The sequence below is a fragment of the Luteimonas sp. TWI596 genome, assembly GCF_039674105.1.
Lineage (GTDB): Bacteria > Pseudomonadota > Gammaproteobacteria > Xanthomonadales > Xanthomonadaceae > Luteimonas.
The window spans coordinates 1-84,682 of record NZ_JBDJMU010000018.1 but is presented as its reverse complement, the minus strand read 5'-3'; the positions used below and the strand labels follow the sequence as shown (position 1 = coordinate 84,682).

71 protein-coding genes are annotated in these 84,682 nt (G+C 70.9%); 27 read left to right on the top strand and 44 right to left on the bottom strand.

What is annotated here, in order from left to right:
* Positions 1–641 precede the first annotated feature (641 nt).
* From ABE487_RS13885 to ABE487_RS13855, 7 genes are all read right to left on the bottom strand, one after another.
* Positions 642–2,252: a phosphoethanolamine--lipid A transferase gene (locus ABE487_RS13885; protein ID WP_346452154.1), complete on the bottom strand. Its 1,611-nt coding sequence runs from the start codon at positions 2,250–2,252 to the stop codon at positions 642–644.
* A gap of 53 nt (positions 2,253–2,305) precedes the next feature.
* On the bottom strand, positions 2,306–3,061 hold the full coding sequence (locus ABE487_RS13880) for a phosphatase PAP2 family protein (RefSeq protein ID WP_346452153.1): 756 nt from the start codon (positions 3,059–3,061) through the stop codon (positions 2,306–2,308).
* Entirely contained in the window at positions 3,058–3,414 is a 357-nt protein-coding gene (locus tag ABE487_RS13875) for a diacylglycerol kinase (RefSeq protein ID WP_346448766.1), read from the bottom strand. Before ABE487_RS13875 ends, ABE487_RS13880 begins: the two co-directional genes overlap by 4 nt.
* Positions 3,415–4,298: 884 nt before the next feature.
* Positions 4,299–6,584: an NADP-dependent malic enzyme gene (locus tag ABE487_RS13870; RefSeq protein ID WP_346445482.1), complete on the bottom strand. Its 2,286-nt coding sequence runs from the start codon at positions 6,582–6,584 to the stop codon at positions 4,299–4,301.
* Positions 6,585–6,685: 101 nt separating this feature from the next.
* Complete coding sequence (locus ABE487_RS13865) at positions 6,686–8,164, bottom strand: porin (protein WP_346445481.1); 1,479 nt, start codon at positions 8,162–8,164, stop codon at positions 6,686–6,688.
* Between the two features lie 38 nt (positions 8,165–8,202).
* The gene (locus ABE487_RS13860; protein ID WP_346452152.1) at positions 8,203–9,219 is read right to left on the bottom strand and encodes an alpha/beta hydrolase; all 1,017 of its coding nucleotides are present in this window, start codon (positions 9,217–9,219) and stop codon (positions 8,203–8,205) included.
* Positions 9,220–9,266: 47 nt separating this feature from the next.
* A complete protein-coding gene (locus tag ABE487_RS13855) occupies positions 9,267–10,622 on the bottom strand; it encodes a dicarboxylate/amino acid:cation symporter (protein WP_346445479.1) in 1,356 nt (451 codons plus the stop codon).
* 174 nt (positions 10,623–10,796) lie between these two features.
* Here ABE487_RS13855 and ABE487_RS13850 point away from each other — a divergent pair, with 174 nt between their 5' ends.
* Positions 10,797–11,963: a porin gene (locus ABE487_RS13850; RefSeq protein ID WP_346445478.1), complete on the top strand. Its 1,167-nt coding sequence runs from the start codon at positions 10,797–10,799 to the stop codon at positions 11,961–11,963.
* 50 nt (positions 11,964–12,013) lie between these two features.
* Positions 12,014–14,632: a PAS-domain containing protein gene (locus tag ABE487_RS13845; protein ID WP_346445477.1), complete on the top strand. Its 2,619-nt coding sequence runs from the start codon at positions 12,014–12,016 to the stop codon at positions 14,630–14,632.
* 121 nt (positions 14,633–14,753) lie between these two features.
* Here ABE487_RS13845 and ABE487_RS13840 read toward each other — a convergent pair whose 3' ends face one another.
* Positions 14,754–15,392, bottom strand: coding sequence for a response regulator transcription factor (locus tag ABE487_RS13840; protein ID WP_346445476.1), 639 nt, complete (start codon positions 15,390–15,392; stop codon positions 14,754–14,756).
* Positions 15,393–15,478: 86 nt separating this feature from the next.
* Here ABE487_RS13840 and ABE487_RS13835 point away from each other — a divergent pair, with 86 nt between their 5' ends.
* On the top strand, positions 15,479–18,607 hold the full coding sequence (locus ABE487_RS13835) for a diguanylate cyclase (protein ID WP_346452151.1): 3,129 nt from the start codon (positions 15,479–15,481) through the stop codon (positions 18,605–18,607).
* Between the two features lie 4 nt (positions 18,608–18,611).
* Here ABE487_RS13835 and ABE487_RS13830 read toward each other — a convergent pair whose 3' ends face one another.
* Both ABE487_RS13830 and rsgA read right to left on the bottom strand, forming a co-directional pair.
* Positions 18,612–19,838: a flavohemoglobin expression-modulating QEGLA motif protein gene (locus ABE487_RS13830; protein ID WP_346452150.1), complete on the bottom strand. Its 1,227-nt coding sequence runs from the start codon at positions 19,836–19,838 to the stop codon at positions 18,612–18,614.
* A 529-nt stretch (positions 19,839–20,367) separates the two neighbouring features.
* Positions 20,368–21,453: a ribosome small subunit-dependent GTPase A gene (gene rsgA / locus ABE487_RS13825; RefSeq protein WP_346452149.1), complete on the bottom strand. Its 1,086-nt coding sequence runs from the start codon at positions 21,451–21,453 to the stop codon at positions 20,368–20,370.
* 152 nt (positions 21,454–21,605) lie between these two features.
* Between rsgA and ABE487_RS13820 the strand changes: the two genes are divergently transcribed.
* The 7 genes from ABE487_RS13820 to ABE487_RS13790 all read left to right on the top strand — a co-directional run bounded on the left by ABE487_RS13820 (position 21,606) and on the right by ABE487_RS13790 (position 28,354).
* Positions 21,606–22,868: an aminotransferase class I/II-fold pyridoxal phosphate-dependent enzyme gene (locus tag ABE487_RS13820; protein ID WP_346445448.1), complete on the top strand. Its 1,263-nt coding sequence runs from the start codon at positions 21,606–21,608 to the stop codon at positions 22,866–22,868.
* Positions 22,861–23,490, top strand: a complete 630-nt coding sequence (locus tag ABE487_RS13815; protein ID WP_346452148.1) for a GDSL-type esterase/lipase family protein — start codon at positions 22,861–22,863, stop codon at positions 23,488–23,490. Before ABE487_RS13820 ends, ABE487_RS13815 begins: the two co-directional genes overlap by 8 nt.
* Positions 23,487–24,203, top strand: a complete 717-nt coding sequence (locus tag ABE487_RS13810) for a class I SAM-dependent methyltransferase (protein WP_346449674.1) — start codon at positions 23,487–23,489, stop codon at positions 24,201–24,203. Before ABE487_RS13815 ends, ABE487_RS13810 begins: the two co-directional genes overlap by 4 nt.
* Positions 24,200–24,736 (top strand): hypothetical protein, encoded by a 537-nt coding sequence (locus ABE487_RS13805; RefSeq protein WP_346445445.1) that lies wholly within the window; start codon positions 24,200–24,202, stop codon positions 24,734–24,736. The genes ABE487_RS13810 and ABE487_RS13805 overlap by 4 nt, the downstream gene beginning before the upstream one ends.
* Before the next feature lie 90 nt (positions 24,737–24,826).
* The gene (locus ABE487_RS13800; RefSeq protein WP_346452147.1) at positions 24,827–26,785 is read left to right on the top strand and encodes a transglycosylase SLT domain-containing protein; all 1,959 of its coding nucleotides are present in this window, start codon (positions 24,827–24,829) and stop codon (positions 26,783–26,785) included.
* 5 nt (positions 26,786–26,790) lie between these two features.
* Positions 26,791–28,032, top strand: a complete 1,242-nt coding sequence (locus tag ABE487_RS13795; RefSeq protein WP_346452157.1) for a multifunctional CCA addition/repair protein — start codon at positions 26,791–26,793, stop codon at positions 28,030–28,032.
* A 40-nt stretch (positions 28,033–28,072) separates the two neighbouring features.
* Positions 28,073–28,354 (top strand): hypothetical protein, encoded by a 282-nt coding sequence (locus tag ABE487_RS13790; protein WP_346452146.1) that lies wholly within the window; start codon positions 28,073–28,075, stop codon positions 28,352–28,354.
* Positions 28,355–28,624: 270 nt separating this feature from the next.
* Here ABE487_RS13790 and ABE487_RS13785 read toward each other — a convergent pair whose 3' ends face one another.
* A complete protein-coding gene (locus ABE487_RS13785) occupies positions 28,625–29,158 on the bottom strand; it encodes a dihydrofolate reductase family protein (protein ID WP_346445441.1) in 534 nt (177 codons plus the stop codon).
* 44 nt (positions 29,159–29,202) lie between these two features.
* Between ABE487_RS13785 and ABE487_RS13780 the strand changes: the two genes are divergently transcribed.
* Positions 29,203–29,763, top strand: coding sequence for a hypothetical protein (locus tag ABE487_RS13780; protein WP_346452145.1), 561 nt, complete (start codon positions 29,203–29,205; stop codon positions 29,761–29,763).
* Positions 29,764–30,039: 276 nt separating this feature from the next.
* A complete protein-coding gene (gene bla / locus ABE487_RS13775) occupies positions 30,040–30,903 on the top strand; it encodes a subclass B3 metallo-beta-lactamase (RefSeq protein WP_346452156.1) in 864 nt (287 codons plus the stop codon).
* Positions 30,904–31,227: 324 nt separating this feature from the next.
* On the opposite strand, the gene ABE487_RS13770 is transcribed toward bla, so the two are convergent.
* From ABE487_RS13770 to ABE487_RS13735, 8 genes are all read right to left on the bottom strand, one after another.
* Positions 31,228–32,064, bottom strand: coding sequence for a DUF72 domain-containing protein (locus ABE487_RS13770; protein ID WP_346452144.1), 837 nt, complete (start codon positions 32,062–32,064; stop codon positions 31,228–31,230).
* 7 nt (positions 32,065–32,071) lie between these two features.
* Positions 32,072–32,428: a VOC family protein gene (locus ABE487_RS13765; RefSeq protein WP_346452143.1), complete on the bottom strand. Its 357-nt coding sequence runs from the start codon at positions 32,426–32,428 to the stop codon at positions 32,072–32,074.
* Positions 32,428–33,462: a phosphotransferase gene (locus ABE487_RS13760; protein WP_346448696.1), complete on the bottom strand. Its 1,035-nt coding sequence runs from the start codon at positions 33,460–33,462 to the stop codon at positions 32,428–32,430. Before ABE487_RS13760 ends, ABE487_RS13765 begins: the two co-directional genes overlap by 1 nt.
* Before the next feature lie 62 nt (positions 33,463–33,524).
* Positions 33,525–34,610: a heparan-alpha-glucosaminide N-acetyltransferase domain-containing protein gene (locus ABE487_RS13755; RefSeq protein ID WP_346452142.1), complete on the bottom strand. Its 1,086-nt coding sequence runs from the start codon at positions 34,608–34,610 to the stop codon at positions 33,525–33,527.
* Positions 34,597–35,736, bottom strand: a complete 1,140-nt coding sequence (gene nagA, locus ABE487_RS13750) for an N-acetylglucosamine-6-phosphate deacetylase (RefSeq protein WP_346452141.1) — start codon at positions 35,734–35,736, stop codon at positions 34,597–34,599. The genes ABE487_RS13755 and nagA overlap by 14 nt, the downstream gene beginning before the upstream one ends.
* Positions 35,736–36,791, bottom strand: coding sequence for an SIS domain-containing protein (locus ABE487_RS13745; RefSeq protein ID WP_346452140.1), 1,056 nt, complete (start codon positions 36,789–36,791; stop codon positions 35,736–35,738). Before ABE487_RS13745 ends, nagA begins: the two co-directional genes overlap by 1 nt.
* Positions 36,775–37,854, bottom strand: a complete 1,080-nt coding sequence (locus ABE487_RS13740) for a LacI family DNA-binding transcriptional regulator (RefSeq protein ID WP_346445433.1) — start codon at positions 37,852–37,854, stop codon at positions 36,775–36,777. The genes ABE487_RS13745 and ABE487_RS13740 overlap by 17 nt, the downstream gene beginning before the upstream one ends.
* 30 nt (positions 37,855–37,884) lie before the next feature.
* Positions 37,885–39,180: a sugar MFS transporter gene (locus ABE487_RS13735; RefSeq protein WP_346445432.1), complete on the bottom strand. Its 1,296-nt coding sequence runs from the start codon at positions 39,178–39,180 to the stop codon at positions 37,885–37,887.
* Positions 39,181–39,562: 382 nt separating this feature from the next.
* Here ABE487_RS13735 and ABE487_RS13730 point away from each other — a divergent pair, with 382 nt between their 5' ends.
* The 3 genes from ABE487_RS13730 to ABE487_RS13720 all read left to right on the top strand — a co-directional run bounded on the left by ABE487_RS13730 (position 39,563) and on the right by ABE487_RS13720 (position 45,923).
* Entirely contained in the window at positions 39,563–40,585 is a 1,023-nt protein-coding gene (locus ABE487_RS13730) for a glucokinase family protein (RefSeq protein ID WP_346452139.1), read from the top strand.
* 159 nt (positions 40,586–40,744) lie between these two features.
* A complete protein-coding gene (locus ABE487_RS13725) occupies positions 40,745–43,453 on the top strand; it encodes a TonB-dependent receptor (RefSeq protein WP_346445430.1) in 2,709 nt (902 codons plus the stop codon).
* Positions 43,454–43,577: 124 nt separating this feature from the next.
* On the top strand, positions 43,578–45,923 hold the full coding sequence (locus ABE487_RS13720; protein WP_346452138.1) for a family 20 glycosylhydrolase: 2,346 nt from the start codon (positions 43,578–43,580) through the stop codon (positions 45,921–45,923).
* A gap of 22 nt (positions 45,924–45,945) precedes the next feature.
* Here the strand turns inward: ABE487_RS13720 and ABE487_RS13715 are convergent, their stop codons facing one another.
* Positions 45,946–46,365 carry a VanZ family protein gene (locus tag ABE487_RS13715; RefSeq protein WP_346448684.1) on the bottom strand — a complete coding sequence of 140 codons (420 nt, stop codon included), beginning with the start codon at positions 46,363–46,365 and terminating at the stop codon, positions 45,946–45,948.
* Positions 46,362–47,543, bottom strand: coding sequence for an SAM-dependent methyltransferase (locus tag ABE487_RS13710; RefSeq protein WP_346452137.1), 1,182 nt, complete (start codon positions 47,541–47,543; stop codon positions 46,362–46,364). Before ABE487_RS13710 ends, ABE487_RS13715 begins: the two co-directional genes overlap by 4 nt.
* A 68-nt stretch (positions 47,544–47,611) precedes the next feature.
* Between ABE487_RS13710 and ABE487_RS13705 the strand changes: the two genes are divergently transcribed.
* Both ABE487_RS13705 and ABE487_RS13700 read left to right on the top strand, forming a co-directional pair.
* Complete coding sequence (locus ABE487_RS13705; protein WP_346452136.1) at positions 47,612–48,346, top strand: pteridine reductase; 735 nt, start codon at positions 47,612–47,614, stop codon at positions 48,344–48,346.
* Positions 48,343–49,974 carry a diguanylate cyclase gene (locus tag ABE487_RS13700; protein ID WP_346452135.1) on the top strand — a complete coding sequence of 544 codons (1,632 nt, stop codon included), beginning with the start codon at positions 48,343–48,345 and terminating at the stop codon, positions 49,972–49,974. The genes ABE487_RS13705 and ABE487_RS13700 overlap by 4 nt, the downstream gene beginning before the upstream one ends.
* 15 nt (positions 49,975–49,989) lie before the next feature.
* Here the strand turns inward: ABE487_RS13700 and ABE487_RS13695 are convergent, their stop codons facing one another.
* The 10 genes from ABE487_RS13695 to tsaD all read right to left on the bottom strand — a co-directional run bounded on the left by ABE487_RS13695 (position 49,990) and on the right by tsaD (position 59,231).
* On the bottom strand, positions 49,990–51,252 hold the full coding sequence (locus ABE487_RS13695; RefSeq protein ID WP_346452134.1) for a glycosyltransferase: 1,263 nt from the start codon (positions 51,250–51,252) through the stop codon (positions 49,990–49,992).
* The gene (locus ABE487_RS13690) at positions 51,237–51,821 is read right to left on the bottom strand and encodes a hypothetical protein (RefSeq protein WP_346452133.1); all 585 of its coding nucleotides are present in this window, start codon (positions 51,819–51,821) and stop codon (positions 51,237–51,239) included. Before ABE487_RS13690 ends, ABE487_RS13695 begins: the two co-directional genes overlap by 16 nt.
* Positions 51,811–52,965: a glycosyltransferase gene (locus tag ABE487_RS13685; protein WP_346452132.1), complete on the bottom strand. Its 1,155-nt coding sequence runs from the start codon at positions 52,963–52,965 to the stop codon at positions 51,811–51,813. The genes ABE487_RS13690 and ABE487_RS13685 overlap by 11 nt, the downstream gene beginning before the upstream one ends.
* Positions 52,962–53,918, bottom strand: a complete 957-nt coding sequence (locus ABE487_RS13680) for an NAD(P)-dependent oxidoreductase (protein WP_346452131.1) — start codon at positions 53,916–53,918, stop codon at positions 52,962–52,964. The genes ABE487_RS13685 and ABE487_RS13680 overlap by 4 nt, the downstream gene beginning before the upstream one ends.
* Positions 53,903–54,781: an MBL fold metallo-hydrolase gene (locus ABE487_RS13675; RefSeq protein ID WP_346452130.1), complete on the bottom strand. Its 879-nt coding sequence runs from the start codon at positions 54,779–54,781 to the stop codon at positions 53,903–53,905. The genes ABE487_RS13680 and ABE487_RS13675 overlap by 16 nt, the downstream gene beginning before the upstream one ends.
* 1 nt (position 54,782) lies before the next feature.
* On the bottom strand, positions 54,783–55,796 hold the full coding sequence (locus ABE487_RS13670; protein ID WP_346452155.1) for a 3-oxoacyl-[acyl-carrier-protein] synthase III C-terminal domain-containing protein: 1,014 nt from the start codon (positions 55,794–55,796) through the stop codon (positions 54,783–54,785).
* The gene (gene folK, locus ABE487_RS13665; RefSeq protein WP_346445418.1) at positions 55,796–56,296 is read right to left on the bottom strand and encodes a 2-amino-4-hydroxy-6-hydroxymethyldihydropteridine diphosphokinase; all 501 of its coding nucleotides are present in this window, start codon (positions 56,294–56,296) and stop codon (positions 55,796–55,798) included. Before folK ends, ABE487_RS13670 begins: the two co-directional genes overlap by 1 nt.
* 49 nt (positions 56,297–56,345) lie before the next feature.
* The gene (locus ABE487_RS13660) at positions 56,346–57,650 is read right to left on the bottom strand and encodes a mechanosensitive ion channel family protein (RefSeq protein ID WP_346445417.1); all 1,305 of its coding nucleotides are present in this window, start codon (positions 57,648–57,650) and stop codon (positions 56,346–56,348) included.
* A 56-nt stretch (positions 57,651–57,706) separates the two neighbouring features.
* A complete protein-coding gene (gene folB, locus ABE487_RS13655; RefSeq protein WP_346445416.1) occupies positions 57,707–58,063 on the bottom strand; it encodes a dihydroneopterin aldolase in 357 nt (118 codons plus the stop codon).
* 133 nt (positions 58,064–58,196) lie between these two features.
* Complete coding sequence (gene tsaD, locus ABE487_RS13650) at positions 58,197–59,231, bottom strand: tRNA (adenosine(37)-N6)-threonylcarbamoyltransferase complex transferase subunit TsaD (RefSeq protein WP_346445415.1); 1,035 nt, start codon at positions 59,229–59,231, stop codon at positions 58,197–58,199.
* Between the two features lie 189 nt (positions 59,232–59,420).
* Between tsaD and rpsU the strand changes: the two genes are divergently transcribed.
* The gene (rpsU, locus tag ABE487_RS13645; RefSeq protein WP_047138278.1) at positions 59,421–59,636 is read left to right on the top strand and encodes a 30S ribosomal protein S21; all 216 of its coding nucleotides are present in this window, start codon (positions 59,421–59,423) and stop codon (positions 59,634–59,636) included.
* A gap of 166 nt (positions 59,637–59,802) precedes the next feature.
* Positions 59,803–60,246 carry a GatB/YqeY domain-containing protein gene (locus ABE487_RS13640; RefSeq protein ID WP_346445414.1) on the top strand — a complete coding sequence of 148 codons (444 nt, stop codon included), beginning with the start codon at positions 59,803–59,805 and terminating at the stop codon, positions 60,244–60,246.
* A 766-nt stretch (positions 60,247–61,012) separates the two neighbouring features.
* Here ABE487_RS13640 and ABE487_RS13635 read toward each other — a convergent pair.
* The gene (locus ABE487_RS13635) at positions 61,013–62,278 is read right to left on the bottom strand and encodes a peptidoglycan DD-metalloendopeptidase family protein (RefSeq protein ID WP_346452129.1); all 1,266 of its coding nucleotides are present in this window, start codon (positions 62,276–62,278) and stop codon (positions 61,013–61,015) included.
* Positions 62,279–62,280: 2 nt separating this feature from the next.
* Positions 62,281–63,831, bottom strand: coding sequence for a 2,3-bisphosphoglycerate-independent phosphoglycerate mutase (gene gpmI / locus ABE487_RS13630; RefSeq protein WP_346445651.1), 1,551 nt, complete (start codon positions 63,829–63,831; stop codon positions 62,281–62,283).
* Between the two features lie 105 nt (positions 63,832–63,936).
* Here gpmI and ABE487_RS13625 point away from each other — a divergent pair, with 105 nt between their 5' ends.
* The 4 genes from ABE487_RS13625 to ABE487_RS13610 all read left to right on the top strand — a co-directional run bounded on the left by ABE487_RS13625 (position 63,937) and on the right by ABE487_RS13610 (position 67,547).
* On the top strand, positions 63,937–64,677 hold the full coding sequence (locus ABE487_RS13625) for a hypothetical protein (RefSeq protein ID WP_346448668.1): 741 nt from the start codon (positions 63,937–63,939) through the stop codon (positions 64,675–64,677).
* Between the two features lie 70 nt (positions 64,678–64,747).
* The gene (locus ABE487_RS13620; RefSeq protein WP_346452128.1) at positions 64,748–66,445 is read left to right on the top strand and encodes a M28 family metallopeptidase; all 1,698 of its coding nucleotides are present in this window, start codon (positions 64,748–64,750) and stop codon (positions 66,443–66,445) included.
* An 89-nt stretch (positions 66,446–66,534) separates the two neighbouring features.
* The gene (locus tag ABE487_RS13615) at positions 66,535–67,224 is read left to right on the top strand and encodes an HAD-IB family hydrolase (RefSeq protein WP_346452127.1); all 690 of its coding nucleotides are present in this window, start codon (positions 66,535–66,537) and stop codon (positions 67,222–67,224) included.
* Positions 67,221–67,547, top strand: coding sequence for a DUF4326 domain-containing protein (locus tag ABE487_RS13610; protein WP_346452126.1), 327 nt, complete (start codon positions 67,221–67,223; stop codon positions 67,545–67,547). Before ABE487_RS13615 ends, ABE487_RS13610 begins: the two co-directional genes overlap by 4 nt.
* Positions 67,548–67,567: 20 nt before the next feature.
* Here the strand turns inward: ABE487_RS13610 and tyrS are convergent, their stop codons facing one another.
* Entirely contained in the window at positions 67,568–68,773 is a 1,206-nt protein-coding gene (gene tyrS / locus ABE487_RS13605) for a tyrosine--tRNA ligase (protein ID WP_346452125.1), read from the bottom strand.
* 186 nt (positions 68,774–68,959) lie between these two features.
* Here tyrS and ABE487_RS13600 point away from each other — a divergent pair, with 186 nt between their 5' ends.
* Together ABE487_RS13600 and ABE487_RS13595 are read left to right on the top strand one after the other, a co-directional pair.
* The gene (locus tag ABE487_RS13600; RefSeq protein WP_346452124.1) at positions 68,960–70,435 is read left to right on the top strand and encodes a peptidoglycan DD-metalloendopeptidase family protein; all 1,476 of its coding nucleotides are present in this window, start codon (positions 68,960–68,962) and stop codon (positions 70,433–70,435) included.
* 55 nt (positions 70,436–70,490) lie between these two features.
* Positions 70,491–71,621, top strand: a complete 1,131-nt coding sequence (locus ABE487_RS13595) for an anhydro-N-acetylmuramic acid kinase (RefSeq protein WP_346452123.1) — start codon at positions 70,491–70,493, stop codon at positions 71,619–71,621.
* Between the two features lie 17 nt (positions 71,622–71,638).
* Here ABE487_RS13595 and ABE487_RS13590 read toward each other — a convergent pair whose 3' ends face one another.
* The 5 genes from ABE487_RS13590 to ABE487_RS13570 all read right to left on the bottom strand — a co-directional run bounded on the left by ABE487_RS13590 (position 71,639) and on the right by ABE487_RS13570 (position 76,091).
* Positions 71,639–72,457, bottom strand: coding sequence for a hypothetical protein (locus ABE487_RS13590; RefSeq protein WP_346445637.1), 819 nt, complete (start codon positions 72,455–72,457; stop codon positions 71,639–71,641).
* Between the two features lie 176 nt (positions 72,458–72,633).
* Positions 72,634–73,572, bottom strand: a complete 939-nt coding sequence (locus tag ABE487_RS13585) for a heme o synthase (RefSeq protein WP_346445636.1) — start codon at positions 73,570–73,572, stop codon at positions 72,634–72,636.
* Between the two features lies 1 nt (position 73,573).
* A complete protein-coding gene (locus ABE487_RS13580; RefSeq protein ID WP_346445634.1) occupies positions 73,574–74,773 on the bottom strand; it encodes a COX15/CtaA family protein in 1,200 nt (399 codons plus the stop codon).
* Positions 74,773–75,357, bottom strand: a complete 585-nt coding sequence (locus tag ABE487_RS13575) for a hypothetical protein (RefSeq protein ID WP_346448652.1) — start codon at positions 75,355–75,357, stop codon at positions 74,773–74,775. Before ABE487_RS13575 ends, ABE487_RS13580 begins: the two co-directional genes overlap by 1 nt.
* Entirely contained in the window at positions 75,354–76,091 is a 738-nt protein-coding gene (locus ABE487_RS13570; protein ID WP_346452122.1) for an SURF1 family protein, read from the bottom strand. Before ABE487_RS13570 ends, ABE487_RS13575 begins: the two co-directional genes overlap by 4 nt.
* 65 nt (positions 76,092–76,156) lie before the next feature.
* On the opposite strand from ABE487_RS13570, the gene ABE487_RS13565 reads away from it, so the two are divergent.
* Positions 76,157–76,375: a twin transmembrane helix small protein gene (locus ABE487_RS13565; RefSeq protein ID WP_183427272.1), complete on the top strand. Its 219-nt coding sequence runs from the start codon at positions 76,157–76,159 to the stop codon at positions 76,373–76,375.
* A gap of 101 nt (positions 76,376–76,476) precedes the next feature.
* On the opposite strand, the gene ABE487_RS13560 is transcribed toward ABE487_RS13565, so the two are convergent.
* Genes ABE487_RS13560 through coxB form a run of 5 tightly spaced genes read right to left on the bottom strand, consistent with a single transcriptional unit; the run spans position 76,477 to position 80,670 of the window.
* Positions 76,477–77,361, bottom strand: coding sequence for a cytochrome c oxidase subunit 3 (locus ABE487_RS13560; RefSeq protein WP_346445629.1), 885 nt, complete (start codon positions 77,359–77,361; stop codon positions 76,477–76,479).
* Between the two features lie 47 nt (positions 77,362–77,408).
* The gene (locus ABE487_RS13555; protein WP_346445628.1) at positions 77,409–77,993 is read right to left on the bottom strand and encodes a cytochrome c oxidase assembly protein; all 585 of its coding nucleotides are present in this window, start codon (positions 77,991–77,993) and stop codon (positions 77,409–77,411) included.
* Entirely contained in the window at positions 77,990–78,139 is a 150-nt protein-coding gene (locus ABE487_RS13550; RefSeq protein ID WP_183427366.1) for a hypothetical protein, read from the bottom strand. Before ABE487_RS13550 ends, ABE487_RS13555 begins: the two co-directional genes overlap by 4 nt.
* Before the next feature lie 4 nt (positions 78,140–78,143).
* The gene (ctaD, locus tag ABE487_RS13545; RefSeq protein WP_346445626.1) at positions 78,144–79,766 is read right to left on the bottom strand and encodes a cytochrome c oxidase subunit I; all 1,623 of its coding nucleotides are present in this window, start codon (positions 79,764–79,766) and stop codon (positions 78,144–78,146) included.
* 19 nt (positions 79,767–79,785) lie between these two features.
* On the bottom strand, positions 79,786–80,670 hold the full coding sequence (gene coxB / locus ABE487_RS13540) for a cytochrome c oxidase subunit II (protein WP_346452908.1): 885 nt from the start codon (positions 80,668–80,670) through the stop codon (positions 79,786–79,788).
* 484 nt (positions 80,671–81,154) lie between these two features.
* On the opposite strand from coxB, the gene putA reads away from it, so the two are divergent.
* Entirely contained in the window at positions 81,155–84,349 is a 3,195-nt protein-coding gene (gene putA / locus ABE487_RS13535; protein WP_346452121.1) for a bifunctional proline dehydrogenase/L-glutamate gamma-semialdehyde dehydrogenase PutA, read from the top strand.
* Positions 84,350–84,682 lie beyond the last annotated feature (333 nt).

The following is an 84,682-nucleotide window of genomic DNA, read 5'->3' as shown; positions in this document are numbered from 1 at the left end:
GCCTGCATGCGCAAGCTGCTGACCATCCTCAACGCCATGCTTCGAGACAACGCCAGATTCCGACTCGAAACGCCTGTTGCGGCTTGACCTCCAACACCGTTGCTCCCCCGCGATGCGGGGGAGGTAACTGATCGCGCGACGCACTTGGCGCCTTCCCCCGCGATGTGGGAGAGGTGCCTGATCGCGCGACGCGGTTAGCTCCTTCCCCCGCCTGCGGGGGAAGGCTGGGATGGGGGCGCTTTCTGCGCGGCGCTGGTCAAGCAGCATTCCGCTGAAGCCCCCGGCCCCCACCCGGCACGCGGCGCGTGCCGGCCTCCCCCGCTATGCGGGGGAGGCAACTGATCGCACGACGCACTTGGCGCCTTCTCCCGCGATGCGGGGGAGGTAACTGATCGCGCGACGCCTTTTGGCTCCTTCCCCCGCCTGCGGGGGAAGGCTGGGATGGGGGCGCTTTCTGCGCTGACGCTGGCCAAGCAGCATTCCGCTGAAGCCCCCGCCCCACCCGGCACGCGGCGCGTGCCGGCCTCCCCCGCGATGCGGGGGAGGCAACTGATCGCACGACGCACTTGGCGCCTTCCCCCGCGATGCGGGGGAGGTGACTGATCGCGATACCGCGGGCGGGCGCAGTGCCTTTGGGTAAGTCATGTCACCGGATGCGTGCCGTGACGGCAGGGCGCGAACAGATCAAGATCGGCCGCATAGGCCTTTGTACGTACATCGAAGGCGCCGAGCACCGAATGGAACAGCGCGTCGTGGCTTGTGGGCTGCGTGGCGTGCGCGCGTAGGCACTGCAGGTCCAGGCCCAGGTCACCGGCAAGGCCCGAGGAGACCCAGGCCACCATCGGCACGCGCAACTGCTGCGCCGGCGCGATCGGGTACGGCGCGCCGTGCAGGTACAGGCCGTACTCGCCAAGCGACTCGCCGTGGTCGGAGACGTACAGCAGCGCCGCATCGTGGCTGTCCTGCTGCTGCACGATGTCGAGCGCGCGCCCCAGGAACGCGTCCGTGTAGCGAATCGCATTGTCGTAGGCGTTAGCGATCTGCTCGGGTGTGCAGCGGCTCAGTTCGGCGGTGTGGCATGCCGGCTTGAAGACATCATGGGCAGGCGGATAGCGCTCGAAGTAGTTCGGGCCGTGGTTGCCCAGCTGATGCAGGACCACCACAAGATCCCCGGGCACGGCATCAATGCGCGCGCGCAGGCCTGACAGCAGGATGTCGTCCAGGCACCGGTCGCCGTTGCACAGCGTCGGGGCATCGGTGGGCTGCATGCGTTCGATGCCGGTGCCGTCGCACACGCCTTTGCAGCCCGACTGGTTGTCGCGCCAGCGCACTTGCACACCCGCGCGCGCGAGGACGTCGAGCAGCGACTCGTGGGCGCGAATGGCGGCCTTGTCGTAATGCCGTCGGCCGTAGGGCGAGAACATGCAGGGCAACGACACCTCGGTGCTGGTGCCGCAGGCTTCGACGTTGCTGAAGTTCACCACCTCGCGCCGTGCGAGTTCCGGTGTCGTCTGCCGCCTGTATCCGTTGAGGCCCCAGTTCTGCGCGCGCACGGTCTCGCCGATCACAAGCACCAGCAGACGCGGTTTCTCGCCGGGTGCGCGCATCGCGCGCGCGGCATCGGCCGCAACGGTCAGACGCTGGCCGGCAGGAGGATCGGGCGCCTGGGTCAGTGCGCGTACGGTGGAGACGACCAGATTGCCGGGCGTGATGCGATACCGCAGTGCGTGGTCGCTGCGCATCAGCGCGAAGATGCCCTGCGAAGACAGCAACACAGCCAGCGTTGCCAGCAGCGCCATCGCGCCCAGGAACAAGGCGCGTGCCGCGCATGCCTGCCGCCATGGACGCGACGCAATCCGCACCCAGCCCAGCACCAGCAGTGGCGGACCGGCCTGCAACAGCACGTGCAAAACCAGCCATGGCGACAACATCTCGCGGCTCTCGGCTGGATCGGTGTGCAGCACGTTGAGCATCATCTCCACGTCGAACAACACCGCGTAGTGGCGCATGTAGAAGGTGCCCACGGCGGTGGCGACGACCAGCACAGCGAGCAGCGGGCGCAACATGGGCCCGATCGCGAACACACCCAGCAGCAGCGCATGCAACGCGAACACCGCGACTGCCAGCGACGCGAGCAGCCCCGGTGAGGCGCCGTCGTGGACGGCCGACTGCCAGAAGGCGGCGTTGCAGATCGCGACGAAGTACAGGCAGGTGCCGGCGAGCAGGGTTTCCGGCGCGACCTGCGGTCGCATCCACCATCCGCTGCGCTGCGTCAGTGCGGCCGGTGCACGGCAAGGGCGCGCGCTCACCCGTGGGCCTTGCGCACAGCGCGCGACGGACCCGGTGCAGGCGAACCGCTGTCGGTCTCGCCGAGCTGGGCATGCAGACACAGCCGCGCCAGCGCGGCCGCGACCAGCCAGCACAGCGTCAGCGACCACAGATCGTGCGAAAGGAAATGCGCGCCGCGCATCTGTTGCACGCCACCGAAGCTCAGGCCGAGCACCAGGCCGACAGCCAGCGCCAGGTGTCGCCAGCGTCGCAGCGCAGGGCCCGCGGCACTGCACGCGAAGTAGGCGGCCACCCATGCATAGCCAGCAGACGCGTGCGCGGCCGGGAAGCATGCGGCCTTCCCCATCGACGCAGGACGGGGCGCAAACGCCGGCAACCACGGACGCGTCCCGCCGTAACGCTGCAGGTCCCAAGGGCAATCGATGCCGGTGTGCGCCTTGAGCCAGGCCACCAGCAGACAGGCCAGCGGGACCGCGGCCAGCAGGTATCCCAGTGGCGCGCGCCACCGGTGCGGCAACACGCCGGACCAACTCAGCCCCCACGCGGCGGCGACCAACAGCCAGCATCCGATGCTCAAGTGGCGCCCGCCCGTGTGCATCAACCCTTCGCTCCACCACGCGTCACGGGCGGCCCATACCCCGCCCTGCCAGGCATACAGCCGGTCTGCCCACCACGCGTCGACGTCGAGCACGGCCATCGCGGCGGTGAGCACACACGCGACGACGACCACGCCCAGCAGCGCCGGCGCGCGTGTCCACTGCGCGGCACTCACAGCACGCAGATCCAGACCGCGGCGTGCAGCAACAGGCTCAGTGTGACCGCGGCCGAACCGGCGTCCTTGGCCTTGCCGCTGAGCGCATGCCAGTCACTGCCCACACGATCGACGACCGCCTCGATCGCTGTGTTGAGCAGTTCGACGACCCATATCAGTCCCAGGGTGACCACAAGCAGTGCGCGCGCCACCGACGACAGGTCGAGCGCGGCGATGAGCACCAGCAACGGCACCGACAGCAGCAGCTCCTGGCGGAAGGCCGCCTCGGTCCGCCACGTCGCGACGAGACCTCGCCAGGAATGTCCGGCTGCCCGCAGGAGGCGGGTCGCACCGGTGAAAGGAACAGAAGACATCGGCCAATTCCGCCGGGGAGCCGCCCCGGCTTGCGCGGCGCAGCATCGGCGGCGCCACGTCGGAACGCGGTCGGAGAGAAGTTACTCGCGGATTAAGGCATCGACGCAGGCGCCGGCCGAGTGCACGCGGTTCAGGGTTTGGCGACGCGCGGCGGGCCGCACGACGCAGCGGCGTGTGCGATGAGGAGGTGCTTGATTGTGCGATGTGCTTGGCTCCTTCCCCCGTTTGCGGGGGAAGGCTGGGATGGGGGCGCTTTCTGCGCTGTCACTCGCGAAGCTTCACTCCGCTGAAAGCCTATGCCTCCACCCGGCACGCGACGCGTGCCAACCTCCCTCGCGGGGCGGGGGGGTGCTTGATTGCGCGATGTGCGTGACGACTTTCCCCGCAATACGGGGGAGGTGACTGATCGCGCGGTGCATTTGGCTCCTTCCCCCGCTCGCGGGGGGAAGGCTGGGATGGGGGCGCTTACTGCGCTGATACTCGCGAAGCTTCACTCCGCTGAAAGCCCATGCCCCCACCCGGCACGCGACGCGTGCCGACCTCCCCGCGGTGCGGGGGAGGTGACTGATTGTGCGATCTGCGTGCCGACCTCCCTCGCGGGGCGGGGGGGGGCTTGATTGCGCGATGTGCGTGACGACTTTCCCCGCAATACGGGGGAGGTGACTGATCGCGCGGTGCATTTGGCGCCTTCCCCCGCTCGCGGGGGAAGGCTGGGATGGGGGCGCTTTCTGCGCTGTTACTCGCGAAGCTTCACTCCGCTGAAAGCCTATGCCCCCACCCGGCACGCGACACGTGCCGACCTCCCCCGCGGTGCGGGGGAGGTGACTGATTGTGCGATGTGCGTGTCGACCTCCTCCGCAATGCGGGGGAGGTGAACTGCCGGTCAGGCGCCCTGTTGCTGGGCCTTGCGGATCTGGGCGTCGACGGCGGCGATGGCGGTCATGTTGACCACGCGGCGCGGGGTCGCCGAGGGCGTGAGGATATGGGCGGGCTTGTTGACGCCCATCAGGATCGGGCCCAAGGCCACGCCGCCGGTCATCACGCGGATCATGTTGTAGGTGATGTTGGCCGCGTCGATGTTCGGGAACACGAACAGGTTGGCGCGGCCGCTGAGCGTGGTGTCGGGCAGCATGCGGCGACGCAGGGATTCGTCCCAGGCGGTGTCGCCCATCATTTCGCCGTCGCACTCGAGCCGCGGGGCGCGGCGCGCGAGGATCTCGCGCACTTCGCGCATCTTGCGGGCGCTGGGGTCGTCGTGACTGCCGAAGTTGGAGTGCGAGAGCAGCGCGATCTTCGGCTCGATGCCGAACAGCTTCAGGCGGTAGGCAGCCTGGATGGTGCTCTCGGCGATCTGCTCGGCGGTCGGGTCGGGCTGGACGTGGGTGTCGACGAAGAACCACAGGCCCTGGTCGTTGACCACGCCGGTCATCGCCGAGGTGCTCTGCAGGCCCGGGTCGAGCGACAGCACGCTGCGCACGTAGCCGAGCTTCTTGTGGAAGCGGCCGACGATGCCGGTGATCATTGCGTCGGCCTCCCCGCGCTCGACCATGATCGCGGCGATCAGCGTCGGGCGCGAGCGCAGCAGGTTCTTGGCCGAGTCGGGGGTGACGCCGCGGCGCGAGGTCATGGCGTGGTAGTGCTGCCAGTACTCGTTGAAGCGCGGGTCGTCGTTGATGTTGGTCAGTTCGAAGTCGCGGCCGGCGACCAGGCGCAGGCCCAGGCGCTTGATGCGCATGTCGATGACATCGGGACGGCCGATCAGGATCGGGGTCGCCAGGCCTTCGTCGACGACGGTCTGCACCGCGCGCAGCACGATTTCTTCCTCACCCTCGGCGTAGACCACGCGCTGGCGGTCACCGCGGGCGCGATCGTAGACCGGCTTCATGACCAGGCCGGTGCGGTGAATGAACTGGCCGAGCTTTTCGCGGTAGGCGTCCATGTCCTCGATCGGGCGCAGCGCCACGCCCGACGCCATCGCGGCCTGGGCGACGGCCGGGGCGACGATGGTCAGCAGCCGCGGGTCGAACGGGCGCGGGATGATGTATTCGGCGCCGAAGCTGGGGATTTCCTCGCCGTACGCGGTGCCCAGGTCGCTGGCCTCTTCCTTGGCGAGCTGTGCGATGGCGTACACGCAGGCGAGCTTCATCGCCTCGTTGATGCCGGTGGCGCCCACGTCCAGGGCGCCGCGGAAGATGTAGGGGAAGCAGACCGCGTTGTTGACCTGGTTGGGGTAGTCCGAGCGGCCGGTGGCGATGATCGCGTCCGGACGCACGCGCTTGGCGTCCTCGGGCATGATCTCGGGGTACGGGTTGGCCAGCGCCAGAATCACCGGGTTGGGCGCCATCGTGGCGACCATCTCGGGCTTGAGGATGCCGCCGGCCGACAGGCCGAGGAACACGTCGGCGCCGGCGACGATCTCGGCCAGCGAGCGCGCAGGCGTGTCGCGCGCGTAGCGCGCCTTGGCAGGGTCGAGGTCGGTACGGCCGGTGTGGATCACGCCGTCGCGGTCGAAGGCGAGGATGTTCTCGGGCTTCAGGCCCAGCGCGACGAGCATGTCCAGGCAGGCGATGCCGGCCGCGCCGGCACCGGTGGTCGCCAGCTTGACGTCCTCGATGCGCTTGCCGGCCACTTCCAGCGCGTTGACGATGGCCGCGCCGACGATGATCGCGGTGCCGTGCTGGTCGTCGTGGAACACCGGGATCTTCAGCCGCTCGCGCAGCTTGCGCTCGACGATGAAGCACTCCGGCGCCTTGATGTCCTCAAGGTTGATGCCGCCGAAGGTCGGCTCGAGGCTGGCGATGATCTCCACCAGCTTGTCGGGGTCGCGCTCGTCGACCTCGATGTCGAACACGTCGACGCCGGCGAACTTCTTGAACAGCACGCCCTTGCCTTCCATGACCGGCTTGCCGGCCAGCGCGCCGATGTCGCCCAGGCCCAGCACCGCGGTGCCGTTGCTGATGACCGCGACCAGGTTGCCGCGCGCGGTCAGCTCGCTGGCGGCGTTGGGGTCCTTGACGATCTCCTCGCAGGCGTAGGCCACCCCGGGCGAGTAGGCCAGGGCGAGATCGCGCTGGGTCAGCATCGGCTTGGTCGCGCTGACGGTGATCTTGCCGGGCGGCGACAGGCGGTGATAGTCGAGGGCGGCCTGGCGGAAATCGTCGTTGGACATCAGATTGGTCTTGGCTGTTAAGGAAGCGGGGGCAGGCCCGTGATTCTACCCCCCGCGACCGCGTCGGACCCGACGCGGGCGGATGGTGCGCATCGCGCAGGTCAGAACACGACCTGGGCGCGGACGTTGACGGTGTTGCCCGAGTCCGGACCGCGATAGCTGCCGACCTGGTTGTCGGTGGTCCAGTGCACATAGTTGAGCATCAGCCGCGACCAGTTGTTGAGGTACCAGTTCACGCCCAGGGTCCAGGCGTCGCCCTCGCCGCCGCGACGGGCGTCGGTGAAGTCGAAGCGGTCGAAGCGCGCGGCCAGTTCCCAGGCGCCGATGCCGCCGTCGGTGACCGGTCGTGCGACGCGAGTGGTGCCCCAGACGCCGGAGCGGGCGCTGAAGCCGGGCTTTTCGCCGGTGAGCAGCCAGCCGGCGTAGACCGAGGTCGCCTTCTGGGTGAAGTCGTCGGCGGTGCGCGAGGCGATGGTGCGCTCGGCGTATTCGGCGAACGCCCAGCCGCTGCGCCAGGTGCCGCCGAGCTCGGCGCCCCAGATGGTCTCGTGGCTGACACCGGCGATCGAGCTGGCGGACACGCGCACGTTGTCGTTGAAGCTCGAGGCGATGCGCGGGACCTTGTTGATGCTGGTCACGTCGCTGCCGAAGTCCTCGTACACGGCCCAGCCGCCCAGGTGCAAGAAGCCCTGCGCGCGCTTGATCGGGTTCCAGTGCACGCGCGTGGTGACGGTCTGCGAGTCGCTCTGCGCGCCGGCGTTGCCGATGTCGTCGCCGGTGAAGCCCAGGCTGTAGTGCCAGTTCTGGCCGATGAGCTTCATCTGCGCGCCCAGGCCGAAGTAGCCGCTGTTGGGCGCGCCGATCGAGGCGACCGCATTGCGCTCCATGAAGGGCGTGCGGGTGAGCGTGGTGCTCGAATCGATCGCGCGGTCCTTGAGCTTGTTGCCGATGTAGAACTCGGCCGGCAGGTTGCCCAGGCGCGTGTCCCACGACAGATAGGCGTCCTTGATGCTGACGTCGTTATCGGCGAAGTCGGCGTCGATCTTGTAGCCGAGCGCACCGATGGTGCCTTCGGCGCCCAGGCGCACCTGGCGCATCTCGGTGCCGCCGATGTTGCGATCGGCGAACTTTGATCCGTTGGTCGACGACCAATCCATCATCACCCGGCCGCGCGGGTGGAAGGTGAAGCTGCGGTCGCCGTTGCGGAACTCCGGCCCGCCGCGGCGCCAGCTGGTGTTGCCGCCGCCGGTGCCGCCGCTGGCGGCCAGCTGTGCGACCTGCGCCTGCAGGATCGCCAGGTCGTCCTGGCGGGTGTCGGCGACGGCCGCGGCGACTTGCGCGTCGGTCGTGGACGCAGCCGCGGGCGCCGTGGCCACGGCGGTCGTCGGCCGATCGGCCTCGAGCGCGGCCAGGCGCGCGTTGAGCTGTTCGAGCTGGGCGGCCTGGGCCTGCAGCATCTGGGCCTGCTGCTCGACGAGCGTCCGCAGCGCGGCCTCGTCCTGGGCGGTGGCGTCGAAGGCGGCCGTGCCGAGGGCAAGGCCGATGGCGGCAGCGAGTGCCGCAAAGCGCAATGAATGCATGTGTGTCCCTCCCCGGGATGGTGGCGTGGGCGCGGCGGTCAGTCGCCGTCCGCGTCGTCGATGTCCTCGTCCGGCACTTCGGCGGCCGGGACAGGTGCGGTATTGCCGAGCAACGGCTGCAACGACACTGGCGCGCCCTGCATGAAGCCGTGGCTGCGCGCCCAGGTGGCGAACAGACGCGGCCACTGCGCGACCAGCGCGCCCGGCCGGCCCAGGCCCCAGCTGTGGCCGCCGCGCTCGAAGATATGCATCTCGGCCGGCACGCCCTTGGCGCGGGTGGCGTTGAACATCGTCAGGCTGTGGCCGACATCGGCGATCGGGTCGTCGGCGGCATGCACCAGGAACACCGGCGGCATGTCGGCGCGCACGTGCGATTCGACCGAGTAGGCAGCGACCGCGTCGGACTGCGTGCCCAGCTCGCGGCGCGAGCGGGTGGTGTCGAGCGGCGCCTGCAGCGACACCACCGGATAAAGCATCGCCAGGAAGTCCGGCCGTGACGAGACGCGGTCGGTGGCGTCGAGTGCGGGATAGAAATCGTGGTCGAACCGCGTGGCGAGGATGCCGCCCAGGTTGGCGCCGGCCGACGAGCCCATGACGCCGATCTTCTCGGGGTCGATGCCCAGCGCCCCGGCCTGGCTGCGCAGCACGCGCAGCGCGCGCTGGCCGTCCTGGAACGGCGCGACCGCCGGCCAGCCGTCGCCGGGCAGCCGGTAGTACAGCACCGCGGCGGTGGTGCCGATCGAGGCCAGCCACTGCGCCATCGGCGTGGCGGCCGTGCCGACCTGGATGCGGAAATAGCCGCCGCCGCCCAGGATCAGCACCGCCGTGCCGTTGGGCTGCGCCGGCCGGTAGATCTCCATACGCGGCTCGGCGATGCGGGTCACCGCGCCCAGCGCGCTGCCCTCGTTGCCGACCTGCTCGGGGCCGGTGACGCTGGTCGGCAGGTGGCCGGCCGGCCACAGCGGCACGGTCTGCGGGCCGGTCTGCGCCTGGGCGATGCCGGTGCAGGCGAACAACAGGCCGGCGATGGTGCCGGCCCAGCGGTGTGTGGTCATGGATCCCCTCCCGTGGTGGTGCATGTGGATGGTGCGACGTGCGGCGGTCAGTCGAGCGCCAGGACCTCGCGGTCGCCGGGGCCGGCCGCCGGATCGGGCGCGGCCATCACCGGCGCCGGTGTGCCGTCGAGCGCGGCGTTGAGGGCGTCGCGGTCGAGCGCATTCTCCCAGCGCGCGATAACGACCGTCGCGACCGCGTTGCCGATGAAGTTGGTCAGCGAGCGGCATTCGCTCATGAAGCGGTCGATGCCCAGGATCAACGCCATGCCGGCCACCGGCACCGTGGGCACCACCGACAGCGTGGCCGCCAGGGTGATGAAGCCGGCGCCGGTCACGCCGGCCGCGCCCTTGGAACTGAGCATCGCCACCAGCAGCAGCGTGACCTGCTGCCACAGCGTGAGTTCGGTGTTGGTGGCCTGGGCGATGAACAGCGCGGCCAGGGTCATGTACAGGTTGGTGCCGTCGAGATTGAACGAGTAGCCGGTCGGCACGACCAGGCCGACGACCGATTTCTTGCAGCCGGCCTTCTCCATCTTCTCCATCAGCGAGGGCAGCGCCGATTCCGAGGACGAGGTGCCCAGCACCAGCAGCAGTTCGGCCTTCAGATAGCGGATCAGCTTGAGCACCGAGAAGCCGCAGCCGCGCGCCACCGCGCCCAGGATCACCAGCACGAACAGCAGCGAGCTGACATAGAACGTGCCCACCAGCCAGGCCAGGTTGACCAGCGAGGCCAGGCCGTACTTGCCGATGGTGAAGGCGATCGCGCCGAAGGCACCGATCGGCGCGGCCTTCATCAGGATGTGCACCAGCTTGAACACCGGCGTGGTCAGCGCTTCGAGGAACGTCAGCACCGGGCGGCCCTTCTCGCCGGTGAGCGCCAGTGCGATGCCGAACAGCACCGCGATGAACAGCACCTGCAGGATGTTGCCGTCGACGAACGCGCTGACCAGCGTGCCGGGAATGATGTCGAGCAGGAAGCCGGTCAGGGTCAGCTCGTGGGATTTCTGCACGTAGCCCTGGACGGCGGCGGTGTCGAGCGTGGCCGGGTCGATGTCCATGCCCGCCCCGGGCTGCACGACGTGCGCGACGACCATGCCGACCACCAGCGCCAGCGTCGAGAAGCACAGGAAGTAGGCCATCGACTTGGCGAACACCCGCCCGACGGTGCGCAGCTGGGTCATGCCGGCGATGCCGGTGACGATGGTCAGGAAGATCACCGGCGCGATGATCATCTTGACCAGCTTGATGAATGCGTCCCCCAGCGGCTTGAGCTGCTCGGCGAAGGCCGGCGAATAGTGGCCGAGCAGCGCGCCCAGCGCGATCGCGACCAGCACCTGGACGTACAACTGGCGATACCACGGCAACCGCGGAGCGGCCGGCGTGGCGGCGGGAATGGCGTGCATGCGGAGGATCCGGTTGGCGCGTCCGTCGACATGCGGGCGCTCGGCGAGGCTGTGTTGTACGCCCGCACGCCGGATCCGCCGATAGCGCATTGGTGTTATGCGGCGCGTGCATCCGCCCGGCGCACTGCCTAGACTGCCCGGCCCACCCGCGCCCTGTGCCCACGAGGTTCCCCCATGCGCCTCACCCTCCCGCTGCTGCTGGCGCTCGCCGCCGGCACGTCCCCCGCGTTCGCCCGCGCGTTCGACGACTGGCCGACCGGCTACACCTTCGGCGACGGCACCCACGTCGCGGCCACTGCGAACTTCGCCTGGGACACGGTGGATTTCAGCGGCGACCCGCACCTGGTCGACGATGACGGACTGCGCCGCCGCGAGTTCGGCGCGACGGCCAAGAAGGCCGGCGTCTGGGATGCGATGGTCTATTTCGACTTCGAATCCAGGACCTGGCTGGACGTGTTCGTGCGTGTGGAGAGCCAGGCATTCCTGGGCCGCGACCTGGGCACGCTGCGCGTGGGCTACATGAAGGTGCCAGTAGGGCTGGAGGGCGTGACCGCCTCGCGCGCCGGCACGTTCATGGAACTGGCTGCGCCGATCCAGGCGATCTACCAGGGCCGGCGGACCGGTGTGGAGTGGACCTACGAGCAGCCGGCCGCGCTGTTCCAGGTCGGCGGCTACGCCGGCCAGGACCTGCACGGCGACAATCACGGCCAGACTGTGGCCGCGCGTGCGGTGTGGACGCCGCGCAAGGCCGACGGCGACGTGCTGCACCTGGGGCTGGCGGCCTCGCGCGAGAACCCGGAGGCCTGGACCGACGGGCGCGGCGATCGCTTCGCCCCCACCGCGCGCCTGCGCGCGCGGCCCGGCGCGGGGCTGACGCCGGTGCGCCTGGTCGACTCGGGCGAGCTGACACCGGTCGATCACATCCGCCGCACTGGCCTTGAAGGCATCTGGATCCGCGGGCCGGTCTCGCTGCAGGGCGAACTGCTGCGCGCCGACATCGCCCGCGACGGCGGCCTGCCCGACTATCGCGCCCAAGGCGGCTACCTGGCCGGCAGCTGGCTGATCACCGGCGAGCACCGGCCGTACTCGGCCGGCAACGTCGCCAACCCCAAGCCGGCGCACGGCTACGGCGCAGTGGAGCTGGCGGCGCGCTACAGCACGCTCGATCTCGACGACGGCCCGATCGCCGGCGGCCGCCAGCACGACTGGACGTTCGGCGCCAACTGGTACCTGACCTCGCATTTCAAGCTGCAGGCCAACTACGTGCGCGCCCATGCGACCCGCGGCGGCCGCTCGACCTCGCCCGATGCGGTGGAGTTCCGCGCGCAGGTGCAGTTCTGAGCGAGCGACGCGTCGCGAACTCGCGACACGTCGGCCGTTAACCTCGCCCCATGCGATCCCCGCCCCGTGCCCGCCGCCTGCTCTGGACCGCGATCGCGATCGGCGGGCTGGTGGCGACGACCGTACTGGGCCATCGGCTCGGCGGCCACAATGCGCTGCGCCAGCAGACCGCGCTGGCGCAGCAGCAATTGCAGTTGCAGGCACAGGCGCTGGACCAGCGCATCGAGCGCTACCGCGCACTGCCGCAGTTGCTGGCGCTCGATCCCGACCTGCGCGCCGCCGTCGCAGCGTCCGTGGACGCGCCCACACGCGAGCGGCTGAACCGACGGCTGGAGGAAGCCAACCGCACCGCGCAGGCCTCCACGCTGACCCTGATCGGCGCCGACGGCACCGCGATCGCGGCCAGTAACTGGCGCACGCTGGGCAGCAATGTCGGCGAACGTTACGCCTTCCGCCCGTATGTCCAGCAGGCACTGCGCGAGGGCAGCGGGCGCTTCTACGGCATCGGCGTGACCACCGGCGTGCCGGGCTATTTCCTGTCGGAGGCGCTGCGCGACGCGGACGGCCGCGCGGTCGGCGTGATCGTCATCAAGCTCGAGCTGACCCAGTACGAAGAGCGCTGGCCGCACGCCGGTAGCGTGGTACTGGCCAGCGATCGGCATGGCGTGGTGTTTCTCGCCAGCCGGCCCGAATGGCGCTACCGGCTGCTCGCCCCGCTCACGGGCAGCGCGCGCGCCGAACTCGAGGCCACGCGGCAGTACGGCAGTCAGCCGCTGCGTCCGTTCGTCGGCACGATCGGCGACGATGCGCTGGCGCGCATCGACAACCCGGCGATGCCCGGGCGCTGGGTGTGGCAGCGCACGCCGCTGGCCGACACCGACTGGACCCTGCACCTGCTGCAGGACGCAACGCCGGTCGCGGTCGCGGCCTGGCAGTGGGCCGGCATCGCCGGTGTGTCGTGGATCGCACTGGTGTTCGTGGTGCTGTTCGCGCAGCAGCGGCTGCGCCTGGGGGCGCTGCGCCGGCGCAGCCGCGAGGAGCTCGAGACCCTGGTGCGCCAGCACGCCGAGGAACTGCGCACCGCCAAGGACGGGTTGGTCGCCGCCGCGCAGGAGGCCGATACCGGGCTGAGCCGCCGGCTGGCGCACCTGCCGCAGGGCGTGGTCATCATCGACGCGCGGCTGCGCATCGTGGCCTGGAACGCGCGCTACATCGAACTGTTCCGCTTCCCGGCCGATCTGGTGCGCGTGGGCACGCCGATCGAGGACGTGTTCCGCTACAACGCGCGGCGCGGCCTGCTCGGTCCGGGGCCGGTCGAAGAAGCGATCGAGCGTCGGCTCGACCACCTGCGCAGCGGCAAGCCGCATGCGCGCGAAAGCGAGAAGAGCGACGGCACGGTGCTGGAGATCCGGGGCAATCCGCTGCCCGATGGCGGCTTCGTCACCAGCTACGCCGACATCACCGCCTACAAGACCACCGCGCGCGAGTTGCGCACGCTGGCCGACGCGCTGGAACAGCGCATCGCCGAGCGCACCGCGGACCTGGAGCAGGCGCGCCGCGAGGCCGAGGCCGCCAACCGCCAGAAGGGCCGGTTCGCCGCGGCCGCGGTGCACGACCTGCTGCAGCCGCTCAACGCCGCGCGCATGTTCGTCTCGGCGCTGCGTGCCCGGTTGCCGAGCGCGGAGGCACGCACGATCGTCGACAGCATCGAGAGCGCACTGTCGGCGCAGGACGGCATCCTGACCAGCCTGCTCGATGTCTCGCGGCTGGAATCGGGCACGTTGCAGGCCAACGTGCACGACGTGCCGCTGGGGCCGGTGCTCGAGGCGCTGGCGCGCGAGGCCGGCGTGCTGGCGCAGGCTCGCGGCCTGCAGCTCGACGCGGTGCCCACGCACGCCTGGGTGCGCAGTGACCCGGTGCTGCTGCGCCGCCTGGTGCAGAACTTCCTGTCCAACGCGGTGCGCTACACCGCGCACGGCCGCATCCTGCTCGGCTGCCGGCGCGTCGGTACGTCGCTGCGCATCGAGGTGCACGACACCGGCCCGGGCATTGCGCCCAACCGCCAGCGCGAGATTTTCGAGGAGTTCCGCCGGCTCGACGACGGCGGTGGCGACGACCGCGGGGTCGGCCTGGGACTGTCGATCGTCGAGCGCATCGCGCGGTTGCTGGGCCATCGCATCGACCTGCGCTCGCAACCGGGTGTGGGCAGCGTGTTCTCGGTCACGGTGCCGCGAGTCGCGCCCGGCGACGCCGCGCCGGTGCCCGTGCCGGAGGCCGACGACGACGACGCGCCCTTGCGGGGCTGCCGCGTGTGGGTGGTCGACGACGCGCCGCAGGTCTGCGCCGCGACGCGCCTGCTGCTCGAGCGCTGGGAGTGTGATGTGCTGCTGGCCGACGGCCCGCACGCCGCACTCGCCGCCGCGATGCACGGCCAGGCGCCCGACATCGTGCTGCTCGACGTGCGCATGGGCGAACATCACGGCCCGACGCTGTTGGACACGCTGTGCGAGCGCTGGGGTGCGGTGCCGCTGGTGATCGTGATCACCGGCGAGACCGATCCGGCGCTGCGCGCGCAGGCGCGCGAGGCCGGCCATGGCTTCCTTTCCAAGCCGGTGCGGCCTCCGGCGCTACGTGCGCTGATGATGCAGATGCGTTTGCGGGGGCATTGAGCGCGGTGGCCCCCACCCAACCCTCCCCCGCATGCGGGGGAGGGCTTGTAACGCCATGGCCACGCGCGCCACGTATGCGGGGGAGGGCTTGTAACGCCTTGGCCACGCGGGCCGCGCCGATCTAAGCCTCGTCGTCGCGCTCGAGCGCCTTGACCAGCACCGCGGCCTGGGTGCGGCTGTGGCATTCGAGCTTGCGCAGGATCGCGGTCACATGGACCTTGACGGTGTTCTCGGCCAACCCGAGCTGGTGGGCGATCTGCTTGTTGAGCAGGCCGTCGGCCAGGCACAGCAACACCCGCACCTGCTGCGGCGTGAGCTGGGCCAGGCGGCTGGCCAGTTGGGCATCGGCTTCCGAGCGCTCGGCGGTCAGCGGCGGGAACCAGCTGCCGCCATCGAGCACGGCCGCGACCGCCTGGGCGATCGATTCGGCCGGCGCCGACTTGGAAATGAAGCCGGCGGCGCCGAACTGCTGCACCCGGCGCACGGTGCGCGGGTGGTCGTTGGACGAGATCACCAGCACCGGCAGTTCGGGCCGCTCGCCGCGGAGCCAGACCAGCGTCGACAGGCCGCGGGCGCCGGGCATCGCCAGGTCGAGCAGCACCAGTTCGATGTCCGGATGGGCCGGCAGCGCGGCCTCGACGGCCGAGGCGCTGGCGGCTTCGACCACGCGGATCTCGCCCAGGCCATCGCGCAGTGCGTGCAGGACCGCGGCGCGCAGCAGCGGGTGGTCGTCGGCGACCAGAATCGTCGGAGTCTCCATCGCTACAGTCTGGCATGTCCGTCGGGCGGTGCTTTCGAGGGCACAATGGACGATCGGGACGATCGGGAGCCGGAGTCGCCATCAAGGTGCATACCGTCGCGCACATCCTCCGCACGCGCGCGGGCCGCCGCTGGCGTGGCGCGCTCGCCACGCTGCTCGCCGCGCTGGTGCCTGCCGGCGTCTGCGCGCAGGCGCCCGAGCACACTCCCTCGCTGAGCCTGGAGGTCTACGGCCTCGAAGAGGGGCTGTCGCAGCTGACAGTCTCGTCGATGAGCGGCGACGATCAGGGCTTTCTGTGGGTCGCCACCCAGGACGGGCTCAACCGGTTCGACGGCCACCGCTTCCGCACCTACCGCACCGACGACACGCCCGGCGAGGCGGGCCTGGCGAGCAGCGGGATCGACAGCCTGGCGTTCGAGGCGTCCACCACGCGGATGTGGCTGGGCACCGACGACGCCGGCCTGGAGGTGGTGCACCTGCCGACCTGGACGCGGCGGCGGGTGGATGTCGATGCGGGGCTGTCGCACACGCGCGTCACCGAGATCCTGCTCGATCCCGACGGCGGCGCGTGGGTGGGCACCGAGGCGGGGATCGACCACGTCGATGCGGCGGTCGCCACGGTCCGGCCGCTGGGTGCGACCGGCGAGATCGTCGGCCTGATCAAGGCGCTGGGGCGTCCGCAGCCGGTCGGCCTGGATGCCGACTGCGGGCTGTGGACGGTGGACGCCGACGGGCTGCACGCGCTGCCCGCGTTGTCGGACGCACGCCGCTGCGTGGCGCTGCAGGCCGGTCCCGAGGGGCTGTGGGTCGCCTCCGATGCCGGCCTGCACCGGCTCGATCTGAGCGGCGCAGTCCTGCGCCACTGGCCGATGACCGCGCTGGGCGCCAGTACCGCACGGCCGACAGCGATGATCCGGCTCGACGATGGCCGGCTGCTGATCGGCTTCGCCCATGGCGGCGTGGTGCAGCTCGCCCCCGGCAGCGACCGCCCGCAGCAGTTGCGCTTCGACCAGCCGCCGCGCAGTGCGATCACCCGCTTCCATCAGGGGCATTCGGGCGCGTGGTGGATCGGGACCTACACCTCGGGCCTGTACCGGGCGCGTCCGCTGTCGTCGGTGATCCGCCACGACGGCGCGGGCCTGGGCGAGATGCACGACTGGCCGAGCCCGAGCATCCGCGCGGTCGCGCGCGACGGCGCGCGGATGCTGGTCGGCACCGATGCCGGGTTGCACCTGCGCGATGGTGCGGGGCCATGGCGCGCAGTGACCACGCTGGCGACCCATTCGGTGCGCGCGCTCGCAGCCGATGGTGCCGGCGGTTGGTGGGTCGGGACGCTGTCGGGGTTGTACCGGCTGCACCACGACGACCGCATCGTGCAGGTCACCGGCCTGCGCGATCCGCGCATCGATGCGCTGTTGCGCCAGGGCGACACGCTGTGGGTCGGCACCCGCGGCGGGCTGCAGCGGTTCGAACGCGGCCATGCGGTGGCCGACCCGCGTGTGGCCGCGCTGGACGGCAGCGTGGTCACCCGGCTGTATCCCGACATCGATGGCAGCCTGCTGGTGGGGACCAGCACACGCGGATTGTGGCGGCTGCGCGGCGATACGTTCGCGCGCCTGCAGCCCACCGGCGCGGGTCTGCACCGCGCGGTGTGGGCCATCCATGCCGATGACCGCGCGATCTGGGCCGGCACCTTCGGCGGCGGCCTGTACCGCATCGACCGCGCCACCGGCGCCTCGACCGCGCTCACCGATCGCGACGGGCTGACCAACAACGTCGTCTACCGGATCCTGCCCGATCCGGGCGGACGGCTGTGGGTGAGCACGAACCTGGGCCTGAGCGTGGTCGACCACGACAACGGCATCGTGCAGAACCTCGGCCGGCGCGACGGCCTGCGCAACCAGGAGTACAACAGCGGCTCGGCGTTCCAGGACGAGGACGGCCTGCTGTACTTCGGCGGCACGCTGGGGCTGGACGTGATCGCGCCGATGCAGCTGCCACGGCGCAGCGCGCCGGCGCGGCCCGTGCTCACCGGCCTGCAGTTGCTGAGCCGGCGCAGCGATCCGGAGGCGCGCCGCGCCAGTGAGACGGACATCGTCTATGCGACGAAGATCGCGCTCGACGACGAGGACGACGTGTTCACGATCGGCATGACCGCGATCGACTTCCTCGCCCCCGGCGCGGCGCAACTGCGCTACCGGGTCGAGGGCCTGCATGTCGGCTGGCTGTACCCGCACCAGGCGCGCACCGAGGTCTCGCTCAACCACCTGCCCGCCGGCCGCTATCGGCTGGAGGTCCAGGCCGCCGGCCGCGACGGCACCTTCGGCCCGTCGCGGGTGCTGGAGATGACCATGCCGCCACCGCCTTGGCGCCATCCGCTGGCGTACGCGGCCTACGCGCTGCTCGCGGCCTGCGCACTGGCGCTGTTCGTGTGGCGGGCACGGCGCGCGGTGCATCGCGAGCGCGAGCGCGCCGAACTGCTCGACCGCACCATCGCCGAACGCACCGCCCAGCTCGAGCAGGCCAACCGGCAACTGCAGTTGAGCAATGCGCAACTCGATGCGGCGACCCGGCTCGATCCGCTGACCCGCCTGGCCAACCGGCGCGAGTTGCAGGACTGGCTCGCACGCGCGGCGCAACACGTGAGCGTCCCGGCCGCCGCCGGCACGCCGCACGATGCGCTGTACTTCTTCATGCTCGACATCGACGCGTTCAAGCGCATCAACGACACCCGCGGCCACCAGGCCGGCGATGCGGTGCTGGTGCAGTTCGCGCAGAGACTGCGCGGGCTGTGCCGGGCCGACGACCTGCTGGTGCGCTGGGGCGGCGAAGAGTTCCTGCTGGCCGCGCGCCTGGACCGGCCGGAGGCCGCGGCGCGCCTGGCCGAACGGATCCGCGACGTGGTGTCGGCCGAGCCGGTGACGCTGGCCCACGGTGCGCCGCTGCCGCTGACCTGCTCGATCGGCTTCGCGCCCTGGCCGTTCTCGTCCGCGTGGCCGTCGCTCGGCGACTGGCAGCAGACGTGCGCACTGGCCGATCGCTGCCTGTACGCGGCCAAGGCCGCCGGGCGCGATGCCTGGGTGGGCCTGGCGCCGACCGCCACGCCCCGCCGGCACCAACTGCATGCCTTGTTCGCAGGCGCCGACCCGGCCGATCTGAGCGAGAGCGTGCGCTGCCTGCATTCGACCGCCGCGCTGCCGACGTTCGGGCTTTGAGCGTCTACAGCTGATCGAGCCGGATGCGGTTGGCGAACAGCGAGAACGCGAGCATCCCCGCCAGCCCGCCGGCGCGCGCCAGCCACGGCGGCAACCAGCGCGGCGGCTGCAGCACGCCGGCCTCGAACAGCGGCGCGAACCGGTGCACGTCGTCCAGGGTCATCTTGCCTGCGAACAGTTGCCGGCACAGCGGCAGCCGGCGCTGCGCCAGCGCCTGGCGGAAGAAGGTGTGCACGTCGATCAGCCCGCGCAGGTACACCGTGTCCTTGGTGAAGGCATGGCCGCCGCTCAATGGCACGCCGCGGAACACCCGCTGCGCCGACGCGAAACTCTCGGCCGGGGCTTGTCCGGCGGCGTGGAAATAGTCGAACACCTGCAGGAAATCGGCCCCATCGAGCGCCCGCGCGATCGCCTCGGTGCGCAGGCTGACCCGCTTCATGCGGGCGATGTCGAGGCTGCCGGTGATCTGCTCGGCGAACACCGCCAGCCCTTCCTGGGTCGCGGTGGTCCGCGGTGCGGCCATCGCCAGGCTCGGCAACACCGGTTGCGCGCGGCCGTTGAGGGCGGTCAACGAATGCACGAAGGCCTCGTGCTGCAGCAGTTGGGCACGGTCGTGCGGCGAGTAGCGCGCATCGGCGCGCAGCCGCAGCCGATAGGCGCCGGCGGCGGCCTTGGCGATCAGCCCGGCATCGCGCTCGACCTCGACCACGCGCGCGCCGAAGTACGCATCCAGATCCCCCTGGAGCTGCACCTGCAGCGTGGCCGCATCGACCGTCGGGTCATCGGCCTCGCCCAGCAGGGCCGGATCGTAGGCATCGGCGATCCGAAGGAAATGCCGCGCCGCATCGCAGGTCGTCAGCGCCCCGCCCGGCAACGACGCGTCGGGGCGCCCGTACAGCGCGACCGCATGTGCGGTGACCGCCCCGGTGCCCAGCGCCTCGAGCAAGCGTGCGGCGACGTCCCAGGCCTGCGCCGATTCGACCAGATACGCGCCCAGCGGATGCTCGGCATCGGCCGCCGCCGCGACTGCGTCCAGCTCGCGCCGCGCCTGCGCGAAGTCGAGCGAGGGGTAGACGACCTTCGGCATCTCACGGCGCCCGGCCGCGAACGCAGCGAGAAACCGCTGCTGGGTGTCCGGTGCCCAGCTCGCCAATCCCAGCAGCCGGATCCCGCGCGCGGCGGCGACCATGCGCGCATCGAGCGCAGCGTGATGGGCGATCGCATCGGGCATCGGCAGCTCCTGGTCGCAGCGCGGCCACTGTAGCAATGCAGCGCGGTCGGTTCGGGGCGTCCGCATTCCCACCTCCCCGCACGCCGGGGGAGGGCGCACGGCGCTGCAATGCCGAAGATCGCGACACCATCCCGGCGTGCGGGAGAGAGCACCGCGCCGCAATGCCGAAGATCGCGGCACCTCCCCCGCTTACGGGGTGAGGTCGCCGCGCGTCGCGCGGCGGGTGGGGGCCGGGGCGTTCCCGACATCCAAACGACGCGCCCTCGTGGCCGTTAGCCCCCACCCCAGCCCTCCCCCGCACGCGGGGGAGGGAGCACAGCGCTGCAATGCCAAAGATGGCGACACCGTCCCGCACGCGGGGAGGGAGCACGGCGCTGCTGTGCCGAAGATCGCGACACCGTCCCGGCGGGTGGGAGAGAGCACGGCGCTGCAATGCCGAAGATCGCGACACCTCCCCCGCTTGCGGGGTGAGGTCGACGCGCGTCGCGCCGCGGGAGGGGGGGCGACGCGCAGCGCGCGTGACCGGGCCTCAGCGTCGGCCGGGGCGTCGGCCGGTCGGGCGGGCGTCGTCCTGGCGGGCGGCCAGGCGGTCGGCGCGGCGGGCGGTGGCGGCGTCGCGTTCATCGCGCAGCTTGAGGTAGTTCGCCAGCCGCTGCGCGGTCAGGGTGCCGGCCTCGACTGCGGCGCGCACGGCGCAGCCGGGTTCGCGTTCGTGCCGGCAGTCGCGGAAGCGACAGTCGGCGGCCAGGGCTTCGATGTCGGCAAAACCGCCCTCGGCGAGATCTTCTTCGCCGGTCGGCTTGAGCTCGCGCATGCCCGGGGTGTCGATCAGGCAGGCACCCGCCGGCAGCGGAATCAGTGCGCGATGGGTGGTCGTGTGCCGGCCACGGTCGTCGCTGTCGCGTACCGCGCCGGTGCGCATGTGTTCTCGGCCGAGCAGGGTATTGGTCAGCGTCGATTTGCCGGCCCCCGAGCTGCCGACCAGCACCGCGGTGGTGCCCGGGCCGAGCCAGGGATGCAGCCCGGCGACGCTGTCGGGGTCGCGGGCGTTGACCGCCAGCACCGCGACGCCCAGCGCGGCGATCTCGGCCAGCGCGGCGCGCGCGGCCTCCGGGTCGGCGCTGTCGCGGTCGGCCTTGGTCAGCACGACGACCGGTGTGCCGCCGCCCTGCACCAGCAGCAGATAGCGCTCGATGCGGCGCGGGTTGAAGTCGGCATCCAGGCCGCAGACCACGAGCACGGTGTCGATGTTGGCGGCGATCAACTGCTGGCGGTAATGCTCGCCGGCCGCCGCGCGCTTGATCGCGCTGCGACGGGGCAGCATCGCGACGATGCGGCGCTCGTCCTCGACCAGCACCCAGTCGCCGACCGCGGCGCGGTCCTCGGGCGCCATCGTGCCCTTGCGGTAGCCGCTGCGGCGCAGCCAGTCGGGCAGCGACTCGACCGCCAGCGCCTGGCCAGGGGCGCCGGCGACCAGGTAGCCGGAGCGGTGTTGCTCGACCACACGCCTGGGGCGCGCCTGCGGGTGGGCGGCCATCGCCTCGGCCCAGGGGCCGGACGGGGGGCCGTCGAATGGCCAGCCGATCGCGCGCAGCGCAGGGTCGGGGGCGGTCAAGCGATCGGCGGGGCAGTCGGCATGCGGCGGATTCTACGGGGACAGCGCCAGGGCGCGCACGACAGCCGGGGGCGCCCGTTCGTCGGCGTGGCCGCATTCATGCGGCTTTTGGGCTAGCATCGGGTCATCCTCCCCGCGCAGAGCGCCGCCCGATGTCCGCCCCCCTCAAAACCCGCGAACGCCTGTCCGAAGTGCGCTACGAAATCCGCGGCGAGTTGGCCCGGCGAGCGCGCGAGCTGGAGGCCCAGGGGCGCACGCTGATCAAGCTCAACATCGGCAATCCCGGCGCGTTCGGTTTCCGCGCGCCCGAGCACCTGCAGCGCGCGATCGCCGGTCGCATCCACGACACCGATCCCTACACCCACCAGCAGGGCCTGCCGATCGCCCGCGAGGCGATCGCCGCCCACCATGCCGCGCGCGGCGCGCACGCGGTCTCGCCCGAGCGCGTGTTCGTGGGCAACGGCGTCAGCGAGCTGATCGACATCGCGCTGCGCGCGCTGCTCAATCCCGGCGACGAGGTGCTGGTGCCCTCGCCCGACTATCCGCTGTGGTCGGCGGCGACGATCCTCAACGACGGGCGGCCGGTGTTCTACCAGTGCAAGGCCGAGCACGGCTTCCTGCCCGACCCCGACGCGCTCGAGGCGCTGGTATCGCCGCGTACGCGCGCGATCGTGCTGATCAATCCCAACAACCCGACCGGTGCGGTCTACCCGCGCGCGCTGCTCGAGCGCATCGTCGCCGTCGCCGAGCGTCATGGCCTGCTGTTGCTGTGCGACGAGATCTACGACGCCATCACCTACGACGGCGCGGTGTTCGAGCCGCTCGCGCCGATCGCAGGCGACGTGCCCTGCGTGTCGTTCGGCGGGCTGTCGAAGGTCCACCGCGCCTGCGGCTGGCGTGTGGGCTGGGCGGTGCTGTCGGGCAGTGAGGCGCGCAGCCGCGAGTTCCGCAACGCGATGGACCTGCTCGGCGCCCTGCGCCTGTGCGCGAACGTGCCCGGCCAGTTCGCGATCGAAGCCGCGCTGACCGGCATCGACACGATCGGGGCGCTGTGCGCGCCCGGCGGCCGGCTGTACGAAGCGCGCCGGGCGGTGGTCGACGCCTGCGCGGCAAGCCGCTATCTGCAACTGGTCGAGCCGGCCGGCGCGTTGTACGCCTTCCCCGGCATCGCGCCGGAGTTCGCGCAGGGGTTCGACGACCACGCGTTCGCGCTGGACCTGATGGACGCCGAGGGCGTGCTGGTGGTGCCGGGCAACAGCTTCAACGTGCCCTATCGCAACCATTTCCGCGTGACGCTGCTGCCCGAGCCGGCGCAGCTGCGCGAGGTGTTCTCGCGCATCGAGCGGGTGCTCGATCGCCAGATCACCGACGCGCGCAAGGTCGTGCCGCTGGTGCCGCGCGCGGTCAATGGCTGAGCACGCGCGGCCGCTCCGCTACCTGGCGCTCGGCGACAGCTACACGATCGGCGAAGGCATCGCGCCGGAGGCGCGCTGGCCGGTGGTGCTGGCCGATGCGCTGCGCGCGGCCGGCACCGCGATCGACGCGCCGCAGATCGTCGCCACCACCGGCTGGACCACCGACGAGCTCGATGCCGGCATCCACGCCGCCGCGCCCGAAGGGCCGTTCGACCTGGTCAGCCTGCTGATCGGCGTCAACGACCAGTACCGCGGCCGCGCGCTCGACGACTACCTGCCGCGCTTCGAAGCACTGCTCGCGCGGGCGATCGGCTTCGCCGGCGACCGCGCCCAGCGCGTGTTCGTGCTCGCGATCCCGGACTGGGGCGTCACGCCGTTCGGTGCGCATTCCGGGCGCGACGTCGGCGAGATCGCGCGTACGCTCGATGCCTACAACGCCGCAGCGGCGGCGCTCTGTGCGCGGCAGGGCGTGGCGTTCGTCGACATCGCACCGATCAGCCGCGCCCGCGGCGGCGAGCCGGCAATGCTGGCCGACGACGGCCTGCATCCATCGGCCGCGCTGCACGCGGACTGGGCGCGACTGGCGCTGCCGGTCGCACGCGGCTTATTGTCGCGGGCATGACCGCGACCACCTCCGACCCCACCCCGCTCTCCACCGCCCCGTATCCGCGCGACGCCGCGCGTGGCATCGCCCGCGCCTTCCTGCCGCGTCATCCGCTGGGCAACCGCTACGACTACTACTACACGCTGACCAAGCTGCGCACCGACCCGCTGTACCCGGGCGTGCTGCAGGCGCTGCGGCCGACGACCGCGCCGGTGCTCGACCTGGGCTGTGGCCTGGGGCTGCTGGCGCATGCGCTGCGTGCCGATGGCCAGACATTGCCTTACGCCGGCGTCGACATCGACGCGGCCAAGATCCGCCGCGGCCGCGAGGTCGCCGCACGCGCCGGGTTGGCCGAGGTGCGGCTGGACGTGCTCGACCTCGCCGCCGGCCTGCCGGCGCACCAGGGCAGTGTCGCGATCCTGGACGTGCTGCAGTACCTGTCGCACGAGCGCCAGCGCGCGCTGCTCGACGAGGTGATCGCGATGCTGGCGCCGGGCGCACTGCTGGTGATCCGCAGCGGACTGGCCGACGGCTCGACCCGCAGCCGGACGTCGCGCATCACCGACCGGCTGGCCAATTTCGCCGGCTGGATGCAGGAACGCGCACGCTGCTATCCGACCGCCGATGGCCTGCGCACGCAGCTCGAAGGCGCGGGTCTGACGACCACGCTGCGGCCGCTGTACGGCGACACGCCGTTCAACAACTGGCTGATCGTGGGCCGCCGCGCATGAGTCCGCGCGACGGGCTGGCCGATGCGCCGATGCTGGCGCTCGACGATCCGGCGTGGGCGCGCCTGAGTTGCGCGCAGGGCATCGCCCTTGGGGTACCTGCGTTGCTGGCGCAGCTCGACGGCGCGACCGAGGACAGTTGGCAGAGCCCGCCGTGGCAGGCGCTGTGGGCGGCGCTGTGCGACGAGGGCCGCGTACACCCGGCCTCGTTCGCGGCCGTGCCGCACATCGTCGCCGCGCTGGCCGAGGCCCCCGAACGCGCCTGCCCGAGTCACTTCGTGTTGCCCGCGAGCATCGAGTTGGCGCGCGCCGCCAGCGATGCGGTGATTCCCGACAGCCTAATCGACGGTTACGTCGCCGCGCTCGCCCGGCTGCCGCTGCTCGCCGGCCTGGTCGCCGCGCCGGACTGGGACGAAACGCTATGCGCATCGGCGCTGGCCGCCACCGCCGCGGCGACCGGCCAGCACGCGCTGGCCGAGCTGCTGCTCGAGGCCGACGACGTCGACGCGGTGCTCGCCTGGCTGCGCGCGGACTAAGAAAGGCGCCGCAGGGGCAGCGTCGCTCCCACATCGGCTTCAGCGACGCTTGGCTATAGTCGTCGGCCCTTCGCCGCCGCCCGTCCGCCGATGCCGTCCAGCGCCCCTCGCACCGCCCGCCCGCTGCCGCGCACCCTGCGCGGCGCCCTGCTGTCCCTGCTCGCGCTCGCCGCCGGTGCGCAGGCGCAAGCACCGGGCGACGACGGGTTCCTCGCGGCGATGCAGGCTGCCGAGCGCGGCCAGCCGGTGCCGCCGGCGATGACCGGCCATCCGGCCGCCGCCTGGCTGGAGCTGGCTGCGCTGCGGCGCAATCTCGACACGCTGCCGTTGGCCCAGGGCCAGGACTTCCTGACCCGGCATGCCGGCGAGCCGGTGGCCGAGGTCTTCCGCGAGAGCTGGTTGCGCGCCCTGGCCAAGCGTCAGGACTGGGCCGGCGTGCGTGCGGCCTGGTCGCCGTCGATTTCGAACGTCGCGCTGCGCTGCATCGAACTCGACGCGCGCGCCCGCACCGGCGCCACCGATGCGCAGTGGACGCGCGACGTGCAGGCGATCTGGCGCAGCAGCGGCGCCTCGCTGCCCGACACCTGCGATGCCCCCTTGCAGACCCTGGCCGCGCGCGGCGGCCTCGACGACGCCCTGCGCTGGGAACGCTTCGACCTGGCGGTTGCCGCGCAGGACGTGGCGATGGCGCGCGGAATCGCGCGCGGGCTCTCCGCCGCCGAGCAGCCGCTGGCGACCGACTACGCGGCCTATCTGCAGGCGCCGCACGCGCGTGCCACCGGCTGGCCGAAAACCGCGCGCAGCCGACTGGTCGCCTCGCACGGACTGGCGCGCCTGGCCAAGGACGACCCACTGGCGGCCGAGGCGCAGTTGCCGGCGGTCGCGAGCGCGCTGGGCTTCACCGAGGAAGACAACGGTCGCGTGCTCTACCAGGCCGCGCTGTGGACCGTGGCGTCCTACCTGCCGGACTCGGCGCGGCTGCTGGCACGGGTGCCGGCCTCGGCCTACGACGAGCGTCTGCACGAATGGCGCGCGCGCGAGGCGATGGCGCGCAGCGACTGGCCGGCAGCGCTGTCGGCGATCCGCGCAATGGGCGCAGCGCAGCGCGCGCAATCGCGCTGGACCTATTTCGAGGCGCGGCTGGCGGCACTGACCGGCGATGCGGCGACCGCCGAGCGGCTGTACCGAGACGCGGCGACGAAATCCGACTTCCACGGCTTCCTCGCCGCCGACCGCCTTGGCCAGTCCTACGCACTGTGCCCCTGGGACTTCGCACCATCGAACGAGGCCAAGACGCGCGTGGCGACCGACCCGGGCATCGTGCGGGCGATGGCGCTGTACCGCATCGAGCGGCCGATCTGGGCGACGCGCGAATGGAGCGCCGCGCTCGAGCGCTTCGACGACGACCAGCGGCGCATCGCGGTGCTGGTGGCCCAGGAGAACGGCTGGTACGACCGCGCGGTGTTCGGACTCGGTCGCCAGCCCGACGAAACCCGGCTCTACGCACTGCGCTTTCCGCTGACCCAGCAGGCGCTGATCGAGCGCGAGGCCAAGCGCCACGGCCTGGACCCGGCCTGGGTCGCAGCCGAGATCCGCGCCGAGAGCACGTTCAACCCGCGTGCGCGCTCGCCGGCCGATGCCCGCGGGCTGATGCAGATGCTGCCCGCGACCGGCGCTGCGGTCGCGCGCCGGCTCGGCCGCAGCTGGGGCGGCGCCGAGAGCCTGTACGATCCGGAGACCAACGTCGCGCTGGGCACCGCCTACCTGCGCGAGAAGAAGGATATGTACGACAAGCCCTACGTCGCGATCGCCGCCTACAACGCCGGGCCGACGCCGACCTCGCGCTGGCTGTCGCAGCGCCCGGACATGGACCCCGACTTCTGGATCGAGACGATCAGCTACCGCGAAACGCGCGAGTACGTCGCCCGCGTGCTGGCCTTCAGCGTGCTCTACGACTGGCGCATGTACGGGCGCGCGGCCAAGCTCGACGAACGCCTGCGCGGTGGCAGCGATGCCCGGCGCACGTCGTTCGCCTGCCCCACGCCGTGAGTGCGATGCAGACCTATCTGGTCGGTGGCGCGGTGCGCGATGCGCTGCTCGGCCAGACGCCGGGCGACCGCGATTTCGTCGTCGTCGGCCAGACCCAGGCGGCGATGGAGGCCGCGGGCTTCCGCGCGATCGGGCGCGATTTCCCGGTGTTCCTGCATCCGCGCACCGGCGAGGAGTACGCGTTGGCGCGTACCGAGCGCAAGGCCGGGCGCGGCCATCGCGGCTTCGTCGTCGATGCCGACCCCTCGGTGACGCTGGAACAGGATCTCGAGCGCCGCGACTTCACGATCAACGCGATCGCCCAGGCCCCCGACGGCACATTGATCGATCCTTACGGCGGCGCGCGGGACCTCGATGCACGGCTGCTGCGCCACGTCGGCCCGGCATTTGCCGAGGACCCGTTGCGGGTGCTGCGCGCCGCACGCTTCATGGCCCGCTTTGCGCCGCTTGGTTTTACGGTCGCCGACGAGACGATGGCGCTGATGCGCGCGATGGTCGACGCCGGCGAACTGGCCACGCTGACGCCCGAACGCGTGTGGCAGGAGCTGCGTCGCGCCCTGGGCTCGGCGCGGCCGTCGGCGTTCGTGCGCACCTTGCACGACTGCGGCGCGCTCGCGGTCGTACTGCCCGAGGTCGATGCACTGTACGGCGTGCCGCAGCGCGCCGAATATCACCCCGAGGTCGACACCGGCACGCATATCGAACTGGTCGTCGACATGGCCGCGCGGCTGGCGCCGGGCGACGATGCGATCGGCTTCGCCGCCCTCACCCACGACCTCGGCAAGGCATTGACCCCCGCGCACCAGCTGCCGCGCCACGTCGGCCACGAGCATGCGGGCGTGCGTCCGCTCGAGGCGCTGTGCGCACGGCTCAAGGTGCCGTCCGCGCATCGCGAGCTGGCGATCGTCGCCTGCCGCGAACACCTCAACGTGCACCGCATCGCCGAACTGCGCGATACCACGCTCTACGAACTCATCGCACGCTGCGATGGCTTCCGCCGGCCTGAACGCATCGACCAGCTCGCGCTGGTCTGCGAAGCGGACAAGCGCGGCCGCCTGGGCAGCACCGACAGCGACTATCCGCAGGGCGCGCAACTACGCCGCGCCCACGCCGCCGCCTGCGCGGTCAACGCCCGCGACCTCGCGGCCGAAGGACGCGCAGGCCCCGCGATCGGCGAAGCGCTGCGGCGCGCACGGATCGCGGCAATCGCGGCAGCACGCGGTGGCGACGACACACCGGCCACGTAGCCGTCGGCATTCTCGAGCCGTTCCAGTACGGGAGCTTCCAATGCGTCAGTTCATGATCCTGCCCTTGGGCCTGTTGCTGGCGGCTTGCAGCCCGCCGCAGGCACCCGCCCCTGCCGCGCCCGCTCCGAGTGCCGCACCGGCCGTGGTCGGCGGCGACCGTGACGCCCACGGCTGCATCGGCTCGGCCGGCTACGCTTGGTGCCCGCGCAGCGCGACCTGCGAACGGCCGTGGGAACTGGCCGAACGCGAAGGCATCGAGAACACTGCACCCGCTGTCGAGGCCTGGTGCGCGGCGCCGGCCGACGCAGATGATCCACGATGAGATGCGCGCGGACGCGGCCGACACCAGCATGCGGCGCGCTGCACGATGGCCATCAACCCATCTCGTGATCGACGGGACGCGAGCTACGACCGCGCCGCACTCTGACCGTGCAGGCGTTCGGGGTCCTCTCGCCGTTGTCCTTGCCCTCTTGGCGAGAGGGTCGCGTGCGCGTCCAACGAGGCGTCGATATGGCCTGCATGCGCCTTCGATTGCAGCTCGATCTCCCACTCGCGTCGGCTCGGAGCGGTTTACGCCCCCGTTCCCCACGGTTCATTCGCTACGAAGCGCGTAGTGCAGGCGGACACAGCCCCGGTCCAGCGTCTTCGCGCTGATCAGCGTCGGACTCAGACGAACTCCTGCGGCGGGAAACAGCGGGCTGCCGCCGCCCAGCAGCTCCGGCATGACGTAGATCTCGATCTCATCGAGCGCCCCACGCTCGATGAGCGCCATCTGTAGCTTGCCCCCTCCCAGCATCCAGACGTCTCCGTCATCAAGCGCTCTGAGTTCGGCGATCAACGCGTCGACATCGTGGCGAATTTCGAGCGTCCCTCGGGGCGCGTCGATGACGCCAGAGGTGACGACAATCACTCTGTGGTGTGGATACGGCCAAGGAGCGGGGTCGCGAGCGAGAAAGTCATACGTGCCGCGTCCCATGACGACCGTTCTGACCCGCCGGAGGAAGACGTTGTAATCGTGCTCCCCGAGCGCCATGCCCTCATAACGCTGCAGCCAATCGAGTCTGTCCCCAGGTGACGCGATGAAGCCGTCAAGGCTGGTCGCGATGTAGCCAAGAATGCGTGCCATGGCGCGCCCTTTTTTATAAGCGAACGTTCGTTTATATTACACCAATGGGCAGATCGAAGAAAGTCTCGGACGAAGAACTGATGGATCGACTCCTCGTCCTCATCGCCAGGGACGGGCCAGGCCTGTCGTTCGCACACGCCGCGCAATGGGTCGATCTCGCGCCTGCCACACTTGTGCAGCGCTTTGGAACGCGAGAGGGCATGGTCGAGTCGACCCTGTCGCATGCCTGGACGCGGTTGGAGCAAGCCACTCACGCCGCCGATGCCCAGGCGTCGGCGGATCCTGCGGGCGCGGTGGACCTGCTCCTGCGCCTGACAGCAAGGGGGGCTGGAGACGTGGACTTCTCGGATGGACTGTTACTGCTTCGAGAGGATTTCCGTCACCCTGCGCTTCGCGCTCGAGGCGCGCAGTGGACCAAGCAGTTGACCACTGCATTGGGACAACGCCTTTCCCGGGATCCGGTGCTTGCCGATGTGCTGGGTCAGCAGTTGGCCAGCGTCTGGCAGGGCGCCATCATCTGGTGGGGCTTCACTCAAAAAGGCACGCTTGAAGACAATGTCAAGGCCGTATTGGACGACTGGTGTCGCATCGCTCTTCGCGCCTGAACGCGGTGTCCCAACGCGTGCCAGCGCACAGCAATCACTGCGGCGCTCCCCCGGATTGAAAGAAACCCTTCTCGATTCTCGACCGCCGATGCCATCGACCGATGCATCGGCCGGCTCGCGCGCTAGTGCAGGCGAGGCCTGCGCGATCGCGGCACTTGCCATCGAATCCGCTCATGGCTGCGATGAGATCGTCGCGCTTGTGACGTCCGCGAGAGCCTGTCGACAATCACCGCACGACCAAGACCGGAGTGAACGATGCGAAGCGCGATCGGTTGGATGCTGTGGACGACGGCGGTGCTCGGCGGCCTCGGCGCGCTGCAAGCGATGGCGGCCGAGCCGCTGCCGCAGTTGCGCGCCTACGAGGTGCCCGCCCCCTGGCGGCAGCCGGTCGCGCCATTGCGCATCGCCGCCGGCACCTGGCAGATCGGCACCGCGCAGTTGAGCGCGCTGCTGCTCCGAGGCGATGCCGGTGCCATCCTGATCGACGGTGGCATGCCGCAGACCGCCGAGCACCTGCTCGCGAACATGGCCGCACTCGGCGTGGCCCCGTCCGACCTGAAGTTCATCGTGCTCAGCCACGCCCATGCCGACCATGCCGGCCCACTGGCGGCCCTGCGTCGGGCCACCGGTGCCCGGGTCGTGGCCAATGCCGAATCGGCGCAGTTGCTCGCACGCGGCGGCAGCGACGACCTCCACTACGGCGATGCCTTTCTCTACCCGCCGGTCGTCACCGATCGTCTGCTGCAGGACGGCGAAACGCTGGCGTTGGGCGACCTGCGCCTGCAAGTGCATTTCACCCCCGGGCACACGCCAGGCGGCATGAGCTGGACCTGGACCGACCGGGCCGACGATGGCACGCCCGTGCGGATCGCGTACGTCGATAGCCTCAGCGCGCCCGATTACCGCCTGCTCGGCACCCCCCGCTATCCGCATATCGTCGACGCCTACCGCGCGAGCTTCGCGCGCGTGCGCAGCCTGCCCTGCGACCTGCTGCTGACCCCGCATCCGGACTTCAGCGGACTGCGCTACGGCGCCACGCTCGAGCGCGCGCACCCAGCCACCTGCGCAAGCTATGCCGATGCCGCCGAGGCCGCATTCGAGGCGCAGCTCAAGGCGGAACGAGAGGGCGCGGCAGACTGAGGGCTGCGTCGGTCGGAGTGGCCGAAGAACGCGCGTACTGCCCTGCCCCCACCCGGTGCGCTGCGCGCACCGACCTCCCCCGCGATGCGGAGGAGGTGACAGCAGAAGCACTCCCCGCGATGCGGGAAAGTGAGGGCAAAAGCCCTCCCCCGCGTGCGAGGCATTGCGCCCTTCACGGGTGGAGGGTTGGGTGGGGGTTACAGGTCGAGGCGATGTCCTCTACTTCTCCCACAAGCAGGGAGATGATCTCCCGCCCCCACCCGGCGCGCTGCGCGCACCGACAGCAGAAGCGCTTCTCCGCGATGCGGAGAGGCGATCACGGCGCTATGTGGTCGCTTCGAGCCGCTGTTGCAATGCCATCGCGGCGGCGGGGTTGCGGGCCTTGGCGGCGGAGATGAAGAACACGAAGGTGTCGCGCGGCACGACCGGGGCGGCGTCGCGCTCGCCGGCGTAGGGCAGGTCGGGCGGGGCGCCGCCCTTCGCCCACTGGCGCGCGCGCTGTGCCCAGGCGTCGAGTTGCAGGCCGGGGTAGCCCTGCGGGTGCTCCTCGCGGCTGGACATCAGCCGGGCGTAGACGAAGTCGCCGGTCAGGTCGGCGAACGAGGGGTAATCGGCCGAGTCGGTGAACACCGTGGCGACGTCGTGCGCACGCGCCAGCGCCAGCCAGGCCGCGCTCTGGAACGAGGGGTGGCGGACCTCGACGGCATGGCGCAGCGGCAGGCCGTCGACCTCGCGCGGCAGCAGCGCGAGGAAGGCTTCGACGTCGTCGGCGTCGAAGCGGCGGTTCGGTGCGAACTGCCACAGCAACGGGCCGAGTCGGTCGCCGAGTTCGGCGATGCCGCCACCGACGAAGGCCTCGATGCGCGGGCCGGTGTCGGCCAGGGCGCGCGCGCCGACGATGTGGCGCGGCGCCTTGAGCGAGAACATGAAGCCCTCCGGTGTCTCCGCGCGCCAGGCGGCGTAGGTCGCCGGCTTCTGCGCGCCGTAGAACGTGCCGTTGATCTCGATCGCGGTCAGCTTCCGGCTCGCGTACTCGAGCTCGCGCTTCTGCACCAGGCCCTTGGGGTAGAAGTTGTCGCGCCACGGCGCGAAGGTCCAGCCGCCGATGCCGGTGCGGATGCCGTCCACCGGCTGCGGCGGGGCGTCGAACAGGTCGATCATGAGCACCTCAGTCGGGATGCTGCGCAAAGCGCAGCCGGTTGTGGTCGGGGTCGACGAGCAGCATCTCGCGCGTGCCCCAGTCGGTGTCGTGCGGCGGTTGCAGGATCGCAACGCCTGCGGCTGCGAATGCGTGCGCGCAGGCATCGACATCGGGCACCTTGAAGTAGACCGCGCCGCCGACCGTGCCATCGCCGGCGTGCCCGCTCAGGAACAGCGTCTGACCGTCGCGGGTGAGCTGCGCGAACAGCGGCAACCCGGGTTCGAAGCGATGCACCCAGTCGACCCGGAAGCCGAGCGCGGCGTAGAACGCGAGGCTGCGCGCGGCATCGGTCATGCGCAGCTGCGGGATGACGGTCTGGCGCATCACACCGCAGCCGGTGCCATGGCAGCCAGCCGCGGCCGCACATGGCGGTCGAGGATCGCGGCCAGCGGTGCGAGCGTCGGTTCGTGCGCGAGCACCTGGTCGAGATACGCGACGAAACGCGGCGCATCGGCCAGATACCGCGGCTTGCCGTCGCGGTAGTGCAGCCGCGCGAACAGGCCGAGGATCTTGAGGTGACGCTGCATGCCGGCCAGGTCGGCATGGCGCGCGAACACGGCGGGATCGGGATCGAGCGGCACCCCGGCAGCGCGCGCGCGGGCGTGGTAGCGCGCGAGCCAGGCATCGACGCGCGCCGGCGGCCAACTGCGGAAGGCATCGCGGAACAGGCTGATCGGGTCGTAGGCCAGGGGTCCACGCACCGCGCCCTGGAAATCGATCACCGCCACGCCCGCGCCGTCGGGCATCAGGTTGCGCGGCATGTAGTCGCGGTGCACGAAGCCCTGCGGCTGCGCCAGCACCACCTCGATCAGCGTCCGCTGCACGGCCTGCAAGCCGGCGCGCGCCTCGGCGTCGAGCGTCACGCCGAGGTGGCGCCCGAGGAACCAGTCTTCGAACAGGTCGAGCTCGCGCTGCAGCATCGGCGCGTCGTAGGCCGGCAGGTCCGCGGGGCACACGATCGCCTGCAGGCGCAGCAATTGCTCGAACGCGGCATCGACCATCGCATCGGCGCCGGCGTCGTCGACGACATCCAGGCAGGTGCGCGGGCCCAGGTCCTCCAGCAGCAGGAATCCGGCGCCGGTGTCCTCAGCCAGCACCGCGGGCACGCGCACGCCGGCCTCGCGCAGCAGCGTGCGGATGCGCAGCCACGGCCGCACATCCTCGAGTTCGGGCGGCGAATCCATGACGATGCGCGCCGGCCCTGCGCCCTGCGTGCGCCAGTAACTGCGGAAGCCGGCGTCGGTCGACGCGCGGACGAGCGTCAGCGTTGCATCGTCGGCCGCATCGCGCGCCCAGGCCAGGCGGGCGGCGCTGCGGTCGGGATCGGCGTCCGGGGAGACGGGAAACGTCGCGGTCATCGGGCGGATGTGTGGGGCGGGATGCGCAGGGTACAAGCTCGGCACGGCCGCGGCATCGCGGCTCAGACCTTCAGGTACCACCGACGCCGGTCCATCCAGGCGGCGACCGCCCACCACAGCGCGACGAACGCCAGTGCGAATGCCAGCGACGCGCCCTGCTCGCCGAGCAGCGGGGCCAGCGGCGCGGCGAACAGCACGCGATAAAGCGGTGCCCACAGGCCGGCGCCGATGGCGAGCAGCACCATTGCGCTCGAACCGGCATAGACCGCGATCGCGTTGACCCCGAACCGGCGGCCCCAGGCCGGCCAGCCGCGCCGGTCGATCAGCAGATGCAGGCCGACGAGCGCGAGCGCGGCCAGCCCACCGGTCCACAGCACGTAGGACCCGCTCCACAGCGGCTTGTTGAGCGGCAGGACCAGCGACCATGCCGCACCCAGCGCGCACGCGACCACGCCCAGCGCCCCCAGCGCACGGACCCGCCCCAAGCGCAGCCAGTCGCCAGCGCGCACACCCAGCAACGTCGTCGCCAGCGCACCCGCCGAGCTCGCCAGGCCCTCGGGATCGTGGCCGAGGCCGGTGACCGGGTCGTAGCGATACAGCCAGGGTGCGAACAGCGCGGTGTCGAGTCGGTCGAACAGATTGCTCCCCGGCGCGGTGCCGCCCAGGCCCAGAGCCACCGCACCGGCCACAAGCAGCGCGGCCAGCAGCGTCCATTGCGCACGCGGCGACAGCGACAGCGCGGCGAGCCCGGCCAGCGCGAAGCACAGGCCGATGCGCTGCAGCACACCCCACGGGCGAACATGCGCCAGGTCGAGCACCCACCAGGCCAGCAGATGCAGCGCCAAGCCGATCAGCACCAACCGCGCCGCGCGCACGAGCACGCTGCGACGCAGCCGGGCAAGGTCGGCGCCGGCCGCCCGCCGCGGCGACAACGCCAGTGCGATCGACACGCCGACCACGAACAGGAACGTCGGAAACACCAGGTCGGCCAGCGTGCAGCCGTGCCAGGCCGCGTGCCGCAGCGGGGCGTAGACGTGGTCCCAGTCGCCCGGCGTGTTGACCAGCAGCATCGCCGCGACCGCGATGCCGCGCAGCGCATCGACGCTGGCCAGCCGCGCCGACGGCGCGGCCCTGTCAGCCGGCCGCACCACCAATCCAGGTGCCACGCAGCGACAGCGTGTCGTCGACCAACGCGAAATCCGCGCGCAGGCCGGGCGCGATGCGACCCAGCCGATCGTCCACGCCGAGGAACTGTGCCGGGTAGGTCGCCGCCATCCGCGCCGCTTCCTCCAGCGGCACGTCGAGCGTGCGCACGGTGTTGCGCACCGCCGCCATCATGTCGAGCGCCGAGCCGGCGAGCGCGCCGGCGGCGTTGCGCACGACGCCATCGACGGCGGTGATCGTCTCGCCGTAGAGCACGTAGTCGGGGCGGTCGGCACCGACCGGGGGCATCGCATCGGTCACCAGAAACACCTTGCCGCGCGGCTTGGCGGCCAGCGCGACGCGCAGGCTGGCCGGATGCACGTGCGCGCCGTCGACGATGATCCCGCACCACGCGTCGCGGTCCTCGAGCGCGGCGCCGACCGCGCCCGGCTCGCGGCCCTGCAGCGGCGACATCGCGTTGTAGAGATGGGTGAAGCCGCGGATGCCCGCCGCCAGGCCGGCGCGCGCCTGCGCCCAGGTGGCGGCGGTGTGGCCGGCGGCGACGATCGCGCCGGCACTCACCAGCGCGCGCACGGTGTCGGCGGGCACGCGCTCGGGCGCCAGCGTCACCAGAGTGACGCCGCCGCGCAGCGAGGTCGCCAGCGCGATCTCCTCGGCATCGGGCACGCGGAACTTGCCCGCATCGTGGGTGCCGCGGCGCTCGGGCGCGATGTAGGGGCCTTCGAGGTGGATGCCGATCACGCCGGGCACGCCGGCGGCGATCGCCGCGTCCACCGCCGCGATCGCGTCGCGCATCACCGCGACCTCGTCGCTGATCAGCGTCGGCAGCAGCGCGGTCGTGCCGAAGCGCCGATGCGCGGCGGCGATCAAAGCGATCGCCTCGACGGTCGGTGCGTTGTTGAACAACACACCGCCGCCGCCGTTGACCTGCGCATCGACGAAGCCCGGCAACAGGTGCAGGCCGTCGAGGTCGTGGCGCTCGACCTCGCGCAGGCGCGGATCGTCATGTGCGAGCAGCGCGGCGATGCGCGCGCCCTCGACCAGCACCGCGAGGTCGTCGCGGAAGCCCGCATCGGTCAGCACGCGGCCATTGACCAGGGCGAAGGTCATCAGACGGTCTCCGTGACCTTGTTGAGGTGCGGCGGCACATCGGGATCGAAGCCGCGCCGCAGCGACAGCGCGTTGGCCGCGCGATAGAAACTCTGCACCGCGAGCAACGGCGCGCACGCGGGCTCGGGCGCGGCGACGACCGGCAGCTCGCCACCGGGCGCGGCCAGCCACACGTCCGCGCCCCGGCCGCGGAACTCGTCGGCGACCGCGCGCGTGCCGGCGTCGGTGCCGTCGGGCTGGGCCAGCAGCAGCACCGGAAACCGGGGGCCGACCAGCGCCATCGGCCCGTGACGCACCTCGGCGGCGCTGTAGGCCTCGGCGTGCAGGCCGCAGGTCTCCTTGAACTTCAGCGCCGCCTCCTGCGCTGCGGCGAGGCCCGTGCCGCGGCCGAGCACGAACAGATTGCGCGCCTCCGCCAGGCCGTCGACCAGCGGCGACCAGTCGCAGGCCCAGGCCGCGCGCATCGCCTCGGGCAGCGCCGGCAGCGCCGCGGCCAGCGCGGTGTCGCCGGTGACGGCCCGCTGCCAGTGCGCGGTCAACTGCAACAGTGCCGACAGCGAGGCCAGATAGCTCTTGGTCGCCGCCACGCTGCGCTCGGGGCCGGCATGCAGCGGCAGCACCGTATCAGCGAGCTGCGCCAGCGGCGCGTCCTCGACATTGACCAGCGCGAGCACATGCGCGCCGGCCGCGCGCGCAGCCTCGGCGTTGCGCAGCAGATCGGGGCTGCGGCCCGATTGCGAGATCGCGATGAACAGCGCGCCGTGCATGCGTTGCGGCGCGGCGTATACCGAGCCGACCGACGGCGAGGCCGATGCGGTGACGATCCCTAAGCGCGTCTCGAACAGGTACTTGGCGTAGGTCGCGGCGTGATCGGAGCTGCCGCGCGCGCAGGTCATCACGAACGGCGGCGGCCGGGCGACGAGGGTGGCGACCAGCGCGTCGATCGCGCCGGCGTTGCGCGCGAACTGCGCGGCGACGACGTCCGGCGCCTGCGCGGCTTCGCGGAACATCCAGGTGCTGGCCGCGTCGCGCGGCGCCTCAATCGCGTGGGGCATCCTCGGGTCCCGGTGACGGCGTCGGACGCGGACGCATCGGCGCGGTCGATCCGCGCACGACCAGCTGCGGCACGAAGCCTTGGTTGTGGGTGGCCTGCGCGGCGACGGCATCGGCGTCCTCGCGCAGGCTGGCGATCAGCATCCGCGCGGCCTGCCGCGCGATGTCCTCGGTGGCCTGCTTGGCCGTGGTCAGCGGCGGCCACGACTGGCGCGAGAACGGACTGTCCTCGAAGCCGGCGATCGACAGATCGAAGGGCACGTGCATACCGGCCGACTTGGCTGCGGCCAGCACGCCGGCGGCGATCTCGTCGTTGGAGCCGAAGATCGCGGTCGGCGGATCGCGCAGCGCCAGCAGCCGACGCGCGCCGCGGAACCCGTCGTCGAAGGTGTAGTCGCCGGGAACCACCAGGTGCTTGTCGTGCGGAATCCCATAGTCCTTGAGCGCGGCCTCGTAGCCGGCGTGGCGTTCGCCGCTGGAATGGTGCTGCGGCCCGCCCCACAGAAAGCCGATGCGCTGGTGGCCGAGCTGGATCAGGTGTTCGGTGATCTCGTAGGCGGCGTCGCGGTCGTCGACGAACACGCAGGGATGGCCATCGCGCGGGTCCTCGGTGGCCGCGATGATGCGCACCAGGCGGATGCCGCGCGCACTGAGCGCGTCGATCAGCTCGCGGCGCTCGGACATCGGCGCGGTCAGCACCAGGCCGGCCAGCCGCGAGCGCCGTACGAACTCCACCAGTTCTTCCACCAGCAGCGGCGAGCTCGCGTCACAGGGATGGATCTGCAGCCCGAAGCCGGTTTCCCGGCACGCGGCGAGCACGCCGTTCTGCACGCCGATGATGTGGTACGGATTGGGGTTGTCGTAGATCAGCCCGATCACGAACGAGGTCGCGCTGCGCAGGTTGCGCGCCGACGGGTCGGGCTCGTAGTCGAGTTCGGCGATCGCATGCAACACCCGCGCGCGGGTGGCCTGCAGCACCGACGGCTCGTTGTTGATCACGCGCGAGACGGTCTTGAGCGAGACCTTGGCCCGCTCGGCGACATCCTTGATGGTGGGTTTGCGCACGTCCGGCTCCGGCAGTCTCTCAGGCCGCCATCATCGCGCAGCCCGGCGCGCCGCGTGACCGGCACGATGCCCGCGCAGGCCGTAGTACAGGATGTACAGGTAGCACGGCAGCGTCAGTGCCAGGAACACCAGTTGGAAGTCGTAGTGCTGCTTGAGCACCGCGAACAGCTGCGGCACGATCGCGCCGCCGGCGATGCCCATGATCAGCAGCGCCGAACCGGTTTCGGTCAGCCGGCCCAGGCCCTTGATCGCCAGCGGAAAGATCGCCGGCCACATCATCGCGTTGGCAAAGCCCAGTGCCGCCACGAAGCCCACCGCGACGTAGCCGTGGCTCAGAAACGCACCGGCCGAGAACACGATGCCCAGCACCGCCGAGATGCCCAGGTAGCGCTCCTGGCTGACAAACCGCGGGATCGCGACCAGACCGGCGACGTAGCCCAGCAGCATCGCGCCGAGCGTGAACGAGGTGAAGAACTTGGTGCGGTCCAGCGGCAGGTCGAACCCGTTGCCGTAGGTGCCGATCGCATCCCCCGCCAGCACCTCCACGCCGACGTACAGGAACAGGCACAGCACACCCAGCCACAGGTGCGGTAGCTGAAACAGCCCGCGCACGCGCGCGCCTTCGCCCGGTTCGGCCGCGGCGTTGGCCTCGGCCGGGCGCAGTTCGGGCAGCGGCGAGAACAGCACGCCCAGCGCGACCAGCATCAGCACGCCGGCCATGACCAGATACGGCAGGTGGATCTTGGCGGCGAACTCGCCCAGCAACTGCGCGCGTCCGGCCGCATCGGCGGCCGCGGCCTGCGCGCTGAGGTCGCCCATGCCGTGCAGCACCACCGTGCCCAGCACCACCGGCGCCAGGATGCCGGCGACCTTGTTGCAGATGCCCATCAGTGCGATGCGCCGCGCCGCGCTCTCGATCGGCCCCAGGATGCTCACGTACGGGTTGACCGCGGTCTGCAGCAGCGCCAGACCGCTGCCCATCACGAACAGCCCCGACAGCGCACCGGCGTACCAGCGCTGGGTCGAGAACTCGCCAAACAGCATCGCACCGGCCGCCATCACGAACAGGCTCAGCGCCAGACCTTTCTTCATGCCGGTCCGGCGCAGCACCCAGGCTGCGGGCAGCGCGAGGAAGAAGTACGACAGGTAGAACACCATCAGCACCAGGAACGCGTTCACCTCGTCGAGTTCGAACGCCAATTGCACGAACGCGATCAGCGGGCCGTTGACCCAGGTGAAGAAGCCGATGATGAAGAACAGCAGGCCCATGATCGCGATCGAAGTCGCGTGGGTCGGGCGGACGTGCGGTGTCGCGATCGCAGACATCAGGAGCGCTCCGGCGGGCGGGACTGCGGGACCGGCGCGGCGCTGCCGCAGACCGGACATCGAGTACCAACGTTGTCATCAATCCAGGCCGGGCGCTACCCGGCGCTCGCATCATGCCTCAACTTCTGCGCGAAACGCGTGCTGCATTGCGACATGCGCTCGTCATCCGCAAGCGACCCGTGCCATCGGAACTGGCTGATTCGACGCGCTTATCGCGTTCATCCGCGCGGCGCCAGCCGATTGTTGCAAAAGTGTGAAGGATCCAGCCCGTCGATCGACGCCATTGCCGCGAGGCGTTGACATCGTTGTCATGACATGCCGACACTCCGTCGCATCTGGCAGCGGCTGTCATCGTATGGCGCCCTTCCCACCCGGAGCTTTCGTGGCTGCATCTTCTTTCCTGCCGTCGACCGCGCCCCGCCCTGCCGTGCGCGACGCCTTCATCGCCGCCGACGTCGGCGGCACCCACGTCCGTATTGGCCTGGTCGAGGCCACCGGCGATACGGCACGCCCGGTGCGCGTGCTCGAGTACCGCAAGTACGCCTGCGCGGCGTATCCCGGCCTGGCGGAGATCGTCGAGGAGTTCCTTGCCGCCCTGCCCGGGCGCCGGGTCGATGCCGGCGCGATCGCCAGCGCCGGCTACGCGCTGGGCGACGGCACCGTGATCACCGCCAATCTGCCGTGGCCGATCTCGCTCGAGCGCATCCGCGCGCGACTGGGCTTTCGGGACTTCCGCCTGGTCAACGATTTCGAAGCGGTCGCCCATGCCGCCGCCCAGGTCGACGCCAGCGAAGTGCTGCGCCTGACCGGCCCCGACGCCGCCGCGCCGGGGCCGATGCTGATCGTCGGGCCGGGCACCGGCCTGGGCGCTGCGGTGCGCATCCCGACCGCGCATGGCCCGGTCGTGCTGGCCACCGAGGCCGGGCAGGCGGCATTGACCACCGGCCATGCCGGCGAGCAGGCGCTGCTGCGCGAGCTGCAGCGCGGGCGCAACCACGTCCCGATCGAGCATGCGCTGTCGGGCCCGGGCCTGCTGAATCTCTACCGCGCAGTGTGCGCGCTGCAGAGCGTGCCCCCGGTCCACACGGCGCCGGGGGCGGTCACCGCGGCGGCGATCGCAGGCGACGACGCGCCAGCGCGCGCGGCACTGGACGCATTCTGCGGCCTGCTCGGCAGCACGATCGGCGACATGGCGCTGCTCTACGGCGCGCACGGCGGCATCTATCTGGCGGGCGGGATCCTGCCGCAGATCCGCGACTACCTGATGGGCAGCGACTTCGTCGCCCGGTTCCTCGACAAGGCACCGATGCGCGAGGCGCTCGAACGCATTCCCGTGAATCTGGTCGAGCACGGGCAGCTGGGCGTCATCGGCGCCGCCAGCTGGTACCTCGACCGGCTCGACTGACGCGTCGCCGGCGGCGCGACGGTCGGGGAAGGACCCGCGTTACGGCGCGCCCTGCGGGGCGCGCGCGCCGCGGCCAGGCAGTGGGGTACGCCGGCAAGGCACGCACGCGACGGCACGACGGCCGCCGCGGCGCCACTCACATCAGCGATGGGGACCACCATGAACACCCGTAAATCAGTGCTTTCGGCCGCGATCACGATGGGCCTGTGCGTCGCCGCGCAGGCCCAGGCGCAACAGGCGGCCCCCACGTCGGACGCGGCCACCGACCTGGACCGGGTCGTGGTGACCGGTATCCGCGGCAGTTTGGAGAAGTCGCTCGACACCAAGCGCGAGGCGCAGTCGCACGTCGAGGCGGTCTCGGCCGAGGACATCGGCAAGCTGCCGGCCAAGAACGTCGCCGACGCGCTGCAGCGCCTGCCCGGCGTCAACATCAGTTCCTCGAGCGCCAGCGAAGGCGGCTTCGACGAAGCCGACCGGGTGAGCCTGCGCGGCACCAATCCCAGCCTGACCCAGACCCTGGTCAACGGCCACACCATCGGCACCGGCGACTGGTTCGTCCTCAGCCAGACCGCGAACGTGGGACGCAGTGTCAGCTACTCGCTGCTGCCGGCCGAGATCGTGGACCAGGTCGTGGTCTACAAGACCGCGCAGGCCAAATTGGTCGAGGGTGGCACCGCCGGCTCGGTGAACATCGTCACCCGCAGCCCGTTGCAGTTCCCGCAGCCATTCACCGCGGAATTGTCGGTGGGCGCGGTCCATGCCGACCTGCCGGGCGAGACCGATCCGCAGATCAGCGCCCTGTTCAACTGGAAGAACGATGCCGGCAACGTCGGCGTGATGGTCCAGGGCTTCCACCAGAAGCGTCACCTGCGCCGCGACGGCCAGGAAGTGGTCGGCGGCTACGGCGTCATCGGCGCCGATTCGGCGGTCGCGGCGACCAACCCGGACCTGGCCGGCGTGCTCTATCCCAACCTGCTCGGCGCGGTGCTGTTCGAGCAGGAGCGCGAGCGCAAGGGCGGCGTGGTCGACATCGAGGTCAAGGCGTCCGACACCCTCACCCTCGGCCTCAATGCCTTCTACTCCAAACTCGAAGCCGACAACTTCAACCGCAACTTCATGATGTGGGGCAGCCAGTTCGTCAACGGCCAGGCGCCCGCACCGGGTTATGTGGTCCGCAACGGCGTGCTGACCCAGGCCACCTATGCGCCGGTGACCAGCGACACGATCACGCCCTACGGCGTCTACGACATGATCTCGCGCCCGGGCGCGGGCTCCGAATCGAAGTACATCGCCCTCGACGCCGACTGGCAGGCCACCGATGCGCTGGGCATCAAGGTCCAGGCCGGCACCACCCGGGGCCGCGGCCAGAGCCCGACCCAGGACGTGATCGAGACCGGCGTGGCCGGCAACGCCGGCGCCAGCTGGCAGATGCACGGTCTGGGCCACCCGATCGACTGGTCGCTGGGAGGCGACAACACCACCGGCACGCACCTGCCGCAGTTCGGCTGGATCTTCGGCGGCCAGGCGATCGACGTGCGCGACGACGAGGACTGGTTCTCCGCCGACGGCGAGCTCTATGTCGGTCGCGTGCTGTCGTCGCTGGACTTCGGTGTGCGCCACGCCGAGCATGAGCGTCGCAACGACCGGCAGATCGGTCAGGGCCCGAACTGGGCCAGCGACTGGCAGAACTTCGGCGCCTACCCGACGCCAGGCGGCCACTTCCCCAGCGACTTCGGCAACGGCATCGGCGGCAGCGTGCCCGGCGGCATCTGGTACTACACGCCCGAGCAACTGGCCGAACTCAACAGCCGCTTCGCCAACCGCGATCCGGTGGGCCGCTTCGACTTCTCGGGCGTCTACGGCGTCAAGGAGCGGGTGCGCGCCGCCTACGTGCAGGCCAACTTCGAAGGCGATCGCTGGAGCGGCAATATCGGCCTGCGCTACGTCAAGACCGACACCGACGTGAGCTACAACCAGTCGGTGTCCTCGCCCGACGATGTCCCCGGCGCGATCACCGGCTCGGACTTCGGTGCCTACCTGCCGGTGCGCGACGAGAACAACTACAGCAAGCTGCTGCCGAGCCTGAACCTCAAGCTCGACATCACCGACGATCTGGTCGCGCGCTTCGCGGCTTCGCGCACGATGACCCGTCCGGACTTCTCGGCGCTGTCGGGCACGCTGGCGCTCGACGACCTGACCCATACCGGCAGCGGCGGCAATCCGTACCTGGCACCGATCGTCTCGACCAACCTTGACCTGTCGCTGGAGTGGTACTTCGCGCCGCGCGCGTTGCTCGCCGCCAGCCTGTTCCGGATGGACCTGGACGACTACGTCAACTTCGGCACCACCACGATCCAGTACAAGGACCAGGCCGCCAGCGTCGAGGCCGGCCGGGACGTGTACGCCGACTACTTGGTCTCGATGCCGATCAACAGCAACGGCAAGGTCAAGGGCGTGGAGCTGACGTACGAGCAGCCGATCGGCGAACACTTCGGCGTCGCGGCCAACTACACCTACGCCGACGGCTATGCCGAGGGCGGACGCCCGCTCAACGGCACCTCCGAGAACACCTACAACCTGTCGGGCTACTTCGAGAACGAGCGGTTCAACGCGCGCGTGAGCTACACCTTCCGCGATGCGTTCTACGCCGGCGTCAGCCGCACCGACGCGTTCTACCAGGACGACTTCGGCACGCTGTCGGCCTCGCTCGGCTTCAAGGCCAGCGACTGGCTCACCGTCACGCTCGAGGGTCTCAACCTCAACAACCCCGACCACAAGTACTACACGCAGACCACCGCCGGTTACCTGCCTTACGCGTTCTACTCCAACGGCCGGCAGTACTACCTCAACTTCCGCTTCAAGTTCTAAGCGCGCAGGTGCGCCGCGTCCGGGTTCTCCGGACACGGCGCGCCCGCATCGCCTGCGGGCCTCCGGCCCGCACCGGCGGCGCCGCATTCGTGCGGCGCCGCGCATTTCTGATGGAATATCGCGTATGCCTGTTCGCTTGATCCCGCGCCTGCCTGCCGTCGCGCTCGGCCTGGCCGCCGCCGCGCTGCTGACCGCCTGCGCCCCGCGTCCGCAACGGCCGCACGAGGTGGTTGCCGCCCCGGCCTTGATTCCCGCCCCTGCCCGGCTCGTGACCGGCGACGGCGGCTTCGACCTCGACGCGGCCACACCGCTGCACGCAGACAGCGAGGCCGCGCAGCAGGCGGCGCGCCGATTCGCCGCGCTGGCCGCGAGGTCCAACGGTTTGCGCCTGGCCGCACCCGCGGCCGGCGGCCCGGCGCCCGGTGCGATCGCATTCGTGCTCGATCCGGCGGTCTCGCCCGAGGCACCCGAAGGCTATGCGCTGGCGATCGGGTCGGACGGGATCGTCGTGCGCGCATCCAATGCGCGTGGCCTGTTCCACGGCGCGACGACGTTGTGGCAGTTGATCGCGCAGGCCCAGGGCGAGGCGATGACGCTGCCGGCGTTGCGGATCGACGATGCCCCGCGCTTCGGCTGGCGTGGGCTCATGCTCGATTCGGCGCGGCATTTCCAGAGCGTCGACGAGATCAAGCGCGTGCTCGATGCGATGGCGATGCACAAGCTCAATGTCTTCCATTGGCACCTGACCGACGACCAGGGCTGGCGCATCGAGATCAAGCGTTATCCGCGTCTGGCCGAGGTCGGCGGTTGCCGCATTCCGGCCGGCGACGGCGGCATCGATCCTGCGACCGGCGCGCCGGTGCCCTACTGCGGCTACTACACCCAGGACCAGGTCCGCGAGATCGTCGCCTATGCCGCGGCGCTGCACATCGAAGTCGTGCCGGAGATCAACGGACCTGGACACGCACAGGCCGCGGTCTCGGCCTATCCCGAGCTCGGTGTGCTCGACACGCCGGTGCCGGTGCTCGCCGAATGGGGTGTCAACCGCACGCTGTTCAATGTCGAGGAATCGACCTTCACGTTTCTGGAAAACGTACTGGCCGAGGTGGTCGACCTGTTCCCGGGCCGCTACGTGCACGTCGGCGGCGACGAGGCGGTCAAGGATCAATGGGAGGCCTCGCCGCGGGTGCAGCAGCGCATGCGCGAACTCGGCGTGCGCGACGAGGCGCAGTTGCAGAGCCATTTCATCGGCCGCATGGAACGCTACCTGTCCACGCACGGCCGGCGCCTGATCGGCTGGGACGAGATCCTGGAGGGCGGCCTGCCGCCGGAGGCGACGGTGATGTCGTGGCGCGGGATCGAGGGCGGCATCGCCGCTGCCGCGCTCGGCCACGACGTGGTCATGAGCCCGTCGTCGGACCTGTATCTGGATTACCTGCAGACCGACGCGCCGGACGAGCCCCCGGGCCGGCCGTCGATGGTCACCCTCGAGCAGGTCTACCGGTTCGAGCCGGTGCCCGCCGCGCTGCCGGCGGCGCAGCGCCATCACATCCTCGGCGTGCAGGCGAACATGTGGACCGAGCACACGCGCAGCTTCGCGCGCCTGCAGCACAACTTGTTTCCACGCATGGCGGCGCTGGCCGAGACCGCCTGGTCGCCCGCCGAGGCGCGCGACTATGCCGGTTTCCTGGCACGCCTTCCGATGCAGTTGCAGCGTTACCGGGCGCTGGACATCGCCTACGCGCAGACGCCGTTCCAGGCGTTGGCGACGATCGAGGGCGACCGCCGCGATGGGACTGCGCGGGTGACGCTGCGCAATCCGCTGGGCTACCCGATCCGCTACACCCTCGATGGCCGCGCGCCGGATGCCGGCTCGCCGCGCTACACCGCGCCGCTCGATGTGCGGTTGCCGGCGCAGGTGCGCGCGGCCGCGTTCGCCACCGACGGCACGCCACTGGCGCCGGCCACGACCCATGCGGTCGATGCGACCTCGCTGCTGACCCGCCACAACGCCGAGCTGGCGGTCTGCCCCGATGTCGGGCGCCTGCTGCTGCGGCTCGAGGACGACGGTCCGCTGACCGGCGAGCGCGCGATCTTCAACGTGACGATCTTCCACCCTTGCTGGCTGTGGCCGGCGGCGGACCTGGGCGACATCGACCGGTTGACGGTTCGCGCCGGGCGCATGCCCTACGCGTTCCAGCTGGCCCACGACGAGCCGCAGCGCACCTTCCTGCCGGCGCGCACCGCGCACGGCGAGCTGCAGGTCCAGGGCGAAGGCTGCGCCGGCCCGGTGCTGGCGACGGTGCCGTTGCCGGCCGCGCCCGACGCCGACGGTTTCGTCAGTCTCGACGTGCCGCTCGACACCGGCGCGCTGGCGTCGCGGCGTACGACCGATCTGTGTCTTCGCTTCACCGGCGACACCCGGCCGACGATGTGGGTGGTGGACGCGGTCACGCTGCAGCCGCGTTGACGGCCCGCGGCGGGCGCCTGGACTACCGGCGCTCGCCGTCGATGCGCAGCAGCAGGTCGCGCAGTGGCGTGAGCCGGGTCGCCAGGCCCGCGATCACGCCCAGCGTGTTGGCCAGTGCGTCGGCCGGGTCCTGCATGCGGGTCTGGGTCAGCGCACCTTGCGCGAACTCCAGCCCGATTCCCAGCAGCACCAGGCCCAGGCCGGCACCGAGCAGCGAGGGCCAGCGCGCGTAGAGCTGGACCGCGGCCGCCGCCAGGGCCGCGTAGGCGAGGAAATGGCCGAGCTTGTCGCCATCGGGCACGTCGGGCATCGGCACCGACGGCGCCAGCGACAGCACCACGACAGCCGCGATCGCCGCGATCCACAGCCCGCACCACAGCCTGGGCCGGCGCAGCGGCTTGAGCGCGCTGCGTCGCACGCGCGGCCCCGCGGCGCGGCTCACAGCCGGTGGCTCAGATCGCCAACGAGGAACGCGTGTTCGAAGTCGACATCGCGAGCGAAGCCGATCGCCTGGAACGCCTCGCCCATGCCACCGGGCAACGTCAGTTTCTTGACCTGCTGGCGCAGGGCGTAGCGGGCGGCTTCGTCGTCGGCCTGGGCTTCGTGCGCGGCCAGGCGCGCATCCAGGCGGTTGCCCAGCAGCAACGAGGCCTGGGTGCAGTAACCGGCGAATTCGAAGCCGGCCCCGGTGCCCGCCTCGGCCAGCGCGGTGAAGTCGACCGAGGCGGTCAGGTCCTGCAGGCCCGGCAGCGCCAACACGTCTGGCGACACTCGGTGGCGGTGGAAGGCGCGCAGAGTGCCGTCGCTGCGATCGTCGCGGTAGTACTCGCTGCGCGGGTAGCCGTAGTCGACGAACAGCATCGCGCCGCGCCGTAGCCCCCCGGCCACCGCCTGGACCCAGTAGGGCAGTTGCGGCAACAGTTCGGAGCGGTAGCCTTCGGGCAGCGGCGCGCCGCGCTGGCGCTCGATGTGTCGCACCGCCGGCGCCAGCAGCGCATCGGCCGGGCGCAGCGCGGTCGCGAAGCCGCCATCGTCGGCAACGACGACGTACTCCTCGTACACCTCGCCGCCCTGCACTGCGAACCGCGGCGTCGGCAGCGCATCGACGACCTCGTTGGCGAACAGCACGCCGTTCCAGTCGTCGGGCATCGGGCCGTCGAGCCAGTGCACACGCGCGAACAGCGCGGCCGGCAGCCGCGCGGCCAGATGCGCGCGCTGGCGCTCGCGCAGGTCCGCGCTGGGCTCGAGGATCGCGTAGCGCGCAGGCACGGCATCGAGCGCGGCCAGATGCGCCAGCGCATCGGCAGCGAAGGCGCCGCTGCCGCCGCCGACCTCCAGCACCTGGGCCTCGACGCCGATCTCGCGCAACACCGGCGCGATCGCCTCGGCGATGCATTCGGCGAACAGGCTGCCGAGTTCGGGCGCGGTGACGAAGTCGCCGGCCGCACCGAACTTCGTCGCGCCAGCGCTGTAGTAGCCCAGGCCGGGCGCATACAGCGCCAGCTCCATGAACTTCCAGAACGGGATCGCGCCGCCGGCCTCGGCGATCAGCGCGCGAATCGCCGCACGCAGGCGTTCGCTGTGGGCAAGGGCATCTTCGGAGATAGGGGGAGCGGACATGGACGGGGCTTGGCGGTCACAATGCACAGCATACCGAGCCTGCCCGAACGCGACCGTCAGGAGCCCGCATGGACACCCCGCGCCCCGTCGCGCTGATCACCGGCGCTGCGCGCCGCCTCGGCGCTGCGATCGCCCGTCATCTACACGCCCACGGCCACGACGTCGCGCTGCACTGCAACGCCTCGCGCGACGACGCCGATGCGCTGGCCGCCGAGTTCGAGGCGTTGCGCCCGGGCAGCGCTGCCGTGCTGTCGGCCGACCTGGCCGAGGCCGACGCCGCGGCGGCCCTCGTCGCGGCGTCGGTGGCCCGCTTCGGCCGGCTCGATGCCCTGGTCAACAACGCCGCGGCGTTCGTGCCGGCATCGCTGGCGGACAGCGACGCGGCCCTGTTCGACGCGCTGATGGCGGTCAACGCCCGCGCGCCGTTCCTGCTCGCACGCGCCGCCGCGCCGCACTTGCGCAGCGCCAGCGGCGCGATCGTCAACATCGCCGACCTCTATGCCGAACGCCCACGCGCCGACCTGGTCGCCTATGCGGCATCGAAGGCGGCGCTGCTCGGACTGACCCGCAGCCTCGCGGTCGCGCTGGCGCCGCAGGTGCGGGTCAACGCGGTCGCGCCGGGCGCGATCCTGTGGCCGGAGGACGGCGGCGATCCCGAGCTGCGCGCACGCATTCTCGAGGCGACCCCGTTGCGCCGGCAGGGCCGGGTCGAGGATATCGCCGAGGCGGTCGGCTGGCTGCTGCGCGGGGCCGGCTTCAGCACCGGTGAGGTCCTCCACGTCGACGGCGGCCGCATGCTGTGACCCGCGACGGCTTGCGCACGCTGCTGTCGGTGCTGCTGGGTGCAGCGGCCTGGCTGCTGGCGGGCCTGGCCATGGCGGCCCCGCTGGTCCCGCTCGATGGCCGCTGGCAAGCCGCGGACGCACAGCAGGCGCAGGCGTTCGATCCGCAGCGCGGCCTGACGCTGCCGCGTGCAGACGACGGCCACGCGGTGCAGCTGTGGCCGCGCGACGGCCAATGGCCGGCCGGCCCCTGGGTCCTGGAGGTCCGGCAGGCGGCGCTGCAGCATGTGACTCTGGAGTGGCCGCCCGGCCAGCCGCAGACGCGCGCGCAAACGATCCAGGTGCCGGGACAATGGCCAGGGCACGGCCGCCTGGGGTTCCACGTCGTGTCGCCGCCACCAGACGGCGCCCCGCTGACGCTGCGGGTCCAGGCCCACGGCAGCATGCCCGGCACGCTGCTGTGGACGGTGGTGTCGGAAAGCGACTATCTGCAACGCGATGCGCGCTGGCTGGCGATCGCGAGCGCGTGCCTGGCGACGATGCTGGCGATGGCGGTGATGGCGGCGTTCTTCGCCTGGCGTCTGCGCGACGCGACCTTCGCGTTCTACGCCCTCTATGTGGTGGCGTTCGCGCTGGTGATGGCGCTGCAGACCGGCTACACGGTGCATCCGCTCGGCCAGCAGTGGCTGGGCGAAGCCACCCGCTTCTGGGGGCGGCTGGCGACCGCGACCGCGATCGTCAGCGCGATCCTGTTCCTCGACCGCTTCGCCGACCTGCCGCGCCTGTTGCCGCGCGGCCGACGCTGGCTGCGCGGCTACGCTGCGGTGGTGGCGTTGTGTGCGGTGCCGGCGCTGGTGCCGCTGCCGGCGCTCGAGGCATTGGGCCGGACGCTGATCAACCCGCTGCTGGCGCTCGGCGCGCCGCTGCTGCTGGGCGCTGCCGCGCTCGCCGCGCATCGCGGGTCGCGGCTGGCAGGCGTGTTCCTGATCGGCTGGACACCGCTGCTGCTGGTCACCGCCCTGTCGAGCCTCGGGCTCGGCGAGCGGATCGGCATCGCCTGGGACGACGGCCTGGCATCGCTGGCGAGCGGCGCGTTCGAGGCGCTGGTGCTGGCACTGGGTCTTGCCGAGCGCAGCGCGGGCTTGCGCGGCGAGCGCGACCTCGCCCTGCGGCAAGCGCACACCGACGCACTCACCGGCCTGCTCAACCGGCGCAGTTGGGATGCGCGCCTGCCAGTGCTGTTGGCTGCCGCGCCGGCCCATCTGTCGGTGATGTTTCTCGACCTCGATCACTTCAAGCGCATCAACGATGCGCTGGGGCATTCGACCGGCGACCGCTGTCTGCGCGAAGTCGCGCGCGTGCTGCGGCTCGAACTCGACCCGGCCTGGCCGGTCGCGCGTTACGGCGGCGAGGAGTTCGTCGTCGCCCTGCCCGGCACCGATGCTGCGACCGCGCTGCAGATAGCCGAGCGGATCCGCACGCGCTTTCGGACCGCGCTGGCCGATTTCGACGCGTTGCGCCCGACGGTCAGCATCGGCGTGGCCGCCCACCGGGCCGGCGAAGATGCCGACACCCTGCTGCGACGGGCCGACCACGCGCTGTACCAGGCCAAGCAGACCGGCCGCGATCGCGTGCAGTTGGCAGGTTGAGCCGGACGCGTGGGGCTACGGTGCCGGGCCTACATCCTGCTCGACCAGATCGGCCAGCGGGTGCGCCGCCACGCAGGCGCGCACTGCGGCCTGCAGGGCCGGCAGGCCGGCGAACAGGGACGGTTCGGCGAACGCACGGCGCACTGCGGCCGGAAGCCCGTCGAGGTCGCGCAGCCACAGCGCCGCACGGGCCTGTTGCAGCCGCGCGGCATGATCGAACTGGTCGTAATCCTGCGGGCAGACGATGGCCGGACGCGCCTCGGCCAAGCAGCGGTAGAGAATGCCGGCGCCGCCGTGGTGCACGACAAGATCGTAGCGCCCGACCCAGCGCGCATAGTCGACATGGGCGAGCCGCTGGTAGTTGCCGCTGCGTTCGTGGTGGTCGGCCGCGACGTCGCCGTCACTGAAATGGATCTCCAGCTCGGGCATCGCCGCGGCCAACGCGCGCAACCGCACGTCGACCCCGTCCTTGGCCCAGCGCAGGTGCGTGCCCAGCGTGACCAGCACATGTCGGCGTCCCGCGACGAACACCGGCGCCGCACGCGGCGGCAGCCACGGCGTGTCGTCGCCACCGGCCGGCAACCGCGGCCCGACGAAGCGCAGCGCCGCCGGCCAGGTGCGCGGGAACTCCAGCGCCGCGATGCCCAGCGCGAGGATCCGCTCGGGCGAGTAGACCGCTTCGGTGCCATCGCCCCGGTACAGTTGCGGCAGACCGAGCGCGCGCATGCGCGTGCGGTGCATTCGATGCACGCCGCGTTTGAAGCCGCGAACCGCCCAGCGCGCCAGTGTCTGCCACAGCCGGGCGCCAGCATGCGTCGCCGGCAGCAGTCCGCCCATGTAGGCCGGCGGCCCGTCGGGCGTCTCGACCACGCATGGCGACGGTAGGCTGGTCCACCAACGGATGCCCAGCGATTGCGCGACGGTGCCGGCAACCGGCACGGTGAAATCGGCGATCACCAGATCCGGCGACGCCTGCGCATACTCAGCACGCAAGGCCTGCGCGAAGTGCGTCATGACCCCGAGCGCGTCGCGCAGTTGTCGATGCATGCGCAGCGGGTGGTTGCGTACCGCATGGCGCGGGTCGGAGATCGCATCGAGGACGCGCTCGGCGTCGGCATCGAGCAGCGGTACGCCGGCAAGCCCGGCACGCGCGACCTGCGCCATCGCCGACGGCGTCGACAGCACCCGCACCGCGTGCCGCGGCGCGAGCTCGCGGGCGATCGCCAGGATCGGATGCAGATGTCCGCTGTAGGGCGGCGCGATCAGGTCGATGCGCATGGCGTCGCCGCGACGAAGTCCGCGCACAGGGCCCGCACCTCGGGCCGCTGCAGATAGTCCAGATGGCCGCCGCCGACCGGCAGCGCGGGCCCGCGCCAGCCCAGGCGCGAGATCCAGTCGCCGCGGCCGCGCACGCACAGCAGGCGGGCCACGTCCGGCGCCCGCCGCGCCACCGGCCCGTAGGCGAATACGTGCAGCCGTTGTGCCAGTCCCACCGGCAACCGCAGATTGGCCAGCAGTTCGAGCCCGCAACTGCCGGCCAGCACCACCACCGCGCCGCCACCGTCCAACGCCGCGGCCACCGCCGCGCCGTGGCGCCGGGCGAACGCGGGACGACGGGCGACGAGGTAATCGCCGGCATTGCGCAGCGCTGCCAGCGGCAACGGCACTGCGACGTGGCCGGCGCGCGACGCGGTGTAGGGGAAGTTGCACGGGAGCAGGTCGCGACCCGGCCCGCGCAGCGTGTCGAGGAACGCCGCCTGCTGCGGGCTGAGCGCGCAGCGCGCCGGGTCGCTGCGGCCGGTCAGAAACGCGATGCGGACTCTCCCGCTGTCGGCGTCAGGCGGCATGGAACCGGCCATCGGCATGCACGCGGTAGCGGCGGCTACGCCAGCGCACCGTGCGCACGCAGACCGCATGCAACACATGCAGCGGCTGCAACAGCTCGGCCAGCAGCGACAGCACCGGCCGCGGTGCGGACGCGACGCCGAGCCCGCGTTGCAGCGCCCATGGCACCCAGGCCCGAAGCGCCAGCACACCGGCGACCGCCACGGCACCGGCCAACCCGGGGCGCCATGCCAGCGCCACGAGCATCGCCCACAACAGCAGCGGCGGCAGGCCATGCAGCAGCACGATCGCCGCCCGCGTGCGTGGCGGCTGGCGATGCAGCAGCAAGGTGGCAAACAACATCCAGCGATGCATCTGCCGCACGTAGTGCGCCGGGCCGTCGAGGCTGGTGCGCACCGCGACCGGCGCGATCGTCTGCGCAATGCGGCCGCCCTGTGCGCGGACGTGATCGGCCATCGCCAGGTCGTCGGCCAGCGCGCCGCGCAGCGGCGAAAAGCCGCCGATCGCGCGCAGGCGCTCGGTGCGCAGCGCGTAGCACATGCCGTTGATCGACACTGGCGGCGCCCAGGCCAGCGGCGCGAGATAGGTCAGCGCGGCGTTGTCGTTGACGAAGCACGCGAGCAGGCGGCCGGGCCAGCGCTCGCCGTCGTCGCGATAGCCGGGCAGCGCCGTCGCCAGGTCGGCCGCATCGAGGGCAGCGACCAGGCGTGCAAGCGCATCGGCCGACAGCGTGGCGTCGTCGTCGAGCACCAGGCAGACCGGGGCCTGGACCTGCGGCAACGCACTCTCGAGCTTGTAGATCTTGGGATTGCAGCCGTCGGGCGCAGGCGGCAACACGCACACGTCGATCGCAGCGCCAGGGTACGCGGCGCGCACGGCAGCGACCGCCGCGAGTGCCTGCGCGTCGTCGGCATCGAGCAGCCAGTGGAAGCGCGCCAGCGGCAGCGCGTGCACGGTGGCGCCGAGCACGTCGCGCAGCCGGGGGTCGCCGCCGAGGATCGGCTGCAGCACGGCGACGTCCTGCATCCGCCGCGCCGATGGCGGCACCGGACGTGCGTGCTGGCGCCGCAGTTCGCGCCACGCGCAGGCGCCGCGCAGCGCCAGCAGTGCGGCGTAGGCGCACGCGCAGACGAGCGCGACGCTCACCGCGCCCACTGCGCACGCTGCCAGGCGACGAAGGCCTCGATGCCGTCGGCCAACGACACGCTCGGCGGTCCCAGGTCGGCGAGCATGCGCGCCGGATCGAAGGTCTTGGAATAGGCGAACACGCCGACGCCGAAGCGCGTGATCGGCGGCTCGCCGCGCAGCCGCAGGCCACGCCACAGCCATTCGGCCACGGTGGCCGCACGCAGCGCCGCGCCGATGCGTACGCGCCGCGTCGGCGGCGGCAGGTCCAGTTGCGCCAGCACGTCGAGCAGCAGCGCCTGCAGGTCCACCGGCTCGGCATTGGTCAGGTTGTAGCTCTCGGCCGGGCGCGGCATCGTCGCGATCCGCAGCAGGTAGTCCGACAACGTGTCGATCTGCACCAGATCGCCGATCACCGGCCGGTCCTGGCCGACGAACCGGGGCAACGCACCGCGTCGCGCCGCTTCGAGGATGCGCGGAAACAGCACCGTGTCGCCGACGCCGAACACTGCGCGCGGCCGCACCACGACATGCTCGCCGGGATAGGCGCGCACCAGTTGCTCGCCGGCGTACTTGGTCTGCGCGTAGCGGTTCACGAAGTCCGGCCCGATCGGACTGTCCTCGCGCAGGCCCAATTGATGGGTCTCGCGGTAGAACACCGAACTCGACGACAGGTAGACCAGCCGCGGCAGGCCGTGGCGCTTGCAGAACTCGATGACATGCGCGGTCGCGTCGATGTTCTGCGCCCGATACTGCGCAGGCGTGCCCCAGGGCGAGGACCGCGCGGCGGCATGGATCACCACGTCCGGTCGGAACGGCAGGTCGAACGGCCGGCTCAGGTCGCATTGCACGTAGCCCGGCAGGTCGGTCGCACGGCGCCCGGTGCCCCACAGCGTCAGGTCGGCGCGCGCGGCGTGGCGGCGCAGGAACGCGCCGCCGACGAAGCCCGACGCGCCAGTCACCAGGATGCGCATGCGGCCGCCTCCGGTCGGGGCGCGGGCGTCTGCGCGCGATAGCGGTCCAGGCTCGCCTGGCAATGCGAGGGCACGATGGCCACGTCCGCGGCCTCGTGGGCCAGCGTGTGCAGCCGCGCGAGCGTACGCGTATAGGCCGGCCAGTCGTGGGTCACCAGCCGCGCCGGCCATGCCGGCAACCGACGCTCGCGGAACGCCAGGTGCGACCAGCAGGCATCGGCGCACAGCAGCACTGCGCGGTCGTGCGCATCGCGCAGGCACAGGCCCAACTGCCGCGGCGCATGGCCCGGCAGCGCAACCGCGAACAGGCTGCCGTCGCCGAACAGGTCGTGGCCCTCGCCCAGCGCCTGCCACGGCGCGGGCAGCGGCCGCGCGACCGCCTCGTCGGCATGGCGCAGGCGCGCGTCGAAATCCGGCGGCAACAATGCCGGCAGCCAGCCGTTGCGCAGCCCGCGCAACCGTGGCATCGCGCGCAGGGTGTCGAGGTCCTCGCGCATGCACACGAAGCGGGCATTGGGCAGGTCGCGCAGGCCGGCGATGTGGTCGGCATGGAAATGCGAGATCAGGCACCAGCGGATATCGGCCGGTCGCAGCCCATACGCGGCGAGTTGCGCCTCCAGGCGTTGCTCGGCCGGCAGCACGACCGGTGTGGCCCAGCGATACAGGCGCTCGGGCAGCCGTGCGGTCGCGTCCAGGAACCGCGGCGCGTAGCCGGTGTCGTAGAGGATCGCGCCCTGCCGCGGATGCACGATCAGCGCGACCATCGACGGAAACGCCACGCTGGCCCAGCGCCCGCCGGCCAGCGTCACCCGCTCGCAATGCCGGCAATGCCCGACGTCGAACAGGGTCAGGGCGAGGCGCACGTCAGTACCGCAGCACCGCGCCGCCCAGCGACAGCCCGGCGCCGGTGCCCAGCAGCAGGCAGGTCTGGCCACGCTGCAGGCGGCCGCCCACGATCGCGTGGTGCAACGCGTGCGGTAACGAGGCCGCGACCTGGTTGCCGTGCTCGGCGAGGATCCGCACCACGCGCGCTTCGGGCAGCCGCAACGCGCGCACGATCCGGTCCAGGCCCCCGCCGGAGGCCTGGTGCGGAACCACGCAGTCGATCGCATCCAGGCCGATGCCGGCCGCTGCCAGCAGGCGTTCGAGCAGGCGCGGCAGACGACGGCCCGCCAGCCGGAACGTCGCCGGGCCGTCCATCTCGAAGCGGTAGACGTCCGGATCGATGTCGCAATGCGCCCGATCGCCGGGCGCGATCCGCGTGCCGCCACCGCGGATCCGGCACGCGTCGGCGCTGTCGGCATAGGTCTCCATGCGCCAGGCCAGTAACGCCGAGTCATCGCCCGGTGCTGCGGCGCCCAGCACCAGCGCGGCGGCGCCGTCGCCGAACAGCGGCGCGGTCAGCGGGTCGTCGGCGCGCAGCCCGCGCGAGGGCAGCTCGCTGGCCACGACCAGCACGCGACGATAGCGGCCAGTGGCGATGCCCGCCGCGACCAGGTCCAGCGCGACCACAAAGCCCAGGCAGGTCGCGTTGACATCGAAGGCCGGGATGCCCGAATCGCCGAGACCGAGCGCGCGCTGGACCAGCGCGGCCTGGCACGGGATCGGCTGCTCCATGACCGCGCAGGTGGAGACGATCGCGTCGAGCGTCTCGCCGCCGATCCCGGCCGCCGAGAGTGCCGCCTGCGCGGCGCGCGCCGCCATCCACGATGCAGTCTCGCCATCGGCGGCAACGCCGCGCCAGGCCACGCCGGTTGCCGCCTCGCTGGCGCCGGACGCCAGGCCGAGCCGCGCATCGAAATCGCTCGACGGCACCCGCCGCGCAGGGCGATGGCAACCGCTGCCCAGGATCCGCAGTGCAGGGCCTGCGGTCTGCATCAGGCGGGACACCCGGCCAGCGCGTCGATGCGCGCAAACGCCGTGTCGCGGTCGGGATGGACGGCCCACAGCTGCGCGAGGGTGCGGCCGTCGACCGGATGGCGCAGGTCCGGCGCGATCTCGGCCAGCGGCTTGAGCACGAACGCATGCCGCAGTTCATCGCGCGGAATGCGCAGGTTCCCCGCGCCGGTCAGCACGCGGTCGTCGTAGAGCACGATGTCGATGTCCAGCGTCCGGTCGCTGTAGCGCGGTCCGCTGCGGTCGCGCCCGTGCGCGTCCTCGAGCGCGTGCAGCCAGGCGTTGAGCGCGTCGGGCGGCAGGTCGGTCTCGATGGTCGCGGCGGCATTGAGGAAATCGGCGCCGTCGTAGCCCACCGCCGGGAAGCGGTAGGTCTGCGACACGACGAGCACGGGGAAGCGCGCGCGCAGCGCGTCCACCGCGGCGCGCAGGTGACGCTCGGGATCGAGGTTGCTGCCGAGGCTCAGGCAGGCGATGGCCATGGTGGCGCTCCTGTGGGGAGCGCCATGATCGCGCATCGTCCGCCCGAGGTCAGCGGGGGCGCGCGTCTTCCAGCGCCGGCGCCGCCCGGGCCGGGCCCGCGTCGGCGGTCGGCCCGCCTTGCAGGCGCACGTCCATCGGCGCGTCGCTGCGGGCCTGGAACACCCGCAGGTCGAACTCGGGCAGGATCGCCAGCAGGTGGTCGAAGATGTCGGCCTGGATGCCCTCGTAGACCGTCCACCCGGTGTCGGCGGTGAAACAGTAGATCTCCAGCGGCAGCCCGGTCTCGGTGGGCTGGAGTTGGCGCACCAGCAGGGTCAGCTCCTGGTTGATGCCGGCATGGTGGCGCAGGTAGTGCTCGACGTAGGCGCGGAAGGTGCCCAGGTTGGTGACCCGGCGGTGGTTCACCGGCTCGGCGCCGCGCGCGGCCAGCGCGGTGTTCCAGTCCGACAGCTCCTGGTCCTTGCGGTCGAGATAGGCATCGAGCAGCACGAAGCGGCGGAAGCGCGCGATCTCGTCGGCAGCCAGGAACCGCACACTGCCCTGATCGAGATACAGCGCACGCTTGATCCGGCGGCCGCCGCCCTCCGACATCGGCCGCCAGTTCTTGAACGCGTCGCTGACCAGCTTCTTGGTCGGCACCGTGGTCACGGTGCGGTCGAAGTTGCGCACGGTGATCGTATGCAGGGCGATGTCGATCACGTCGCCGTCGGCGTTCTGGCTCGGCATCTCGATCCAGTCGCCGATGCGCACCCGGCCGTCGTTGCTGATCTGCACGCTGGCCACCAACGAGAGAATGGTGTCCTGGAAGATCAGCATCAGCACCGCGGTCATCGCGCCCAGGCCGGTGACGATGTGCAGGAACTGCGCGCCGATCAGCGTGGCGATCACCGAAATGCCGACCAGCACGAACATCACGATCTTGGCGACCTGCAGGTAGCCCTTGATCGGCTTGTTGTGCGCGTCGGGACGTCGCTCGTAGTTGTGGTTGACCACATCGAGCGCGCGCGAGATCGCCAGCGCGATCGTCACGACCACGAAGATCTGGCACAGCCGCTCCACGATCAGCACCAGTTGCGGCGGCAGATCGGGCACGGCGTTGATGCCGGCCGAGATCACCAGCGCCGGCACAATGTTGGCCAGCCGCGGAATCACCCGCAGGCGCACCTGTCGGTCGTGCTGCGCGCCGCCCAGCGGCGTGCGCTGCAACACCCGACCGAGGCCGCGCAGCAGGATGCGCTTGGTGATGAAATTCGCCAGCCACGCCAGCAGGCACAGAGCGGCCAGTACGGTTGCGGTGTACGCCCAGGGATAGGGCGCCAGCAGGGTGCTGAGTCGTTCGAGATGGGGCTGCATCGTGCGGGAATCTCCTGTTGCGGCCGCGTATCCGCGGCGGCGCCGGGACCCGCGGATCAGTCCTGGCGACTGCGTTCGATGATCACGCCGACCGCGCGTGCACCACGCACCGCACCCGGCTTGCTGAGCTTCAATCGTACCCAACCGACGTTGAACTCATCGATCACAAGCGCCGCGCAGCGCTCGGCCAGGGTCTCGACCAGCCCGAATTCCGACGCGCCGACATAGTCGATCAGCCGCTTGCTGACGGCCTTGTAATCGAGTGTGCGGGCGATGTCGTCGCTCGCCGCCGGCACGCGATTGTCGAACGTCATCTCGACATCGAACACCAGCGGCTGGCGGATACGCCGCTCCCAGTCGTAGATGCCGATCAGCGCCTCGATCTCGAGGCCTTCGATGAAGACTTTGTCCATGGGAGAGGCCGGATGGGTGATTCGTGGATGGGAGAGGGGGTGAAGCGCAACCGCGGGCGACAGCTTAGCGATTGTCTCGTCGCAGAGTCGGGACGAGCATGGCCGCCGATCCCGTCGCATCACCCCACACGCATCACGGATGCACCAACGGCGGCAGTTGCGCCATGTCCCACCTCGGCACCACGCGCACCGCCGCATCGCCGTGCTGGCCGGCCTGCAGGCGCAGCGCACCGGCGAAGGCGATCATCGCGCCGTTGTCGGTGCACAGCGCCGGGCGCGGGAAGCACACGCGGCCGCCGCGGCGCGTGGCGTCGGCCTGCAGCTTCTGGCGCAGGCGCAGGTTCGCGCCGACGCCGCCGGCGACCACGAGCGTGGTGCATCCGGTCGCATCGAGCGCGCGCGCGCACTTGATCGCCAAGGTGTCGACGACCGCATCCTCGAAGCCGCGCGCGATGTCGGCGCGGGTCGACGCGCTGCGGTCGCTGTTCTGCCAGGCCAGCAGCACCTGGGTCTTCAGACCGCTGAAGCTGAAGTCCAGGCCGGGCCGGTCGGTCATCGGCCGGGAGAAGCGGAACGCGCCCGGCGTCCCGGTCTGCGCCAGTGCGGCCAACTGCGGGCCGCCGGGATAAGGCAGGCCCATCAGCTTGGCGGTCTTGTCGAAGGCCTCGCCGGCGGCGTCGTCCAGGGTCTCGCCGAGCAGCCGGTAGGCGCCGATCGCATCGACCGCGACCAACTGCGTGTGCCCCCCCGAGACCAGCAGCGCGACGAACGGCGGCGCCGGGGCGTCGTCCTCCATCAGCGGCGCCAGCAGATGGCCTTCCATGTGATGCACGCCGATCGCCGGCACGTCGAGCGCCCAGGCCAGCGCGCGGGCGACGCCCGCACCGACCAGCAGCGCGCCCACCAGGCCGGGACCGGCGGTATAGGCGACACCATCGAGCGCCTCGACCTCGAGCCCGGCCTCGGCCAAGGTCTGGCGGATCAGCGGCAACAGCTTGCGCACGTGGTCGCGGCTGGCCAGCTCCGGCACGACGCCACCGTACTGCGCATGCAACGCGATCTGGCTGTAGACCGCATGCGCACGCAGCCCCGCGGCCCCGCCCAGGGCGGTGTCGTAGACGGCGACGCCGGTTTCGTCGCAGGAGGTTTCGATGCCGAGGACGTTCATGGTGCGCAGGACTGCCGGGAAGCGGACGGGGACACGGGCGCATCGCAGCGCCCGCTCCGGGCGGCTTGCGTCAGCCGCCGGGTCCTGGCTATGATACGCGGCTCGCCGGGAGCAGACCCTCGGCAGACCCGAATTCGTCAGATTCGATCCGGCCCTCGACGGTCGGGTGCCCAGATCCCCGGAGATTCCATGCCTAGCGTCAAAGTCCGCGAAAACGAGCCCTTCGAGTTTGCGCTGCGCCGTTTCAAGCGCACCTGCGAGAAGGCCGGCGTGCTCGCCGAAACCCGTAAGCGCGAGTTCTACGAGAAGCCGACCCAGGAGCGCAAGCGCAAGGCCGCTGCCGCCGTGAAGCGTCAGGCCCGTCGCGTGTCGCGCGACGTCACCAAGCGCCAGCGCCTGTACTGATCGACCCGCGTCGGGCACCGCCTGGCGCGATCGTGTCCTGACGCAAGAGCCGGCCGCGCGCATGCGCTGCCGGCTTTTTGTCGTCCCTCGTTCCCAGCCCTGTGCCTCGCACGAAGGGCATTGGTCTGCCTCAGGACTGCTTGCCCGTCCGCCACCGGAAACCGCCATGACCCTCAAACAGCAACTCACCGAAGACATGAAGGCCGCGATGAAGGGCGGCGACAAGCACAGCCTGGGCGTGATCCGCCTGGTCAACGCCGCGATCAAACAGCGCGAGGTCGACGAACGCATCGAACTCGACGACGCCGCGGTGCTCGCCGTGCTGGAGAAGATGGTCAAGCAGCGCAAGGATTCGGTGACCCAGTACGCGGGGGCCGGGCGCGAGGATCTGGCCCAGATCGAGCGCGACGAGATCGTGGTCATCGAGCGCTACCTGCCCGAGAAGCTGGGCGAGGCCGAGATCGTGGCCGCGATCGAGGCGGCGAAGGCCCAGACCGGTGCCAGCAGCCCGGCCGACATCGGCAAGCTGATGGGCGTGCTCAAGCCGCAACTGGCCGGCAAGGCCGACATGGGCGAGGTCTCGCGCTTGGTCAAGCAGTCGCTGGGCTGAGGCCCCGCTGGCGGGCCGCCAACGGCCCGCCCCCACCCGACGCGCCACGCGCGCCGGCCTCCCCCACACGCGGGGAAGGCGATCCGTCGTGACTTTCGCGCTCGCGGCGATACGCATCTGCGCCCTCCCCCCGCCTGCGGCGGAGGACTGGGGTGGCGCGCGCCGCCAACGGCCCCGCCCCCACCCGACGCGCTGCGCGCGCCGGCCTCCCCCACACGTGAGGGAGGTGATCCGTCGTGACTTTCGCGCTCGCGACGATACGCATCTGCGCCCTCCCCGGCTTGTGGCGGAGGGCTGGGGCGAGCCGCCAACGGCCCGGCCCCCACCCGACGCGCTATGCGCGCCGGCCTCCCCCACACGTGGGGAGGCGATCCGTCGTGACTTTCGCGCTCGCGGCGATACGCATCTGCGCCCTCCCCCGCCTACGGCGGAGGGCTGGGGTGGGGCCGCCAACGGCCCCGCCCCCACCCGACGCGCTATGCGCGTCGACCTCCCCCACACGTGGGGAGGCGATCCGTCGTGACCTTCGCGCTCGCGGCGATACGCATCTGCGCCCTCCCCCGCCTGCGGCGGAGGGCTGGAGCGAGCCGCCAACGGCCACGCCCTCACGCGACGCGCCACGCGCGCCGGCCTTCCCCACACGTGGGGGAGGCGATCCGTCGTGACTTTCGCGCTCGCGGCGATGCGCATCCGCTCCCTCCTCCGCTTGCGGGGGAGGGCTGGGGTGGGGGCCGCCGATCGCGACCAACCGCCCCCCCCGCGCGCCTCAGCGGCGTTGCAGCCAGGTCGTCGGGTTGACCGGCTTGCCGTTCTGGCGCAGTTCGAAGTACAGGCCGCTGCGGCCCTGTCCGCCGGAATTGCCGACGCTGGCGACGGTGTCGCCGCGTTTCACCGCATCGCCGGTCTTGCGCAGCAGCGCGTCGTTGTGCGCGTACAGGCTCATGTAGCCGTTGCCGTGGTCGACGATCAGCAGCATGCCGTAGCCAGTCATCCACTCGGCGAACACGACGGTGCCGTCGGCGACGGCCTTGACCGGGGTGCCTGCGGCCGCGCCGATCAGCACGCCGTTGCTGCTGCTGCCGTCGGGCAGCCTGCCGCCAAAGGCGGTCAGCAGCGCACCGCTGATCGGCCAGCCCAGCCCCCCGACCTGCGGCGCCGGAGCGCGGGCGACCTGCGGCCGCGGCCGGGACGGCGGGCGTGGACTGCTCCCGCTCTGGCGCGCCTCGCGGGCCTCTCGCGCCTCGCGCTCGCGCGCGGCGGCAGCCGCGGCACGCCGTTCGGCCTCGGCGCGGCGCGCGGCCGCACGCAACTGCGCCAGCACCCGTTCCAGTGCGCGGGCGTCCTGGCCCAGGGCCTTTTCGCGGGCGCTGCGGTCGTTGAACTTCGCATCCAGGCCCTTGACCGCATCGGCGCGCTTGCTGCGATCGGTCTCGACCTGCGCCAGCCTTGCGCGCTGTTCGGCATGCGCGGCCTCGAGCGCGGCGCGGCGGTCCTGGATCGCCGCCTCCATGCCGTCGAGCTCGGTCATCTCGGCACGCAATTCGGCGATGCGCTCGCTGCGCTGCTGCTGCAGATAGCGGTGGTAGACCAGCAAACGGCCAGCGTCGGCGACCCGGTCCTGCGCCAGCATCAGCTTGAGCGCGGCTTCGTCGCCAATGGTGTAGGCCGCCCGCAGCAACGTCGCCAACTCGGCGCGACGCTGCTCGACGGTGGCGATGAGGGTCTGGCGGCGTGCCTGCAGGCGCTCGAGTTCGGCCTGCTCGGCGGCGAGCTTGATCCGGGTCTCGCGCAGCGCGGTCGTCGAGGCGGCCACCTGTTCATCGGCCTGGCGCAGCTCGCGTGCGGCCGCGCCACGCTGGCCCTCGAGGCGGCGGCGCTCGGCGGCGACATCGCGCAGTTCCTTGCGCACCCGCTCCAGCCGCCGCTCGGTCTCGCGGCTGTTCTGGGCGGCGACCTCGAGCACCGGCAGCGCCGCGGCCAGCAGCGCGGTCAGCAGCAGCGCGGTGCCGGTCGCGGTCGCCCTGCCGGTCATGCTCAGCCGTCGGCCTGCAACAGGCTGCGGCCGGTCATCTCGGCCGGCACCGGCAGGCCGAGCAGGTCGAGGATCGTCGGCGCCAGGTCGCGCAGCGCCCCGCCGCGGCGCAGCGGGCCGGGTCGGCTGCCGACGTAGACCAGGTCGACCGGGCCGACCGTGTGCGCGGTGTGCGGCTCGCCGGTCTCGGGGTCGCGCATCATCTCGACGTTGCCGTGGTCGGCGGTGACCAGCAGTTCGCCGCCCTTTGCGCGCACGATCTCGACGATCTCGCCGACCGCACGGTCGACCGTCTCCACCGCCTTGATCGCCGCCTCCAGCACGCCGGTGTGACCGACCATGTCGGGGTTGGCGAAGTTGCAGATCACCACGTCGAAGCGCTCGTCGCGCACCGCCTGCACCAGTTGCGCGCAGACCTCGGGCGCGCTCATCTCCGGCTGCAGGTCATAGGTCGCGACCTTGGGGCTGGGCACCAGGATGCGGTCCTCGCCTGGGAACGGCGCCTCGCGGCCGCCGCTGAGGAAGAACGTGACGTGCGCGTACTTCTCGGTCTCGGCGATCCGCAGCTGGGTCAGCCCCTGGGCACCGAGCACCTCACCCAGCGTATTGGGCAGGTCGTCGGGCGCAAATGCCAGCGGCGCGGGCAAGCGCGCGTCGTACTCGGTCAGGCAGACGAAGCGCGCCAGCGCCGGACGCCGCGCCTCGAACCCGGCGAAGGCCGGGTCGACGAAGGCGGCGGTGAGCTGGCGTGCGCGGTCGGCGCGGAAGTTCATGAACACCACGGCATCGCCGTCGGCCATCGGCTCCGCGCCGTCGATGACGGTCGGGCGCACGAACTCGTCGTTCTCGTCGCGCGCATAGGCCGCCTGCAAGGCCGCGACCGCATCGGACGCGCGGTACGGCGAGGCCGCCTCGACGATCGCGTCCCAGGCCTGGCGCACGCGCTCCCAGCGCTGGTCGCGGTCCATCGCGTAGTAGCGCCCGGACACGCTGGCCACGTGCGCGTTGCCCAAGGCTGCGCAGCGGTCGTGCAGCGCGCGCAGGCTCGGTTCGGCCGAACGCGGCGGCATGTCGCGCCCATCGGTGAACGCATGCACGGCCACGCGCGGCACGCCGCGGCGATGCGCCAGTTCGAGCATCGCGAACAGGTGCGCCTCGTGGCTGTGCACGCCACCGGGCGAGAGCAGCCCCATCACGTGCAGCGTGCCGCCGTTGGCGCACACCGCGTCGCAGGCCGCCCCCAGTTCGGCATTGGTGAAGAAGCTGCCGTCCTCGATCGCCGCATCGATGCGGGTCAGGTCCTGGTAGACGACCCGGCCGGCGCCGATGTTCATGTGGCCGACCTCCGAGTTGCCCATCTGCCCGTCGGGCAGGCCGACGTGGCGGCCCTCGGTGTGGATCAGCGTGGTCGGGTGCCCGGCCAGCAGCCCGCGCCAGGTCGGGATGTCGGCGAGCGCGAGCGCGTTGTCGCGCGGGTCGTCGCGGTGCCCCCAGCCATCGAGGATCAGCAGGACGACGGGGCGCGGACGGGAGGCGGGAGCGGCATGTGGCACGACGAACGGCCCAGTGACCAAAGACAGATGCGATTGTACCGACACGGCGGCAAGCTACGGTCGACGGCGGGCTCCGCCCGCTCCGCCCTTCCTTGAGGTCCACCCATGTCCGCTGCCCGTCCGCATCGCCCCGCCCGCGCATTGCTTGCGTTCGCCCTCGCCCTGACTGCCGGCGCCGCCTGCGCCCAGGCCGACGTCTCGAAGGTCAACGGCGGGATCACCGCCGAGGCCGGCCAGGCCTACGGCGACCTGTCGACGGTCAACGGCGGCATCCGCATCGGCAACGGCGTCCGCGCCAAGGACGTGGAGACTGTCAATGGCGGCATTCGCGGCGACGACGACATCCAGGTCGGCACCGTGGAGACCGTCAATGGCGGCATCATGCTGGGCACGCGGGCGCGCACCCGCAGCCTGACGACCGTCAACGGCGGCGTCCGCCTGGGACAGGACGCGCAGATCGCCGGCAGCATCGAGAGCGTCAGCGGCGGCGTGTTCGTCGATCGCGGCGGACGGGTCGACGGCAACGTGGCCACGGTCAACGGCGCGATCGGCCTGGTCGGCACCGAAGTGACTGGCGACGTGAAGACGGTCAACGGCGACGTCACCATCGGCGCTGCGTCGAAAGTGCGCGGCGGCCTGACGGTCGACAAGCCCTCCTCCAACTGGTTCCCGGTGACGATCAACCGCCGCAGCCCGCGGGTGATCGTCGGCCCCAATGCGGTGATCGAAGGTCCGCTGACGTTCAAGCGCGAGGTCACGCTGTACGTGCACAACAGCGCGCGCACCGGCCCGGTCAGCGGCGCCACCGCGATCGCCTACGACGGCGCGCAGGCCCCCAGGGACTGAGCACCACCGCGCATCGGCAGCTGAACGACCATATAGTGCGGCGTCCCCAGCTTGCAGGAGTGATCCCCGGATGCGCAGACCCCACTTGATGCTGGCCCTGCCGGCCGCGCTCGCACTCGCGGCATGCGGCGCCCAGGACAAGGCGGCCGACACCGCAGCGACGTCCCCCGCGCCCGACGCCGCGCACACGTTCTCGCCCGAGATCACCGGCGCGGACTTCGGCGAACTGGTTAAGACGCTGGCCTCCGACGAATTCGAGGGCCGCGCGCCGGGCACCGTGGGCGAAGAGCGCACGGTCGAGTACATCAGCGCGCAGTTCAAGCGCATCGGCCTGCAGCCGGGCGGCGACAACGACAGCTGGTACCAGACCGTGCCGATGGTCGAGACCACGGCCGACGAGTCGACCGTGCTCAAGCTCACCACCGCCAAGGGCGCACGCGACCTGGCGTTCGGCCGCGACATGGTGCTGGGTACCCGCACCGGCAAGCCGCAGATCGAAGTCGCCGACAGCGAACTGGTCTTCGTCGGCTACGGCGTCGACGCACCCGAGCAGAACTGGAACGACTACGCGGGCCTCGACGTCAAGGGCAAGACCGTCGTCATCCTGGTCAACGATCCGGGTTTCCACGCCCAGGATGCGTCGCTGTTCGAGGGCGAGCGCATGACCTACTACGGCCGCTGGACCTACAAGTTCGAGGAGGCCGCGCGCAAGGGCGCGGCCGCGGCGCTGATCGTGCACGACACCGCCGGTGCCTCCTACGGCTGGGACGTGGTCAAGAACTCGTGGTCGGGCGCGCAGTTCGATCTGCGCCCGCAGGACGATCCCGAACCGCGCCTGCCCGCGCAGGGCTGGATCACCGGCGACGTCGCCCGCGCCCTGTTCGCCGACGCCGGCCTCGACCTCGACGCACAGATCCAGGCCGCCAATCAGCGGGGCTTCAAGCCGGTGCCGCTGAACGCCAAGGTGTCGTTCGACCTCAAGAGCACGGTGGCCGAGAAGAGCTCGCGCAACGTCGTGGGCATCCTGCCCGGGACCGAAGCGCCGGACGAGGCGATCCTCTATCTCGCCCACTGGGACCACCTGGGCAAGCACGAGGGCGAAGGCGACACGATCTACAACGGCGCGATCGACAACGCCACCGGTGTGGCCGGCATCATCGAGATTGCCGAGAAGTTCGCCACCGCCGAGCCCAAGCCGAAGCGTTCGCTGGTGTTTCTGGCGGTCACGCTCGAGGAATCGGGCCTGCTGGGCAGCAAGTACTACGTCGCCCAGCCGAGCATCGACCTGGCGCAGACAGTCGGCGTGATCAACCTCGACGCGATGAGCGTCGCCGGCCCATCGCGCGACTTCGTGGTCACCGGCAAGGGCAGCTCGGAGCTGGAGGACATCCTGAAGACCTACGCAGACCAGCAGAACCGCACGCTGGTCGAGGAAGGCAACCCGGCCGGCGGCTACTACTTCCGCTCCGACCATTTCAACTTCGCCAAGGCCGGCGTGCCCGCCCTCTACGCCAAGGGCGGCAACGACCTGATCGAAGGCGGCGTCGCTGCCGGCAAGGCAGCCAGCGACGACTACGCCACGCGCTATCACCAGCCCGGCGACGAGTACAACCCCGACTGGAATCTCGACGGGGTCGTGCAGGACCTCGAGGCGCTGTACGGCGTCGGCCGCACGCTCGCCGATGGCGACCGCTGGCCGAACTGGTACGACGGCAATCCGTTCAAGGCCACGCGCGACGCGGCGCGCGGCCAGACCGGCACGCCGTAACCGAGGACGCCGGCCGGGCAGGCCGGCCATTGCAACATCGTGCGAAGGGCGGCGGCGACGCCGCCCTTCGTGTTGGCGAGGACCGCCCGATGCCCACACGCACTGACCCGCAGGCCAACCTGCCGTCATCCTCGACCCGACCCGCGGACATGCTCGATGCCGTTGGCCCTGTCGCGCTGCCCGACCTCGCGCTGTTCGACTTCGATGGCACGATCACCACCCGCGAGACCTTCCCCGATCTGCTCGTCGCCGCGACGCCACGCTGGCGGCTGATCGTCGGACGCGTGCTGTTGGCGCCGGTCGTGATCGTCTACCGGCTGGGCCTGCTGTCGGGCATCCGTACACGCGCAGCCCTCGTACGCTACGCCTTCTCCGGACTGCCGGCCGAGCGCGTCGCCGCGGCCGGCGCGAAGCTCGCGGCCACGCGACTGCCCGCGCTGGTGCGCCCGCAGATGCAGGCGCGGATGGACTGGCATCGTGCACGCGGCGATACCGTGGTCGTGGTCTCGGGCAATCTCGACGTCCTGCTCGCGCCCTGGTGCGCGGCCCAGGGCGTGGCCCTGCTGTGTTCGACACTCGAACAGGCCGACGGCCGGCTCACCGGCCGCTATGCGGGCGCGCAGTGCGCCGGCGACGAGAAGGCCCGGCGGGTGCATGCCGCGTATCCGCGTGAGGCATTCGCGCAGGTATACGCCTACGGCGATACCGACGAGGATCTCGCGCTGCTGCGCAGCGCCGACGATGCGACCTGGCGCGGTGCGCCTTGGCCGCCGGCATGACCACACCGGTCCGCCTGCGGCTTTCCCGTCGTCGCGGATTCGATCTGCAAGCGCATTCGCATGCGGTCAACGGACTCCCGGCGACGGTCGTCGCGCGCCCCGGGCGCTGGGGCAATCCCTATCGGATCGGCGTCGACGGCGATCGCGCGACCTGCGTCGCCCGCTACGCCGCGCACATGGCGACCTGCGCCGACGCACCGGATCTCGCGCCGCTGCGCGGCCGCAACCTCGCCTGCTGGTGCCCGCTCGACGGCCCCTGCCATGCCGACGTTCTGCTGGCGCTGGCCAACCCGGAACAGAGGGCGCCACACGACCGATCCTGATCGACCGGCCGCCTGCGCGCTCAGCCGATCAGCCGCACCCGCGCGAAGTTGCGCTTGCCGACCTGCAGCACGCCCTCGAAGCCGGGCATGAACACCAGGCCGGCGTCTTCGACGACGGCGCCATCGACCTTGACCGCGCGCTCCTTGAGCTTGCGGTTGGCCTCCGAGTTGCTCGGGGTGATCCCGGCGGCGGTCAGCAGCGCGGCGATGCGCAGGCCCTCGGCGGGCACCGCGACATCCTGCAACGGCAGCGCGGTCACATCGCCCTCGCCGGTCACCGCCGCATGCCAGCCGGCGATCGCGGTCTGCGCCGCGTCGGCGTCGTGGAAGCGCGTGGCGAGCTCGCGGGCCAGGCGCAGCTTCACATCGCGCGGGTTCAGCGCGCCGGCTTCGACATCGGCCTTGAGCGCCGCGGCCTCGTCGATGCCGATCTCCAGACTCAGCAGTTCGATCCAGTTCCACATCAGCGCATCGCCGATCTTCATCGTCTTGTTGACGATGTCGATCGCCGGATCGGTCACGCCGATGTAGTTGCCCAGCGACTTGGACATCTTGGCCACGCCGTCCAGGCCGACGAGCAGCGGCATCGTCAACACGACCTGCGGCGCCTGGCCGTGGTGTTCCTGCAGCGCGCGTCCCATCAGCAGGTTGAACTTCTGGTCGGTGCCGCCGCACTCGACATCGGCGCGCAGCGCCACCGAGTCATAGCCCTGCACCAGCGGGTAGAGAAACTCGTGGATCGCGATCGGCTGCTGGCCGGCGTAACGCTTGGCGAAGTCGTCGCGCTCGAGCATGCGCGCGACCGTGTGCGTGGACGCCAGCCGGATCATGTCCGCCGCGCCCATCGCCCCGAACCATTCGGAGTTGAAGCGCACTTCGGTACGCTCGGCGTCGAGCACCTTGAACACCTGCGCCTTGTAGGTCTCGGCATTCGCCAGCACATCCTCGCGCGAGAGCGCCTTGCGCGTGGCGCTCTTGCCCGACGGGTCACCGATCATCCCGGTGAAGTCGCCGATCAGGAAGATCACCGTGTGGCCCAGGTCCTGGAACTGGCGCAGCTTGTTGAGCAGCACCGTGTGTCCCAGATGCAGGTCGGGCGCAGTGGGGTCGAAGCCGGCCTTGATCCGCAGCGGGCGACCGAGCGCGAGCCGGGCCTGCAGGTCGTCGCGCTTGAGGATTTCATCACTGCCGCGTGCGATCAGGTCGAGGGCGGAGATCTGGGACATCGGGGAAGGCGTCTCTCGAAAGACCCGCGGCGTATTCACGATGTGAATGCGCCTGCGACGGGCGTTAACGTGTCGTTATCTGGTGAATAGAAGAAAAATTCCTGCGCCGTCAGTCATTTGACGCATGGAGCTCACATCTCTATGTTACCGCGCTGACACGTCTTTCACGCACCGGGATCCGCCACGATGACGACACCCGTCCCGCCGCAGGCCGACGCCCATCACCGGCGCGTGCTCCATGACAACCTGCAGGCGGCAGCGCGGAATACGGCGCAGGAAGGCAGCGCGCGCAGCATCCGGCTGTATCCGGGGCGTTGGACGCGCCGCGATTGGGCCCATGCCAGCTTGTTCGCGACGCTCGGCGCACTGGTCGTTGCGCTGGTCCCCGGGTTCTCGCATGCGATGCGCGACGGCGACGACGATGATCATCAGTTGGTCACCATGTCGCTGGCGCTGCCGCCGCTGACCGCGCAGCAGCGCAGCGCGCAGCAGATACACGACAACTGGCAACTGGTCACCGTCGCCCAGGGTCAGACGCTGGGCTCGATCTTCTCCGATCTCGACCTGCCGGCGGCAACGATGCATCGCATCCTCGAGCTGCCCGATGCCAAGACCAAGCTCACACGCATGCGCCCGGGCACCGAGCTTGGGTTCGACATCGCCGCCGACGGCAGCCTGCAGAAGCTGCGCTACGACCGCAGCGACACCGAGCGTGTCGAGCTGACGCTCGCCGGCGACGCCGTCCAGGAACAGGTCATCGAGCGCCCGGTCGAGATCCGCAACGTCGTCATCAGCGGCCAGGTCGGCCGCTCGCTGTTCCACTCGGCACGCCGGCTGGGCCTGTCGGGCGCGAACATCAACACGCTGACCGACGAAGTCTTCAAGTACGACATCGACTTCAACACCGACGTCACCCAGAACGATCGTTTCAGCGTGGTCGTCGAGCAGATCTGGCGCGAAGGCGAGCTGATCCGCAGCGGCCCGGTGCAGGCGGCGGTGTTCACCGCCAAGGGCAAGCCGTTCTCCGCGTTCCGCTTCGAGCACGATGGCAAGGCCGAGTACTACAACGCCGAAGGCCGCCCGCTGAAGAAGAGCTTCATCCGCATGCCGATCCAGTACGCGCGGCTGAGCTCGCGCTTCGGCAGCCGCCGCCACCCGGTGCTGGGCACGATGCGCATGCACAAGGGCGTGGACTACGCCGCCGCCACCGGCACGCCGATCATGGCCGCCGGCGATGCCCGCGTGCAGTTCAAGGGCACCCAGCGCGGCTACGGCAATGTCGTGATCCTCGACCACGGTCGCGGCCACACCACGCTCTACGCGCACATGTCGCGCTTCGGCAATGTCCGCCAGGGCCAGCGTGTCTCGCAGGGCACGGTGATCGGCTATGTCGGCTCGACGGGCCTGGCGACCGGTCCGCACCTGCACTACGAGTTCCGCGTCAACGGCCAGCACCGCAACCCGCTGCAGCACACGATGCCCGAGCCCGACCCGCTGAGCGGCACGGCACTGGCGCAGTTCCGCCAGCAGACCGGTCCGGCGCTCGCCCGCATCCGCGAAGTCGAGGACATCATCTACGCCGACGTGCCGGCGCGTCCCGATCCCGAGCGCGCCGACCGCCAGGTCGCCAGCGCCGACGCGGGTCGCAGCACCCGCGGTTGATCCCACGCCCGGCGCCAGCCGGGCGTTTCGCATGCCCCGAGCCCTGCGCGTGCCCATGTCCGACCTGTTTCTCGGCCTGATCTCGGGCACCAGCGCCGACGGCATCGATGCGGCGATCGTGCGCTTCGAGGACGGCGACGGCCGCTTGCGGGCCGACCTGCGCCTGGGCCGCACCTATCCCTGGCCCGAGGATCTGCGCACGCAGCTGGTGGCGCTGGGCCAGCAGGCCGCGCCGCTGACCCTCGACGACCTGGGCGAGCTCGACAGCCGGATCGCCGAGGGCTTCGCGCAGGCCGCCAACCGGGTGCTCGCCGAAGCCGGGCTGACGGCCGCGGACATCGCGGCGATCGGCTCCCACGGCCAGACGCTGCGCCACCGCCCGCAGGGGCGCCATGGCGACGGCCAGCACGGGTTCACCCTGCAGCTCGGCGACCCGTCTCGGATCGCCGAGCGCACCGGCATCCGCACCGTGGCCGATTTCCGCCGCCGCGATGTCGCCGCCGGCGGCCACGGCGCTCCGCTGCTGCCGGCACTGCACGCCGCGCTGCTGCACGCGCCCGGCGAGGACCGGGCGGTTCTCAACCTGGGCGGTATCGCCAATCTCACCCTGCTGCCGGCCGACGGCGGCGCGGTGCGCGGCTTCGATACCGGTCCGGCCAACGGGCTGATGGACGCCTGGTGCCTGCGGCACACCGGCCAGCCGTTCGACCGCGGCGGTGCGCTGGCGGCCGGTGGCCGGGTCGACCCGACGCTGCTGGCACGGCTGCGTGCGGCCCCCTGGTTCGCGCTGCCGCCGCCCAAGTCCTCGGGCCGCGACCAGTTCCATCTGGACTGGGTCGAAACCGCGCTGACCGGTCACGAGGCACCGGCCGACGTGCAGGCAACGCTGCTGGCGCTGAGCGCGACGACGATCGCCGATGCGCTCCGCGCCACCCAGCCGAGCACCGCGCGCCTGATCGCCTGCGGTGGCGGTGTGCACAACCCAGCGCTGATGGCGGCGGTGGCCGATGCCCTGCCCGGCGTCGCAGTGGTGTCGAGCGCCGCGCACGGGCTCGACCCCGACCACGTCGAGGCCATGGGCTTTGCGTGGCTGGCCCGGCAGACCGTGCTCGGCCTGCCGGGCAATCTGCCGTCGGTGACCGGCGCCGCCGGCCCGCGGGTGCTCGGCGGCGTCTACCCGGCCTGAGCGGCCGGACGCGCGCCTCAGGCGGAGGTGTCGGGCGAGGCGCCCAGCACCGCGAACGCAGCCTGCCGCTCGGCCTGCGTCAGATCGATGCGCTCCAGCCCGGCATCGAGCAGCAAGGCCGGCCCGCCGGACGCCGGACGCAGCGCCAGGGCCTGGGTTTCACCATCGGGGGTATCGACCAGCAACGGGGCTTCGCGCTTGCCGAAACGGACGTTCTGCTTGCCCGCGGCGCGGCCGGGCAGCTTGCCGTAGGCGTAGGTGACCACCGTGCCCCCGAACGAGGACTGCGCCGCCTTGACCTCGACCGGCTCGGGCGTCCAGCGCTGTGGCTGCTGCGCGGCGCGGTTGATGCGGCCGTTGCGCACCCAGGTGACGATCGCCACGACGCCGAGGCCTGCGAAGATCCCGAACAGCACCAGGAAGAACGCCACGCGGTTCCAGATGCGCTCAAGGCCAATGCTCAGCGCCGCCTTCGACGGGTCGTCGGCCGCCACGACCAGACTCGCCGCGTAGTCCCCGCGCGAGAACGACAGGAACATCAGCGAGATGTGCTTCTCGTAGTCGACGCCATCGACGCGGTAGGCGACATCGGCCTCGCAATCGGTGAACACCGCCTTGCGCGTCGTGCAGCGGCCATCGCGCAGGTCGTAGTCCTCGAGCTCAAGCGGATTGGCGCGGATCTGCAGGTCCTGCAGCAGCCCGGGCGCCTGCCACCAGGCGATCGCACCGGCGACCAGGAACAGCAACAGGGCCAGCAGCGGGCCGCCGCCCATGCCGACGGCATTGCGGGTGAAACGCAGATCGCGCTGTGGCAGCAACGCCTGGAGATTCGACATGAGGGATCCTTGGGGGAGGAACAGGGAATGTCCGCACGGCCCGTCGGCCGGTCGCTGGAACGGCGCAACGCGCACGATCACAGGCTGGCGGCAGGCGCGCCCGCGCGGAGGGCGCTATGTTGCCGCATTCATGAAATCGTTTCCAGAATCCGCCGGCAGGCTGATTCCTTGCCCCGTCAGCCCACGCGCTGCCAGTCCAGGCCGCCGCCGGACAGCCCGCCCGCCCCCGGCAGCCACGGCAGCAGCCAGTGGTCGACCAGCAGGAACGCGAACAACGCCATCAGGTACACCACCGAGTAATTGAACATCCGCATCGCGAAGAACTCGTCCGGCGGATCGAGCAGTCGCCAGGCATACCAGAGGAACACCAGGCCGAGCACGACCGCACCGCCCAGGTAGAACAGCCCGCTCATGCCGATCGCCACCGGCAGCAGCGTGATCACCACCAGCAACACGCTGTAGATCAGGATCTGCCAGCGCGTATAGGCCACGCCGTGGGTGACCGGCAGCATCGGCACCAGCGCGCGGGCGTAATCCTCGCGGCGGAAGATCGCCAGCGCCCAGAAGTGCGGCGGCGTCCACACGAACACGATCAGCACCAGCAGCAGCGCGTGCGCCCAGTCCCACTGCCCGGTCATGCCGGTCACCGCGGCCCAGCCCAGCAACGGCGGCGCGGCGCCGGCGATGCCGCCGATGACGATGTTCTGCGGCGTCGCACGCTTGAGAAACCCCGTGTAGACGACCGCGTAGCCGATCAGCGAGGCGAACGTCAGCAGCGCGGTGAGCGTGTTGACCAGCAGCACCAGGATCGCCATCGACAACGCGCCAAGCACCAGCGCGAACGCCAGCACCTGCCCCGGCCGCAGCGCCCCGGTCGCCAGCGGACGATGCGCCGTGCGCGCCATGACCTTGTCGATGCGCTGGTCGATCAGGTGATTGATCGCCGCCGCCGATGCCGCCGCCAGCCAGATGCCGAGCAGGCCGAAGACGCTCTGTCGCGCCGGCGGCAGCCCCGGGACGGCCAGGAACATGCCCACCAGCGCGGTGAACACGATCAGCGCGACCACCCGCGGCTTGGTCAGCGTCCAGTACTCGCGTGCCTTGCTGCCGGCCATGTCAGTCGGGCCGCCGCAACCGCGCCAGCAACGAGACCAGCACGAACAGCAGCAGCGCGGCGCCGCCGTTGTGCAGCACCGCGACCCACAGCGGCAGCGCGAGCTTGACGTTGAGGATGCCCAGCGCGACCTGGGCCAGCGTCAGCGCGCCCAGCGCCGCCGCCCAGCCGCGCAGGCCGGGCGTGCGCGACAGGCGCACGACGAAGGCGAGCAGCGTGACGAACACCACCACCGCCATCGCGCGGTGCGCCAGTTGGATCGCGATACGCGCCGCGCCGTCCAGCACCCCGCCCTCGTAGTCGACGCCGACGCCGCGCCACAGCACGAAGCCTTCGCCAAAATCGCCCCGTGGCCACCACTGGCCGACGCACTTGGGGAAGTCGCCGTAGTGATGGACCGCGGTCGTCCAGCCGCCGGCGCCGCAGGCGAGCGCGGCGTAGTTGGCGCTGACCCAGCCGCCGAGCGCGATCTGCACGCCGACCACCGCGATCGCCGCGAGCGTCCACCGTCGCAAGGTGTCGGCCTGCGCCAGCACGATCGGCTGCATCGTGGCCCGCCAGGCCATCCACAGCAGCAGCGAGAACGTCAGCATGCCGCCGAGCAGGTGGCCCATGACGATCACCGGCTTGAGCAGCAAGGTCACCGTCCATTTGCCCAGCAGCGCCTGGAAGATCACCACCGCCAGCGTCAGCACCGCCGCACGCGCCAGGTCGATGTTCGACCAGCGCAGCGCCGCGAACAGCAGCAGCGCCTCCCCCAGCGCGGCGACCGCGAGTGCGGCCATCGTGTCGCCGCGCATGTACAGCGGGATCGCCAGCGCGACCAGCAGGGCCGCGCCGATCACCTGCAGCACGCCGTGACGCCGGCGGCGGACCGCCAGCAGCGCCAGGCCGAGCACGAACACGCCCAGCGTCGCCGCCAGGTGGCGGTGCACCTGCTCGCGCCAGGCCTTGTGGGTCTCGAACGGCCGGATCGCGCTCGCGGCGTGGTCGCTGACGTCGGTGGCGGCCTGCGGCCAGGTCGCGCGCCCGTAGCAGGTCGGCCAGTCCGGGCAGCTCAGGCCGGCGTCGGACAACCGCACGAACGCGCCGAACACGATCACGCACAACGTCAGCGCCGCCGCAAACCAGGCGATGCGGTGGAAGTGGCGATGGACGGCCGGGCGATAGGACGTGGCGTTCGAGGGCGGGCTGTGGGTCATCAGCGGAGTCTGAGCAACTTGGCCATATCCGCACGCAGATGCCCCGGATCGAAGCCGGGAGCGTAGCGCAGGATCACGAACCCGTTGGGGTCCACGACGTAGGCCGGGACACCATTGTCCGCTTCGCCGACGCTGCCGTCGACGCGGGGCAATGTCGCACGCAGGCCGGGGTCGGCCTGCAGCTCGCGCCACGCCGTATTGCGCACCGCGCCTTCAGGCACCGGGCCCAGCCACAGGATGTCGACATGGTCGGCGTTGCGGCCGAACAGCTGCCACACCAGGTCGAGCTCGCGCGACAGCGCGACACAGGCCTCCCTGCAGTCCGCGGGCGGCGCGACGAGGATCCGCCAGCGGCGCTCCACTGGCTGCCAGGCGTAGGCGCTGCCATCGAGCAGCCGCGGGATGCGCGCACGCAGGTCGGCCGGCGGATCGAGCAACTCGCCATGATTCTGCATGCCGGCCGGCCGCCAGCCCGAGAAGCGCAGCGCGCCGGCGACGACGGCGCTGCCCAGAAACAGCACCACGATCAGCACCAGCAACCAGCGATTGCGGTCGCGCTGCGCGCGCGGGACGGACGATGTCATCGGCGGGACTTCCGGAAAGTGAGCACCAGGGCGGTGACCAGCACGGTCAACGCCAGGCCGAACCATTGCACGGCGTAGCCCAGGTGTTTTTCGGGCGGCAAGGTGTTGGGCAGGATCGCCAGATCGCGACCATAGCCGACCGGCAGCGCAGGATCGAGCCGCAGCACGCGCGGCGGCAGCGTCGGCACACCGGCGGCCGAGGCGATCGCCTGGGCATCGAAGCGCGTCATCAGCCAGGCCGGGCCCGGCCCGATCGCAGGCCCCAGCGCCAGCCCGGCCGATGGCGGCGGCGCCAGCAGGCCCCGCAGGTCCATCGGCGGTCCGATCACCCCGTCGCCGGCCAGCACCTCGGCCGACGGCATCCGCGCCGTGCGGTCGGCGATCGGCACCCAACCCAGATCGACCAGCAGCGGCGGCGCACCAGCGTCAGGGGCGAACAGGCGATAGACGCGCAAGCCAGGACGGCCCGCATGGATCTGGTTGTCGAGCACGAATGCCGGCGTATCGAGGAAGCGCCCACGGCCGGCCGCCCAATCGTAGTCGCGCTGGCGATGCGGGTCCGCGGCCTGCGCCAACGGCACCGCCTGGCGTTCGGTCAAGGTCTGCTCGACGGCATCGAGCATCGCCCGCTTGTCGTGCATCCGGCCCAGCTGCCACTGACCGAGTCCGGCGAACGCCACCGCCAACAGCACCGCCGCCGCCCACCCGAGGACGCGTCCGCCGCGCCGGCTCACGCACCGCCGCCCGCGGACTGCAATAATCCGCTCATATCCCTGGTGCCACGGAGTCCGTGATGGTCATGAACGAGTCGCTCAAGCTGCTGCTGATCATCGGCTTCGTCCTGCTGATCCTGTGGAACCTGGGCGCCGGCCTGTACTACATGCTCAACGACAAGGGCCGCAGCAACCGGACCGTGAACGCCCTGACCCGCCGCATCGGGCTGTCGGTGGCGCTGATCGCGCTGGTGCTGCTGGCGATCTGGATGGGGTGGATCAAGCCGCACGGCGTCTACGGCTGAGGTCGGGACCGGTCATTGGTGCGGGGTGATCGGGGCAAGCGCGGGCGGGCATGCGCCGGGCTTGTTTCACGACTCACCCGGCACCATCGCCTGCTTCGTCCTCAGACGACGTAGACGAACAGGAACAGAATCAGCCACACCACGTCGACGAAGTGCCAGTACCAGGCCACCGCCTCGAAGGCGAAGTGGTTCTCGCTGGTGAAGTGGCCACGGAAGCAACGCAGCCAGATCACGATCAGCATGATCGTGCCGAGCGTGACATGCGCCCCGTGGAAGCCGGTGAGCATGAAGAACGTCGAGCCGTAGATGCCAGACCCCAGCGTCAGGTTGAGGTCGCGGTAGGCGTGGACGTATTCCTCGATCTGGAAGAACAGGAACACGCAGCCCAGCGCGATCGTCGCGCCCAGGAACACCAGCAAGCGGGTGCGGTGCGCAGCGCGCAGCGCGTGGTGGGCGATGGTGATCGTCACGCCCGACGCCAGCAGGATCAGCGTATTGATCAGCGGCAGGCCCCAGGCCGGGATGGTCTGGAACACCCCGCCCACGTCCCCGGGGCCGGCGGTCGGCCACGCGGCGCTGTAGCCGTCCCACAGCACCGAGTTGGTCATCGCGCCCGAGCCCTCGCCGCCCAGCCACGGCAGCGCCAGCGTGCGGGCGTAGAACAGCGCGCCGAAGAACGCGGCAAAGAACATGATCTCCGAGAAGATGAACCACACCATCCCCATCCGGAACGACACGTCGACCTGCTTGTTGTAGTAGCCCGACACCGACTCGAGCACGACGTCGGCGAACCACTTGAACAGGATCAGCGCCAGCCCGGCGATGCCGACGAAGAACGTCGTGCGGCCCCAGCTGGCCTCGTTGAACCAGCTGGCCAGGCCCAGCATCGTCACGAACAGCGCAACCGACGCGAACAGCGGCCACTTGCTGTCATGCGGCACGAAGTAGACGTTGGGATCCTGGTGTTCGGTCTTCACGTGGGCCATGGCGGTATCCGGGTGGCGGCGCGGTGTCGAAAGATGAAGCGGGACGCTCAAGGCGAGGCGCCCAGCCGCGCGTCACGCGGCGGGGCAGCATCGGCGACCAGCCGCGAGGTCAGCACATCGTTCTTGAAGAACGTGTACGACAGCGTGACCGTATTGACGTCCCGCGGCAGCGAGGGGTCGATGATGAAGCGGACCGGCATGTCGCGGGTTTCGCCGGCCTGGAGCGTCTGTGCGGTGAAGCAGAAGCATTCGGTCTTCTGGAAGAAGCCCGACGCCCGCGCCGGCGCGACCGACGGTGTGGCGCTGCCGACGATCGGGCGCGCGCTGTCGTTGTGCGCGTAGTACGTGGTCTCGTACTGCTCGCCCACGCGCACGCGCATGCGGGTCTGGTTGGGTCGGAACGACCAGGGCAGGTGCGAATTGACGCTGGCGTCGAACTCCACCGTCACCCAGCGCTCCTCCACGCCCGCGGCCGACTGCGACGGCGCCGCGACGGCGCTGTTCTCCAGGCGGATGCCGAACACCTTCTCGCAGGCGATGCGGTAAAGCGGCACCAGCGAAAAGGTGAACGCGAACGCGGCGACCGAGACCGCCACCAGCTTGCCGATCCCCAGCGAACGTCGCGCACTCATGCCAGCAGCACCCCGCGCAGGATGAAACCGGCGTAGATGCACAGCGCGACCACCGCGATCGTCAGCGCCGTGCGGCGCGCGCGGCGGCGGCGGGCGGCCAGGTCGTCGTGGGCATCGGGCGTGGGCATCGCGGCGCGCAGCTCCATGGCCTCAGTGGCTGATGTCGTCGTGCGCGAGGTCGCCGGGCTTGAGCACCGGCGGCTTGGCGAAGGTGTGGTGCGGCGCCGGCGACGGCACGGTCCACTCCAGGCCCTTGGCGCCTTCCCACGAGCGCGCGGCCGCGGGCGCGCCGCGCAGCTTGGAGTGCAGCAGGATCGCGAACATCAGGAACGGCGTGGCGAACATGCCGAACGCGCCGATCGAGCTGACCAGGTTCCAGTCCGCGAACACGACGTTGTAGTCGGGGATGCGGCGCGGCATGCCGGCCAGACCCAGGAAGTGCTGCGGGAAGAACAGCAGGTTGACGAACACGATCGTCCACCAGAAGTGCACCTTCGCCCAGAACTCGCTGTACATCCGCCCGGTCCACTTCGGCCACCAGTAGTAGGTCGCCGCGATGATCGAGAACAGCGCGCCGGTGACCAGCACGTAGTGGAAGTGCGCGACGACGAAATAGGTGTCGTGGTACTGGAAGTCGGCCGGCACGATCGCCAGCATCAGGCCCGAGAAACCGCCGATGGTGAACAGGATGACGAACGCGACCGCCCACAACATCGGCGCCTCGAACGTCAGCGAGCCGCGCCACATCGTCGAGACCCAGTTGAACACCTTCACGCCGGTCGGGATCGAGATCAGCATCGTGGCGAACATGAAGTAGATCTCGCCGCCCAGCGGCATGCCCACGGTGAACATGTGGTGGGCCCAGACGATGAAGCTCAGGAACGCGATCGCGGCCGTGGCGTAGACCATCGCCTGATAGCCGAACAGCGGCTTGCGGCTGAAGGTGGGGATGATCTCGCTGACGATACCGAACGCCGGCAGGATCATGATGTAGACCTCGGGATGCCCGAAGAACCAGAAGATGTGCTGGTACATCACCGGGTCGCCGCCGCCGGCGGCGTTGAAGAACGAGGTCATGAAGAACTTGTCGGTCAACAGCATCGTGACCGCACCGGCGAGCACCGGCATCACCGCGATCAGCAGGAACGCGGTGATCAGCCAGGCCCAGCAGAAGATCGGCATCTTCAGCAGGTCCACGCCCGGCGCGCGCATGTTGAGGATCGTGGCGATGACGTTGATCGCGCCCATGATCGAGCTGATGCCCATCATGTGGATCGCGAAGATCGTCAGCGACACGCTGTTGCCGCCCTGCAGCGACAGCGGCGGGTAGAGCGTCCAGCCGCCGGCCGGGCCGCCGCCGGGCATGAACAGCGTCATCAGCAGCAGCGTGAACGCGAACGGCAGGATCCAGAACGACCAGTTGTTCATGCGCGGCAGCGCCATGTCCGGCGCGCCGATCTGCAGCGGGATCATCCAGTTCGCCAAGCCCACGAACGCGGGCATGACGCCGCCGAAGATCATCACCAGCGCGTGCATGGTGGTCATCTGGTTGAAGAACACCGGGCTGACGTGCTGCAGGCCCGGCGAGGCGAGCTCGGTGCGGATAATCACGCTCATGCCCGCGCCGATGATGAACATCACGAAGGAGAACAGCAGGTAGAGCGTGCCGATGTCCTTGTGGTTGGTGGAGAAGAACCAGCGCTGGACGAAGCCCTGTCGGTGGGCGTGATCGTCGTGGTGCGCGTCGGCAGTGGCGGTGTGCGTCGTCGACATGGCATTCAACCTCGAGCGATCAGCCGGCCGCGGGTGCGGCGGGGGCGGAAGGGGTCTGCGCGGCAGCCGCATCGGCGGCCTCCGCATCGGCCTGCGCCGGGGCGGGCTCAGGTTCGGCGGCGGGCGGCGCATTGCGCGCCTTCTCGGCGGCCAGCCAACTGTCGAACTCGGCGCGCGGCACCGCGCGCACGACGATCGGCATGAAGGCGTGGTCCTTGCCGCACAGTTCCGCGCACTGACCGCGGTAGATGCCCGGTTCGAGGATCTCGGTCCAGGCCTCGTTGACGATGCCCGGGATGGCGTCCTGCTTCCAGCCCAGCGCCGGCACCCACCAGGAGTGGATCACGTCGTCGGCGGTGACCACGAAACGGACCTTGGTGTCGGTCGGCAGCACCAGCGCGTTGTCGACATCGAGCAGGTAGTGGCCGTGGGCGTCGAGCTCGGCGCGCGTGGTGCCGCGGTTCTGCCGCAGCCGGTCGCTTTCGCGGTCCAGACGGCTGGTCAGGGTGACGTCCTCGCCCATGTACTCGTACTTCCACATCCACTGCACGCCGGTGACCTTGACCGTCATCTCGGCATCGCGGGTGTCGTACATGGCGATGAGCTTGCGCGTGGCCGGCACCGCCATGATGACCAACAACACGATCGGCACCACGGTCCAGATGATCTCGGCGGTGGTGTTGTGGCTGAACTGCGCGGCAACCGCGCCGCGCGACTTGCGGAAGCGGAACATCGCGACCGCCATCGCGCCGAACACCAACGCACCGATGCCCACGCAGATCCACAGCGCAAGCATGTGGGCGTCGTAGGCGTGCTGGGACGACGCGGTGACCCCACGCCCCATGTTCAGTTGCCACGGCTTGGGATCGGCGGACTGCGCCCATGTATTCGCAGACAGCGCCATCGTGGCGAGCCCGCACATCCACAGCTTGAAACGACCGGCTTGCTTCACATCGAACCCCAATGCCTGAGCTGGCGTTGTCTGGCGGGAACGCGTCCGTCCTCGCCCGGCCCAGGGGGCACCGGAACGACTGCGCAGGAGCGGCGGCGTACTGCGATAACGAATGAATGTTAGCTGTCCGCGCTCTGCTGCGGCAACCTGTCGCAGTTGCCGACGCAATGCGGTCCGGCATCTGCATGCCGGCGGCAAGCCGATGCTGCACCGCAGCATCGGCCGCGGGTGGGTGGTCGGAGATGGACACCTGGGTGCGGTTCGGGCAAGCGACCCGCCCCCTACTGTGTACCAATAAATGATGGCGCGCGGGGCCTCGTACGGGTCGCCAGCGCCGAGCCGGCACGACCGCGCTCGAGGCCGCGTCCGGCGCCTGTCTCTTTTGGCCTATCGTGGGACGACAGGGCGCCATAGAATTCGGCTTCTGCCCTCGCCGGTGCGCCCCTTGAACGCCAGCCTGTCTCCCGCCTATGCGGCGGCTCCTCTCCCGCCGCTGCGCGCGGCGATCACCGACGCCTGGACGCGCGATGAGACCCTTCATGTGCGCGAGCTGCTCGCGCAGGCGCGGCAGCCGGATGCCGACCGCGCCGCGATCCAGGCCACCGCGGCCGACCTGGTCCGCCGGGTGCGCTTGCGCGCCCAGGACCGCGGTGCGATCGAAGCCTTCATGCAGCAGTACGACCTGGGCAGCGAGGAAGGCGTGCTGCTGATGTGCGTGGCCGAGGCACTGCTGCGCATCCCCGACCAGGAGACCGCCGACAAGCTGATCCGCGACAAGCTCGGCGAGGCGGACTGGAAGAAGCACATGGGCCAGTCGGACTCGGTGCTGGTCAACGCCTCGACCTGGGGCCTGATGCTGACCGGCCGCCTGGTCGACCTGGCCGACGAGACCAAGCGCAACGTCCACGGCGCGTTCAAGCGGCTGGTCGGGCGCGTCGGCGAGCCGGTGATCCGGCTGGCGGTGCGCCAGGCGATGCGGATCATGGGGCACCAGTTCGTGATGGGGCGCACGATCGGCGAGGCGCTGACGCGTTCGCGCAAGGGCGCCAACGCCGCCTACCGCTACTCGTTCGACATGCTTGGCGAGGCCGCACTGACCCAGCGCGACGCCGACCGGTATCTCAAGGCCTACCAGGACGCGATCGACGCGATCGGCACCTCGGGCCGCTTCGACGACGAGATCGCCGCACCGTCGATCTCGGTCAAGCTGTCGGCGCTGCACCCGCGCTACGAACATGCCAAGCACGCGCGCGTGCTCGCCGAGCTGGCGCCGCGTCTGGCCGAGCTGGCCAAGCGCGCAAAGCACCATCGGATCGGCCTGACCGTCGACGCGGAAGAAAGCGACCGCCTGGAGCTGTCGCTGGATGTCATCGAGGCCGCCGTGCGGACCCCGCCGCTGAGCGGCTGGGAAGGTTTCGGCATCGTCGTGCAGGCCTACCAGAAGCGCGCGCCGTTCGTCATCGACTGGATCGCCGCGCTCGCCCGCGATCTGGGTCGGCGCATCCCCGTGCGCCTGGTCAAGGGCGCGTACTGGGACAGCGAGGTCAAGCGCGCCCAGGTCGAGGGCCATCCCGGCTACCCGGTATTCACCCGCAAGCCCAACACCGACGTCAGCTACCAGGCCAACGCGCGCCGCCTGCTGTCGGCGACCGATGCGATCTACCCGATGTTCGCCACCCATAACGCGCAGACCATCGCCGCGGTGCACCGCCTGGCCGGCACGCTGCTGGGTCCGCGCACCGTCGGCGCATCGCACCGCTTCGAGTTCCAGAAGCTTCACGGCATGGGCGACGACCTCTACGCCGAGGTCATTCCGGCCGATCGTCTGGATGTGCCGTGCCGGGTGTACGCGCCGGTCGGTTCGCACGAGGACCTGCTGCCGTACCTCGTGCGCCGCCTGCTCGAGAACGGTGCCAACTCCAGCTTCGTCAACCGGATCAGCGACGAGGACGTCGCGATCGACGACCTGATCCGCGACCCGATCGAGGTCGTCGCCGGCTTCGAGTCCATTCCCCACCCCCGCATTCCGCTGCCGGTCGACCTCTACCGCAGCCAGTCTTTCGACAGGAGCAACTCCATGGGCGTCAACCTCGCCAACGACGCGCAGCTCGCCACGCTCGCCGAGCAGATCCGCAGCGCGCCGACGACGTGGACGGCAACGCCGCTGGTGCCGGGTGCCACGGCGACCGGCACCCGGACCGAGGTCACCAACCCCGCCGACCGCCGCGTGCGCGTGGGCGAGTGGACCGCCGCCGACACCGCCACGGTCGAGCGCGCGCTGGCCAACGCGGTTGCCGCACAGCCGGGCTGGGACGCCACCCCGGTCGCCTCGCGCGCGGCGATCCTCGAACATGCCGCCGACCTGCTCGAGCAGCGCATGCCGCAGTTCATCGCGCTGTGTACGCGCGAGGCCGGCAAGACGATCCCCGACGGCGTCGCCGAAGTCCGCGAAGCGGTGGACTTTCTGCGCTACTACGCCGGCCAGGCGCGCACGGCATTCGTGCCCGAGGCGCTGCCCGGCCCGACCGGCGAGTCGAACGCGCTGCAGCTGTCGGGCCGCGGCGTGTTTGTGTGCATCAGCCCGTGGAACTTCCCGCTGGCGATCTTCGCCGGCCAGATCGCCGCCGCGCTGGCGGCCGGCAACAGTGTGATCGCCAAGCCGGCCGAGCAGACCACGCTGGTCGGCTTCGAGGCGGTGAAGCTGCTGCACGAAGCCGGCATCCCGAAGGACGTGCTGCAGTACCTGCCCGGCGACGGTGCGACCGTCGGCGCGGCGCTGACGTCCGACCCGCGCGTGGCCGGCGTCGCCTTCACCGGCTCGACCGACACCGCGCGCGCGATCAACCGTGCGCTGGCCGCGCGCGATGCCGCGATCGGGGTGCTGATCGCCGAGACCGGCGGCCAGAACGCACTGATCGCCGACTCTTCGGCGCTGCCCGAGCAGTTGGTCAAGGACGCGCTGGCCTCGGCGTTCACCTCGGCCGGCCAGCGCTGCTCGGCCGCGCGCGTGCTGTACGTGCAGGACGACATCGCCGACAAGGTGATCGGCATGATCGCCGGCGCGATGAAGGAACTGACCGTCGGCGACCCGGCGTTGCTGTCGACCGACGTCGGCCCGGTGATCGATCCCGACGCCAAGGCGCTGCTCGACGAACACGCCGCGCGGATGCAGGGCGCGGCCAAGCCGATCGCCGAGGCCCGGCTCGGATCCGGCACCGAGCACGGCACGTTCTTCGCCCCGCGCGCCTGGGAACTGCAATCGCTGTCCCAGCTCACGCGCGAGAACTTCGGCCCTGCGCTGCATGTGATCCGCTGGAAGGGCGACCAGCTCGACGCGGTTGTCGACGCGATCAACGCGACCGGCTTCGGCCTGACCTTGGGCATCCACTCGCGCATCGACGAGACCGTCGAGCGAGTCATCCAGCGCGCGAAGGTCGGCAACATCTACGTCAACCGCAACCAGATCGGCGCGGTCGTCGGCGTGCAACCATTCGGCGGCCAAGGCCAATCGGGCACCGGCCCCAAGGCCGGCGGCCCGCACTACCTGCCGCGCTTCGCAACCGAGAAGACCGTCACCATCAACACCACCGCCGCCGGCGGCAACGCCTCCCTACTGACATTGGGTGAGTAGCCGCGGCGTGCGCGGCATGCCGCGCGCGGCTGCGAACGCCCGCCGTGCGACGGCGGGCGGGATGCGTGAATCGCCGACCATTGCCGCGTAGCTCACCTTCCCCGCTTGCAGGGGAGATCGGCACGCGTCGCGGGCCGGGCGGGGGCACAGGCCGTCACGCGAAAGCCCCCCCATCCCAACCTTCCCCCGTAACCGGGGGAAGGCGCAGCGCAGCGCGCGCATCACCTCCCCCGCTTGCGGGGGAGCAACGGTGTTGGAGGTCAAGCCGCAACAGGCGTTTCGAGTCGGAATCTGGCGTTGTCTCGAAGCATGGCGTTGAGGATGGTCAGCAGC

Coding starts and splice junctions, on each gene's coding strand:
- ABE487_RS13560 (WP_346445629.1), bottom strand. CDS start 77,361: ATGGCCCACGTGAAGACCGAACACCAGGATCCCAACGTCTACTTCGTG.
- ABE487_RS13635 (WP_346452129.1), bottom strand. CDS start 62,278: ATGACCGGCAGGGCGACCGCGACCGGCACCGCGCTGCTGCTGACCGCG.
- ABE487_RS13800 (WP_346452147.1), top strand. CDS start 24,827: ATGCCGTCCAGCGCCCCTCGCACCGCCCGCCCGCTGCCGCGCACCCTG.
- ABE487_RS13785 (WP_346445441.1), bottom strand. CDS start 29,158: ATGGCACGCATTCTTGGCTACATCGCGACCAGCCTTGACGGCTTCATC.
- ABE487_RS13620 (WP_346452128.1), top strand. CDS start 64,748: ATGCGCAGACCCCACTTGATGCTGGCCCTGCCGGCCGCGCTCGCACTC.
- folK (WP_346445418.1), bottom strand. CDS start 56,296: ATGGCCATCGCCTGCCTGAGCCTCGGCAGCAACCTCGATCCCGAGCGT.
- ABE487_RS13725 (WP_346445430.1), top strand. CDS start 40,745: ATGAACACCCGTAAATCAGTGCTTTCGGCCGCGATCACGATGGGCCTG.
- ABE487_RS13690 (WP_346452133.1), bottom strand. CDS start 51,821: ATGCCGCCTGACGCCGACAGCGGGAGAGTCCGCATCGCGTTTCTGACC.
- ABE487_RS13760 (WP_346448696.1), bottom strand. CDS start 33,462: ATGACCGCGACGTTTCCCGTCTCCCCGGACGCCGATCCCGACCGCAGC.
- ABE487_RS13780 (WP_346452145.1), top strand. CDS start 29,203: ATGGGCAGATCGAAGAAAGTCTCGGACGAAGAACTGATGGATCGACTC.
- ABE487_RS13885 (WP_346452154.1), bottom strand. CDS start 2,252: ATGCGACCGCAGGTCGCGCCGGAAACCCTGCTCGCCGGCACCTGCCTG.
- rpsU (WP_047138278.1), top strand. CDS start 59,421: ATGCCTAGCGTCAAAGTCCGCGAAAACGAGCCCTTCGAGTTTGCGCTG.
- folB (WP_346445416.1), bottom strand. CDS start 58,063: ATGGACAAAGTCTTCATCGAAGGCCTCGAGATCGAGGCGCTGATCGGC.
- ABE487_RS13720 (WP_346452138.1), top strand. CDS start 43,578: ATGCCTGTTCGCTTGATCCCGCGCCTGCCTGCCGTCGCGCTCGGCCTG.
- ABE487_RS13695 (WP_346452134.1), bottom strand. CDS start 51,252: ATGCGCATCGACCTGATCGCGCCGCCCTACAGCGGACATCTGCATCCG.
- ABE487_RS13705 (WP_346452136.1), top strand. CDS start 47,612: ATGGACACCCCGCGCCCCGTCGCGCTGATCACCGGCGCTGCGCGCCGC.
- ABE487_RS13745 (WP_346452140.1), bottom strand. CDS start 36,791: ATGCCCCACGCGATTGAGGCGCCGCGCGACGCGGCCAGCACCTGGATG.
- ABE487_RS13795 (WP_346452157.1), top strand. CDS start 26,791: ATGCAGACCTATCTGGTCGGTGGCGCGGTGCGCGATGCGCTGCTCGGC.
- ABE487_RS13575 (WP_346448652.1), bottom strand. CDS start 75,357: ATGACATCGTCCGTCCCGCGCGCGCAGCGCGACCGCAATCGCTGGTTG.
- ABE487_RS13670 (WP_346452155.1), bottom strand. CDS start 55,796: ATGCAGACCGCAGGCCCTGCACTGCGGATCCTGGGCAGCGGTTGCCAT.
- tyrS (WP_346452125.1), bottom strand. CDS start 68,773: ATGTCCCAGATCTCCGCCCTCGACCTGATCGCACGCGGCAGTGATGAA.
- ABE487_RS13845 (WP_346445477.1), top strand. CDS start 12,014: ATGCGATCCCCGCCCCGTGCCCGCCGCCTGCTCTGGACCGCGATCGCG.
- ABE487_RS13765 (WP_346452143.1), bottom strand. CDS start 32,428: ATGCGCCAGACCGTCATCCCGCAGCTGCGCATGACCGATGCCGCGCGC.
- ABE487_RS13580 (WP_346445634.1), bottom strand. CDS start 74,773: ATGACCCACAGCCCGCCCTCGAACGCCACGTCCTATCGCCCGGCCGTC.
- ABE487_RS13855 (WP_346445479.1), bottom strand. CDS start 10,622: ATGCACGCCATTCCCGCCGCCACGCCGGCCGCTCCGCGGTTGCCGTGG.
- ABE487_RS13595 (WP_346452123.1), top strand. CDS start 70,491: ATGTCCGACCTGTTTCTCGGCCTGATCTCGGGCACCAGCGCCGACGGC.
- ABE487_RS13550 (WP_183427366.1), bottom strand. CDS start 78,139: ATGGAGCTGCGCGCCGCGATGCCCACGCCCGATGCCCACGACGACCTG.
- ctaD (WP_346445626.1), bottom strand. CDS start 79,766: ATGTCGACGACGCACACCGCCACTGCCGACGCGCACCACGACGATCAC.
- bla (WP_346452156.1), top strand. CDS start 30,040: ATGCTGTGGACGACGGCGGTGCTCGGCGGCCTCGGCGCGCTGCAAGCG.
- ABE487_RS13865 (WP_346445481.1), bottom strand. CDS start 8,164: ATGCATTCATTGCGCTTTGCGGCACTCGCTGCCGCCATCGGCCTTGCC.
- ABE487_RS13735 (WP_346445432.1), bottom strand. CDS start 39,180: ATGTCTGCGATCGCGACACCGCACGTCCGCCCGACCCACGCGACTTCG.
- ABE487_RS13555 (WP_346445628.1), bottom strand. CDS start 77,993: ATGAGTGCGCGACGTTCGCTGGGGATCGGCAAGCTGGTGGCGGTCTCG.
- ABE487_RS13840 (WP_346445476.1), bottom strand. CDS start 15,392: ATGGAGACTCCGACGATTCTGGTCGCCGACGACCACCCGCTGCTGCGC.
- ABE487_RS13590 (WP_346445637.1), bottom strand. CDS start 72,457: ATGTCGAATCTCCAGGCGTTGCTGCCACAGCGCGATCTGCGTTTCACC.
- ABE487_RS13770 (WP_346452144.1), bottom strand. CDS start 32,064: ATGATCGACCTGTTCGACGCCCCGCCGCAGCCGGTGGACGGCATCCGC.
- ABE487_RS13660 (WP_346445417.1), bottom strand. CDS start 57,650: ATGCAGCCCCATCTCGAACGACTCAGCACCCTGCTGGCGCCCTATCCC.
- ABE487_RS13710 (WP_346452137.1), bottom strand. CDS start 47,543: ATGTCCGCTCCCCCTATCTCCGAAGATGCCCTTGCCCACAGCGAACGC.
- ABE487_RS13600 (WP_346452124.1), top strand. CDS start 68,960: ATGACGACACCCGTCCCGCCGCAGGCCGACGCCCATCACCGGCGCGTG.
- tsaD (WP_346445415.1), bottom strand. CDS start 59,231: ATGAACGTCCTCGGCATCGAAACCTCCTGCGACGAAACCGGCGTCGCC.
- ABE487_RS13610 (WP_346452126.1), top strand. CDS start 67,221: ATGACCACACCGGTCCGCCTGCGGCTTTCCCGTCGTCGCGGATTCGAT.
- nagA (WP_346452141.1), bottom strand. CDS start 35,736: ATGACCTTCGCCCTGGTCAATGGCCGCGTGCTGACCGATGCGGGCTTC.
- ABE487_RS13875 (WP_346448766.1), bottom strand. CDS start 3,414: ATGTCTTCTGTTCCTTTCACCGGTGCGACCCGCCTCCTGCGGGCAGCC.
- ABE487_RS13790 (WP_346452146.1), top strand. CDS start 28,073: ATGCGTCAGTTCATGATCCTGCCCTTGGGCCTGTTGCTGGCGGCTTGC.
- ABE487_RS13870 (WP_346445482.1), bottom strand. CDS start 6,584: ATGTCCAACGACGATTTCCGCCAGGCCGCCCTCGACTATCACCGCCTG.
- ABE487_RS13615 (WP_346452127.1), top strand. CDS start 66,535: ATGCCCACACGCACTGACCCGCAGGCCAACCTGCCGTCATCCTCGACC.
- ABE487_RS13850 (WP_346445478.1), top strand. CDS start 10,797: ATGCGCCTCACCCTCCCGCTGCTGCTGGCGCTCGCCGCCGGCACGTCC.
- ABE487_RS13810 (WP_346449674.1), top strand. CDS start 23,487: ATGACCGCGACCACCTCCGACCCCACCCCGCTCTCCACCGCCCCGTAT.
- ABE487_RS13565 (WP_183427272.1), top strand. CDS start 76,157: ATGAACGAGTCGCTCAAGCTGCTGCTGATCATCGGCTTCGTCCTGCTG.
- ABE487_RS13815 (WP_346452148.1), top strand. CDS start 22,861: ATGGCTGAGCACGCGCGGCCGCTCCGCTACCTGGCGCTCGGCGACAGC.
- ABE487_RS13680 (WP_346452131.1), bottom strand. CDS start 53,918: ATGCGCATCCTGGTGACTGGCGCGTCGGGCTTCGTCGGCGGCGCGTTC.
- ABE487_RS13640 (WP_346445414.1), top strand. CDS start 59,803: ATGACCCTCAAACAGCAACTCACCGAAGACATGAAGGCCGCGATGAAG.
- ABE487_RS13625 (WP_346448668.1), top strand. CDS start 63,937: ATGTCCGCTGCCCGTCCGCATCGCCCCGCCCGCGCATTGCTTGCGTTC.
- ABE487_RS13860 (WP_346452152.1), bottom strand. CDS start 9,219: ATGACCACACACCGCTGGGCCGGCACCATCGCCGGCCTGTTGTTCGCC.
- coxB (WP_346452908.1), bottom strand. CDS start 80,670: ATGGCGCTGTCTGCGAATACATGGGCGCAGTCCGCCGATCCCAAGCCG.
- ABE487_RS13830 (WP_346452150.1), bottom strand. CDS start 19,838: ATGCCCGATGCGATCGCCCATCACGCTGCGCTCGATGCGCGCATGGTC.
- ABE487_RS13820 (WP_346445448.1), top strand. CDS start 21,606: ATGTCCGCCCCCCTCAAAACCCGCGAACGCCTGTCCGAAGTGCGCTAC.
- ABE487_RS13805 (WP_346445445.1), top strand. CDS start 24,200: ATGAGTCCGCGCGACGGGCTGGCCGATGCGCCGATGCTGGCGCTCGAC.
- ABE487_RS13585 (WP_346445636.1), bottom strand. CDS start 73,572: ATGGCCGGCAGCAAGGCACGCGAGTACTGGACGCTGACCAAGCCGCGG.